The organism is Cupriavidus sp. 291-E7, assembly GCF_057798835.1.
Window position 1 is genome coordinate 228294 of record NZ_JBYOJV010000008.1, and the last position, 101890, is coordinate 330183.

General features: G+C 63.3%; 90 protein-coding genes (1 of these 90 running past the window's edge). 70 read left to right on the forward strand and 20 right to left on the reverse strand.

The features are described from left to right. On the forward strand, positions 1 to 1529 hold the 3' portion of the coding sequence (gene ntrC / locus AC3FLX_RS16360; RefSeq protein ID WP_488698372.1) for a nitrogen regulation protein NR(I). 34 nt of this gene lie to the left of the window's left edge; only the last 1529 of its 1563 coding nucleotides appear in the window; the start codon falls outside the window, past its left edge; the stop codon is at positions 1527 to 1529. A gap of 79 nt (positions 1530 to 1608) precedes the next feature. On the opposite strand, the gene AC3FLX_RS16365 is transcribed toward ntrC, so the two are convergent. Then, complete coding sequence (locus tag AC3FLX_RS16365; protein WP_488698198.1) at positions 1609 to 2421, reverse strand: HAD-IIB family hydrolase; 813 nt, start codon at positions 2419 to 2421, stop codon at positions 1609 to 1611. A 206-nt stretch (positions 2422 to 2627) separates the two neighbouring features. Here AC3FLX_RS16365 and ugpB point away from each other — a divergent pair, with 206 nt between their 5' ends. The 18 genes from ugpB (at position 2628) to AC3FLX_RS16455 (ending at position 23244) form a co-directional block, all read left to right on the forward strand. Further along, entirely contained in the window at positions 2628 to 3938 is a 1311-nt protein-coding gene (gene ugpB, locus AC3FLX_RS16370; RefSeq protein ID WP_488698200.1) for a sn-glycerol-3-phosphate ABC transporter substrate-binding protein UgpB, read from the forward strand. An 85-nt stretch (positions 3939 to 4023) separates the two neighbouring features. Further along, positions 4024 to 4905 carry a sn-glycerol-3-phosphate ABC transporter permease UgpA gene (ugpA, locus tag AC3FLX_RS16375; protein ID WP_488698202.1) on the forward strand — a complete coding sequence of 294 codons (882 nt, stop codon included), beginning with the start codon at positions 4024 to 4026 and terminating at the stop codon, positions 4903 to 4905. Positions 4906 to 4918: 13 nt separating this feature from the next. Next, positions 4919 to 5767 carry a sn-glycerol-3-phosphate ABC transporter permease UgpE gene (gene ugpE / locus AC3FLX_RS16380; RefSeq protein WP_488698203.1) on the forward strand — a complete coding sequence of 283 codons (849 nt, stop codon included), beginning with the start codon at positions 4919 to 4921 and terminating at the stop codon, positions 5765 to 5767. A 9-nt stretch (positions 5768 to 5776) separates the two neighbouring features. Beyond that, positions 5777 to 6898 carry a sn-glycerol-3-phosphate import ATP-binding protein UgpC gene (locus AC3FLX_RS16385; RefSeq protein ID WP_488698205.1) on the forward strand — a complete coding sequence of 374 codons (1122 nt, stop codon included), beginning with the start codon at positions 5777 to 5779 and terminating at the stop codon, positions 6896 to 6898. Next, positions 6895 to 7644 carry a glycerophosphodiester phosphodiesterase gene (gene ugpQ, locus AC3FLX_RS16390; RefSeq protein ID WP_488698207.1) on the forward strand — a complete coding sequence of 250 codons (750 nt, stop codon included), beginning with the start codon at positions 6895 to 6897 and terminating at the stop codon, positions 7642 to 7644. The genes AC3FLX_RS16385 and ugpQ overlap by 4 nt, the downstream gene beginning before the upstream one ends. A 287-nt stretch (positions 7645 to 7931) precedes the next feature. Beyond that, positions 7932 to 10784, forward strand: coding sequence for a 2-oxoglutarate dehydrogenase E1 component (locus tag AC3FLX_RS16395; protein WP_488698209.1), 2853 nt, complete (start codon positions 7932 to 7934; stop codon positions 10782 to 10784). Positions 10785 to 10878: 94 nt separating this feature from the next. Continuing rightward, a complete protein-coding gene (gene odhB, locus AC3FLX_RS16400) occupies positions 10879 to 12138 on the forward strand; it encodes a 2-oxoglutarate dehydrogenase complex dihydrolipoyllysine-residue succinyltransferase (protein ID WP_488698211.1) in 1260 nt (419 codons plus the stop codon). Between the two features lie 149 nt (positions 12139 to 12287). Beyond that, positions 12288 to 13712 carry a dihydrolipoyl dehydrogenase gene (gene lpdA, locus AC3FLX_RS16405; protein WP_488698213.1) on the forward strand — a complete coding sequence of 475 codons (1425 nt, stop codon included), beginning with the start codon at positions 12288 to 12290 and terminating at the stop codon, positions 13710 to 13712. Positions 13713 to 13805: 93 nt separating this feature from the next. Further along, on the forward strand, positions 13806 to 14903 hold the full coding sequence (zapE, locus tag AC3FLX_RS16410; protein WP_488698214.1) for a cell division protein ZapE: 1098 nt from the start codon (positions 13806 to 13808) through the stop codon (positions 14901 to 14903). A gap of 149 nt (positions 14904 to 15052) precedes the next feature. Then, positions 15053 to 17614 (forward strand): heavy metal translocating P-type ATPase, encoded by a 2562-nt coding sequence (locus tag AC3FLX_RS16415; protein WP_488698215.1) that lies wholly within the window; start codon positions 15053 to 15055, stop codon positions 17612 to 17614. Then, positions 17615 to 17782 carry a cbb3-type cytochrome oxidase assembly protein CcoS gene (ccoS, locus tag AC3FLX_RS16420; RefSeq protein WP_488698217.1) on the forward strand — a complete coding sequence of 56 codons (168 nt, stop codon included), beginning with the start codon at positions 17615 to 17617 and terminating at the stop codon, positions 17780 to 17782. A gap of 159 nt (positions 17783 to 17941) precedes the next feature. Beyond that, positions 17942 to 19390 (forward strand): cytochrome-c oxidase, cbb3-type subunit I, encoded by a 1449-nt coding sequence (gene ccoN, locus AC3FLX_RS16425; protein ID WP_488698219.1) that lies wholly within the window; start codon positions 17942 to 17944, stop codon positions 19388 to 19390. Positions 19391 to 19409: 19 nt separating this feature from the next. Next, the gene (gene ccoO / locus AC3FLX_RS16430; protein WP_488698221.1) at positions 19410 to 20105 is read left to right on the forward strand and encodes a cytochrome-c oxidase, cbb3-type subunit II; all 696 of its coding nucleotides are present in this window, start codon (positions 19410 to 19412) and stop codon (positions 20103 to 20105) included. Between the two features lie 4 nt (positions 20106 to 20109). After that, positions 20110 to 20268, forward strand: coding sequence for a cbb3-type cytochrome oxidase subunit 3 (locus AC3FLX_RS16435; RefSeq protein ID WP_488698223.1), 159 nt, complete (start codon positions 20110 to 20112; stop codon positions 20266 to 20268). Between the two features lie 5 nt (positions 20269 to 20273). Beyond that, positions 20274 to 21191, forward strand: a complete 918-nt coding sequence (ccoP, locus tag AC3FLX_RS16440) for a cytochrome-c oxidase, cbb3-type subunit III (protein WP_488698225.1) — start codon at positions 20274 to 20276, stop codon at positions 21189 to 21191. A gap of 60 nt (positions 21192 to 21251) precedes the next feature. Beyond that, complete coding sequence (gene ccoG, locus AC3FLX_RS16445; RefSeq protein WP_488698226.1) at positions 21252 to 22745, forward strand: cytochrome c oxidase accessory protein CcoG; 1494 nt, start codon at positions 21252 to 21254, stop codon at positions 22743 to 22745. Between the two features lie 47 nt (positions 22746 to 22792). Continuing rightward, entirely contained in the window at positions 22793 to 23002 is a 210-nt protein-coding gene (locus tag AC3FLX_RS16450; protein ID WP_488698227.1) for a hypothetical protein, read from the forward strand. Beyond that, complete coding sequence (locus AC3FLX_RS16455) at positions 22999 to 23244, forward strand: hypothetical protein (RefSeq protein WP_066733653.1); 246 nt, start codon at positions 22999 to 23001, stop codon at positions 23242 to 23244. Before AC3FLX_RS16450 ends, AC3FLX_RS16455 begins: the two co-directional genes overlap by 4 nt. Before the next feature lie 80 nt (positions 23245 to 23324). On the opposite strand, the gene fnr is transcribed toward AC3FLX_RS16455, so the two are convergent. After that, on the reverse strand, positions 23325 to 24050 hold the full coding sequence (gene fnr, locus AC3FLX_RS16460) for a fumarate/nitrate reduction transcriptional regulator Fnr (RefSeq protein ID WP_488698228.1): 726 nt from the start codon (positions 24048 to 24050) through the stop codon (positions 23325 to 23327). An 85-nt stretch (positions 24051 to 24135) separates the two neighbouring features. Here fnr and AC3FLX_RS16465 point away from each other — a divergent pair, with 85 nt between their 5' ends. The 8 genes from AC3FLX_RS16465 (at position 24136) to truB (ending at position 35199) form a co-directional block, all read left to right on the forward strand. Continuing rightward, on the forward strand, positions 24136 to 24903 hold the full coding sequence (locus AC3FLX_RS16465; protein ID WP_488698229.1) for a sulfite exporter TauE/SafE family protein: 768 nt from the start codon (positions 24136 to 24138) through the stop codon (positions 24901 to 24903). 546 nt (positions 24904 to 25449) lie between these two features. After that, a complete protein-coding gene (gene scpB / locus AC3FLX_RS16470; RefSeq protein ID WP_488698231.1) occupies positions 25450 to 26469 on the forward strand; it encodes an SMC-Scp complex subunit ScpB in 1020 nt (339 codons plus the stop codon). Between the two features lie 28 nt (positions 26470 to 26497). After that, entirely contained in the window at positions 26498 to 28426 is a 1929-nt protein-coding gene (rluB, locus tag AC3FLX_RS16475) for a 23S rRNA pseudouridine(2605) synthase RluB (RefSeq protein WP_488698232.1), read from the forward strand. Positions 28427 to 28758: 332 nt separating this feature from the next. After that, entirely contained in the window at positions 28759 to 29247 is a 489-nt protein-coding gene (rimP, locus tag AC3FLX_RS16480) for a ribosome maturation factor RimP (protein WP_488698234.1), read from the forward strand. Continuing rightward, the gene (nusA, locus tag AC3FLX_RS16485; protein ID WP_488698236.1) at positions 29244 to 30719 is read left to right on the forward strand and encodes a transcription termination factor NusA; all 1476 of its coding nucleotides are present in this window, start codon (positions 29244 to 29246) and stop codon (positions 30717 to 30719) included. Before rimP ends, nusA begins: the two co-directional genes overlap by 4 nt. Before the next feature lie 86 nt (positions 30720 to 30805). After that, positions 30806 to 33757 (forward strand): translation initiation factor IF-2, encoded by a 2952-nt coding sequence (infB, locus tag AC3FLX_RS16490; protein ID WP_488698238.1) that lies wholly within the window; start codon positions 30806 to 30808, stop codon positions 33755 to 33757. Positions 33758 to 33828: 71 nt separating this feature from the next. Next, positions 33829 to 34200 carry a 30S ribosome-binding factor RbfA gene (rbfA, locus tag AC3FLX_RS16495; RefSeq protein ID WP_488698239.1) on the forward strand — a complete coding sequence of 124 codons (372 nt, stop codon included), beginning with the start codon at positions 33829 to 33831 and terminating at the stop codon, positions 34198 to 34200. Positions 34201 to 34260: 60 nt separating this feature from the next. After that, complete coding sequence (truB, locus tag AC3FLX_RS16500; RefSeq protein WP_488698240.1) at positions 34261 to 35199, forward strand: tRNA pseudouridine(55) synthase TruB; 939 nt, start codon at positions 34261 to 34263, stop codon at positions 35197 to 35199. A gap of 63 nt (positions 35200 to 35262) precedes the next feature. Here the strand turns inward: truB and AC3FLX_RS16505 are convergent, their stop codons facing one another. The 4 genes from AC3FLX_RS16505 to AC3FLX_RS16520 all read right to left on the reverse strand — a co-directional run bounded on the left by AC3FLX_RS16505 (position 35263) and on the right by AC3FLX_RS16520 (position 40334). Then, on the reverse strand, positions 35263 to 36870 hold the full coding sequence (locus AC3FLX_RS16505) for a DHA2 family efflux MFS transporter permease subunit (protein ID WP_488698242.1): 1608 nt from the start codon (positions 36868 to 36870) through the stop codon (positions 35263 to 35265). Positions 36871 to 36901: 31 nt separating this feature from the next. After that, a complete protein-coding gene (locus AC3FLX_RS16510) occupies positions 36902 to 38149 on the reverse strand; it encodes an EmrA/EmrK family multidrug efflux transporter periplasmic adaptor subunit (RefSeq protein ID WP_488698244.1) in 1248 nt (415 codons plus the stop codon). Positions 38150 to 38206: 57 nt separating this feature from the next. Beyond that, positions 38207 to 39730 carry an AdeC/AdeK/OprM family multidrug efflux complex outer membrane factor gene (locus AC3FLX_RS16515; RefSeq protein ID WP_488698245.1) on the reverse strand — a complete coding sequence of 508 codons (1524 nt, stop codon included), beginning with the start codon at positions 39728 to 39730 and terminating at the stop codon, positions 38207 to 38209. An 88-nt stretch (positions 39731 to 39818) separates the two neighbouring features. After that, positions 39819 to 40334 (reverse strand): MarR family winged helix-turn-helix transcriptional regulator, encoded by a 516-nt coding sequence (locus AC3FLX_RS16520; RefSeq protein ID WP_488698247.1) that lies wholly within the window; start codon positions 40332 to 40334, stop codon positions 39819 to 39821. A gap of 194 nt (positions 40335 to 40528) precedes the next feature. Here AC3FLX_RS16520 and typA point away from each other — a divergent pair, with 194 nt between their 5' ends. Next, positions 40529 to 42349, forward strand: coding sequence for a translational GTPase TypA (typA, locus tag AC3FLX_RS16525; RefSeq protein ID WP_488698249.1), 1821 nt, complete (start codon positions 40529 to 40531; stop codon positions 42347 to 42349). Positions 42350 to 42412: 63 nt separating this feature from the next. On the opposite strand, the gene AC3FLX_RS16530 is transcribed toward typA, so the two are convergent. After that, positions 42413 to 43336, reverse strand: a complete 924-nt coding sequence (locus AC3FLX_RS16530) for a sterol desaturase family protein (protein ID WP_488698251.1) — start codon at positions 43334 to 43336, stop codon at positions 42413 to 42415. 210 nt (positions 43337 to 43546) lie between these two features. On the opposite strand from AC3FLX_RS16530, the gene AC3FLX_RS16535 reads away from it, so the two are divergent. From AC3FLX_RS16535 to AC3FLX_RS16545, 3 genes are all read left to right on the forward strand, one after another. Then, positions 43547 to 45115: a methyl-accepting chemotaxis protein gene (locus AC3FLX_RS16535; RefSeq protein ID WP_488698253.1), complete on the forward strand. Its 1569-nt coding sequence runs from the start codon at positions 43547 to 43549 to the stop codon at positions 45113 to 45115. 107 nt (positions 45116 to 45222) lie between these two features. Further along, complete coding sequence (locus AC3FLX_RS16540; protein ID WP_488698255.1) at positions 45223 to 46305, forward strand: enoyl-CoA hydratase/isomerase family protein; 1083 nt, start codon at positions 45223 to 45225, stop codon at positions 46303 to 46305. Between the two features lie 107 nt (positions 46306 to 46412). Next, on the forward strand, positions 46413 to 46973 hold the full coding sequence (locus AC3FLX_RS16545) for an NADPH-dependent FMN reductase (protein ID WP_488698257.1): 561 nt from the start codon (positions 46413 to 46415) through the stop codon (positions 46971 to 46973). 626 nt (positions 46974 to 47599) lie between these two features. Here the strand turns inward: AC3FLX_RS16545 and AC3FLX_RS16550 are convergent. Next, positions 47600 to 48394, reverse strand: coding sequence for a bestrophin-like domain (locus AC3FLX_RS16550; RefSeq protein WP_488698258.1), 795 nt, complete (start codon positions 48392 to 48394; stop codon positions 47600 to 47602). Between the two features lie 290 nt (positions 48395 to 48684). On the opposite strand from AC3FLX_RS16550, the gene AC3FLX_RS16555 reads away from it, so the two are divergent. Further along, positions 48685 to 49656, forward strand: a complete 972-nt coding sequence (locus AC3FLX_RS16555) for a hypothetical protein (RefSeq protein WP_488698260.1) — start codon at positions 48685 to 48687, stop codon at positions 49654 to 49656. 371 nt (positions 49657 to 50027) lie between these two features. Here the strand turns inward: AC3FLX_RS16555 and ycaC are convergent, their stop codons facing one another. Then, entirely contained in the window at positions 50028 to 50654 is a 627-nt protein-coding gene (gene ycaC / locus AC3FLX_RS16560; protein ID WP_488698262.1) for an isochorismate family cysteine hydrolase YcaC, read from the reverse strand. Between the two features lie 206 nt (positions 50655 to 50860). On the opposite strand from ycaC, the gene AC3FLX_RS16565 reads away from it, so the two are divergent. Continuing rightward, on the forward strand, positions 50861 to 51754 hold the full coding sequence (locus tag AC3FLX_RS16565) for a LysR substrate-binding domain-containing protein (protein WP_488698264.1): 894 nt from the start codon (positions 50861 to 50863) through the stop codon (positions 51752 to 51754). Between the two features lie 263 nt (positions 51755 to 52017). Here AC3FLX_RS16565 and AC3FLX_RS16570 read toward each other — a convergent pair whose 3' ends face one another. After that, positions 52018 to 52560: a carboxymuconolactone decarboxylase family protein gene (locus AC3FLX_RS16570; protein ID WP_488698266.1), complete on the reverse strand. Its 543-nt coding sequence runs from the start codon at positions 52558 to 52560 to the stop codon at positions 52018 to 52020. A 155-nt stretch (positions 52561 to 52715) separates the two neighbouring features. Between AC3FLX_RS16570 and AC3FLX_RS16575 the strand changes: the two genes are divergently transcribed. Beyond that, positions 52716 to 52988: a winged helix-turn-helix transcriptional regulator gene (locus AC3FLX_RS16575; RefSeq protein WP_488698268.1), complete on the forward strand. Its 273-nt coding sequence runs from the start codon at positions 52716 to 52718 to the stop codon at positions 52986 to 52988. Between the two features lie 501 nt (positions 52989 to 53489). On the opposite strand, the gene AC3FLX_RS16580 is transcribed toward AC3FLX_RS16575, so the two are convergent. From AC3FLX_RS16580 to AC3FLX_RS16600, 5 genes are all read right to left on the reverse strand, one after another. After that, positions 53490 to 53759: a hypothetical protein gene (locus AC3FLX_RS16580; protein WP_488698270.1), complete on the reverse strand. Its 270-nt coding sequence runs from the start codon at positions 53757 to 53759 to the stop codon at positions 53490 to 53492. A gap of 479 nt (positions 53760 to 54238) precedes the next feature. Next, positions 54239 to 54499, reverse strand: coding sequence for a helix-turn-helix transcriptional regulator (locus AC3FLX_RS16585; protein ID WP_488698271.1), 261 nt, complete (start codon positions 54497 to 54499; stop codon positions 54239 to 54241). A 94-nt stretch (positions 54500 to 54593) separates the two neighbouring features. Further along, complete coding sequence (locus AC3FLX_RS16590) at positions 54594 to 55226, reverse strand: lambda exonuclease family protein (protein ID WP_488698273.1); 633 nt, start codon at positions 55224 to 55226, stop codon at positions 54594 to 54596. Beyond that, a complete protein-coding gene (locus tag AC3FLX_RS16595) occupies positions 55223 to 55456 on the reverse strand; it encodes a hypothetical protein (protein WP_488698275.1) in 234 nt (77 codons plus the stop codon). Before AC3FLX_RS16595 ends, AC3FLX_RS16590 begins: the two co-directional genes overlap by 4 nt. Next, positions 55456 to 55812 (reverse strand): hypothetical protein, encoded by a 357-nt coding sequence (locus tag AC3FLX_RS16600; protein WP_488698277.1) that lies wholly within the window; start codon positions 55810 to 55812, stop codon positions 55456 to 55458. Before AC3FLX_RS16600 ends, AC3FLX_RS16595 begins: the two co-directional genes overlap by 1 nt. A 141-nt stretch (positions 55813 to 55953) precedes the next feature. Here AC3FLX_RS16600 and AC3FLX_RS16605 point away from each other — a divergent pair, with 141 nt between their 5' ends. The 6 genes from AC3FLX_RS16605 to AC3FLX_RS16630 are packed head-to-tail and all read left to right on the forward strand — an operon-like array spanning position 55954 to position 59018. Next, positions 55954 to 56220, forward strand: a complete 267-nt coding sequence (locus tag AC3FLX_RS16605; protein ID WP_488698279.1) for a hypothetical protein — start codon at positions 55954 to 55956, stop codon at positions 56218 to 56220. 18 nt (positions 56221 to 56238) lie between these two features. Next, positions 56239 to 56421: a hypothetical protein gene (locus AC3FLX_RS16610; RefSeq protein WP_488698281.1), complete on the forward strand. Its 183-nt coding sequence runs from the start codon at positions 56239 to 56241 to the stop codon at positions 56419 to 56421. A gap of 14 nt (positions 56422 to 56435) precedes the next feature. Beyond that, positions 56436 to 56861, forward strand: a complete 426-nt coding sequence (locus tag AC3FLX_RS16615; RefSeq protein WP_488698283.1) for a Ref family recombination enhancement nuclease — start codon at positions 56436 to 56438, stop codon at positions 56859 to 56861. After that, complete coding sequence (locus AC3FLX_RS16620) at positions 56858 to 57952, forward strand: YdaU family protein (protein WP_488698285.1); 1095 nt, start codon at positions 56858 to 56860, stop codon at positions 57950 to 57952. The genes AC3FLX_RS16615 and AC3FLX_RS16620 overlap by 4 nt, the downstream gene beginning before the upstream one ends. Next, positions 57949 to 58185: a hypothetical protein gene (locus tag AC3FLX_RS16625; protein ID WP_488698287.1), complete on the forward strand. Its 237-nt coding sequence runs from the start codon at positions 57949 to 57951 to the stop codon at positions 58183 to 58185. The genes AC3FLX_RS16620 and AC3FLX_RS16625 overlap by 4 nt, the downstream gene beginning before the upstream one ends. Next, positions 58182 to 59018: a DNA-methyltransferase gene (locus AC3FLX_RS16630; RefSeq protein ID WP_488698289.1), complete on the forward strand. Its 837-nt coding sequence runs from the start codon at positions 58182 to 58184 to the stop codon at positions 59016 to 59018. Before AC3FLX_RS16625 ends, AC3FLX_RS16630 begins: the two co-directional genes overlap by 4 nt. Positions 59019 to 59025: 7 nt before the next feature. Here the strand turns inward: AC3FLX_RS16630 and AC3FLX_RS16635 are convergent, their stop codons facing one another. Next, entirely contained in the window at positions 59026 to 59172 is a 147-nt protein-coding gene (locus AC3FLX_RS16635) for a hypothetical protein (protein ID WP_488698291.1), read from the reverse strand. 48 nt (positions 59173 to 59220) lie between these two features. On the opposite strand from AC3FLX_RS16635, the gene AC3FLX_RS16640 reads away from it, so the two are divergent. From AC3FLX_RS16640 to AC3FLX_RS16665, 6 genes are all read left to right on the forward strand, one after another. Continuing rightward, positions 59221 to 60369: a DNA-methyltransferase gene (locus tag AC3FLX_RS16640; protein WP_488698293.1), complete on the forward strand. Its 1149-nt coding sequence runs from the start codon at positions 59221 to 59223 to the stop codon at positions 60367 to 60369. Then, positions 60366 to 61268, forward strand: a complete 903-nt coding sequence (locus AC3FLX_RS16645; protein WP_488698295.1) for a hypothetical protein — start codon at positions 60366 to 60368, stop codon at positions 61266 to 61268. Before AC3FLX_RS16640 ends, AC3FLX_RS16645 begins: the two co-directional genes overlap by 4 nt. Continuing rightward, positions 61265 to 61705 carry a hypothetical protein gene (locus AC3FLX_RS16650; RefSeq protein ID WP_488698297.1) on the forward strand — a complete coding sequence of 147 codons (441 nt, stop codon included), beginning with the start codon at positions 61265 to 61267 and terminating at the stop codon, positions 61703 to 61705. Before AC3FLX_RS16645 ends, AC3FLX_RS16650 begins: the two co-directional genes overlap by 4 nt. A 2-nt stretch (positions 61706 to 61707) precedes the next feature. After that, entirely contained in the window at positions 61708 to 62145 is a 438-nt protein-coding gene (locus AC3FLX_RS16655) for a hypothetical protein (RefSeq protein ID WP_488698299.1), read from the forward strand. Positions 62146 to 62192: 47 nt separating this feature from the next. Then, positions 62193 to 62732: a hypothetical protein gene (locus AC3FLX_RS16660; RefSeq protein WP_488698301.1), complete on the forward strand. Its 540-nt coding sequence runs from the start codon at positions 62193 to 62195 to the stop codon at positions 62730 to 62732. Between the two features lie 880 nt (positions 62733 to 63612). Then, positions 63613 to 63861 carry a hypothetical protein gene (locus AC3FLX_RS16665; RefSeq protein ID WP_488698303.1) on the forward strand — a complete coding sequence of 83 codons (249 nt, stop codon included), beginning with the start codon at positions 63613 to 63615 and terminating at the stop codon, positions 63859 to 63861. A 239-nt stretch (positions 63862 to 64100) separates the two neighbouring features. Here the strand turns inward: AC3FLX_RS16665 and infA are convergent, their stop codons facing one another. Further along, positions 64101 to 64322 carry a translation initiation factor IF-1 gene (gene infA, locus AC3FLX_RS16670; protein WP_101682497.1) on the reverse strand — a complete coding sequence of 74 codons (222 nt, stop codon included), beginning with the start codon at positions 64320 to 64322 and terminating at the stop codon, positions 64101 to 64103. A gap of 750 nt (positions 64323 to 65072) precedes the next feature. Then, complete coding sequence (locus tag AC3FLX_RS16675) at positions 65073 to 65351, reverse strand: hypothetical protein (RefSeq protein WP_488698305.1); 279 nt, start codon at positions 65349 to 65351, stop codon at positions 65073 to 65075. Between the two features lie 393 nt (positions 65352 to 65744). On the opposite strand from AC3FLX_RS16675, the gene AC3FLX_RS16680 reads away from it, so the two are divergent. The 18 genes from AC3FLX_RS16680 to AC3FLX_RS16765 all read left to right on the forward strand — a co-directional run bounded on the left by AC3FLX_RS16680 (position 65745) and on the right by AC3FLX_RS16765 (position 87767). Beyond that, positions 65745 to 66506, forward strand: coding sequence for a hypothetical protein (locus AC3FLX_RS16680; RefSeq protein ID WP_488698307.1), 762 nt, complete (start codon positions 65745 to 65747; stop codon positions 66504 to 66506). A 3-nt stretch (positions 66507 to 66509) separates the two neighbouring features. Further along, positions 66510 to 68141: a terminase gene (locus tag AC3FLX_RS16685; protein ID WP_488698309.1), complete on the forward strand. Its 1632-nt coding sequence runs from the start codon at positions 66510 to 66512 to the stop codon at positions 68139 to 68141. A gap of 11 nt (positions 68142 to 68152) precedes the next feature. Next, the gene (locus AC3FLX_RS16690) at positions 68153 to 70393 is read left to right on the forward strand and encodes a portal protein (RefSeq protein WP_488698311.1); all 2241 of its coding nucleotides are present in this window, start codon (positions 68153 to 68155) and stop codon (positions 70391 to 70393) included. Between the two features lie 79 nt (positions 70394 to 70472). Further along, positions 70473 to 71303 carry a hypothetical protein gene (locus tag AC3FLX_RS16695; protein WP_488698313.1) on the forward strand — a complete coding sequence of 277 codons (831 nt, stop codon included), beginning with the start codon at positions 70473 to 70475 and terminating at the stop codon, positions 71301 to 71303. Between the two features lie 17 nt (positions 71304 to 71320). Next, entirely contained in the window at positions 71321 to 72610 is a 1290-nt protein-coding gene (locus AC3FLX_RS16700; RefSeq protein ID WP_488698315.1) for a phage capsid family protein, read from the forward strand. A gap of 62 nt (positions 72611 to 72672) precedes the next feature. Then, positions 72673 to 73149, forward strand: a complete 477-nt coding sequence (locus AC3FLX_RS16705) for a hypothetical protein (RefSeq protein ID WP_488698317.1) — start codon at positions 72673 to 72675, stop codon at positions 73147 to 73149. Between the two features lie 67 nt (positions 73150 to 73216). Next, the gene (locus AC3FLX_RS16710; protein ID WP_488698319.1) at positions 73217 to 74080 is read left to right on the forward strand and encodes a RyR domain-containing protein; all 864 of its coding nucleotides are present in this window, start codon (positions 73217 to 73219) and stop codon (positions 74078 to 74080) included. Beyond that, positions 74077 to 74754, forward strand: a complete 678-nt coding sequence (locus tag AC3FLX_RS16715) for a phage adaptor protein (RefSeq protein WP_488698321.1) — start codon at positions 74077 to 74079, stop codon at positions 74752 to 74754. The genes AC3FLX_RS16710 and AC3FLX_RS16715 overlap by 4 nt, the downstream gene beginning before the upstream one ends. Beyond that, positions 74751 to 74975: a hypothetical protein gene (locus AC3FLX_RS16720; RefSeq protein ID WP_488698323.1), complete on the forward strand. Its 225-nt coding sequence runs from the start codon at positions 74751 to 74753 to the stop codon at positions 74973 to 74975. The genes AC3FLX_RS16715 and AC3FLX_RS16720 overlap by 4 nt, the downstream gene beginning before the upstream one ends. Then, the gene (locus AC3FLX_RS16725) at positions 74956 to 75363 is read left to right on the forward strand and encodes a hypothetical protein (RefSeq protein ID WP_488698325.1); all 408 of its coding nucleotides are present in this window, start codon (positions 74956 to 74958) and stop codon (positions 75361 to 75363) included. Before AC3FLX_RS16720 ends, AC3FLX_RS16725 begins: the two co-directional genes overlap by 20 nt. 26 nt (positions 75364 to 75389) lie before the next feature. Then, positions 75390 to 75698 carry a hypothetical protein gene (locus AC3FLX_RS16730; RefSeq protein ID WP_488698327.1) on the forward strand — a complete coding sequence of 103 codons (309 nt, stop codon included), beginning with the start codon at positions 75390 to 75392 and terminating at the stop codon, positions 75696 to 75698. Continuing rightward, complete coding sequence (locus AC3FLX_RS16735; RefSeq protein ID WP_488698329.1) at positions 75691 to 76941, forward strand: WD40 repeat domain-containing protein; 1251 nt, start codon at positions 75691 to 75693, stop codon at positions 76939 to 76941. Before AC3FLX_RS16730 ends, AC3FLX_RS16735 begins: the two co-directional genes overlap by 8 nt. 3 nt (positions 76942 to 76944) lie before the next feature. Beyond that, complete coding sequence (locus tag AC3FLX_RS16740; protein WP_488698331.1) at positions 76945 to 80265, forward strand: hypothetical protein; 3321 nt, start codon at positions 76945 to 76947, stop codon at positions 80263 to 80265. Beyond that, a complete protein-coding gene (locus AC3FLX_RS16745) occupies positions 80265 to 81455 on the forward strand; it encodes a hypothetical protein (protein WP_488698332.1) in 1191 nt (396 codons plus the stop codon). Before AC3FLX_RS16740 ends, AC3FLX_RS16745 begins: the two co-directional genes overlap by 1 nt. A 69-nt stretch (positions 81456 to 81524) precedes the next feature. Then, positions 81525 to 82115: a hypothetical protein gene (locus tag AC3FLX_RS16750; RefSeq protein WP_488698334.1), complete on the forward strand. Its 591-nt coding sequence runs from the start codon at positions 81525 to 81527 to the stop codon at positions 82113 to 82115. Positions 82116 to 82118: 3 nt separating this feature from the next. Then, positions 82119 to 84716, forward strand: coding sequence for a hypothetical protein (locus tag AC3FLX_RS16755; protein ID WP_488698336.1), 2598 nt, complete (start codon positions 82119 to 82121; stop codon positions 84714 to 84716). After that, a complete protein-coding gene (locus tag AC3FLX_RS16760; RefSeq protein WP_488698338.1) occupies positions 84709 to 85875 on the forward strand; it encodes a hypothetical protein in 1167 nt (388 codons plus the stop codon). The genes AC3FLX_RS16755 and AC3FLX_RS16760 overlap by 8 nt, the downstream gene beginning before the upstream one ends. Further along, on the forward strand, positions 85875 to 87767 hold the full coding sequence (locus tag AC3FLX_RS16765; RefSeq protein WP_488698340.1) for a hypothetical protein: 1893 nt from the start codon (positions 85875 to 85877) through the stop codon (positions 87765 to 87767). The genes AC3FLX_RS16760 and AC3FLX_RS16765 overlap by 1 nt, the downstream gene beginning before the upstream one ends. 511 nt (positions 87768 to 88278) lie before the next feature. On the opposite strand, the gene AC3FLX_RS16770 is transcribed toward AC3FLX_RS16765, so the two are convergent. Then, positions 88279 to 88653: an NUDIX hydrolase gene (locus AC3FLX_RS16770; RefSeq protein ID WP_488698342.1), complete on the reverse strand. Its 375-nt coding sequence runs from the start codon at positions 88651 to 88653 to the stop codon at positions 88279 to 88281. A 160-nt stretch (positions 88654 to 88813) separates the two neighbouring features. On the opposite strand from AC3FLX_RS16770, the gene AC3FLX_RS16775 reads away from it, so the two are divergent. The 5 genes from AC3FLX_RS16775 to AC3FLX_RS16795 all read left to right on the forward strand — a co-directional run bounded on the left by AC3FLX_RS16775 (position 88814) and on the right by AC3FLX_RS16795 (position 100128). Continuing rightward, positions 88814 to 90679 carry a hypothetical protein gene (locus AC3FLX_RS16775; RefSeq protein ID WP_488698344.1) on the forward strand — a complete coding sequence of 622 codons (1866 nt, stop codon included), beginning with the start codon at positions 88814 to 88816 and terminating at the stop codon, positions 90677 to 90679. Then, on the forward strand, positions 90679 to 98745 hold the full coding sequence (locus AC3FLX_RS16780) for a PLxRFG domain-containing protein (RefSeq protein WP_488698346.1): 8067 nt from the start codon (positions 90679 to 90681) through the stop codon (positions 98743 to 98745). Before AC3FLX_RS16775 ends, AC3FLX_RS16780 begins: the two co-directional genes overlap by 1 nt. Positions 98746 to 98847: 102 nt before the next feature. Next, a complete protein-coding gene (locus tag AC3FLX_RS16785) occupies positions 98848 to 99108 on the forward strand; it encodes a holin (RefSeq protein ID WP_488698348.1) in 261 nt (86 codons plus the stop codon). Continuing rightward, positions 99089 to 99622 (forward strand): glycoside hydrolase family protein, encoded by a 534-nt coding sequence (locus AC3FLX_RS16790; RefSeq protein WP_488698350.1) that lies wholly within the window; start codon positions 99089 to 99091, stop codon positions 99620 to 99622. Before AC3FLX_RS16785 ends, AC3FLX_RS16790 begins: the two co-directional genes overlap by 20 nt. Further along, the gene (locus AC3FLX_RS16795) at positions 99619 to 100128 is read left to right on the forward strand and encodes a DUF2514 family protein (protein WP_488698352.1); all 510 of its coding nucleotides are present in this window, start codon (positions 99619 to 99621) and stop codon (positions 100126 to 100128) included. The genes AC3FLX_RS16790 and AC3FLX_RS16795 overlap by 4 nt, the downstream gene beginning before the upstream one ends. 52 nt (positions 100129 to 100180) lie before the next feature. Here the strand turns inward: AC3FLX_RS16795 and AC3FLX_RS16800 are convergent, their stop codons facing one another. Continuing rightward, entirely contained in the window at positions 100181 to 100384 is a 204-nt protein-coding gene (locus AC3FLX_RS16800; RefSeq protein ID WP_488698354.1) for a DUF2188 domain-containing protein, read from the reverse strand. 484 nt (positions 100385 to 100868) lie between these two features. Between AC3FLX_RS16800 and AC3FLX_RS16805 the strand changes: the two genes are divergently transcribed. Next, positions 100869 to 101890, forward strand: a 1022-nt coding sequence (locus tag AC3FLX_RS16805; protein WP_488698356.1) for a sensor histidine kinase, incomplete at its 3' end; no start/stop codon positions are given.

Below are 101890 nucleotides of genomic sequence, written 5' to 3' on the forward strand. Positions count from 1 at the left end.
CAATCCGCTGGGTCCTCGAAAAGGCCCTTGCACGTGAAAGCCTGCTCTCTCGCAGTTTTACCAATGTGCGCGACGTGCTCGCGGCATTGGAAGAGGATGAGCCGCAAGTCCTGATTTCCGATATCCGCATGCCTGGCGGATCGGGGCTGGACCTGCTGCAGGCAATCAAGGCGCGCCATCCCGGGCTGCCGGTCATCGTCATGACCGCGTACTCGGACCTGGATAGTGCCGTGGCGGCCTTTCAGGGCGGCGCATTCGAATACCTCGCCAAGCCGTTCGACGTCGACAAGGCCGTCGAGCTGATCCGCCGCGCGCTGGAAGAAAGCCTGCGCGAGGAGGAAATGGACGACCGGCTGGTCGATGCGCCCGAGATTCTGGGCCAGGCCCCGGCCATGCAGGACGTGTTCCGCGCTATCGGCCGCCTGTCGCAATCGAACGTGACGGTGATGATTACCGGTGAGTCCGGTACCGGCAAGGAACTGGTGGCGCGTGCGCTGCACAAGCACAGCCCGCGCGCCAACGGCCCGTTCATCGCGCTGAACACGGCGGCGATTCCAAAGGACCTGCTTGAATCGGAATTGTTCGGCCATGAGCGCGGCGCGTTCACGGGCGCGCAGACCATGCGTCGCGGCCGCTTCGAGCAGGCCGAGGGCGGCACGCTGTTCCTCGATGAAATCGGCGACATGCCATTCGATCTGCAGACGCGGCTGTTGCGCGTGCTGTCGGACGGCAACTTCTATCGCGTGGGTGGTCACAATCCGCTGCGCGCCAATGTGCGCGTCATCGCGGCGACCCACCAGAACCTGGAAACCCGTGTCAAGGAAGGGCTGTTCCGTGAGGACTTGTTCCACCGCCTGAACGTGATTCGGCTGCGCCTGCCGCCGCTGCGCGAACGGCCCGAGGACATCACGCTGCTGGCCCGTCATTTCCTGCAGAAGAGCGCCAAGGAGCTGGGCGTCGAGCCCAAGCGCATGTCCGACGACGCGCTGACTTATGTCAGCACGCTGCCGTTCCCGGGTAACGTCCGCCAGCTGGAGAACCTCTGTAACTGGCTGACCGTCATGGCGCCGGCGCAGACCATCGAAGTCAAGGACCTGCCGCGCGAGATGATCGAGACGGGGCATGGCGAGAGTCAGTCGGCATCGCGTCCCCTTGCAGCCGAGCAGAGGACGGCCGGTGACTATGACGCGCTGGAAACGTCCGACTACAGTATGGGCGTGCCTGGCGGCGATGGCGACACGATGGTCGCAACCCGTCCGCCGATGGTGGCATCGTCACCGGCGGTGGCATCCGCTTATGCAGCGGCAGCGGTTACGCAGAGCTGGGAAAGCCTGCTGGCTGGCGAAGCGAAGTCGATGCTGGAGTCGGGGCAGCCGGAAGTCATGGACGCGCTGACGCGCCGCTTCGAAAAGGCCGTGCTGGAGGCCGCGCTGGGCGTCACGCGCGGCCGTCGCGTGGAAGCGGCCACTCGCCTTGGCATCGGCCGGAACACGATCACGCGGAAGCTGCAGGAACTGGGCTTCGATTAAGACCGCGGATATCGGTTTCCCCTCTCCTATGTGTCAGGTCTACACACATGCGCTGGGAGAGGGGGCGACAATCAGATAGTTAAACGCCGCGCGCCCTCAGCACGCTTTCCGCCATCTCCGCAAATCCCTCCCCACCGGCTGCGTTCGTGATGTAGGCCGGCTTCACTGGAAGTTTGTCCAGAATCTCGCGCACATTGGCCACGCCCACCGATAGCGGAAAGTGGCCAAACATTGCGACGTCATTGGCTGAGTCGCCAATGAACAGCCATTCGTCGCGTTGTGCGTCGATATCGTTTCCGAGCAATTCCTCTACACACAGTCGGCTCATCGACAGCTTGTCGTGATGGCCGAACCAGCCGTTCACATGGATCGAGCTGACGGTGGCCGTCATGCCGGCGCTGCGCATGATGGCGACGATGCGATCGACCGACGACTGCGGCAGCGGCGCAACATCTTCGGCATGGTCGATCGCCAGGTCGGCGGCGTGCCATGCCTGATCCGAGGCCAGCGCGCAGCCGGGTACTTCCCTCAGGATTTCCTGGCCTAGCGCGTGAATGCGGAACAGGTTCGCCTCGCGCGTGGCAGCATCGTCCAGAAAACGGGTGGTGAGTTTGTTGTCGACGAGATGGGAATAGAACGCACCGTTTTCGCCGATGATCGCGTCTACCGGCCAGAGCCTCGTGAGGATTTCCGCCCACGCGATGCAACGCCCCGTGACCGGGATCACGTGCAGGCCGGCGCGTTTCAGGCGGTCCAGCGCCACGTAGGCGACGGCGGGCAATTGGCCGTCGGTGGTCAGAGTGCCGTCGATATCGGTCAGGATGCCGCGCACGCGGCGCAGCGCGCTGTCGGGCAGCGCCGAGAAGGGCGTGGGAAGAGTCGGTACGGTCATGGCCGGGGATTGTAGCCCTGGCGGCGGTCGCCTGCCTGTCGCCTTTGCCTGTCGTCAATATGCTGCAACATTCTCTTTAGCAAGGGCGGGTTTGCCCGCTGTTCGGTGACAAAAGAGCGGCGTAACATGCCTGTCACAAAAAATGCATACAGTCGGTCGCTTTTTCAAAAAAATCGTTGGACCGAATAGCCTTAGGAGAAATGCCCATGTCTTTTCCGCGCTTTGCGATGAAGTTCGCCGCCGTGGCCAGCCTGGCCCTGGCCGGCACGGCCCACGCAGCCGTCGAGATCCAGTGGTGGCACGCCATGCAGGGCGCGCTGAACGACAAGGTCAACGAGATCGCCAACAAGTTCAACGCCAGCCAGTCCGATTACAAGATCGTGCCGGTGAACAAGGGCAACTACGACGAGACGATGGCCGCCGGCATCGCGGCATTCCGCGCGGGCGGCGCACCGGCCATCCTGCAGGTGTTTGAAGTGGGCACGGCCACGATGATGAGCGCCAAGGGCGCCATCAAGCCGGTGTCCGTCGTCATGAAGGAATCCGGCGAGAAGTTCGATCAGAAGGCCTACATCCCGGCCGTGGCGGGTTACTACACCTCGTCGAAGGGCGAGATGCTGTCGTTCCCGTTCAACAGCTCGACGACTGTCTTCTATTACAACAAGGACGCCTTCAAGAAGGCTGGCCTGTCGGCGCCGCCGAAGACCTGGCCGGAAGTAATGCAGTACTCGGCCAAGCTCAAGGCGGCCGGCAGCAGCTGCGCCTACACCACCGACTGGCAGAGCTGGGTCCACCTGGAAAGCTTCTCGGCCTGGCACAACACGCTGTTCGCAACCAAGAACAACGGCTTTGGCGGTACCGATGCGCGCCTGGTGTTCAACAGCCCGCTGCACGTGAAGCACATCACGAACCTGCAGGAGATGGTCAAGAAGGGCTACTTCAGCTACGGCGGCCGCAAGTCGGAGTCGCAGGCCAAGTTCTACAACGGCGAGTGCGCGATGTTCACGGGCTCGTCGGCATCGCTGGCCAACATTCGCAAGAACGCCAAGTTCCAGTTTGGCGTTTCGCAACTGCCGTACTACGCTGACGTCCAGGGCGCTCCGCAAAACACGATCATCGGCGGCGCGTCGCTGTGGGTGATGGGCGGCAAGAAGGCCGACGAATACAAGGGCGTGGCCAAGTTCTTCACGTTCCTGTCGCAGCCGGAAATCCAGTCGGACTGGCACCAGGCCACCGGCTACCTGCCGGTCACGATGGCCGCCTATGAGCTGACCAAGAAGTCGGGCTACTACGACAAGAATCCGGGCGCCGATGTGTCGGTCGAGCAGATGGTCGTGAAGACGACGGACAAGTCGCGCGGCGTGCGCCTGGGCAACCTGGTGCAGATCCGCACGATCGTCGACGAGGAACTCGAGTCGGTGTGGGCTGGCAAGAAGGAGCCGAAGGCAGCGCTGGATGCGGCGGTGGCCCGCGGTAACGAGCAGCTCGAGCGCTTCCAGAAGACCGCGCGCGAATAAGCACTGTTTTTGCGGGACCTGAAGCGGGCGGCGGCACAACCGTCGCCCGCTTCCGTTTGTCGAGTTTCAAAGCGGAATTCTGAGCATGGAAAAACGCGTCGTCTTCCGGTCGCCGTGGCTGCCGTATCTGCTGGTGTTGCCGCAGATCGTCATCACGCTGATCTTCTTCTTCCTGCCCGCCGGGCAGGCGTTGTGGCAGTCGATGCTGCAGCAGGATGCCTTCGGCATCAACCTCGATTTCGTGGGCGCCGAGAATTTCGTGACGCTCTGGAACGATCCAAACTACGTGGAGTCGTTCCAGGTCACGGCTATTTTTGCCATTGGCGTGACGGTTGTGGGCTTGTCCGTGGCGCTGCTGCTGGCCTACTTTGCCGATCGCGTCGTGCGGGCGGCCACCGGCTACAAGACGCTGCTGATCTGGCCGTACGCGGTGGCGCCGGCTGTAGCGGGCGTGCTCTGGATGTTCATGTTCAACCCGACGCTGGGCGTGGTGTCATACGCGCTGCGCAAGATGGGGGTGGACTGGAACTTCCTGCTCAACAGCAATCAGGCGCTGTCGCTGGTGGTGCTGGCCGCCGCGTGGAAGCAGATCAGCTACAACTTCCTGTTCTTCCTGGCCGGGTTGCAGAGCATTCCCAAATCGCTGATCGAGGCTGCCGCCATCGACGGCGCGGGGCCGTGGAAGCGCTTCTGGTCGATCGTGTTTCCGCTGCTGTCGCCGACCACGTTCTTCCTGCTGGTGATCAACGTGGTGTACGCATTCTTCGATACTTTCGCGATTATCGACGCGGTCACCCACGGTGGACCGTTCAATTCGACGAACACGCTTGTCTACAAGGTGTTCCACGACGGCTTCCGTGGCATGGACATCGGCGGTTCGGCCGCGCAGTCCGTGGTGCTGATGGTGATCGTGATCGCGCTGACCGTTGTGCAGTTCCGCTTCGTGGAACGCAAGGTCCAGTACTGACAGGAGAACGAGAATGGTAGAACGTCGTCCTGTACTGGACTTTATTACCCACGTGGTGCTGATTCTCGGCATCGTCGTCGTGGCGTTTCCGGTGTACCTGACCTTCGTGGCGTCGACGCTGACGGCGGAGCAGGTGCTGGACGCGCCGATGACGCTGATCCCCGGCAGCCACCTGATCGAAAACTATCGCACCGTGCTGTTCCACGGCGTGGGGGAATCGGCATCGCCGGTCTCCACGATGATGAAGAACAGCCTGATCATGGCGCTGGGCATCGCGCTGGGCAAGATTGCCATCTCGATCATCTCGGCGTTTGCGATCGTCTATTTCCGCTTTCCGTTTCGTAGGACGTTCTTCTGGATGATCTTCATCACGCTGATGCTGCCGGTGGAAGTGCGGATTCTGCCGACGTACAAGGTGGTGTCGGATCTGGGCCTGCTGGACAGTTACTTCGGCCTGACGATTCCGATCATCGCGTCGGCCACGGCCACGTTCCTGTTTCGGCAGTTCTTCCTGACGATTCCGGACGAGCTGGCCGAAGCGGCACGGATTGACGGCGCCGGTCCGCTGCGATTTTTCTGGGACGTGGTGCTGCCGCTTTCGCGCACCAGCATTGCGGCGCTGTTCGTGATCCAGTTCATCTACGGCTGGAACCAGTACCTGTGGCCGCTGCTGATCACCACGCAGAAGTCGATGACGCCGGTGGTGGTGGGCGTGACGCAGATGATTTCCCGTTCCGGCGATGCAGCCACCGACTGGAACCTCGTAATGGCTACCGTGATGCTGGCGATGATTCCGCCGGCCGTGGTGGTGGTGCTGATGCAACGCTGGTTCGTCAAGGGCCTGGTGGAAACGGAAAAGTAAAGGTCGGACATGGCAAAGCTGTCTCTTCGCAACGTACAGAAAACCTATGCCGGCGGCACGCAGGTCGTGCACGGCATCGACATGGAAATCACCGACGGCGAGTTCATCGTGATCGTCGGCCCGTCGGGCTGTGGCAAGTCCACGCTGCTGCGCATGGTGGCGGGGCTGGAAACCATCACCGGCGGCGAGGTTCATATCGGTGACAAGGTGGTCAATGATCTGGAGCCGGCTGAACGCGACATCGCGATGGTGTTCCAGAACTACGCGCTGTATCCGCACATGAGCGTGTACGACAACATGGCGTACGGACTCAAGATCCGCGGCATGTCGAAGGCCGAGATCGAGCAGCGCGTCAAGCACGCGGCCGGCATCCTCGAACTGGCGCCGCTGCTGGAGCGCAAGCCGCGCGCGCTGTCGGGCGGCCAGCGCCAACGTGTGGCAATGGGCCGGGCCATCGTGCGTGAACCGGCGGTGTTCCTGTTCGATGAACCGCTGTCGAACCTCGATGCCAAGCTGCGTGTGCAGATGCGGCTGGAGCTGAAAGACCTGCATCGCCGTCTGAAGACGACCAGCCTGTACGTGACTCACGATCAGGTTGAAGCCATGACGCTGGCCGACCGCATGATGGTGTTGAACGGCGGGCGCGTCGAGCAGATCGGCACGCCGCTGGAGGTGTATTCGCGCCCGGCCAGCACATTCGTGGCCGGTTTTATCGGGTCGCCGCCGATGAACCTGGTGCCGGTGGCGCGCGATGGATCGGGGCAGGGCGCCAACGGCGACGGCGCGCGGATGCGCGTGGTCGCCAGGGAAGGGCAGGCGGACGCGACAACCACACTCGGTCATTTGCCGATGGGTCTGCATCTGCCGGAACAGGCACTGATGGGACTGCGCCCCGAGCATATCGAACCGTGCGCCACGCACGAGGCCATCGCGGAAGTCGATGTGCGGGTCGTGGAGGCGCTGGGTGCGGACTCGTTTGCCTATGGCACGCTGGGCGGCCAGCCGATCGTGGTACGCCTGGATAGCCATATGCCCGTGCGCGCCGGCGACAAGCTGCCGATTACCGCCTCCGCCGACCACCTGCATTTCTTTGACATGCAGCACGGCAAACGGATCGAGGCGCGGGCATGAGCGATATCCGATCGAACTGGCCGTATCCGCGTCATATCGCACATCGCGGTGCTGGCAAGCTGGCGCCCGAGAACACGCTGGCGGCCTTCCGCCACGGTGCATCGTTCGGATACCGGATGTTCGAGTTCGACGTGAAGCTGTCCGGCGATGGCAAGTCCGTGCTGATGCACGACGCGACGCTGGACCGTACGACGTCTGGTCACGGACGCGTCGACGCGCACACGCTCGATGAACTAGCCATGCTGGACGCCGGCAGTTGGCATGGACCTGCCTTTGCCGGTGAGCCGGTACCCACGCTGGCGGCCATCGCCCGTTATACGCAGGCCAATGGATTTCTGGTGAATATCGAGATCAAGCCGGTGCCCGGTGCCGAATACCGGACCGGCGCGGCGGTGGCGCTGGATGCACTTTCACTATGGAAGGGCGCGGCCGTGCCGCCATTGCTGTCCTCGTTTTCGGAAGTTGCGCTCGAAGCCGCGCGCCTGGCAGCGCCGGACCTTCCTCGCGCCTTGCTGCTGGACAAGCTTCCGGCGGACTGGCTCGACCGGTTGAAGCGGCTGGACTGCGTGGCACTGGATTCGAATCACCGGGAGCTCGACGCCAAGGTCATCGCCGATGCCCACGCGGCTGGCTTCAAGGTACTTTGCTACACGGTCAACGACCCGGCGAGGGCGCGGGACCTGTTGTCCTGGGGGCTGGATGGCCTGATTACCGATGCGGTGGACCTGATCCAGCCTGGGGCATAACGTACCCGAACAAACTGTCTTGATTTTGCATCACGAAAAGTCCCCACTCTTTGGGGGATTACGTGCTATGCTCCGCGAGTGAAGACTTAGGTCCTTCCCGCACAACTTGCCCTTTCGGGTCTGGCGGCGAGACCGACGACAGACGGCACCCCTAGGTGCCGTTCGTTCAAGGTGGTAACCGCAGGACCCCCAAGAGTTGTTTGCAATCCGCTAACCGGTCAGGCCGTGTCGCGGAAGGTTGATGAACCCGCTTATTTCCGGCATACCCGGAGAATAGTGAGCGCCCCATGATGCAGCAGTATCAAAGCAATTCGTACCTCTTCGGCGGCAACGCCCCCTATGTGGAAGAGCTGTACGAGGCCTACCTCCAGAACCCCAGCTCGGTTCCCGACAACTGGCGCGCGTACTTCGACGCGATGCAGAATGTCCCGGCTGTGGATGGTTCCAACGCCCGCGATATCCCCCACGCTCCGATCGTTGCCTCGTTCGCCGAGCGCGCCAAGCAAGGCCCCATCAAGACCATTGTTGCCTCGGCCGATTCCGATATGGGCCGCAAGCGCGTCGCTGCCACGCAGCTGATCGCCGCCTACCGCAACATCGGTTCGCACTGGGCCGACCTCGATCCGCTGAAGCGCCAGGAGCGTCCGCCCCTGCCTGACCTGGATCCGGCGTTCTACGGTTTCTCCGAGGCCGACCTCGACATCGTCTTCAATGCCAGCAACACGTATTTCGGCAAGGAGTCGATGAGCCTGCGCGAGCTGCTCAACAACCTCCGTGAGACGTACTGCGGCACCATCGGCGCCGAGTTCATGTACGTGAGCGACCAGGCGCAGAAGCGCTGGTGGCAGGAGCGCCTGGAAACCACGCGTTCCAAGCCCGTGTTCACGCTGGAGAAGAAGAAGCACATCCTCGACCGCCTGACCGCGGCCGAAGGCCTGGAGCGCTTCCTCCACACCAAGTATGTCGGCCAGAAGCGCTTCTCGCTGGAAGGCGGCGAAAGCTTCATCGCCGCAATGGACGAACTGATCCAGCACGCCGGTAGCAAGGGCGTGCAGGAAATCGTGATCGGCATGGCCCACCGTGGCCGTCTGAACGTGCTGGTCAATACGCTGGGCAAGATGCCGGCGGATCTGTTCGCCGAATTCGAAGGCAAGCACGTCGACGACCTGCCGGCCGGCGACGTGAAGTACCACAAGGGTTTCTCGAGCGATGTCTCGACCGAGGGCGGCCCGGTTCACCTGTCGCTCGCGTTCAACCCGTCGCACCTGGAAATCGTCAACCCGGTCGTGGAAGGCTCGTCGAAGGCGCGCCAGGAACGCCGCGGCGACGTTGGCCACAAGGAAGTGCTGCCGGTGCAAGTGCACGGCGACGCGGCCTTTGCCGGCCAGGGCGTGGTGATGGAAACGCTGAACCTCGCGCAGACCCGCGGCTACGGCACGGGCGGCACGATGCACCTGGTTATCAACAACCAGATCGGCTTCACCACCTCCGACCCGCGCGACGCACGCTCGACGCTGTATTGCACGGACGTGGTCAAGATGATCGAGGCTCCGGTGCTGCACGTGAACGGCGACGATCCCGAAGCCGTGGTGTACGCCATGCAGCTGGCCGTTGATTTCCGCATGGAATTCAACAAGGACGTCGTGGTCGACATCATCTGCTTCCGCAAGCTGGGCCACAACGAGCAGGACACCCCGGCTGTGACGCAGCCGCTGATGTACAAGAAGATTGGCCAGCACCCGGGTACGCGCAAGCTGTACGCGGACAAGCTGGTGGCGCAGAGCCTGACCCCGGCCGAGTTCGGTGACGAACTGGTCAAGGGCTACCGCGCCGCGATGGACGCTGGCAAGCACACCGTCGATCCGGTCCTGTCGAACTTCAAGAACAAGTTCGCCGTGGACTGGATGCCGTTCCTGAATCGCAAGTGGACCGACGCCGCCGACACCGCTGTTCCCGTCACGGAACTGAAGCGTCTGGCCGAGCGCATCACGACGATTCCGGAACACGTGAAGCTGCACCCGCTGGTGGAAAAGGTCATCAAGGACCGCGCCAACATGGGTCGTGGCGAGCAGATGCTGGACTGGGGCATGGGTGAACACCTGGCCTTCGCCTCGCTGGTCGCTTCGGGCTACCCGGTGCGTATCACCGGCCAGGATGCAGGCCGCGGTACCTTCACGCACCGCCACTCCGTGCTGCACGACCAGGCGCGCGAGCGCTGGGATGCCGGCTCGTACGTGCCGCTGCAGAACGTGTCGGACAACCAGGCACCGTTCACGGTGATCGACTCGGTGCTGTCGGAAGAAGCAGTGCTCGGCTTCGAGTACGGCTACTCGACCGCCGAACCGAATGCGCTGGTGATCTGGGAAGCCCAGTTCGGCGACTTCGTCAACGGCGCCCAGGTGGTGATCGACCAGTTCATCTCGTCGGGTGAAGTGAAGTGGGGCCGCGCCTCGGGTCTGACGATGATGCTGCCGCACGGCTACGAAGGTCAGGGTCCGGAACACAGCTCGGCCCGTATCGAGCGTTTCCTGCAGCTCTGCGCCGACCACAACATGCAAGTGGTGCAGCCGACCACGCCGGCACAGATCTTCCACCTGCTGCGTCGCCAGATGATCCGTCTGTTCCGCAAGCCGCTGGTGATCATGACGCCGAAGTCGCTGCTGCGTAACAAGGACGCCGTGTCGCCGCTGTCCGATCTGGCCAAGGGTCATTTCGAGACCGTGATCCCCGATCACGAGGAACTGAACGCCAGCAAGGTCAAGCGCGTGATCATGTGCTCGGGCAAGGTCTACTACGACCTGATCAACACCCGCAAGGAACGCGAGGCAGGCGACACCGCGATCATCCGTCTGGAACAGCTGTATCCGTTCCCGCACAAGGCCGTGGCCGCCGAACTCAAGAAGTACCCCGGCGCGACCGAAATCGTGTGGTGCCAGGACGAACCGCAGAACCAGGGCGCCTGGTTCTTCGTCCAGCACTACATCATGGAAAACATGACGGAAGGCCAGAAGCTCGGTTATGCCGGTCGTCCCGCCTCGGCTTCGCCGGCGGTGGGCTACTACGCAAAGCACAACGAGCAACAGAAGGCGCTGCTGGAAGCCGCGTTCTCCAAGCTCAAGGGCTTTGTTCTGACCAAGTAATTCGTTGGTACCCCGCGGCAGCGCACAGGGATGCGCGCCGCGGGACTACCTGCCTGAAACGAAACACACGCATACATCGAGGATTTAACAAACCATGGCTATTGTTGACGTCAAGGTTCCGCAACTGTCTGAATCGGTCGCCGAAGCGACCATGCTGAACTGGAAGAAGAAGCCGGGCGAAGCCGTTGCTCAGGACGAAATCCTGATCGAAATCGAAACGGACAAGGTTGTGCTGGAAGTGCCGGCCCCGTCGGCTGGCGTGCTGTCGCAGATCATCAAGAACGACGGCGACACCGTTGTTGCTGACGAGATCATCGCCAAGATCGACACGGCAGCCACCGCTGGCGCCGCCGCTCCGGCCGCTGCCGCACCGGCTCCCGCTGCCGCCGCACCGGCTCCGGCCGCTGCCCCGGCTGCCGCCGCCGCTGCTGGCGCCATCGCCATGCCGTCGGCCGCCAAGCTGATGGCCGAAGGCGGCCTGTCGGCTTCGCAAGTGGCTGGCACCGGCAAGGACGGTCGTATCACCAAGGGCGACGTGCTGGCCGCTGGTTCGGCTCCCGCACCGGCCGCCAAGGCTGCTCCGGCTCCGGCCGCCGCTGCCAAGCCGGCGCTGCCGCAAGTGTCGGCCCAGGTTGACTTCGCCGCGCTGGGTGACCGCCCTGAAGAGCGCGTGCCGATGAGCCGCCTGCGCGCCCGTATCGCCGAGCGCCTGGTGCAGTCGCAGTCGACCAACGCCATCCTGACCACGTTCAACGAAGTGAACATGAAGCCGGTCATGGATCTGCGTAACAAGTACAAGGATCGCTTCGAGAAGGAACACGGCGTGAAGCTGGGCTTCATGTCGTTCTTCGTGAAGGCTGCCGTTCACGCGCTGAAGAAGTACCCGATCATCAACGCTTCGGTTGATGGCAACGACATCGTCTACCACGGCTACTTCGACATCGGTATCGCTGTCGGTTCGCCGCGTGGTCTGGTGGTGCCGATCCTGCGCAACGCCGACCAGATGAGCCTGGCCGACATCGAGAAGAAGATTGCCGAGTTCGGTGCCAAGGCCCGTGACGGCAAGCTGTCGCTGGAAGACCTGACCGGCGGCACGTTCTCGATCTCGAACGGCGGTACGTTCGGTTCGATGCTGTCGACGCCGATTATCAACCCGCCGCAATCGGCCATTCTGGGCGTGCACGCCACGAAGGACCGCGCCGTGGTGGAAGACGGTCAGATCGTGATCCGTCCGATGAACTACCTGGCCATGTCCTATGACCACCGTATCATCGACGGCCGCGAAGCCGTTCTGGGTCTGGTGGCCATGAAGGAAGCGCTGGAAGATCCGGCTCGCCTGCTGCTGGACCTGTAATCGGTCCTCTCCCCAGACAGACACTCCGTCTTCCGTTTGTCGTCGTCCCCGCACCCCGGTGCGGGGACCCGGCGAGCGCATCGTCCGCACGATGCCGCTGGATGTCCGCCACATTGGCGCGGACATGACGTGCCAAAGAGATATTTCCCATGAGCAAACAATTCGACGTGCTGGTGATTGGCGCCGGCCCCGGCGGCTACATCGCCGCCATTCGTGCTGCCCAGCTGGGCCTGAACGTGGCTTGCCTGGAAGGCAACGCCTATGACGATCCGAAGGGCGAAGCACGCCTGGGCGGCACCTGCCTGAACGTGGGCTGCATCCCGTCCAAGGCACTGCTGGCTTCCTCGGAAGAGTTCGAGAACGCATCGCACCACCTGGCCGACCACGGCATCACCGTGAGCGACGTCAAGGTCGACGTGGCCAAGATGCTGAAGCGCAAGGATGACATCGTCGGCAAGATGACGAAGGGCATCGAGTTCCTGTTCCGCAAGAACAAGATCACGTTGTTCAAGGGCTACGGCAAGTTCGCGGGCAAGGCCGCCGAGGGCTTCCAGGTCGAAGTGAACGGCGAAACGCTGACCGCCAAGCAAGTGATCATCGCCACGGGTTCGAAGGCACGCCACCTGCCGGGCGTCACCGTCGACAACAAGCTGATCAGCGACAACGAAGGCGCGCTGAAGTTTGAATCGGTGCCGAAGAAGCTGGGCGTGATCGGCGCCGGCGTGATCGGTCTGGAGCTGGGTTCGGTGTGGCGCCGTCTGGGTTCCGACGTGACCGTGCTGGAAGCGCTGCCCGCATTCCTGGGCGCCGCCGACGAAGGCGTGGCCAAGGAAGCGCAGAAGCTGCTGACCAAGCAGGGCCTGAAGTTCAACCTGGGCGTGAAGGTCAACGAAGTCAAGACCGGCAAGGACAACGTTACCGTTGCCTACACGGACAAGGACGGCAAGGACCAGACGCTGGAAGTCGATCGCCTGATCGTGTCGGTCGGCCGCGTGCCGAACACCGACAACCTGGGCCTGGAAGCGGTTGGCCTGGGCGTTGACCAGCGCGGCTTCATCGAAGTTGACGACCACTGCCAGACCAAGGTCCCGGGCATCTGGGCGATTGGCGACGTGGTGCGTGGCCCGATGCTGGCGCACAAGGCCGAAGACGAAGGCGTGGCCGTGGCCGAGCGTATCGTCGGCCAGAAGCCGCACATCGACTTCAACACGGTGCCGTGGGTCATCTACACGTTCCCGGAAATCGCATGGGTCGGCAAGACCGAGCAGCAGCTCAAGGCCGAAGGCCGTGAGTACAAGTCGGGCCAGTTCCCGTTCATGGCCAACGGCCGTGCACTGGGCATGGGCGCTGCGGACGGTTTCGTGAAGATGCTGGCCGACGCCAAGACCGACGAGATCCTGGGCGTGCACATCGTGGCAGCCAATGCTTCGGACCTGATCGCCGAAGCCGTGGTGGCTATGGAGTTCAAGGCGGCAAGCGAAGACATCGGTCGCGTCTGCCACCCGCACCCGTCGATGTCGGAAGTCATGCGCGAAGCCGCGCTGGCCGTCGACAAGCGTCAGCTGAACATGTAATAGCCGTTCACCTCCTGGTGAGCACCGGCGCGCCGCGAATTCTGCGGCGCGCCGTTTTCGCTTGAAGCACCCCGGTATTTCCAGGCTTCCGACATGAACGTCACCGAGTTTTACGAACACGAACTCAAGCAGCGCGGCTACCAGTCCGACGAGGCGCAATTGCGCGCCGTGGCGCGGCTGCAGCAATGCTATGACGAGTGGGTGGCGTACAAGAGCCGCCGCAACAACGCGCTGAAGAAGCTGCTGGTGCACCCCGACGTGCCCAAGGGCGTCTATCTATGGGGCGGGGTAGGGCGCGGCAAGTCGTTCCTGATGGACAGCTTCTATTCCTGCGTGCCCGTGGTGCGTAAGACGCGGCTTCACTTCCACGAATTCATGCGCGAGGTGCATCGTGAGCTAGAGGAGCTGCGCGGCCGCCCCGATCCGCTCGATGAGCTGGCCAAACGCATCGCGCGCCGCTTTCGCCTGATCTGCTTTGATGAGTTCCACGTCAGCGATGTGGCCGATGCCATGATCCTGCACCGCCTGCTGCAGCAATTGTTCGACAACGGCGTGCAGTTCGTGATGACGTCGAACTATCGCCCGGACCTGCTGTATCCGGATGGCCTGCATCGGGACCGCGTGTTGCCGGCTATCAACCTCCTGCAGACCAAGCTCGACGTACTGAATGTCGACGCCGGTATCGACTACCGCAAGCGTGCGCTGGAACAGGTGCAGGCGTACCACACGCCGCTGGACCACGAGGCCAGTGCGGCGCTGCGCGATGCCTTCACTTCGATCGCCGGCACGGCCGACGAATCGCCCGTCCTGCATATCGAACACCGCGAGATCAAGGCGCTGCGCAAGGCCAATGGTGTGGTCTGGTTCGATTTCGCCACGCTGTGCGGCGGTCCGCGCTCGCAGAATGACTATCTCGAGATCGCGTCGCAATTCCACACCGTGATTCTTTCCGATGTGCCCAAGATGACGCCGCGCATGTCGTCGGAGGCGCGCCGCTTCACGTGGCTGATCGACGTGTTTTACGATCACAAGGTGAAGTTGCTGATGTCGGCGGAGGTGCCCGCCGACGAGCTCTATACGGAAGGCCAGATGGCCAACGAATTCCACCGTACCGTGTCGCGGATCATCGAGATGCAGTCGCGCGAATACCTGGAGTCGGAACGCCGTGTCATGGACACATCGCTGACCTGACGACCGCGTTTGTCACGGATCCCGGCACAACCTGTTGTTTGCCGGGTATCTGCAGGGGACGATTCTGACGTCGTTTCCACAAGTTTGATTTGTATCAAGGCGGCTGGCGCATGAGGTACCTAGTATCCACTGGGTAATTAAAGCGCGTCATGCCGTCTCTAACTACTGCCCCCCTCGCGCCAAACCTGGCTTCTGCCGTTCCCTCCACAGCCCCTTCGTCTGGGCTGGCTTTGTCGTTTCCATCAGATTCCTCGTGTGATTGCTTTCATTGCGGCCAGCCGCTGAAGGGCGCCGCACCGTTCGTCGCGCAAATTGACGGCCATCCGCGCACATTTTGTTGCGGGGGTTGCCAGACGCTTGCGCAGACGCTGCACGCCGCCGGTTTTGGCCACCTGTATGGCGATGTCACGCGCTTTGCGCGTCCGATCGATGCCGATGCACGGCGTGAGGCGGAACCGGTGTGGGCGGCCTACGACACGCCGGAATTGCGCCGCCAGTTTGTACGTGAACTGGCCGATGGCCGCGCCGAGGTGACGCTGGCCCCCGAGAACATTCGCTGTGCCGCCTGTGCCTGGCTGATCGAGCAGCACCTGGGGCAGCTTGACGGCGTGGAATCGGTCGTCGCCAACGTGGCGACCCGCCGTGTCATCGTGCGCTGGCGCGATGCCACGCAAGGCGTGGCGAATCTGCTATCGAGCTTGGCCGATATCGGCTATGAAGCCTGGCCGTTCGAGGTGTCTCGCACGGACCAGCAGGATCGCCGCGAGCGTCGCAGCCTGTTGATGCGCATGGCCGTAGCCATGCTCGGCATGATGCAGGTGATGATGTACGCGTGGCCGCTATATACCCACGAAGCCACGATCGATCCTGGTCAGCTGCAGCTGATGCGCTCGGCCAGCTTCGCACTGACCGTCCCCGTCGTCCTCTATTCCGCCTGGCCCATCTTTGCTGGCGCGTGGCGGTCCTTGCGCCAGCGTCATATGGGCATGGACGTGCCGGTGGCCATCGGCGTGGCGGCCGGGTTTCTGGCGAGCGCGATTGCCACGGCGCGTGGCGTTGGCGAAGTCTATTTCGATTCCGTGACGATGTTCGTCGCATTTCTGCTGCTGGCACGTTACCTGGAACTGCGCGTGCGCCAGGCATCGCGTAGCGGGGCGGAAATGCTGGCGCGCCAGTTGCCGGCCACATGCGAAAGGCTGGCGCAAGCGGGAGGCGCGGGCGAACGGATTCCCGTTGCCAGGCTTCAGCCGGGCGACCGCATCCGGGTCAAGGCCGGAGAGATTGTGCCCGCCGATGGCGTGGTCCTGGCCGGTGCCAGCGAGCTGGATGAATCGATGCTCACCGGCGAGGCACGTCCGGTGAAGCGTGTGCTAGGCGACACCGTGCTGGCCGGCTGTTTCAACACCGCCAGTCCGCTGGAGGTGCGGATCGACCGCGTCGGCGCGCAAACGCGGCTTGCGGAGATCGTGGCCGTGCTTGATCGCGCCCTGGCGGACAAGCCCAGGCTTGCCCAGCTTGCCGATCGCGTGGCCGGCTGGTTCGTCGGGACGCTGCTGGTCATGGCCGCCGTAACCGGCGCGGTCTGGGCGGTATGGATCGATCCTTCGCGCGCGCTGCTGGTGACGGTGGCGGTGCTGGTGGTGAGTTGCCCATGCGCATTGTCGCTGGCCACGCCGGCCGCGCTGGCGGCGGCCGGGGCGGCGTTGTCGCGGCGCGGCGTGCTGCTGACTCGGGCGCACGCACTGGAGACGCTGTCGCGTGTCACCGACGTCGTTCTCGACAAGACCGGCACGCTGACCGAGGGCCGTTTTGCACTGGTGGCCACGCGTACCTTCGGAGCGTCTGACGCGGACACCTGCCGTCGCATGGCGGCGGCGATGGAGCGCGGTGGCGAGCATCCGATCGCGCGCGCCTTCTCGGAAGCCAGCGGCGATGCCGTGGCAGAGACGATTCCGGTGGATGACCTGCGCAATGTACCTGGGCAGGGCCTCGAAGCGTTCCTGGGCGGCCGTCGGGTGCGGCTGGGCCGCCGCGAGTTCGTGGCCGCGCTGTCACCGCATCCGAAATCGGCTGGTCATGAGCCGGAAAGTCATCCCGGCGCGACCGAGGTGTGGCTCGGCGATGCCGCCGGCTACCTCGCGTGTTTCCAGTTGGCGGACGTCGCGCGTGCGCAGACACCTGTCTTGTTGCGAAATCTCGCGTCCCTTGGCGTCCGTTGCCACCTGGTTTCGGGCGATGGAGCGGCGGCCGTGCGCTGGTGGGCTGACCGCTTTGGCATGCCAACGGCCGCTGGCGCGGTCACGCCCGAGGGCAAGCGTGAGTACGTGGCGGCATTGCAGCGGAGCGGGGCGGTCGTGCTTGCGGTTGGCGACGGGATCAATGACGCGCCCGTGCTGGCACAGGCACAGGTATCGATTGCCATCGGAAGCGGGGCGCCGCTTGCGCAAGCTGGCGCGGACGCCGTGCTGACGCATGGAGGCGTCGCCGAGATTGCGACGGCGATCATCGCGGCACGCCGCGCGCGCCGCGTGGTGCGGCAAAACCTGGCCTGGGCCTTTGCGTACAACGTCGTGGCCATCCCGTTGGCGGCAACGGGCCACGTCACGGCGTGGATGGCGGGCATTGGCATGTCCGTCTCATCGCTTCTGGTGGTGGCCAATGCATGGCGGCTGCTGCGCGTCAAGCCAACGACGCAAGAAGAGGAGGTGTGAATGGAAACACTGTATCTGCTGGTGCCGATGAGCCTGGTGCTGGTGGCGCTGATCGCGGGTGCACTCTGGTGGGCCTTGCATGCCGGCCAGTACGACGACCTGGATCGCCCTGGCGAGGCCATTTTGCTCGACAACGACAAGCCACACGGGTCGGAGCGCGCGCGCTGAAGAGGGTGGCAACCGATGCACTTCGGTGTCGGGACATATTTCGACGAAGACAGTTCGAGCGCGGTGCGTAAGGATTGATTGAAATCAACGCGGCGACCGTCCTGTTTTTCTAAAGTCACACAGTCAATAGGTTTATTCTTACTTAGCTTGGGGGTCTGAATGGCTGTCACCACCGCGTCTCCACGCGTCGACACCTTCAATTACGGTGTTGTGCGGCAATTTGCCGTCATGACCGTAGTCTGGGGGATCGTCGGCATGGCCGTAGGCGTTCTGCTTGCGGCACAACTGATCTGGCCGGATCTGAATTTCAACACGCCGTGGCTGTCGTTCGGCCGACTGCGCCCGTTGCACACCAATGCGGTGATCTTCGCATTTGGCGGCAGCGCGCTGTTTGCCACGTCGTACTACGTGGTGCAGCGTACCTGCCAGGCGCGCCTGTTCTGCGGGCCGCTCGCGGCCTTCACGTTCTGGGGCTGGCAGATCGTCATTGTGGCCGCCGCTATCACGCTGCCGCTAGGCATTACGAGTTCGAAGGAGTATGCCGAGCTTGAATGGCCGATCGACATCCTGATCACGCTGGTCTGGGTGGCCTACGCCATCGTCTTTTTTGGCACGATTGTCAAGCGCAAGACACGGCACATCTATGTCGCCAACTGGTTTTTCGGCGCTTACATCCTGACCATCGCGATCCTGCATATCGTCAACAACATCGAAATGCCGGCGTCGCTCTGGAAGTCCTACTCGGCTTATGCCGGTGTGCAGGACGCCATGATTCAGTGGTGGTACGGCCATAACGCGGTGGGCTTTTTCCTGACCACGAGCTTCCTGGGGATGATGTACTACTTCATTCCGAAGCAGGCCGAGCGTCCGATCTATTCCTACCGCCTGTCGATCGTCCACTTCTGGGCGCTCAACTTCACGTACATGTGGGCCGGCCCTCACCACCTGCAATACACCGCACTGCCTGATTGGGCGCAGTCGCTTGGCATGGTGTTCTCGCTGATCCTGCTCGCGCCGTCGTGGGGCGGCATGATCAACGGCATCATGACCATGTCCGGTGCCTGGCACAAGCTGCGCACGGATCCGATCCTCAAGTTCCTGGTAGTGGCACTGTCGTTCTACGGCATGGCTACGTTCGAAGGCTCGATGATGTCGATCAAGACCGTGAATGCGCTGTCGCACTACACGGACTGGACGATCGGCCACGTGCACTCGGGCGCGCTGGGCTGGGTCGCCATGATTTCGATCGGCTCGCTGTACTACCTGATTCCGCGCCTGTTCGGCGAAAAGCAGATGTACAGCACGCGCCTGATCGAGCTGCATTTCTGGGTGGCGACGATCGGCGTGGTGCTCTATATCGCCTCGATGTGGATCGCCGGCGTGATGGAAGGCCTGATGTGGCGCGCCACGCAGCCTGACGGCACGCTGACCTACGCGTTCGTGGAAGCCGTCAAGGCCAAGTACCCGTTCTACCTGATTCGTCTGCTGGGCGGTCTGTGTTTCCTGGGTGGCATGTTCATCATGGCCTACAACGTGTTCCGCACCATCGCCGGCAAGCCGGCTGTGGATGCGCCGATTCCGGCCAGCCTGCCGGCTTCTGCCCACTGACAAGCCGAGGACGCAAACAATGTCTCAGAATCAAGGTTTCTTCAGGCACGAGACGCTGGAAAAGAATGTCGGCTGGCTGATCATCGCAACCATCATCGTGGTGAGCATCGCTGGTCTGGTGCAGATCGTGCCGCTGTTCTTCCAGCACTCGACGACCCAGCCCGACCCGGGCATCACGCCGTACTCGCCGTTGCGGTTGATGGGGCGTGACATCTATATCCGTGAGGGCTGCGTGGGATGTCACTCGCAGCAGGTGCGTACGCTGCAGGCCGAGACCGAACGCTATGGCCATTTCTCCACGGCCGGCGAGTCGGTGTATGACCATCCGTTCCTGTGGGGTTCCAAGCGTACGGGTCCCGACCTGGCACGTGTGGGCGGTCGTTATTCCGATGACTGGCAGCGTATCCACCTGCGCAACCCGCGCGACGTGGTGCCGGAATCGGTGATGCCGTCGTACCCGTGGCTGGAAAAGACACAGCTGCCAACCGACTCGGTTCAGGCGCGCATGAAGGCGTTGCAGCGCCTGGGGGTGCCGTACACCGAGGATGAAATCGCACGGGCACCGGAGGAACTCGTCGGCAAGACCGAAGAGGACGCAATGGTGGCCTACCTGCAGGGCCTGGGCCTGAACCGTCGCAATGTCCGGCTGGATACCGCCGCCGCGCCTGCCGCCGCAGCGCCCGCGGCCGACGCCGCCGCACCCGCCAAGGAGTGATGACATGGTGATCGTTACCTCTATCGCCACCGTGCTGTCGATGCTCGTGTTCCTGGGCATCTGCTGGTGGGCGTGGTCGGCAGGCCGCCGGGCGGCCAACGAGGAATCGGCGATGCTGCCGTTCGCCTTGCCCGATGAAACCAATAATCCAAGCCGGAATTAGTAACCATGAGCGATTTCATTTCCGATTTCTGGAGCTACTACATCGCGGCCATTGCGCTCATCGGTATCGTCTGGTGTGTGTGGCTGCTGTTCTCCCAGCGCAAGATGCCAAAGGGCGTCAGTACCACTGACGATACCGGGCACGTATGGGATGATGACCTGCGCGAACTGAACAATCCGCTGCCACGCTGGTGGATGTGGATGTTCCTGCTGGCCTGCATCTTCAGCGTGGGGTACCTGATCCTGTATCCGGGGCTGGGTTCGTACGCGGGCGCACTGAAGTTCTCGACGCAGGATGAACTTGCCGCGCACCGGCAGGCTGCCGAGAAGATGCAGCACGAGATCTACGCCAAGTATCTGAAGATGGACGTCAAGCAGGTTGCCGCGGATCCTGATGCCCGTGAGATCGGCCAGCGACTGTTCCTGAACTACTGCGCGCAATGTCATGGCTCCGATGCACGGGGCAGCCGCGGTTTTCCGAACCTGACCGATAACGATTGGCTCTACGGTGGCGACCCGGACACGATCCAGCAGACGATCGCCAAGGGCCGCAACGGCATGATGCCGCCGTTTGCCGGCACCATCGACGCCAAGCAGGCCGGCGACACGGCGCAGTATGTGCGATCGCTGTCGGGACTGGCATACGACCCGATCCGTGCGTCGCGCGGAGAGAGCACGTTCAAGTCGACCTGTGCGGCTTGTCACGGCGCCAGCGGCAAGGGCAATCAGGCACTGGGTGCGCCCAATCTGTCCGACAAGGTCTGGCTGTACGGCAGTTCGGAAGGCTCGATCGTTGACGCCATCCTGAAGGGCCACAACGGCCACATGCCGGCGCATGAGGAAATCCTGACACCTGAGCGCATTCGCATGCTGACGGCTTATGTCTGGGGTCTGTCCAATTCGGCAGCACCGGCAGGGCAATGACAAACCGCTCCCCGGCGCAGTGCGGCGTGCCGCCTGTGCCGGGGGCATGAGGGCTGAACAATGAACGCGCCCCTGGAATCTCCCCCCACAACCCGCGACTCCAATGAGGCCGCGGCCTGGCGGCCTGCGCCGCCGCCCAAGACGGCGGCTGAGGCAACCGAAGAAGCGCTGTACGAAGTCCGGCGCAAGATCTATCCGCGCTCGATCACGGGTGCATTCTCCAGCTGGCGCGTCTGGCTGGTCATCCTCACGCAACTCGTCTACTACGGCACGCCCTGGCTGCAATGGAACGACCGGCAGGCCGTGCTGTTCGATCTCGGTGCCCGGAAGTTCTACATCTTTGGGCTGGTGCTCTGGCCGCAGGATGTGATCTACCTGGCCGTGCTGCTGGTCATCTCGGCGCTTTCGCTATTCCTCTTCACGGCCATTGCGGGTCGGCTGTTCTGCGGCTATGCGTGCCCGCAGACGGTCTATACCGAGATCTTCATGTGGATCGAGCGGCGGGTGGAAGGCGACCGCATCGCACGCATCCGCCTGGATGGCGATCCGTGGAGTCTGCGCAAGCTTCGACTCAAGGCCACCAAGCACACGCTGTGGATTCTGATTGCACTGTGGACGGGCTTCACGTTCATTGGCTACTTCGCGCCGATACGCGAACTCGGTGGCGAGGTTCTGCACTGGACGCTGGGTCCTTGGCAAGCCTTCTGGATGCTGTTCTACGCATTCGCAACATGGGGCAACGCCGGGTTCATGCGCGAGCAGGTTTGCAAGTACATGTGCCCGTACGCGCGCTTCCAAAGCGTGATGGTGGATCGCGATACCTACGTCGTGACCTACGACGTGGGGCGTGGCGAGCCGCGCGGCAGCCGCTCGCGCAAGACCGATCACCAGGCAGCCGGCTTGGGCGATTGCGTGAACTGCAGCATTTGCGTGCAGGTATGCCCGACCGGCATCGATATCCGCGATGGGTTGCAGTATGAGTGCATTGGCTGCGGTGCGTGTATCGACGCCTGTAATCAAGTGATGGACAAGATGGAGTATCCACGTGGACTGATCCGGTACACGTCGGAGAACGCCATGCGCAAGAAGCTGTCGGTCACCGATGCCCGCAAGCGTCTGCTGCGCCCGCGCACCATCGTCTACACCATGATCTGGCTGGCGCTGTGCGCGGGATTCGTTGTGTCGCTGGCCATGCGTACACCGCTGAAGGTCGACATCATTCGTGACCGCGGCGCGCTCGGGCGCGAAGTGGAAGGACGCTGGATCGAGAACGTGTATCGGCTCCAACTGATCAACGCGACTGAGGCGCCGATGAAGATCCGTGTGCAGGCGCAGAGCGACGATCTGAAGGGGCTGACGGTCGAATACGACCATGCCGCCGAAGCGCTGTCGCCTACGTCGAACCGGTTGCTGCCGATCCGGATTCGCGTGCCGATCGATGATGCCGCGCAAGGGACGCACAAGATCGAGGTGACGGTCACTGCCGAGACCGAAGCCGCGCGCGAGGTGAATATCCGGCAAAGCACGAGTTTCATCGTCCCTCGCAATCTGTGATGCTGTCACAGATTGCGAAGAGGGACGGATGCCAATAGGAGAGCGCAATGACCCCACACCCCGCAAAACCCTGGTACAGGGAACCCTGGCCCTGGATCCTGATGAGCGGCCCGCTGTTGGCGATGGTTGGTTGCGGCATTACGATCTGGCTGGCCAACAGCCACGCCGACAAACCGGTTGCAGATGCCGCTCGTCACGGCCTGGTAGTCGAAAAAGTCGGCGCGAGTCGGAGTGAGCCGTCAGCGAGGCGCCCATGAGACTACGCTGGCTGATGTGGGTGTTATGGCCGGCGTTTCTGATGGGCGGTGCGGCCACAGCGGTGGTGTTCTCGGTAGTGGACCCCGGAGATCTCAATTTCTTCGGGCATCCGGTTGAAGCATCGCGGCAAGCGATCTACACCGTGGGTTTCCTGGTGGCGTGGCTGTTCTGTGCGCTATCGAGCGGACTCACGTTGTACACGATGCCGGTGAAGCTCAGCGATACCGATGAACTCGAATAGCAACATTAAACAGAAAGGCCGCACCGGATACGTCCCGGTGCGGCCTTTGTCACGGTGCTCGGTATGAGATGTAGCGCGTGTCAGCAGGAGCGGCTATACACCTGCTTGATGCCTGCCATGTCGACCAGTTTCACATGTCGCTGACGAATCTGGATCAGGCCCGCTTCAGCGAAGCGCGAGAACAGACGGCTGACGGTCTCGAGCTTCAGGCCAAGGTAACTACCGATTTCCTCGCGGCTCATGCGCAGCACGAACTCGGTGGAGGAGTAACCGCGTGCCGAAAGTCGTTCGGACATGTTCACGAGAAAAGCAGCAAGCCGCTCTTCCGCGCGCATCGAGCCAAGCGTGATCAGCATGACCTGGTCTTGCGAGATCTCCTTGCTCATCAGCCGCAGGAACTGGCCCTGCAGAGAAGGCAGGCTGCCCGACAGCGATTGCAGGTCGTCGTAACGCACGACGCAGACTTCGGTGTCTTCCAGCGCGGTGGCGTCGGATGCGTGTTGCATCTCGCCCAGGCCGTCGAGACCGATGACTTCGCCGGGCAAGTGGAAACCGGTGATCTGGGTGCGCCCGTCTTCCATCGTGACGTGCGTCTTCAGTGTGCCAAAGCGAATGGCATAGACCGCGCTGAGCGGTTCGCCCATGCGGTAAAGCGTTTCGCCCTTATGGACACGCACACGTTCCTGAACGAGCGTGTCCATTTTCGCCAGGTCTTGTTGCGACATGCCGACGGGCAGGCAAAGCTGGCCCATTGCACACGTGGAACAACGGGGCGACATCTCGGTGACGGGAATGGAAGTCAACAATTGAAGTGCTCGTTATGAATGCGCTTGCAGCGAGGGCGCGATGCAGGCATTTTACAGTGTCGAGTGACGCAGAAGCGAGGAACAGTTGCCATTTGGTGTGCTTTTAAGCGTTTTTCTTATGGCTTTGCTCGGTGGTATGCATTGCGCTGCCATGTGTGGAGGAATTGCTATTGCTGCGGAGCAAAAACAGCCCCGCACTGTGGCTGTTTTCATACATCGCTCGCCGCGACACTGGTGGGCCGAGCTGTGCGTCATGCATGTTGGCCGCATCACTACGTACATGCTGCTTGGCGCGGCGATGGGAGCGGTGGGCGCGACCGTATGGCGCCAGGAGTATCTGCCGTTGCAGCGATGGCTCTACGCGTTGGGCAGTGTGATGCTGATTGTCACGGGCGCGTGGTTGTTGCGCGGACGCGTGATGCGAGCCGACTGGATCGAACGGCTGGCGTCTCTGGCAGCCGTGCACGTGGTGCAACATGTTCGATCGATGAGTGCTCGCTTGCCGGCGAGCTTGCGGCCGCGTCAACGGGCCATGCCGATGGCGCGCCGCTATGGCATGGGGCTGGCCTGGGGTCTGGTACCGTGCGGGATGGTCTACAGCGCACTCGCTCTGGCGTTGCTGGCCGGCAATGCCACGTCAGGTGCGCTCGTGATGGGTGCCTTCGGACTCGGCACATTACCGAACCTGCTGGTGATCTCGGGCTTGTCCGGATACCTGCGCCAGCTTTCCCGCAAACCGGCCATACGGATGGGCGCAGCCATCGTGGTGATCGGGTTCGGCATGCTGGGCGTGGCCCGTTCGATCTGGCTCCCTGATACGTTGGCGCAACACGGCTTTTGCGTGGTGTTCTGAATCGGCCACAGTGCCGGGTTGCGGGCGGGGCCGGGAATGCCATACAATCCCGAGAACCACGGTATCGCGCCGCACCATGCTTTTTGCGTCGCCGGGCCGCTTCCCTGATCTGGGACGCGTGCCCAGGTTTCCGGTCACTCCGGTGCGCCGGCAACGTCTCTACAGTTCATCCGGTTCAAAAGATCTGGTTAAAAGACCGGCGGCGGTTGGGAAGGTGGCGCCGGCCAGGGCGATGTTGCCCCGAGCCGATACCGTTTTGTTTCTTGCCGTCTTGGCCATCCGGTGGCCCAGGCGAATGTCCGCCCCGAAGGGAGAAGGCGCGACGCAAGAGGTCCGTCGATTGGTGAAACTGGCCAGCCCCGGACGATCTCCTGCCGGACCGACCCGGCAATTCGATGCAAAGAACGAGGTGCACGGCTGCGCTGCGATAGGCATGCGAGTTGGCTGCGCGATGAGATGGCGGGCTTCGGCCTCGCTGTATCTGCAATCTCCAGTGCTCCGGGATTCGTCCGGGAGCAGGTGCAAAGACAGGCTGCACGCAATCACATGAATACCCAAGAGGCGAAGATCGTCCTCGAGACCGCGCTGATCTGTGCGCAGGAGCCGTTGCGCGTTGGCGATCTGCGACGGCTGTTTGCCGACGACGTCGGTGCCGACACCATCCGTGTGCTGCTCGATGAGCTGCGCAAGGACTGGCAGCAGCGCGGGGTCGAGCTCGTGGCATTGGCCAGTGGCTGGCGTTTCCAGAGCCGCCCGGAGATGCGCGAATTCCTGGACCGGTTGAATCCCGAGAAGCCGCCGAAGTACTCGCGCGCCGTCATGGAAACGCTGGCGATCATCGCGTATCGGCAGCCGGTCACGCGTGGCGACATCGAGGAAATCCGTGGCGTGACGGTCAGTACGGACGTGGTGAAAAAGCTCGAGGATCGAAGCTGGATCGAGGTCATTGGCCATCGCGACGTGCCGGGCCGCCCGGCGCTGTATGCGACGACCAAGGCGTTCCTGGACGATCTGGGTTTGCGGTCTCTCGACGAACTGCCGCCGCTCGAAGACGCCCAGGCACAAGCCCAGGCTGCGTTGCTGGACCAGCAGGCCATCGATTTCGAGGAAATTGCCACGGCCAATCCGCCGGCGGGCGATGAAGAGGCGTTCGCCGTATCCGGTGCCGAAGCCATTGCCGCTACTGGAACTGCCCAGCCAGGCGCCGAACCCACCGCGACGGCAGACACGGATGACGCGGCGTCGGTAGCCGGCTCCGCAGAAGAGGTCGATACGATCAACGTCGTCGCCGGCGAAGCCGAGGCTCCTGAGCCAGGCGAGCATGCCGCGAGCGCTGGCCAGATGGTTTCGGAAGATCCGGAATCGCCTGAGGCCGACGACGATAACAGCGATACCAGCGTCGCCCGTAAGCCCGATGAAGACGGGCAGGACGATGCGCCGGTGGCACATGCCAACGGCTACCACGTGGACACCGAGGCTCCGGAAACGGAAGCCGCCGAGCGTACGGACCGGACTGGCGATGTGCCATTCCCGACCGAAGACGACGACGAACGCGTGTCCAACTGAACAACATGCAACATCGATAGTGAATACTTTGTCTGATTCCGCTGAGCAAGACGTCCGCCAGCCGGACGTGCCGGGCGACACCGGCGCAGCCCCTGATTCGGGTAACGACGCCGACGGCGCACCGCGCCGCAAGGGGCTTCGTCGCGGTTTGCGCAATCTGGTGGCTTCACGCCGCCAGGCAGCGCAGGATCGGGATGTAGGCCGTGCCGAGACCGATGCGCCGGTGGCCGCCGAGTCCGGTGAGGGGGCGCAGCCCCCGGCACCGCGAGGCCGTGGCCGCCGCAAGCCCGCCGCAGCTGTGGCCGAGGCCGGTGCCCCGGTCGTGGCGCAGGGCGAGGCTGGTGAAAGCCAGTCAGCGCAGCAACCTGGTCAAGGCCAGCGCAAGCGCCGCCAGCAGCCCCAACGCAAGGCCGCACTGGTCGATGGCGACAGCAAGCCAGCCGCCGAACAGCCCGGCAAGCGCAATCGCAACGGCCAGCAGCGCAAAAACCAGGCGGGCGCCGGTAAGCAGGGTGGTGCTGCGCGCGGCGAGCAACGCCAGGGTGACAGGCCAGGCAAGCAGGGCGGCAAGGCCGCCGCGGCCAAGCCGGCTGCGGGTGCCGAAGATCTGTTTCGCTTTGTGATTTCCGAGCAGTTCGATCAGGAAGAAACGATCGTGCCGCGCACCAAGGCCAAGCCGGTGCGCGAGCTGACGTCCGATGACGATGCGCCGAAGCTGCACAAGGTGCTGGCCGAAGGCGGCCTGGGCTCGCGGCGCGAGATGGAAGAGCTGATTCTGCAGGGGCGTGTGTCCGTCAACGGGCTGCCCGCGCATATCGGTCAGCGGATCCTGCCGGCCGATCAGGTTCGCGTGAACGGCAAGCTGATTCATCGCAAGGTCTCGACCAAGCCGCCGCGTGTGCTGCTGTATCACAAGCCATCCGGTGAAATCGTCAGCCAGTCGGATCCGGAAGGCCGTCCGACCGTGTTCGACAGCCTGCCGCGCATCAAGAACGGCAAGTGGGTGGCCGTGGGTCGCCTCGACTTCAACACCGAAGGTCTGCTGATTTTCACGACGTCTGGCGACATCGCCAACCGCTTCATGCATCCGCGCTATGGCGTGGAGCGTGAGTACGCGGTGCGCACGCTGGGCGAACTGGCGGAAGCCGATCGTCAGGCGCTGCTTCACGGCATTCAGCTCGACGATGGCGAGGCCAACTTCCTGCGCATCGCCGATGGCGGTGGCGAGGGAGTGAACCAGTGGTATCACGTGGCACTGACCGAGGGCCGGAACCGCGAAGTGCGCCGCATGTTCGAGGCCGTGGGCCTGACCGTGTCGCGCCTGATCCGTACCCGATATGGTCAGTTCCTGCTGCCGCGCGGCCTCAAGCGAGGCCGCTGGCAGGAGCTGGAAGCCACCGACGTGCGTAACCTGATGGCGAATATCGGCCTGAAGGCGCCGGCCAAGGCCGAGCAGGGTGGCAGCAAGGGCGCCACCAAGGTGGGTGGCCGCAAGGCACGCACCGAGGCCGCAATTGCGGGCATGCCGATGCACACGGGCATGGACGGTCTGCCGCGCTTTGAAAAGGCCGGCGGGAATCGCGGCGGCGGCAACGCCGGCCGTGGCCAACCCGATCCGATGCAGACCTCGATGGGTTACATCCCGTCCGGTCCCGCACCGCTGACGTCTCATACGACAAAGTTCAGTGGCGGGATGGGCGGTGCCGGTGGCATGCGCGGCGTGGGCGGCGGCAAGAACGCGGGCGGTGGACGCGGCGGCCGTGGCGGCAACGCGGGCAATGCGGGTAACGCGGGTAACGCGGGTAACGCGGGCGGAAACCGGCAGCGCCGAGGCGGCGGCGGTGGAGACGTCAACGGCAATGTGATGCCCAAGGCCGCCAAGGGCGGTGGCGGCAATCGCCGGCCACGCGGCGGTGGTGGTGGCGGCGGCGGCGGTGGCCGCGGCGGTCACCGCTAACAGGGTTGGGTCGATGCCGGGCGTACCGGCGATCGGCCCCGTTCTGGCGCGGATGCTAGCTGGCTTTTGCCTTTTAGGCATAATCCGCGTATAATCCAAGTCTATTCAAAAGTATCATCCTCGGCGAGGATGGGCGAATGATGGGCATTGCGCCCATTTTTTTTTGGTTCGCCCGTTTGTGCTTGCGGCTGGATTGCGTCACCTGGATGACGGATCCGCCCTTGGGGATGATGGGGCAGGCAGGGCTTACAGGCCGTTTCGGAACCTCGATTTCAGAACGTTGTGTTGTCCGGTGTCTGCCAAGGTATTGAAAGCCACTACTCGGGATTACAGTGCATCTGGCAGATTTGATCGAAACCACCCTTAACGGCATGGGCTACGAGTTGGTTGAGCTTGAGCGTGCCCCAGCCGGACTTCTGCGTGTCTACATCGATCAGCCTGAAACCGGCATCGTCATTGAGGATTGCGAAAAAGTCAGCCGACAGCTCACGCACGTGCTGATGGTCGAGAACGTCGACTACGAGCGCCTCGAAGTGTCGTCGCCGGGCCTGGACCGTCCGCTCAAGAAGCTGGCCGACTTTGTGCGTTTTGCGGGTGAAGAAGCCCGCGTCACGCTGCGTCTGCCGGTCAATGGCCAGAAGAATTTCGTCGGCATCCTGCGCGAACCCACGGGTGAGGCCGGTGCCGAGAAGATCGGCCTGGAATTCGAGGGCAAGGATGGCCCGGCACTGCTGGAATTCGCCATACCCGACATCGACAAGGCCCGTCTGGTGCCAGTGATCGATTTCAAGGGAAATCAAAGAAAAGGGAACAAGCAATGAGCCGCGAAGTTCTGTTGCTCGTCGATGCGCTAGCGCGCGAGAAGAACGTCGACAAGGATGTGGTGTTCGGTGCGCTGGAGGCAGCTCTGGCCTCGGCCACCAAGAAGCGTTTCGAGGAAGACGTGGATATCCGCGTCCATATCGACCGTGAATCCGGTGAGCACGAAACGTTCCGCCGCTGGCTTGTCGTCCCTGACGAGCAGGGGCTGCAGGAGCCGGACAAGCAGATCCTGCTGTTCGAAGCACGCGAACAAAGCGTCGACATCCAGCTGGATGACTTCATCGAAGAGCAGATCGAGTCGGTGGAATTTGGCCGTATCGGCGCGCAGGCCGCCAAGCAGGTGATCCTGCAGCGTATCCGCGATGCCGAGCGCGAGCAGATCCTGAACGACTACCTGGATCGCGGCGAGAAGATCATGACCGGCACGGTCAAGCGTGCGGACAAGAAGGGTCTGATCGTCGAGTCGGGCCGCGTGGAAGCACTGCTGGCCCGCGACCAGATCATTCCGAAGGAAAACCTGCGCACCGGCGACCGCGTGCGTGCGTACATCCTGAACGTGGACCGCGCCGCGCGTGGCCCCCAGATCGAACTCTCGCGCACCGCGCCGGACTTCCTGATCAAGCTGTTCGAGAACGAAGTGCCCGAGATGGAACAGGGCCTTCTGGAAATCAAGGCGGCTGCCCGTGACCCGGGTGTGCGCGCCAAGATCGCAGTGGTGGCGCATGACAAGCGCATCGACCCGATCGGCACTTGCGTGGGCGTGCGCGGTACGCGCGTGACCGCGGTGCGTAACGAAATCGGCGGCGAGGCCGTGGACATCGTGCTGTGGTCTGAAGATCCGGCACAGTTCGTGATCGGCGCGCTGGCACCGGCGCAGGTGCAGTCGATCGTGGTCGACGAAGAAAAGCACAGCATGGATGTTGTGGTCGACGAGGAAAACCTCGCCGTGGCCATTGGCCGCAGCGGTCAGAACGTACGCCTGGCGTCGGAGCTGACCGGTTGGCAGATCAACATCATGACGCAGGAAGAATCGGCGCAGAAGCAGGCCGAGGAAAGCGAAGTGGTACGCAAGCTGTTCATGGCCAAGCTGGACGTGGACGAGGAAGTGGCGGACATCCTGATCGACGAAGGCTTCTCCACGCTGGAAGAAGTGGCCTACGTGCCCATCAGCGAAATGATGGAGATCGAGGCGTTCGATGAAGATACCGTCACCGAGCTGCGCAATCGCGCCCGCGATGCGCTGCTGACGATGGAACTGGCCCGGGAAGAAAAGGTTGAAGAGGTGTCGCAGGATCTGCGCTCCCTCGACGGCCTGACCCCGGAGCTGATCGGCAAACTGGCCGAAGGCAATATCCACACGCGTGACGACCTGGCCGAACTGGCCGTGGACGAACTGGTCGAGATGGCCGGCGTGAGTGAGGATGAGGCCAAGGCGCTGATCATGAAGGCACGGGAACATTGGTTTAACTGAGGGACACGTCCGGGCCCCTGTGGCCCGGACGCGCTTTCCGCATACGAATTGTCCCGACGTAGAAACCGAGCATTGAAAGGGTTTGAATGGCAAGCACAACAGTTGCCCAACTGGCCGCAGAACTGAGCCGCAGCCCTGCTGCACTGCTGGAACAATTGCAGGCAGCTGGGGTGGGCAAGGCAAAGCCTGAAGACATCATTACCGAATCGGACAAGACCCGACTGCTGGATTACCTGAAGCGGTCGCATGGTCAGTCCGACGACAGCGCGCGCAAGAAGATTACGTTGACCAAGCGCGAAACGTCCGAGATCCGTCAGTCGGATTCCACCGGCAAGACCCGCACGGTGCAGGTCGAAGTGCGTAAGAAGCGCGTGCTGATCAAGCGCGACGAAGTCGAATCGCACGACGACGGTGCCGACGCTCAAGCTGCGGCAGCCGCCGACGCGGAAGCCGCCGAACAGGCGCGCCGCGACGAGGAGCAGCGCCGTCAGCAGGCCGAGGCCCTGGCACGCCAGGAAGCCGAAGCCCAGGCTGCCCGCGAGGCCGCCGAGCGCGAGGAAGCGGAGCGCCGCGCCAAGCAGGAAGCCCTGGAGGCCGAACAGCGCCGTCAGGCCGAACTGCTGGCCCTGAAGGCGGCGGAAGAGGATGCCGCCGCGCGCGCCGCCACCGAGGCTGCCGAGGAAACCGCACGCCAGAAGGCTGAAGAGGACAAGGCACGTCTGGCCGCCGAGCGCGTACAGGCGCAGAAGAACGCGGATGACGCCAAGGCCGCCGCCGACAAGGCACGCGCCGAGCAAGACAGCGCCAAGGCCGCGGCCGACAAGGCCCGTGCCGAGCAGGACGCTGCCGCCCGTCGTCGCCGTGAGGCTGCCGAAGCCGAAGCCCGCGCGATCCAGCAGATGCTGAACGCGCCGCCGCGTGTGCTGAAGGCGCCGTCGGAACGCAAGGCCGAGGAAAAGAAGGCCGAGCAGACTGGCACGCTGCACAAGCCGGTGAAGCCGGCCGGTGCGACGCCTGAAGCGAAGAAGGACGAAAAGAAGAGCACAACGGCACCTGCCGCCACGACCACCACCACTGCCGACAAGAAGGGCGGCAAGGGTGCCAAGGGCGGTGGCAACTGGCAGGACGACAGCCGTGGCGGCAAGAAGGGTGGCGGTCTGAAGACGCGCGGCGATTCGTCGGGCGGTACTGGTGGCTGGCGCAGTGGCCCGCGTGGCCGCGGTGGCAGGCAGCATGCCGATGACGGCCGCAGCAACTTCCAGGCGCCGACCGAGCCGGTGGTGCGCGAAGTGCACGTCCCCGAGACCGTCTCGGTGGCCGATCTGGCGCACAAGATGGCCGTCAAGGCTTCCGAGGTCATCAAGCAGATGATGAAGCTCGGCCAGATGGTGACGATCAACCAGGTGCTGGACCAGGAAACCGCCATGATCGTGGTGGAAGAAATGGGCCACAAGGCGTTTGCCGCCAAGCTGGACGATCCGGAAGCGCTGCTGGTGACCGATGGTGAAGACCACTCGGACGCAGAGCTGCTGCCGCGTCCGCCGGTGGTGACCGTGATGGGTCACGTCGACCACGGCAAGACCTCGCTGCTGGACTACATCCGCCGCACCAAGGTTGCAGCGGGCGAAGCCGGTGGTATTACGCAGCACATTGGCGCGTACCACGTGGAAACACAGCGTGGCGTGATCACGTTCCTGGACACGCCGGGTCACGAGGCCTTCACGGCCATGCGTGCCCGCGGTGCCAAGGCGACCGACATCGTCATCCTGGTGGTAGCTGCCGACGACGGCGTGATGCCGCAGACCAAGGAAGCGATTGCGCACGCCAAGGCTGCCGGCGTGCCCATCGTGGTGGCGATCACCAAGGTGGACAAGCCTGAAGCCAACCCGGACCGCGTCAAGCAGGAACTGGTGGCCGAACAGGTCTTGCCGGAAGAATACGGCGGCGATTCGCCTTTCGTGCCTGTGTCGGCCAAGAGCGGACAGGGTATCGACGACCTGCTGGAGAACGTGCTGCTGCAGGCCGAAGTGCTGGAACTGCGTGCGCCGGTCGATGCTCCTGCCAAGGGTCTGGTGGTGGAAGCCCAGCTCGACAAGGGCAAGGGTCCGATCGCTACGATCCTGGTGAGCAGCGGTACGCTGAAGCGCGGCGACGTCGTGCTGGCTGGCAGTGCCTATGGCCGCGTGCGCGCCATGCTGGACGAAAACGGCAAGCCGTCGAAGGAAGCTGGTCCGTCGATCCCGGTGGAAATCCAGGGTCTGTCGGAAGTGCCCGCCGCCGGTGAAGAAGTGCTGGTGCTGCCGGATGAGCGCAAGGCACGTGAAATCGCGCTGTTCCGTCAGGGCAAGTTCCGCGACGTGAAGCTGGCCAAGCAGCAGGCGGCCAAGCTGGAAACGATGCTGGAGCAGATGACCGAAGGCGAAGTCCAGACGCTGCCGCTGATCGTGAAGGCCGACGTGCAGGGTTCGCAGGAAGCACTGGTGCAGTCGCTGCAGAAGCTGTCGACCGCCGAAGTGCGCGTGCAGATCGTGCACGGTGGCGTGGGTGGCATCTCGGAATCGGACGTCAACCTGGCAACCGCTTCGAAGGCTGTGATCATCGGCTTCAACGTGCGTGCCGACGCAGGCGCGCGCAAGCTGGCCGAGCACAACGGTATCGACATCCGCTACTACAACATCATTTACGATGCTGTGGACGAGATCAAGGCGGCGATGTCGGGCATGCTGGCGCCGGAAAAGCGCGAGACCACGATCGGTCAGGTGGAAGTCCGTCAGGTCTTCCGCGTGCCGAAGGTGGGTGCGGTGGCCGGCTGTATGGTTACCGACGGCATGGTCAAGCGTACCTCGCTGGTACGCGTGCTGCGCAACAACGTGGTGATCCACGACGGCGAACTGGACTCGCTCAAGCGATTCAAGGACGACGTCAAGGAAGTCAAGCAGGGCTTCGAGTGCGGTTTGTCGATCAAGAACTTCAACGACGTTCAGGAAGGCGACCAGCTCGAGGTGTACGAAATCACCGAGGTGGCGCGTACGCTGTAAGGCGATACGCAAAAACGGCAGGCTCCGGCCTGCCGTTTTTCCATCTACATCGGTAAAGCAAAAAGTTTTGCATGGCCAAGAAAGGCAATATCTCTTCCCGCAATTTGCGCCTCTCCGACCAGATCCAGAAGGAACTGGCCGAGATGATCCAGCGCGAGATCCGTGATCCCCGCCTGGGGCTCGTGACGCTGCAGTCGGTGTCGCTGACGCCGGACTACGCGCACGCCAAGGTGTACTTCACGGTGCTCGGCGCCGAGCCCGAAGTGGCGGCCGGTATCCTCAAGGAAAAGGCTGGCTATCTGCATTCGCTGCTGTTCAAGCGCCTGCATATCCATACCGTGCCGACGCTGCATTTCCATCACGACACGTCGGTGGAACATGCCATCGAAATGTCGAAGCTGATCACGCAAGCGAATTCGACGCGCGCCAAGGACGACGAGTAAATCTCCCGCGTTTCTGCGAGCCGGCCCTGTGCCGGCGCCGCAATCCTCTTCTTTCCCGCAATGACCGAATCCCAAGCCAACCGTCCGCCCCGGCTGCCGCGTCGTGACGTGCATGGCGTGCTGCTGCTCGACAAGCCGCTGGGCCTGTCGTCCAACGATGCGCTGGTGCGCGCCAAGCGTCTGCTGCGTGCGAACAAGGCCGGTCATACCGGCACGCTCGATCCGCTGGCCACTGGCTTGTTGCCGCTGTGTTTTGGCGAAGCCACCAAGTTCTCGCAGGACCTGCTCGACGCCGACAAGACCTACGAGGCCGCGGTGCGCCTGGGCGTCACCACGACAACCGGCGACGTGGAAGGTGACATCGTCAGCGAACGCCCGGTGACGTGCGACCGCGCTGCACTCGATACGGCCATCGTGCGCTATACGGGCGAAATCGAGCAGGTGCCGCCGATGTACTCGGCGCTGAAGAAGGATGGCAAGCCGCTCTATGAGTATGCGCGGGCCGGGCAGACCGTGGAGCGCGCGGCCCGGCAGGTGACGATCCATGCGATCACGCTGCTCGATGTCGACTTGGAAAATGCTCGCTTTACGATGCGCGTGACCTGCAGCAAGGGCACGTACATTCGTACGTTGGCTGAGGATATTGGCGAGGCACTGGGTTGCGGCGCGCACCTGACCGGCCTGCGCCGCACCGGTGTGGGCGATCTGACGCTTGACGGCGCCGTCACGCTGGAGCAGATCGACGCACAGCCCGACGAGGTCCGGCCCACGTTGCTGGCGCCGGTGGATGCGCTGCTGCAGCGTTGTCCGCCCGTGCATCTCGATGCCGCGGCAGCCGGCCGCTTTCTGCAGGGACAACGTATCGCGCGGCGCGATCTGCCCGAAGGCCCGGTGCCCGAGGAGGGCGTGCTGGCGCGTGTCTATGCGGACGGAAAGTTGATGGGCGTGGCGCGAATGAAGGAAGGCGCGCTGCGGCCCGAAAGACTCGTAAAACTCTAAGTAGCGTTGCTATGCGCTCCCCCTTCCCGCCACGCGGGAGAGGGGAGTCAGACCGGTAGTGGCTCAGTGCGCTCCGGCCGCATCGGCGCCACCGCCACCCTTGGCGCGCTTGGTCAGCCACACAAACACGATCAGCACGAAGAACAGCACGCCCGAGATCCAGAAGATGTCGTTGGCGCCCAGCATCGATGCCTGCAGCGAAATGTTTCGCTCGATAAGTCCGATCGCCTGCATCTTCGACATCCCCATTTCCATCAGATGGTCCAGTTGCGCCTGATAGGTCGGGTTGTATGGGCTGATCTGTTCCACCAGCTGGGCATGATGCATTGCCGAGCGGTTTTCCCAGATCGTGGTCGAGATCGAGGCACCGATCGCGCCGAACGTGATCCGCACGAAATTCGACAGACCTGAAGCCGCTGGAATCTTCTCGGGCGGCTGGCCGGACAGGATGATCGACGTCAGCGGGATGAAGAACATCGCCATTGCCGCGCCCTGAATCAGCGTCGGAATCACCAGCGCGCGTGTATCCACACCCGTCGTGAAGCCGGCACGCATAAAGCTGACCGCGCCAAACGTGATGAATGCGGTGGTGGCCACCCAGCGCGCATCGATCTTCGGCAGCACGCGGCCAATGATGGGCGACAGGATGATCGCGAAGATACCCACGGGGGCGGTCACCAGGCCGGCATCGGTAGCGGTGTAGCCGACGATGGTCTGCAGCCATAAGGGCAGGATCACGAGATTGCCGAAGAACAACCCATAGGCCACTGAGATCGCTACCACGCCCGCCGCGAAATTGCGGCCCTTGAACAGGTGGATATCGACGATCGGGTGCTTCTCGTAAAGCTCCCACGCCAGGAAGAACAGGAAGCCGACGATGGCGATCACTGTCAACGCCACGATCACGCCCGAATGGAACCAGTCCAGCTCCTTGCCCTTGTCGAGCATCAGCTGCATCGAGCCCACCCAGATCACGAGCAAAGCCAGGCCGATGCGGTCGATCGGCAGCACCTTGGTTGGCGTTTCACGATCGCGATAGATGGCCCAGGTGACGTAAGCCGTGAGGATGCCGATCGGCACGTTGATATAGAAGATCCACGGCCACGTCATGTTGTCGGAGATCCAGCCACCGAGCAGCGGCCCCATGATTGGCGCCACGAGCGTAGTCATGCCCCATAGCGCCAACGCCATCGAACTCTTGGCGGGAGGGTAGCTGGCCAGCAGCAGCGCCTGCGACAACGGAATCATCGGGCCGGCGACGGCGCCTTGCAGCACCCGTGCGGCCAGCAGCGTTTCCAGGTTCGGTGCCACGCCGCAGAGCCAGGACGACACCACGAACAGCAGGATCGACAAAACGAACAGGCGCACGGCGCCAAAGCGCGTGGTCAGCCAGCCGGTCAGCGGCACCGAGATGGCGTTGGCCACCGCGAATGACGTGATGACCCACGTGCCCTGGTTCGGCGACACACCGAGGTCGCCCGAGATAGCCGGGATCGACACATTGGCAATCGACGAGTCGAGCACGTTCATGAACGTGGCCAGCGACAGCGCAATGGTGCCCAGTATCAGCTTGCCGCCCGTAAGCGGCGGATGCGCGGCGGGGCGCGCGGGGGCCGGCTTCGGAGCCGGGGCCGCGCCAGCGCCCGGCGTTGCGGTGGTGGTATTAGCCATGTGGGCAGTCAGCCAGTCAAGCGGGGTCGGATCAGGTGTTAGCCGGCTTGCCCGGCTTGGCTGGCGCGGTACGCGCCGCGCTGGCGGCGTTCGGCGTGCCGGCCGGCGCCTGCGTGCGGCCGCCGTTGTTGACGGCGATGATGCGGGCGATCAGCTCGTCGGCGTCCTGTGCCACCTTGTCATACACATCGGTCTGCAACGGCTTGGCCGACTTGGCGGTTACCAGCGAGGCGCCTTCTTCCTTGCGCACATCGACCGTCACGTTCATCGACAGGCCCACACGCAGCGGATGGTCCTTGAGTTGTTGCGGGTCCAGTGCGATACGTACCGGCAGGCGTTGCACCACCTTGATCCAGTTACCCGTGGCGTTCTGGGCGGGCAGCAGCGAAAACGCGGCGCCAGTGCCGGCCGAAAAGCCTTCCACATGGCCCGTGTACTTGACCTTGGAACCATAGACGTCGGCTTCCAGCTCAACCGGCTGGCCGATCCGCATATGCGTGATCTGCACTTCCTTGAAGTTGGCGTCGACCCAGACCTGATCCAGCGGCACCACGGCCATCAGCGGTGTGCCGGGAGCTACCCGCTGTCCCACCTGCACCGAACGCTTTGCCACATAGCCCGTGACCGGTGCCGGCATGGTCGAGCGCGCGAACGCCAGGTAGGCCGAGCGCAGGTTGGCTGCGGCGCGCTGCACGCTCGGGTGCTTTTCCACCGTGGTCTGGTCGGTCAGCACCTGGTTCGATGCCAGTTGTTCCCTGGCTGCCACCAGCGCCGATTCGGCCGCCTTGAGTGCCGTCTGCGCGTGGGCGATTTCTTCGCTCGATACCGCGCCCGAACCGGCGATGGCCTGGCGGCGCCGCAGATCGTCGCGTGCCTTGGCCACGTCGGCATCGCGCAGTGCTACCTGTGCGGACAGCGAGCCATTGTTCACATACAGCGTGCGTACCTCGCGCACGGCCTGTGCGAGTTGTGCCTCGGCCTGTTCCATCGCAACCTGCGTGTCGGCGCGGTCAAGCTGGATCAGGGGCTGGCCAGCCGTCACGAGCTGCGTGTCGTCGGCGGCGATCGACACCACGGTGCCGGCCACCAGCGGTGTCACTTGCACCACGTTGCCGGCCACATAGGCGTCGTCGGTGTTTTCAAAGTGGCGCGCGTAGAGGCCCCAGTAGAGGCCATAGCCAACGCCGGCCACCACGACCGCGGCCGTCAGCGATACCAGCAGGCGTTTGCGCTTGCCGTTGTTTTCAGCCGCGGGGGCTGCTTGCGGATTGGTGCTCATGGTCGAATCCCTCGAATCTTGTGCGATTTCTCGTCGTGTTCTGTGTGTGCCCGGCGATCAGCCTCGGGCGGCCGGGGCGGTCCCGGTCTGGCTGGCAGCGCCATGCGTGGCGGTGTCGGGTTCCTGATAGCCTCCGCCAAGCGTCTTCATCAGTCCCATCTGCAGATCGAGCCGGCGCGCCTGCAGATCGGTTGCCAGACGCCGCTGCTGAAGGACGTTGCTTTCCGCGTTCAGCACGGTGAGCTGCGTGCCCAGGCCGGCCTTGTAGCGGGTGGTGGCCAGCGAATAGGCGTGCTCGGCCAGGTCGAGCGCTTCGCGCTGCGTCTGGATCTGCTGGTCGACGCTGCGAATGCTGATGACGATGTCGGCGGTTTCGCGCAGCGCATCGACCAGTGTCTGGTTGTAGCTGGCCGCGGCGATGTCGTACTGCGCGTACTTGCCCTTGAGGTTGGCGCGCAGGCGGCCGCCTTCGAATATCGGCAACTTCAGCGTGGGTCCGAAACCGAATGTGCGGCTCATGCCCATCAGCAGGTTGGACGGATCGAGCGAGGCGAATCCGGCAAAGGCGTTGAGCGTGACGTCGGGCAGGAATTCCTTCTTTGCCACGCTGATGTCCTTCGATGCCGCCTCCACGCGCCAGCGTGCCGCAACCAGGTCCGGGCGGCGGGCGATCAGTCCGATGGTCAGGTCATCGGGCAACGTGGGGGTGGCATTGGCCAGTAGCGTCGGCTTGGCGATCTGCAGGCCGCGATCGGGGCCCTTGCCCAGCAGCGCGGCGATCTGGTTGCGCGCCAGCGCGATTTCCTCGTCCACGCGTTGCAGGTCGGTCTGGGCAGCGGCTACCGTGCCGCGTGCCTGCGTGGTTTCCACCTGGGTGTCCAGGCCGGCGGCCAGGCGCTGGCGCGACAGGTCCGTCAGGTCGCGGCGCTGGGCGATGGCGCGCTCGGCCACATCGCGTTGCGCGTAGAGCGCGGCCAACCGGTTGTAGCCGCGTGCGACCGACGTGGTCAGCAGCAGTCGTGATGCCTGGCTTTCGGCTTCAATCGCGCGGTCATCGGACAGCGCGGCCTCCAGTGCATCGCGGTTCTTGCCCCAGAAGTCCAGATCCCACGCGAAGCCTAGCTGCAGGCGCGACTGGTTCTGCCAGGAGCCGGCCAGCGGCGTGCCTTCGAACAGATCGGTTTCCGAAAAACGCTGGCGTACGATGCTGCCCTCGAAATTCACTCCTGGATAGAGTGCGGCGCGGGTAGCGTCGGCCATCGCGCGCGATGCGGCCAGGCGGGCAAAGGCCACTTGCAGGCTCGGATTGCCCTGAATGGCTTCGTCTACCAGTGCGCGCAATTGCGGGTCATGGAACTGGTCGACCCAGTCTTGCGTAGGCCACTGACCATGCTCGTTAGTGAACGTTTGCGACGAAGCCAGCGTGCCGGCATCGGCCACGGTTTGCGTGCTGTGCGAATTGCCCAGCGCCGCGCAGCCAGCCAGCACGGCGGCAGCCAGCACCGTCAGCGCCAGGCTGCCGGCCCGGCGTAGCTGGCTCGCGCGGACGACGCGATGGGTTTGCGAGAGATCGGTTGTCATAGGGTGTGAACTGTGACGCGGTCAGGCGATTTCAGGAATGGCGCATCTGACTTTTGGAATACTTGTTCGGTGTGCAGAGGCGCGGGTCCTATCCGGTGTTGCGATCGAACGGGCAGCCAGCCTGGCCGGCGCTGCCGTTATTGGCAATGACACGCAGCAGCATGCCCCGCAGGACTTCGATCTCGTCGTGCGAAAAACCGACGAAATGGCGGCGCATGACGTTGCAGAACGCGGCCGGCAGCTTTTCGACCATCGCATCGCCTTCGGCGGTGATCGACAGGTCCACCACGCGGCGGTCGTCGTCACGGCGGGTGCGGGCGATCAGGCCGCGCTTTTCCATCCGGCTCAGCAGGCGAGTGACCGAGCCGGCATCGGTATTCAGGTTGCGGGCCAGGTCGGTGACCGTCGTGGCTTCGCCCTTCGCCAGCATCATCAGGCAACTGGCCTGAGCGTGCGTCATGTCGAGGCGGCTGACTTCCTGTTCCACGCCTTGCGACAGTGTGTTCTTGGCGCGCGCCAACAGGTAGCCGACGCTCTTGCCGATTTCATAGTCGGCCGGATCGAATAAATCGGTGGGTGAATCGATGGGTGCTGTAGACGTCATCTCTTGTCACTGCAATCTTTGTCTGGGCAAATATAAGCATGTAAGAAGTGATGCACAAGCGCGGAAATTCGTTATTGCGAAAACGGCAACAACTATCCTGGTCTATGCTGAACAGCGACAGAGTGTTCTGCGCTGCAACATGCTAGAATGTCGGGTTAATTTTTTCCGATAGCTCCGCCTTCAGGGGACGCCGAATGACCCGCGCCATCCGTAATATCGCCATCATCGCTCACGTCGATCATGGCAAGACCACCCTGGTCGATCAACTCCTGCGCCAAGCAGGCACCTTCCGCGAAAACCAGCAAGTCGCCGAACGGGTGATGGACTCGAACGACCTGGAAAAGGAACGCGGGATCACGATCCTCGCGAAAAACTGTGCCGTCGAATACAACGGCACGCACATCAATATCGTCGATACCCCGGGTCACGCCGACTTCGGTGGTGAAGTGGAGCGCGTGCTGTCGATGGTCGACGGCGTGCTGCTGCTGGTGGATGCCGTGGAAGGCCCGATGCCGCAAACGCGTTTCGTGACGCGCAAGGCACTGGCCCTGGGCCTGAAGCCGATCGTCGTGATCAACAAGATCGACCGCCCGGGCGCACGTCCGGACTGGGTGATCAACCAGACCTTCGATCTGTTCGACAAGCTCGGCGCCAACGACGAGCAGCTGGACTTCTCCGTGATCTACGCCTCGGGCCTGAACGGCTACGCCGGCATGACCGAAGACGTGCGCGACGGCGACATGAAGCCGCTGTTCGAAACCGTGCTGGCCAAGGTGCCGGTGCGTAACGACGACCCGAATGGTCCGCTGCAGATGCAGATCATCTCGCTGGACTACTCGAGCTACGTCGGCAAGATCGGCGTGGGCCGCATCTCGCGTGGCCGTGCAAAGCCGCTGCAGGACGTGGTGGTCAAGTTCGGTCCGGAAGGCAACCCGATCAAGGGCCGTATCAATCAGGTGCTGAAGTTCAGCGGCCTGGAGCGCGAGATCGTGGCCGAAGCGGAAGCCGGCGACATCGTGCTGATCAACGGTATCGAGGAACTGGGCATTGGCTGCACCGTGTGCGCCCCGGAAGCCCAGGACGCGCTGCCGATGCTGAAGGTTGACGAGCCGACGCTGACGATGAACTTCTGCGTCAACACGTCGCCGCTGGCCGGCCGTGAAGGCAAGTTCGTGACCAGCCGCCAGCTGCGCGAGCGCCTGGACCGCGAACTGAAGTCGAACGTGGCACTGCGCGTGGCAGAGACCGGCGACGACACGATTTTCGAAGTATCGGGCCGTGGCGAACTGCACCTGACCATTCTGCTGGAAAACATGCGCCGCGAAGGCTACGAGCTGGCCGTGTCGCGTCCGCGCGTGGTGTTCAAGGAAATCGACGGCGTCAGGAACGAGCCGTACGAACTGCTGACCGTGGACGTCGAAGACGGCCACCAGGGTTCGGTGATGGAAGAACTGGGCCGCCGCAAGGGCGAACTGCTGGACATGGCATCGGACGGCAAGGGCCGCACCCGCCTGGAATACCGCATTCCGGCACGTGGCCTGATCGGCTTCCAGGGTGAATTCCTGACGCTGACGCGCGGTACCGGCCTGATCAGCCACATCTTCGACGACTACGCGCCCGTGCGCGAAGGCGGCCTGGGTGATCGCCACAACGGCGTGCTGATCTCGCAGGACGACGGCGACGCCGTGGCCTACGCACTGTGGAAGCTGCAGGACCGCGGCCGCATGTTCGTGAAGCCGGGCGACGCGCTGTACGAAGGCATGATCATCGGTATCCACAGCCGCGATAACGACCTGGTCGTGAACCCGATCAAGGGCAAGCAGCTGACCAACGTGCGCGCGTCGGGTACCGACGAAGCCGTGCGCCTGGTGCCGCCGATCCAGATGTCGCTCGAATACGCGGTGGAATTCATCGCCGACGACGAACTGGTGGAAATCACGCCGAAGAGCATCCGTCTGCGCAAGCGCCATCTGAAGGAGCACGAGCGCAAGCGTGCTTCGCGCGACGCAAACTGATTTCCGGCGTCCGGCTCTCTGGCCGGCCGGAAACGAAAACCGCGCCCATGTGGCGCGGTTTTTTTATGTGCCGTTGCGTTGCTCGCCTCGCCCGTTTGCGGGAGAGGGTGAGAGCGGCAGCGTATCGATCTCCACGGCGGTCGCCCGCGGACTCCGCCACTCCGGCGGCTTCCACAGGTACCGCGGATCGCGTTCGCGCCATGCATCCGCGAACATGTCGCGCCACTCGTGAAACGTCAGCGTCAGCGGGTTATGCGTGCGGATCTGCCGCGTGATTCCATACCGCGGTGGTTCCTGCTCGGGCACGAACGTGCCGAACATCCTGTCCCACACGGTCAGCACGCCGGCGTAGTTGCGATCGATGTACTGCGGGTTCCTCGCATGATGTACACGGTGGACGCTCGGCGTATTGACGAGCTTTTCCAGGATCGGCCACCTTTGACCCAGTCGCGTATGGACGAAGAACTGAAACGCCAGGTTGAGGCCCACGGCCAGGATTACCCAATCCGGTGTAAATCCGATGAAGGCCAGCGGTATCCAGAAAATCCACATGCCCGAGATCGGGTAGGTCAGGCTCTGCCGGAACGCCGTCGAGAAATTCATGCCTTCCGACGAGTGATGGGCCACGTGCGACGCCCACAGCCAGCGCACGCGATGGCTGGCGCGATGAAACCAGTAGTAGAGAAAGTCCTGCAGCAGCAATAGCAGCGCGAACGACCACCACGTCTCCGGCACCGCGCGCAGGCCATGCGCAAAGCACCACGTGTAGACGGTGCGGATCATCAGCCAGAGGAAGAATGCATCCGATGCCTGGTGCATGAGTGCGAGCGTGGCGTTCGATAGCGTGTCGCGCCAGCTGTAGATCGTGCGGTCGCGCCTGGACCAGTACCACGCTTCCCAGCCGATCGTGAGCAGGAAGACGGGGGCAAAGGCCATCAGGATCAGGCCGGGGTCGAAACCTGCTGAATCGGGGGCGTTTGGTGTCATGGCGCAAGTGTGCACATTTCCAGCGAATTCGCACTGAGGATTTCCTCCATACGCCCGCCAGGTGGAGCATGCTGCGCGCACCGCCATACATCACAAAAATGCAGGACTGACTATCACCGCAATGCCATCAAGTACGCGGCAGGGGCGCCGTTCATTGGGACGACGGCCAAGGAGGAGTGGCCGTTTTTCACGTCACGGAGAGACTGCCCCATGTTTCGCAACACTACGATTGGAGCCCGATTGTGGCTCCTGACGATTGTCACGAGTTTGTTGCTGCTGATTGTCGGCGGCGTTGGCTGGTTTGGCATGTCGCGCAGCAACGATGCCACGCACCAGATCTATGAGCAGCAACTGTCGGCGGCAACCCATCTTGCCGAAGCACGTTCGAACCAGTTGCTGGTACGTGTGCTGCTGGACCAGGCGGCATTTGCCACCGACGCCGCCGATGCCAAGGCACGCGCGGCGACGGCCGAGGATTTCATGCGGCAGTCCAATGCCGCATGGCAGGCGTACCTGGCGATTCCGCGCAGCCAGGAGGAGTCCCGCGCCACGGAAGACGTATCGGGAAAGCGCAAGGCATTGTTCGAGCAGGGCGTGGTGCCGATGATCGCCGCGCTTCATGCGGGTAACCGCGACGCGATGATGAGGGCCGTGATGGAAACGATCCCAAAACTCGACATCGCATTCACGGCGGTGAACACCGAGCTGGGCCGCTTGCAGGTGGCCAGCGCCAAGTCCGTCTACGAGTCATCGCAACAGCGGTACAACCGGTTGCTGGCCATCTCGATTACCGTGCTCGTGCTGGGGCTGGTGTTCAGCACCGTGGTGGCGTGGCGGCTGCGCGTGTCGATTGTCAGGCCGCTTGATATCGCGATCGCGCGCTTTACGCGGATGGCCGATGGCGATCTGAGTGCGTCGTCGCAGCGAGATGCAGGCGTTATCGCCAACGAGCACGCGGTCAATGAGACGAGTCGGATGCTGGGCATGCTGGACCGCATGCAGGCGCGCCTGGCCGGCATGGTGGGCGAGGTGCGCAGTGGCGCCGATTCCATCGCGGCCGCCAGCCAGCAGATTGCCAGCGGCAACACCGACCTGTCACAACGCACCGAGCAGCAGGCCGCATCGCTTGAGGAAACGGCGTCGAGCATGGAGGAACTGACCAGCACCGTGCGCCACAACGCGGATAGCGCGCGCGAAGCCAGCACGCTGGCGGTGGACGCGCGCAAGCTTGCCGAGAATGGCAGTGAGGCCGTCTCGCGCGTGCAAAGCACGATGCAACAGATCGACACCGGCGCCAACAAGGTGGTCGACATCATCGAGGTCATCGAGAAGATCGCATTCCAGACCAATATCCTGGCACTGAACGCCGCCGTGGAAGCGGCACGCGCGGGCGAGCACGGCCGTGGTTTTGCGGTGGTGGCTGGGGATGTCCGCGATCTGTCGCAACGTTGCGCGGCGGCGTCGAAGGAGATTCGCACATTGATCGGCGCCTCGGTGGCCAACGTACGCGAAGGCACGTCGCTGGTGGACGACGCGGAGCGCGCCATGCAGGACATCGTCGACGCGGTGCGGCGCGTGAGCGACATCGTCGGCGGCATCAGTGAGGCGTCGGACGAGCAGTCGCGCGGCATCGAACAGGTGAACGTGGCGGTCTCGCATATGGACGGCATGACGCAGCAGAACGCCGCGTTGGTGGAGCAGGCGGCCGCCGCGGCCGGCTCGCTTGAGAACCAGGCGCAACGGCTGACAGGCTTGATGTCGGCCTTCCGGCTGGCGTAGTCGTCCCATGCGAAACTGACACATAAGCCGATTCTGAAAAGCCTCCGTCATCGAATCCAGGCAAGGTAGGTGGCGTAAAATTGCCTCCTACAAGAATGGAGACCGAAATGACGGAGTTTGTATCGACGGCAGTGCAGGGCGGTGTGGCCTATCTGACGCTGAACCGGCCGCAGGCCCTGAACGCACTGTCGCTCGACATGATTCGCGCGATCACCGGCGCGCTGAAGAGTTGGGAATCCGATGCCAATGTGCATGCGGTAGTGGTTGCCGGGGCCGGTGGCAAGGCCTTCTGCGCGGGCGGCGACATTCGCTGGTTCCACCAGGCGTATCACGCGAACGATCCACTGCTCGACCAGTTCTTCGTCGAGGAGTACGCACTCAATCATCTGATTCACCGCTACAGCAAGCCCTATATCGCGCTGATGGATGGCGTTGTGATGGGCGGCGGCATGGGGATCTCGCAGGGTGCGCGGCTGCGCATCGTGACCGATCGTACGAAGATGGCGATGCCAGAGACCAATATCGGACTCTTTCCCGATGTGGGCGGCGGCTGGTTCCTGGCGCGCACGCCGGGGCGTATCGGCGAGTACCTGGGTCTGACCGGCGTGGTGATCCACGCAGCGGACGCGCTGTATGCGAAGCTGGCCGACGCCTACCTGCCGGCAAACGCGCTGGCGGAACTGGTGGCGTCCCTGCAGGCGCAATCGTTCGATGGGGCGGAGGCGGTACTGGGACACATCGCGGCATTTACGGATCGGCATGCTGACGCGTGCCAGCCGCGCGAAAGTCAGCTTGCGCGCCATGCGGACCAGATCGATCAGTTGTTCGCGCGAGGCACGGCGCAGCAGATCCTGGCAGCCGTCAGCGATACGGCCGGCGACTGGGCGGCCCAGACGGCTGCCACGCTGCGCAGCCGTTCGCCGCTGATGCTGTGCGTCACGCTGGAGCAGATCCACCGGGCTCGCACGATGTCGCTCGAAGACGAACTGCGCATGGAACTGGACATGATGTACGACGTGTTCCGCCACGGCGATGGTATCGAGGGCATCCGAGCGCTGGTCGTCGACAAGGATCACCAGCCGAAGTGGAATCCGGCGCGGCTAGACGAAGTGACGCCTGCCCGTGTGCGCGCGTTCTTCGACAGCAAATGGCCGCGTGAAGACCATCCGCTTGCCGGTCTGGGCCGGTAGTGGCGCGTACGGCGGTTGTACAAGTCGAGTAGAGTGGCGGCTGGACTGGCCCGAAGCCGGCCAGCCTTGGTTGCATTCGAACCTGTGAAACAGCGAAAGGAACCGTAATGAGCAATCCTCGTGATGTCGCCGTACTGGTGGGAAGCCTGCGCAAGGAATCCCTGAACCTGAAACTGGCCAAGGCCCTGGCCGCGCTGGCCCCGCCGCAGCTCAAGCTCGATGTTGTCGAGATTCGCCAGTTGTCTCACTACAACCAGGATGACGACGCCAATCCGCCTGCCGAATGGGTGGCATTCCGTGATCGCATCCGCCGTGCCGATGCCGTGCTGTTTGTCACGCCCGAATACAATCGCTCGGTGCCCGGGGTGCTGAAGAACGCGATCGACGTCGGCTCGCGCCCATATGGGCAAAGTGCGTGGGATGGCAAGCCGGGTGGCGTGATCAGTGCGTCGCCGGGCAACATCGGTGGATTTGGTGCCAACCACCATCTGCGCCAATCGCTGGTGTTCCTGAATATCCCGGTCCTGCAGCAGCCCGAGGCCTATATCAGCGGCGTCGACAAGTTGTTCGACGAGAAGGGCGGCATTGCGAACGACTCGACGCGAGGCTTCCTGAGCAAATACCTGACGACCTTCGCAGCCTGGGTCGACCGCAACGCAGCGGGCTGAGCGCGGATCAGGATGGCCTGAAAGCGGCATGGCGTCGGCGGACCGATTCAAGCACCGGTAAGCCCCGTCCTACAAGGCAAAGCGGGAGGAACCCGACACCGGCGCCGCCCCCTCGTTTCTATAGTGGACGCATGGTCGTACACATAGACAAGGAGGAAACATCATGCCGTATATTCTCGCGTGGCTGCTCGGCGTACCAGCCTTTGTCCTGATCCTGATCTGGCTGTTCATGCACTAAGTTGCGTGTCGCCAAAACCCGGCAAAGACGGCGCCTGAGAGCGCCGTTTTTTCTGGTCGCGGCAGTTCGCATTCGCAGGTGCATCGCAATGGCTTGTGCAGTAAGCGCAACCGCTGCTCGCTGCGTGTATCTCGCGTATACTTCCGGGTCTCTCTCAGTCCGCCGGCGTATTCCGTATCGGACGCTGCCTCGACACCATACCCATGACTGTAAATCCGCGCCGCATCTCGGTTGCCCCGATGATGGACTGGTGCGAAGTAAGCCTCACTTTGGCTTAACCACGCGGGTTTCCGGGCGGCGCCTCCTCGTCCCGTAGCAATTTCGTAGCACTGCCATCCCGTGCGTACGCCAGCACCGGCCCCGAAATTCGCCGTACCACCCATTCGCATCAGCGCATTCCGTTTCGGACCTCTTGCAACACCTCGTCGAAGGCGTCGACGCGGATCAGGCCCAATCGCGGAAATTCCAAGTCGACGATGACATAGAGGGTCACGGTCAGCGAGGTGACGAAGAAGAACGCGTGCAACCAGTTTCGAGGGCCGCTGCTGGCCATACCATAGCCCGCGAACAATGCGCCTATCCAACAGAGCGCGAACAGCATGCCGTAAATGACGGCTGGCGGATGCTCCTTCGTTGAGGCGAGTCGGGTCGATGCCGTATCGAATGCGGCATTGAGCGCCGGCAATAGGAGCATGGTGGCCGCCGTACTCGCGGTTCGCTGAGACTCCGTTACGGAATTTGTCCAGAGCCGCTCACGCAGCCTGTCCGAACGTGCCAGGGCGGCTTCGACCCGCTTGCGGTCAGGGACGGCTCGATAGGCTTCAAGCCGGGCATCCAGATACTGCCGAAATGCCTCCTGCAACTCGCCACGTGCCGGTTGCGGCAGCAAATCCAGGCGCAAATAGGCCGTTCCAATGTCGTTGGCTTCCTGGACGATCAACGTACGCCGCGCATCAAAGCGGCTGGCCGCTCCGGAAAAGGTGAAGGCGATCAATAGCCCAAGCAGCGCGAATATTGCGCTCGCGACCGCGCCGACACCCGTTGTCTCCGGTTCTCGGCCTGAGCCAACCTGCCATTGCCACACCAAGCGCCCGAGTTCCAGCGAAATCAGGATGGTTGCGAACAATCCGGCCGCAAATACCAGTCCCCCCGCCCAACCGGTGCCATATAGTAGGGTTGCCAAAACCGCCTCCGGTGTTTTGCTTCGCAACGTGTGCTATCAACGTTGGGGACCGTATGAAAAGGCTCAGGCAATGTATGTGCACTTTCGCACAGAGCGTTGAATGGCTGCGTCGAGCCAACATCGGAGTGCGCCAGCGATGCGTGTGTCGCCGTCCCCTAGAGGCAACTTTGGCATTTTAGTTTTGCGTGGCTATTGTCCTTTTGCCCAATGACAGGTGCAGGCCCGCGCTGCTAGGCTGACGCAGCCCCACTGCCGGCCTATTCCATGCCCTTTCTGACGCCTATCTGTGCATGGCGACCTTGCTTCTGACCGCTGCGGCCTGGATCGGGCCGGTGCACGCGCAGGAAGCCCTGATACTGGGCGGTCTGCAACGCACCGATGCGGGTGGAGAAACCAGCTACGGCTACTCCTACAGCTACCAGCACAATCTGGCGGAGAACTGGTACGCCTCGTTCTCGTACTTGAACGAGGGGCACGTCACGAATCACCATCGGGATGGCCATAGCGTCCAGCTCTGGTGGCGTTACCCGCTTGCCGATCGTAGATTCAATCTCGCCATTGGGGCGGGTCCCTATCGATACTTCGATACCACGGACAGCAACGGCGACGGCGGCTCCGACAATCATCACGGCTGGGGTCTGCTGGCCAGCGTGGCGGCCACATGGTATGTCAACGGCGGCCCGTGGATGGTGCAGGCCCGCTTTAACCGCGCCCAGACGCCGTCGAGTATCAAGACCAATACGCTGCTGATCGGCGTGGGCTACCAGCTCGACCGGGGCGATCGTGGCGGCCCCGTGGTGCCGCCCCCGTCGCGGACCGACAACGTCACGCAGAACGAAATCACCGTGTTCCTGGGCCAGACCATCGTGAATACGTTCAACTCCGAGACCGCGTTCGCAAAGGCTGTCGAGTACCGCCGCGGTCTGGCCCGCTACGTGTCTGGCACCGTCAGCTACATCAACGAAGGCGAAAGCTCGGCGCTGCGCCGCAACGGCCTGGCCGCCCAGCTTTGGCTGGAACGTGCGTTCTTCCGCGATGCGTTGACGCTGGGGGTAGGCGCTGGGCCGTACTACGCAATTGATCTCAGCGAGCGCGGCCGCAGCGCTCCGAGCGAGCCGTCACGTTGGTCGGGACTGCTTACGATGTCCGCGAGCTACCGCATCAGCCAACGCTGGCTGGCGCGCATTTCATGGAACCGGACCGTGACCGGCTATGACCGCGACACCGATGTTTTTCTGGCAGGCGTGGGATATCGATTCTGACTACCCTGCTCATGCTGAAGTGAAATATGGTCGACGCAGGAGGCTGCTTATCAGGAGCTGAAGAGGACATCTTCAGGACTGTGAACAGCGCTTAGCTAAGCGAAAAGACCGTTGTTGATCAGCTCGCAGTTATGGCGGAAGGTGAGTCCGATCGTCGAAGACTGGCCGGTCTCTGCCCTCGGGAAGATGACAATGGGAGAACGCGGCATGCAGGCGGGAGTTCTTTTGGTTCTCTCTGCAGACGTGTACTGACTGCCCTCCGGCTGGTGTTTTCTTCGGAGCAGCCCTCCGGGCATCTTGTAGCTCTCATCCCAAGGCAACAGGTATCGGGGCCGTCATCTAGCCCGGCCCCGGCCCCAATATCGATGTCCTTATTTCTGTGCTGTCAACACCGAGTAGCTGGTCATGAGATTCCGGTAGTCCGGAATGTGGTTAGAGAACAGCGCGCCGAGTCCTTCGATGTCATTGCGCCAGTCGCGATGCAATTCGCACGCGACACCGAACCACGTCATCAACTGAGCGCCAGCCTTGGTCATGCGCTCCCAGGCGGCGTTGCGCGTGATCTCGTCGAAGGTGCCGGAAGCATCCGAGACGACGAAGACGTCGTAACCCTCGGCAATTGCCGACAGCGCAGGAAAGGCGACGCAAACCTCCGTGACGACACCCGCGATGATGAGCTGCTTCTTCCCAGTTGCCTTGACGGCTTTCACAAAATCTTCATTGTCCCAGGCGTTGATCTGGCCAGGACGAGGAATGTAAGGCGCGTCCGGGAACTGTGCCTTGAGTTCGGGCACCAGCGGGCCATTGGGGCCGGTCTCGAAGCTCGTGGTAAGAATGGTCGGTAAGTTGAAATACTTGGCGAGATCGCTCAGGGCTAGCACGTTGTTCTTGAATTTGTCAGGGGCGATATCCCGCACTAGCGACAGGAGTCCCGCTTGATGGTCCACCAGCAAAACGGCGGCATCGTTCTTGTCCAGGCGCTTATAGGACGTTGTCATGGCGATCTCCTTGCATGAGTTGAAAATGCGCTTCGTCGGATGCGCATGTGGGAAAGCTACCTTGGAGAGGTCATATCCACGTCGCCCCGGTGGCATATTCAGGGGGCTTCCTTGATCATCTCCGAGCGTGGAGGCATCTTATGTTCGCGAGAGCCATCCAAGTAGTCTCGTATCATGCCGTCTGTGTTCTATTGAAGGAACAACTCATGGACGACCTGAACGACCTGTATTACTTCGCCAAAGTGGTGGAACACGGAGGGTTCACGCAGGCAGGTCTCGCGCTAGGCACGCCAAAATCCAAGCTCAGTCGGCGCATTGCGGCGCTGGAAGCGCAGTACGGGGTTCGGTTACTGCAGCGCTCAACGAGGCACTTTTCCGTGACCGAAACAGGTCGTGAGTTCTACGAGCGCTGCATTGGGGTCCTGGTCGAGGCGGAAGCGGCACGGGAGGTTATGGAACGAGAACGTTCCGAGCCGCGGGGCATTGTACGCATGAGTTGCCCGACGGCATTGCTCGAGTACCGTGTCGCTGGTTTGGTGGCGCAGTTCATGGCGGAGTATCCGAAGGTCCAAGTTCATCTCGATGCGACGAATCGCCGTGTCGACGTCATGGGCGAGCGACTAGATCTGGCACTGCGGGTGCGTTTTCCGCCATTGGAGAGCAGCGATCTCGTTATGCGAGTCCTCTCCGAGAGTCGGCAGCGGCTTGTCGCGTGTCCGGCCCTCCTCGAGGGACACGAGTTACCAAAGCATCCAGACGATCTGGCCGGCATCCCGAGCCTTGACTGGGGACCGCCTCGCAATCACATTTGGCAACTGGTCGGGCCGGCAGGGATGTGTGCCGATGTACGGCATCAGCCCCGGTACATCACTGATGATATGAGCGCGCTGCGGCGAGCGGCGCAATGTGGTGTGGGTATCGTGCAATTGCCATGCATGGTTGTCGACGAGGATCTGCGTAATGGAACGCTCATCGACATCCTGCCCGGCTGGGTGCCTAAAGGGGGCATCATTCATGCGGTCTTCCCCTCTCGGAGAGGCTTGCTGCCGAATGTGCGCCTGCTGATCGATTATCTCGCTACGCGCATAGAGAAGGAGTAGTTCATGAGCCGTCCTTTCGGTCGGCGCTTGCCGGACCCATTGCGGTCCTCCGCATATCCACTAGCCAACGACCGAAGTTGGGCCGGCCGCCGCCGTTGCATTTCCGCCAGCCTTGCGCAGGAACGCTCAGTCCCAGCGCGCCGGTCCAAGATGAGCACGAGGCCGGTGTCGTCGGGAGGCGGCGATAGGGCACGATAACGGCGTGCTTACCGAACTGGCTGCCATAGCGAGACGGAAGGCGTTTCCGTCGCGCTATGGCAGCCTTACGCAGGGAACCGGGCCCCGACGCTTTCCAAAGGCATCCTCAGGGAGTTGGTCAGGTAGCTAACGGTGTGGTAAAAGCCCGCCAGCATCAGCAGCTCGATGATCGCGTTTTCCGTAAAATTTTCGCGCAGTTCATGCCACAAGGCATCGTCAATGTCGCTGTCGCGATGTAAGGCGTCACACAGACGGATCAGAAGACTGTCTTGTTTTGACCAGCAGGCATTATCCGCTGTCCCGGTTGCCGTCGAGCGGATTTGTTCGGCGGATAGTTCCGCTTGTTCTGCAAACACGGCGACATGCACGCCCCACTCATATTCGGAGCGGCATAGCGCGGTGGTCCGATCGATGACGATCTCTCGTTGGCGAACCGTCAGATTCCCCTTGTCCAGAAGTCCGCCAAAGAAGAACTTTTTGCATAGGCGCGGATCTCGAGCAAGGGTCGCGAACAAATGCAAAGGCGGCCGGCCCTTCATCGTGTGCTCGATGAGTTGGGCAACGTCTTCGTCAAACGGAACTGTGGCTGGCGCAATACGGGCAGACATGGCATCTCCGGTGTAGGGCTGTATGATTACCAATTCTGGTGCTGTACAAAATACAGCGCCGGAACCCATCCTATTCCGTTCGCTGTACAAAGTAAAGCATGCCGACACCCAAAGTTGGTCAGCCTGTCCGTGGCTCACAAACTGGACGCCCCATCATGGTTGCGCTCGACCTGCTTGGTCGGCGCACCGCGCTGCGCATACTGTGGGAACTGCGAGGAGACCCGATGACGTTTCGGGCACTGCAAGAGGCATGTGAAACGAACTCCCGGTTGCTCAACATGAGACTGGCCGAACTGAAGGAAGCTTGCCTGGTCGAGCACACCACCGGTGGTTATCGACTAACCAATCAAGGCAGGAGACTGGGCGCGGCGCTGGAGCCGCTGTCTGCATGGGCCGAGGAATGGGCGAAGCACCCAAATTTGGGTTGAGGCGAGCCGGCGCAGACCTCTTTTGATTCGTGTCGGCAGCTCAGAGTAGGGCGGTGCACTCGAAGCCCCTCGCCGCAAGTGGCACCGATCGCCGACTTTCACGCTTGGACTTTGTCGACCCCGCCATCGACTTTCGCTGCGGCCAATTGCTGGACGCTTCCGACTCTCTCGGTCATTCGCACACCACTCAATGAACGACCGAAGTTCGGTCGACTCGGACGGCCAAGCAGAACACCGTGAGTGGCTCAAACTGGCCGAACTCGGGCGCCAGCTCAAATTCACAGGCCAGTTCGGATCAATCGACGACTCACGATCCTTAACTGACCTTTCCCCCCGAGCAGCATCAGGGCTGTTTTCAAGGGCAGACCGGCCATACAATCTATTGGCGGAGGTCGAGCGGTGGCGATCCGGCACGCCGCTGTCGGGGTGCGCGAAGCAACGGGTGGTATGGTTCCGCTGGCCCGTCGATCACGCTCTTGCTGGATTCTCAAGCGACCAGCGCTAGTACTTGATGTCCCGCTTTTGCTGGCGACCTTGCTGCTTTGTATCGCGCTTGTCTTGCCGGCACTGGGCGTTGCTCTTCTGGTTTGCAGCTCGGCAGTCGACCTTTTCCGCTCGCGCTTCCTGTTTGGCAGCTTGATTTGCGTTCCTGCCCTGTTGGCGCTGTTGCGACTGGGTTGTGGCCAAGGCAGCGCTGGATAGCGCCAGGAGTCCAAATGCGGTCAGCATTGCGCTCGCGCGCCTCCAAAGTCCGTTTCTTGATTCGACCATTTTGACGCTCCTTCTCGCCTGGCAGCATACGCCGCCGGGCATAGCGATCAATAGATGGTGTCACGCGCGGATGTTGCGTCAATTGGACCTTGGTCCTACACCGCGGAGGGAGTCAGTCGTGAAGGGCGACGCCGCGAGTTATCCGAGGGAGTGCTGCATCCAAGCGCGAGCCAGGTTTCAATAGGCTGCCGTCATATGGGCGGCGTCGCAGTCCATACCCATTGGCCGTGTCAGGTGTGTGGGTTCGAACTGACGTTCAATTGTCGGTGCGAAGGCGAGAGTCAACGGTGGAAGCTGGCCGTACTCGGCTGTCGGGCAACGAGCTCTCCCCGGAATTCGACGGTAATCCCAAAAAGAGGCCCCGCAGCCGGGGGACTGTCGGGGCGCGCAAGTGCCGCAGACCAGGTCACTGGCCTGCGGACTGGATTTTGCGTGTGAAGTTCGTGGCTAAACGTTCGACGCCGCACAAAGCGATATGTTCAATACGCGGCCTGCGCCTGCTGAATCCGCTGGTGTTCCGCCCGCGCTACGGCGCGTTGGGCGTCCAGGTAGTCGGCGACATCGCGGATATCGCCAACCAGGTTGCGGCCCTCCTTGCGCATGGGGATGGGAAACGTGCCGCAGGACAGGCGGTTGTACGCTGTCTGTTTCTGGACGCCGATGGCCTGGCACACTTCGTCCAGGTTCAACAGCATTCGGCCATCGAATTGCGCAGCGAGCAGGAAAAGGCTGGACTTCACGAGGGATCTCCAACCGTCTTGAGAGAGGTGGAGCCATGCATTCTGCAGATCGAACAGTTACTGGGCCACATATTGGATTTCCTCGATTCGGATATCAGGCCGCCAACTTGCGCAGCGCCTCAACGTTTTCCTGCACCAGCTTGTCGAACTCGATCAGGTCGAGTTCCATAGCCTCGATATAGTCGTCGTCGCGCTTGAAGCGCCAGCGGAAGAACTCTTTAACGGGCTTCAGCGGCGGGCAGTAGACGCATAGATCCCACCACAGGCGGCCCGACAGCCACAGGTTTCCCTGCACCTGGTCTTCGTACTTCTTGAGGTCGTGGCCGATGATCGTAGTGCGCAGTTCTTCGGGCGAGATCAGGCATTTATATTCCGCGCCGCCATCGTTGCCGATCCAACCGTCGGCGCTGGCGCCGAACTTGCCGTCGTCGGTCAGCACCATGCCGACAGGCTGCACGTACACGCCGATGTCGGCCTGGTGGGCGATGCGGGCATCCGGTTCCAGTTTGTGGCCGCGGCGCATCTGCCATGTCTCGTGACCACCGTCCAGCGGTTCGCCGTTCAGGCGCTCAATAGCCAAGCGAAAGGCGTAATCCAGTGCCTCTTCGGTTCGCTCTCCAGTGGTCTTCTTTCGGGAGCGGGCGACGCGGAACATGCTGGCCGTGATCACGCCAGCGCGGCTGGCGTGCCACGTAGCGTCTCCCTGCGAGCACGTGACGATCTTCACGATCGCGTCTCCCTAGCGGCGAGCATGGCGTCGGCGTGCTTGTATGCCCACGCGGCAACTCTCGACGGATTCGGGGCCTGCATGTCGGAGAGCAGCGTCTGCATAGCCTTCGCCGCGAAGTAGTCGCGCAGGGTCATGCCGGGAGTACCGGAGTGCATCTGGTCGCCCTCGTGTTCGAGGGTGCTGAGCAAGCGGGGGAACGCCGGCCCACCATTTTTCGTCTCCGTCATCACGCTACCTCCGCATCGCGCAATTCCTGCATGCGCTGGTTGAAGTAGTCGGCGTACTTGGCCTTTTCCTCTTTGCTCAGGGCTGACATGACCTTGCTGAGCGCGCCCACTGTTGCGGCTTCGCGCATATCGGGATGCACTGGCACATTGACCGGTGCCGTGCCCGGATCGCCTTCGCCGGCTGGCTGGCCGTTCTCGTCCATGTCGTCATCTGCGGCCACGCCCAGCATCGCGCCGACGACGTAGCGGCGCAGATAGGTGACATAGGCGCCGAAGTCCTTGATTTCGCTGTCGCGCCCGCGTGGGATGTCCAGCAGCGGGCTCGCCGTGATGGTTGCTGTGTCGCCTGTCGCCATTTTTCCGCCTCGCTCTGTACACACCGGTTTCCCGATTTCCCCGGCCGCCTTCTGTACCCCCGTGGCGGCAATCCCGGGCGCGCCTAGCCGCCCGGGGCTTCTTATAACCAGCAACAGACGTATCCGCGCATGGAAGAGAACATGGAAAGCATCCACATGTCCCGCTCTGCCTACAACCATCCGTTGGGCAAGCTGACCGACCCGGTGAAAACCGATCTGCCTGAGATCGTCGGGGAGCACCTGGCGCAGAAGGCCCGCGAAGCCGGCATGACACGTGCCGAACTCGTGCGCGAAATCATCTGCCACTGGGCTTTTCCGGACGACATGGAAAAGTTAGCCGAACAACGGCGAAATGTCGCGCGCGGAAATGGTGCGAGATTCGAACCCAATCAGCAGCAGCACGACTGACCAGGCCCGGAGACCACCATGGACCAGATCAAGTCGCGCCAGTCGATTCGGGAAGAGGCCGCCCGCGCGGCCCGCGAGGGGAAGAATCGCAATCCGTATCCGGCTGACACCGAGGCGGCCAAGGAATGGAACCAGGCATACATTGTCGCGCGCCGTAACGCGCCGAAGCCGCGTTCTTTCGTCGGGGTGCCCCAGTGCTGACACGACGCGCGCCAATGAAGCGCAGCACGCCGCTGCGCCAGAAGGCGCCCATGCAGCGGACATGCGGGCTGAAGCCTAGTGACGCGCAGCTTGCCCGCACGCCGATGAAGTCGCGATCGCGCAGGAAGGCACCGCGGAAGGCTGAGCGCACATACCTCGATCGCGTGGCCGCGCTGGGTTGTGCCTGCTGCCGCCGGCTGGGCTTGGGTGCCACGCCGGCCGAGATCCACCACCCGCGCAAGGGAACGGGCATGGCTCAGCGCGCGTCGCACCGTGACGCCATTCCGCTTTGCCCGGAGCACCACCGCGGCAACACCGGCATTCACGGCCTGGGCGTGAAGCGCTTCGCGATCGTCTATGGCTTCGATGAGGCGGAGCTTGTCATTGAGACGCAGACGCTGCTGATCGCGTACCTGCCTCCATTGGAGGCCGCCAAGTGAGCAAGGGAAAGTCGAAGGACAAGGCCGACGTTTGGATGCCGCTCTACATCGGGGACTACCTGGCCGATACCACGCGACTGACCACGGAGCAGCACGGGGCATACCTGCTGCTGCTCATGGACTATTGGCGCAATGGCCCACCGCCAAACGACGACGCGACGCTGGCGCAGATCACTCGTCTGGCGCCGGCCGTGTGGAAGAAGGCGAAGCCGGCCGTGCTCCGGTTTTTCTCCGATGTCGACGGATTGCTGCATCAGAAACGTGCCGATGAAGAGCTTCAGGCAAGCCAGACACGCAAGGATGCTGCCGTTGCAAAGGCCGTTCTAGCAGCGGAAAAGCGGTGGGGCAAGAAACCCTCCGAGCATGCTCCTGGGGATGCTCCAAGCATGCCACAAGCACAACTTCCAGCAGTCATTGAAGGAGTGCAGGACGCAGTGCCAAGTGCTTTGCCTGAAGGTCTGCATGAGCAATGCCCTTCACCTTCATCACCACCTATGTCTACTAACCAAGGTAGTGGTGATGTGAGCCTCAGTGGTACCGCGGGCGCGCAGGGTCAAGCCACGCCACATCTTCGGAACCCTCAGACCGGAGAGGAAAACCCGCGGGATATCCAGCTTGCCGTGCTGCTGCGGAAGACGTACGGCATGACCGTCACCAGCAACCATGCCGACGTGATCGAGATGGTGCGCCTCGCGGTATCCGATCAGGAGATCGCCGAAGCAGTCGAGGTCTTCAGCATGAAGAAGAAGGGCGAGCAGCCCAATTCTGGCTACATCCTGGGGATGATCAAGACGACCCGGCAGGGCGTGGCGAAGGCCGCTGCGGAGGCGGCCGGCAAGCCGGCAGCAACCGTGCAAGCCGGTGCCGCGGAATGGTGGATCGGCGTCGAGGGCATCAAGGCCAAGGCCGCCGAGCTAGGCGTGGCCTGGAAGGAGGGCGAAGGTGAGCTGTTCATGTCCTTCAAGGCCCGCGTGTTCAAGCGTGCAGGCGAAGGGCCATGGCGGCAGCAGATTCTGCGCGAGTACGAGCGCGACGAGGCGATGCACGCCCGCCTGATGGCGTTCTTCTATCCGGATGAGGACGCGGAATGACGACCTGCATCACCTGCAAGCACTTCACCATGAGGCCGCGCACTGGCGAGACGCAGGCGCATCTGACCGCGAGCGACGTTGCGCACGCCGAGGTCGGCATGGGCCGGTGCGCGATCGAGGCTATCTCGCTGCGTTGGATCAGCCCAGAGGCGCCGGCGTGCGGCAAGCACGAGGCGATTACCGAGGAACAGGCGGCCGCGCGCCGCGAATGGATCAAGGGGAGGGGAGCGTGAAGGTGGATCACTGCTATCAGGGGGACTGCCGCGGCGTCATGCGGACGCTGATCGCCGAGGGCGTGCACGTACAAACCTGCATCACGTCGCCACCTTACTTCGGTCTGCGCGACTACGGACACGCTGGCCAGCTTGGGCTGGAGGAAACGCCGGAGCAGTACGTCGCCGCGATGGTGGAAGTCTTCCGATGTGTGCACGATCTGCTGGCAGACGATGGCACGCTGTGGCTGAACATCGGGGATTCCTATGCGGGGTACCACGGGAATAAGAACGCTAGCGTTCCGACCAGTGCACTGAATGGCTGGGTGAACGGCACGAATGAAAACCGCCGCGGGGATAAGCGGCCACAGGACATCGGTCTGAAGCCCAAGGACATGATAGGAATCCCTTGGCTCCTGGCGTTTGCCCTGCGCTCGGATGGATGGTATCTGCGTCAGGAGGTGATTTGGCATAAGCCAAATCCAGCACCTGATGGAAGGTCAGCGCAATCCAGATTCCAGCGCTCGCACGAGAGCGTATTTCTGTTGTCGAAGTCATACAGGTACGCGTTCAACGCTGATGCGAAACGCACTTCTGTGTGGACCGTACCCGTATCGCGATATCGCGGCGCTCACTTCGCAACGTTTCCTCCGGACCTAGTAGAGCCTTGCATCCTGGCAGGAAGCGGTCCGGGAGACATCGTCTTCGACCCGTTTATGGGCTCTGGCACGGTAGCCAGCGTCGCCCAGCGCCTCGGCCGGCGGTGGCTCGGCTCGGAGCTGAGCCCGGAGTACATCGTCCTGCAGGCTGAGCGGACACGGCAGCCGGGCCTCGTGTTGGAGGCCTCGGCCTGATGCTCTCTTACTTCTTCGCCTTCTTCTTAGTGGGCGCCTGTGCTAGGTCGCTGGCCGCGACCTTCTTCACATTCGCCGGTGTGGCCGGATTCCTCAAGAGCTTGGATGCCTCTTTTGCCGGACCCTTTCCCGTCTGCTTCGGATTCGATGCCATGACCTCTCTCCTAGCTGGTTTTGCCAATATTGGCGAAGGAATCCTAGCATGCTGACCAACCAGTGCTACCAAGGCGACTGCCGCGACGTCATGCGCTCACTGATCGCCGACGGCATGCGCGTGCAGTGCATCGTCACCAGCCCGCCATATTGGGGACTTCGCGACTACGGCCACCCTGGCCAGCTTGGGCAAGAGCCGACACTGCGCGAGTTCCTGGCCAACATGGTCGAGGTGTTCGACCTTTGCCGCGAACTATTGACGGACGACGGCACGCTGTGGCTGAACATGGGTGACAGCTATGCCGGTTCGCGTGGCGGTGGCGCACCGTCGGCGGCCTCTACCCTGGCCGGCAATGACCACCGCGGCGGCGGACCGAAGATCAAAAGCATGACGGCCAGCCGGCGTCGCGACGATGCTCCGATACCGCGCAGCGATGTGCGCGTGGAAGGCCTGAAGGCCAAAGACCTGGTCGGGCAGCCGTGGCGACTGGCTTTTGCGCTGCAGGACGCCGGCTGGTGGCTCCGACAGGACATCATCTGGCACAAGCCCAATCCGATGCCGGAGAGCGTGCGCGACCGCTGCACCAAGGCCCACGAATATCTGTTCCTGATGACGAAGTCGGAGCGCTATTACTTCGACGCCGACGCCATCAAGGAGCCGGCCACGTATGGCCCCACGCCCACTGGCGTGGGCTTCGGTCACGGTTATGACGCCGATTCCCGCGAACGCGGCCGCATCCGGGTGCCCGGCAACGTAACCGCGGCGAAAGGCCAGGCCGCCTACGAAGCCGGCGACGAGAGGCACCGCACGAAAGCCGGGCTCCAAGCCTACGCCCAGAAGGTCCGGGAGAGCGTGAAGCGCGGCGACTTCGATGGGAAGACGAACGATCTGCCCGGCCGCGAGGCGTTCCGCGCGATCACCGAGATGCGCAACAAGCGCAGCGTCTGGACGATCGCGACGAAGCCGTACAAGGGCGCGCACTTCGCCACGTTCCCCGAGGAACTTGTGGAGCCGTGCATTCTGGCTGGATCTCGAGCTGGCGACATCGTGTTCGATCCCTTTATGGGATCCGGCACGGTGGCCAGCGTCGCGCAGCGGCTTGGCCGGCGGTCGATCGGTGCGGAACTGAATCCCGCCTACATCCAACTGCAGGAAGATCGCACCCGCCAGCCTGGCCTGGTGCTGGAGATCGCATGAGCACGATCAAATGGGGGCACGACGCCCTGGCCGAAGACCTGGCCTCGCATCTGCGCGGCAGCACCGACCGCATGGTCTGGACCGACATGCAGCTTGGCCCATCGGGCAGCAGCCGCCCGGACGTCTACGCAATTCCCATTTCGTACAGCCGGTTCCAGCCCATTGCCTACGAATGCAAGGTTTCCATGTCGGACTTCCGCGCGGACGTGACCAAAGGGAAGTACACCGACTACCTGAAGTTCGCCGCCGGCGTGGTGTTCGCGTGCCCGGTCGGTCTGCTGAAGAAGGAGGACATCCCCGCCGGAGCCGGGTTGATAGTCCGCGGGCCGGACGGCTGGCGCTCGCTGAAGAAGCCGGCGCTGACGAAGTGCGAGAGCCTACCGCGCGACGCCTGGATGAAGCTGCTAATCGATGGCTCCCGCCGCGACATTCAGCGCCAGGAAGTCGCAAAGGAGCACTCACTGCGCACGCTGGATGAGTATCGGACCATCCAGAAGCTGCGCGCGGAGTTCGGTGAAGTCGTGGCGGCTGCGATCGAGGACCACCGAAACCAGACGACGCGCCGCCTGGCCAATCTCCGGTACCGCATCAAGGACGAAGAGGAAGGGCTGCAGCGCGATCTGGAGCGCATTGAAGACAAGCGACGCGTGGCGCGGATGCACGTTGACGATCACTGTTCCAAGCTGCTCACGGACCTTGCCGCGGTGGTCGGCATGGAGCCCGAAGCCGGGGAGGTGTACGAAATGGGCAGCCGACTGCGAGACATGATCAAGCTGGCGCAGGCCGACAGCACCGTGCAGGAACTGCGCGCGATCGTTCGGCGCATGCAGCACTCGTTCAACGATTTTCGCGACGCCGAGGCCGTCATGGACGCCGCCGCGGGGGTGACGCCAGCATGAGCAAGATGCTCCGATGGTCCCCCGAGCAGCTTGCCGCGCACCATGCGCGCGTGCCGAAGCCGGCCGCGTCGGTGGCCAAGGCAGATCCGCTGGCGCGCTTCCACGCGCTGGGCCGGCTGCCCAAGGACCAGATGAACAAGACCGAGCGCGCGTACTCCGTCCTGCTGGACGACGAGAAGCGCCAGGGCCTGGTGATCGACTGGAAGTTTCACCCTATGCGCGTGCGCCTGGCCGACAACACCTTCTACGAGGTGGATTTCTTTGTGCTGCACGCCGACATGCGTCTGGCCATCCATGAAACCAAGGGCGGCTACACCACGGACAAGGGCCAAATGAAGATCAAGCTGTGTGCTGAGGTGTTGCCGTACTTCCGCATGGTCAAGGCAACGAAGCTGTCCCCCAAGCTGGGCGGCGGCTGGAAACGTGAGGAATTTTGAGCATGGCCACGACAGTTACTGGCGTGACCTTGCGCTACAGGCAGATCGTGCTGCGTGGCCGGCCGGACTGGGCTGAAGTGGTGGCCACCGTGCGCGCGGCAGCCCCATCTATGGCACGCGATGGCCGCCCCCTGCGGGTCATTTTGGCCGATGACGGCGAAGACCGCCTGGACGAGCAGGTCAAGTTCTACTGGAAGGCAGTCATTGAGCCGATCGCCGCTCAGGCTGTGATCGACGGGCAGCGCTTCGCACCACGCGCCTGGCACAAGGCCATGAAAGATCTGTTCCTGCCGCCTAAGGAGCTGCGTCTACAGGACGGCCGCGTAATCCTGGCGGAGCCATCCATTGCCCGCGGGGAAATCACGGTCGGCGCGATGGCGCACTACATCTATGAGGTTGAGGCCCACGCCGCCACGGCCTACGGGGTAATTTTTGACTGACGGGTCCGCGACACAGCGGAATCAACGCCGCAGACTAAGGGAGAACCATGAAAAAGATCGCCACTGCCGAAAAGTCCAGCGCTGACATCCTGCTGGAGATCATCCAGGACATGCACGCTCAGGAACAGATCGTGACCCGGGAGACGCTGTCTTCGCAGAAGGGGCTGACCAACCTGACGAAGACGCAGATTGACGACCGACTGGCCTACCTGGAGAACAACGGCCGCATCGTCCGGGTGCAGCGCGGGGTATTCGTGCCCGCCGAGCAGCACCGGCCGGCTCGCACCGTCTACACATCCTTTCTGCCTGACGGAACGACCGTGCTGGAGGTGGGGGAGCAGAAGCTGATCCTGTCGCCGCGGGAGGCGCGCATGGTCGGCCAGGCGATGGCTGGCGCCGCGCAGCAGTTCGTTGCCATCCAACAGGGACACGAGGCGGCATATGCCAACCACGAGATGTCCATACAACTGCGGGAGATGCGCCGGCAACTGAGCCGTGTGTTCGCGATGGTCGGCAATCCGCCTAGCCAGCAGTCAGCACAGATGGGCTTACCCTGCCTGGGCACTGAAGCAACTGGCAACGTCTGAATAGCGTCTAGGTAAGGGGGTATCCGAGAGGATTTCGGCGGACGCCGCTATTGCATCAGCATTCCTCGCCGCCTCAACCTAATCCCTGAATAATGTCCACAGCAAACCGGCCATAGTGGAAGGCCGCCTGCTCTGCAGCCTCGCGCGTGAAGTAGTCATCCTCTTGGTCGAAAGACTCGCAGAACATGCGATCATCCCTATTCGCCGTGTAGCGAACGGCCATCACGTAGCCCCACTTTGGCCCGGGGAAGCCCCGAGGAGTCGACACCGTGGCAGCTTCGAACGCTCCGACATGTATGTACATGCCGCGGTAGCCTTCACATTTCCAACTTATTGATGACCGCATTGTAAATCCTCGTCAATCGATCTACGCCCGCGCAAAGGAACATCGGGGTTGCAGGAGCGGGACGCGGATCCCTACGCGAGGAGCCGTCATTTGCGACCATTTTAGTTTTGAATGGCCAGCGTTGCCACGGCAGCCATCATCACCAACAAGGACATCGCATAGCTAAGCGTGCTCAGCAAGCGGAGCGCTCTGCTCGGTGTTTCGCTTCGCGGTTGGCGCCGCTCGAAAAGCTGCGAGAGGACAAAAAAGAAGAAACTGGAAAGGTACACAGTAACCAAGCGCTTCTCCCCGCAGATGGGTGGGTGCCAACAGTCGATGGCCCAGTCAATCCGGGATGGCATTGGGACAGAAGCGCCCCGTGGAAGTGAGCTTTTGCTCTAGGTGTCGTGGGCTCGAAGAGCCTGCCCGGTCAGTTATACGGAGCTTCTCTACTGCCGTCAACCTAATGCGACCAACGATGTTTGAAAGCTGCTTGTGGAGCACCACATTCGCCTATGCTCATTGCATAGACCGTCTTTTTCACGAGGAGAGGTCATGGAAAGAGTCATGAAGAACAAGGCGGAAGTTCGGGCGATGGTCCGCGCGGCGCAGGACCAGATCTCGGTGTGCGCAGGAACCTGCTTCGGAGACGTATGTTGGCACCCCGCGGACCCAGACGGTTGCAACTGGTCCATTTCAACAATCGAAGGCGATGCTGGTGGTGCGTGCCTGCAGGCGCTGAAGCCTCACATCGACGAATTACGCAAGCGCTTTAACATCCGGGAGGAGGCCGAGCGGCAGTGAACACCATCGCCTCCGCTGACAGGCGCTTTGAGCGCGCGGATCGGCGTCGCATTGGTGCAGGTCCGCGCCGCTCCCGCTCTTGCTCGACTGGCCTCAGTGCCCGCCGCCGGTGCCGACAAAGATCGAGCCTTTCTGATCTTCAGTGCAAGCAGAAAAAGGCTCCGCGAAGCGGAGCTTTTTTCTGGGCGCGAGAGCGTAGGTCAGTAGCGAGGCCGCGCGCAAAACACAAACCACTGTGTTCAGTTCTTGTGCCGATAGTTGATACGTCCCTTTGTCAGATCATACGGGGACATCTCAAGGGTGACGCGGTCACCGGCCAGCACGCGGATGCGGTTCTTCTTCAGTCGTCCGGACGAATAGGCCCAGACCTCAAATCCATTCTCGAGGATGACCCGAAATCGGTTGTCGGGTAAAACCTCCGAGACCTTGCCGCCGAATTCCACCAGTTCTTCTTTCGCCATGACTTCTCCTTTGAAGGCTATGCGGTAACGACCGGCGACGAGCTGTACACCCGCGTCGGTAGGGACGAACGCATACATGCAACGGCACTTTGACCTGCTCGACGAGCCGCGTACTTGGCCTTTTCTTCTGAGCGATGCGTCGCGTGCCGCATCGAGACGTTGGCGATAACGCGTTCGGCGCCACTTCTGTACTCGGAGATCGTATAGTTCGCGAACCAAACGCCTGGCTCTTGCTGGATTGGGTACACCGATACGGTGAACGGATTGTTGCTGCGATTCAAATTCATTTGCCTGCTTTGAGGCGTTCGATGCAAGGACGACGCGCGAGGTGCATGGCTCGCCTAGTCAAGGAACGTGATTGCGATGCTGGTCAGTGTCGCGCGCCGCGCTAATGCGCAGGCGGAGAAACTGATGCGTGATTGACCGTGCTTGCGCAATTCGCCGTGCCAGTACGTGCGCGAGGGTTGCGGAGCGGACATGCCGCGGGTCGATTCAGGTTTGCGGGCGACCTTCGCCCGGAGGAAATCGGATGTACATCCGAATGGCCGCGGATATTTTTGTACTGTTGGTGTCTCGCGGCCTGCGTCATGTGGCGACTAACATCGCCATGCGCGGGAGAACGGCAATTCTACATCATTCGGCCCAACTCCGCTGGAGTCATGCTCCACGCCGGAATGGATGAGATAGCCAAAAGTTGCGTTTAGCCTTACAGCAGTGCACTGCACGGGGCTATCTTGCGGCACTGGATCATCAGCGTCGCGTACGCCTCATCGCGAAAGTATCGATGATGCCTTGCCCGCCGAGGATGGCTGCTCGCTTCGCATTCCCAAGGCTGTCCCATTGGTCTGCCAACAGCGGAAAGACCTGTGCAGCGTCTGTGGTGGGGTCCATACCCTCCTCGCAAATGACGACAGAAATGTTATACGCACGGTCAGGCCGTCGCTCGTACCATTCGCGACGCGTTTCGGTCTTGTAGACTAGCGGGTATATGTCGAACCCTTTGTAGTTCGAACTGGGTGCATCATCCATGAGCGTCTCCGTGAGATTGCTGTCTCACTCTACGCTCTATTTCGTGCCTGCCACCTGTTTATTTTCGAAGATCGACTGCGTTTTGATGGCCTCTCGGTTGCGAGGCAAGGGCAGACTGATGGCCCGGAAATTTGGTTGCTGGCGCCCTGGCCGTCGTCCATTGCGTCATCGCAGCTGGGAAAATGTCGCCTGTCGCCCGCTACCGGGTTGATATATGGCCGGAGCCACCGGTGACCACATTGCAGCGTTGGCTCGGGGAAGCCTACCGGTTAGGCACGACTCCTTGGCTAGCCGCTGGCTCGGAATCCTGCAACCTGATTCCGGTTTCCCCCATACCCCTATAGGGCTGGACGCCCCGATCCGCCGTCTCCAATCTGGCCGCCTATGGCCAGAATGCCCACCACTACCAGCACCCAGCAAGCAGCCAAGCCGACTGTCGGGCCGGCAGGCACCGTCACGCACGATTGGGAGCGCATCGAACTGGATTACCGCGCTGGAATCAAGACGCTACGCCAGATTGCGGCCGAGCACGGCATCACGCACGGCGCCATCAACAAGCGCGCCAAGCGGGACGGATGGGAGCGCGATCTCTCCGAAAAGATCCAGCAGAAGGCCGACTCTCTGGTATCCAAGGCCGCGGTATCCGCTCTGGTATCCAGCGAACGGCGTGCCGCAGAACGCGAGGTGGTGGAGGCGAACGCCCAGGCTGTGGCCGACGTCCGGCTTTCCCACCGGCGGGACATCCAGCGGTCTCGGAGCATCGCCATGGCGCTGCTGGCGGAACTAGAGCAGCAGACCGGGGAGGAAAACGTGGCACTACTTGAACAGCTGGGCGAGTTCATGCGTGCCCCCGACGACAAGGGCCAGGACAGGCTCAACGATCTGTACCAGAAGATCATCAGCCTGCCCGGGCGAGCCAAGACCATGAAGGATCTGGGCGAATCCCTCCGGGTGCTGGTTGGGCTAGAACGACAGGCATTTGGCCTAGATGACAAGGACAATGCACCGGTCGACCCGCTCACGTCGCTACTGCACACCATTGCCAAGGGCAACGGCAACGCCATCATGCCGGTGGCGAACGATCCGGAGCACGCCGGCACGCCGCCGAGCGCGTTTAGGCCCATGGCCAACGTGCCCGCCGCCGGCGAGGATTGACCGGTGTCCGGCACCGTGAGGCACGATACGCCGCTTCTGCCGCTCCCCACGGACGCGGCGGAACTGGCGCGCTGCCTTGCGGACCCGGAGTGGCGCCTGTTCTCCGGCTGCCTTTACAAGATCATGATCAAGGGCGACGACCAGGTCGGCCCCGACGGTCAGGTGGTTGAGGGCGAGTCGTTCGTCATGCCGTTCAGACCCAACCGTGCGCAGCGCCGCTTCATCAAGCGCCTGTGGTACCGCAACCTGATCCTGAAGGCGCGGCAGCTTGGCTTCACCACCCTGATCTGCATCCTGTGGCTGGATCACGCCCTGTTCAACGCTGACCAGCGCTGCGGCATCATCGCGCAGGACTTGCAGGCCGCGGCGGCGATCTTCCGCGACAAGGTGCAGTTCGCGTACCGCAACCTGCCCGACGAGATCCGCGAGCGCTTCCCCCTGGCGCGCGACTCCCAGTCCGAACTGCTGTTCGCCCACAACAACAGCAGCATCCGCGTTGCCACGTCCATGCGTTCTGGCACGATTCACCGCCTGCACGTCTCCGAATTCGGGAAGATTTGTGCCAAGTACCCGGACAAGGCGCAGGAAGTGGTGACCGGCTCCATCCCGGCCGTGCCGACGAACGGCGTTCTGGTGATCGAATCGACGGCCGAGGGCCGGGAGGGCGAGTTCTTCGAGATGGTCGAGACGGCCGAGAAGAACCACGCCAGCCGCAAGGTGCTGACGCCGAAGGACTACCGCTTCCACTTCTATGCGTGGTGGCAGGAGCCGAAGTACCGCCTGGACGCCCGCACGGTACCGATCAGCCGCGAAGAGCATGAGTACTTCGACCTGGTCGAGGCCAAGGTGCTGGCCGACATGGGCCAGGCCATCACCATCGACCCAGACCAGCGGGCCTGGTACGTGGCCACGAAGCGCGCGGACTTCAAGGGCAAGGAAGAGCGCATGTGGCAGGAATACCCCAGCTTCCCGGCTGAGGCATTCCAGATCAGCACCGATGGGAATTACTACGCCAAGGACATGATCGCGCTGCGTAAGCGCGGCGGCATCACGCGGGTTCCGCGACTGGACCTGCCGGTCAACACGTTCTGGGACATCGGCCGTAGCGACGGCTGCGCGGTCTGGTTCCAGCAGGAGATGCGCGGCGAAGACCGATTCATCGACTACTACGAGGCGCACAACGAAGACCTGCGGCACTACGTCAAGGAATTGCGCGACCGCGGCTACGTCTTTGGCAAGCACTACCTGCCGCACGACGCTAACCACCAGCGTCTCAGCGACTACAACCGCACCACGAAGGAGATGCTGGAAGACCTGCTGCCCGGCGAGACTTTCATCATCGTGCCGCGGATCACCGAACTGATCACCGGCGTGCAGCAGACCCGGAAGCACCTGAAGGGCGCGTATTTCGATGAGACTGCCTGCGCCAAGGGCATCACGCGCATCGAGGGCTACCGGAAGAAGTTCAGTCGCGCCGACAACCGCTTCATCGACCAGCCGGACAAGAGCAACGGCTGCAGCGAGGGCGCCGACGCGCTCCGCCAATGGGCACAGGCCAAGGAATTGGGCTTGCTCGAATCCACGACGAAATCCAACACCTACGTAGAAGCGGAGACGCCTGACTGGCGCCTATGAGGACATCCACCATGCAAGACACGAACAGCATCCCGGCCGGCACCGAGCCCCTGTCGCAGCTCGAATACCAGGAAATCTACCGCGAGATTGACGAGCAGCCGCGGTGGCGCGGGACTGCCGACAAGGAGATGGACTATGCCGACGGCAACCAGCTTGATGGCGAACTGCTGCGCAAGATGGCCGAACTGGGCATTCCTCCGGCGGTGGAAGACCTGATCGGGCCGGCCTTGCTTTCGATCCAGGGCTACGAGGCAACGATCCGCAGCGACTGGCGCGTGTCGCCCAACGGCCAGCCCGATGGACAGGACGTGGCCGATGCCCTGAACTTCAGGCTGAACGAGGCCGAACGCCAGTCGAAGGCCGACAGCGCGTGCAGCAAGGCGTTTCGCCCCCAAATCGGTTGTGGCATCGGCTGGGTGGAGGTGGGCAAAGAGTCGGACCCGTTCAAGTACCCGTACCGCTGCACCCCGATCCACCGGAACGAGATCCACTGGGACATGAAGTGCGGCGACGACTGGGAGACGGCCAGGTGGCTGCGCCGTCAGCGCTGGCTGACCAAGGAACGTATCGCGCTGGTGTTCCCAGACCACGCCGAAATGATCATGGCGTGCGGCACCCATGGCCCGCTGTGGTGGGCAGACCGCACCCTGAGCATGGACGGCGGCATCAGCACCGGCCTGGCCAACGCATGGAATGAGGGGCGGGCGTGGACCATGCAGGAAGATCGCTGGTTCAACCCGACCAGCAAGGAACTATGCGTGTCGGAAATCTGGTACCGCCGCTGGGCGCGCGTGCCCATCATCCGCACGCCGGATGGCCGCGTGGTGGAGTTCGACCACAACAATCTGTCGCACAACGTCGCCGTGGCGCGCGGCCTGGCCGTGGTCGAGCACGCGACCGTGACCAGGGTGCGGCGTGCCTACTGGCTGGGCCCGCATCAACTGCATGATGGCCCGTCGCCGTACAGCCACCGCCATTTCCCATACGTCCCGTTCTTCGGGTTCCGCGAGGACAACACAGGCGTGCCGTATGGCTTCGTCCGGGGCATGAAGTACGCGCAGGACAGCCTGAACAGCGGCAACAGCAAGCTGCGCTGGGGCATGAGCGTCACCCGCATTGAGCGCACCAGGGGTGCGGTGGCCATGACCGACGCCCAACTGCGCCGCCAGGTGGCACGGCCGGACGCCGATATCGTACTGGACGCTGCGCACATGGCCCAGCAGGGCGCCAAGTTCGAGGTGAAGCGGGATTACCAGCTCACGCAGCAGCACTTCCAGATGCTGCAGGACAACCGCCAGACCATCGAACGTGTGTCGAGCATCACCAGCGGATTCGTTGGGCGGCAGGGCACGGCCAAGTCTGGCGTGCAGGAGCAGACGCAGGTCGAGCAGTCGAACCAGAGCTTGTCGATTCCTATGGACAACTTCCGCGGCGGCCGGACGCTGGTCGGCGAATTGCTGCTGTCGCTGATCATCGCCGACATGGGCACAGCGCGGCACGAGGTCATTATCGAGGGCGACGCGGTCAAGGCCGATCGCACGGTAGTGATCAACGCGCCGGAAGTCGACCCGGACACCGGCATTGCTTACCTGTCGAACGACCTGCAGCGCACCCGCCTGAAGGTGGCTGTGGACGACGTCCCGAGCACGAACAGCTACCGCGGCCAGCAGCTCAACGCCATGTCGGAGGCAGTCAAGAGCATGCCGCCGGAGTATCAGGCCGCGGTACTGCCGTTCCTGGTCAGCCTCATGGACGTGCCATTCAAGCGCGACGTGGTGGAAGCCATCCGCAACGTGCAGTTGCAGGCCACACCCGAGCAGCAGGCGGAGGCCATCAAGACGGCCGTGGCAGACGCCCTGGCCAAGGCCGGCACCGACATCAAGAACCGCGAACTGGACCTGAAGGAGCGCAAGGCGGACAGCGAGATTAAACAGATCGACGCCCAGTCGGTCCAGATCGGGGTGCAGGCGGCATTCAGTGCGATGCAGGCTGGCGCGCAGATCGCGCAGATGCCGATGATTGCCCCGATCGCCGACGCCGTGATGCAGGGCGCTGGCTACCAGCGGCCCAACCCGGTGGGCGACGACCCGAACTTCCCGGTGGCGGCGCAGACCGCGGCCATGAACATCAAGTCGCCGTATATCCAGGGCCGAGGGCCGGACGGCGCCGTGCCGGCGGAGGAAGCCCGGCGCCGCCACTGTGCCGGCGGCAGGTACGACCCAAGGCGATGCCGGCACGACCGGCGCAAGTGACAGTGCCACGGCAGCAGCCAGCACGCCCGCAGCAGCACCGGCAGCACCGGCAGCAACGCCGGCCGCCGCCGCAGGCGAGTTGAACGCCGCCAACGCCGTGATTCTGGCGAAGGACGGAAAGCACACCATCCGCTATGAAAAGCTGGTGGAGGCGCGAGAAGGCGAGAAGCATTGGAAGGCCCAAGCGGAAGCCGCGCAGACCCAGCTTGCCGAGTTGCAAGCACAGGCCAAGACGCGGGCAGATGCCGGTCAGACCCCCACCCAGACTGACGCTCAGGTGGCGGCCGCGCAAGCAGCCATCGACCAGGGCATCGATCCGGGCATCTTCGGCGATTTCAGCGAAGAGGATCTGGCCAAGGGCATTCAGACGCTTGTCGACGCGAAAGTGGCCGCTCAGGTTGACGCCATCGTGGCGCAGAAGCTGGCACCTATCCAGCAGAAGCACGCGACGGACGCCACCAAGAGCCATTACGCGGCTATCTACGAAGCGCACCCGGATGCCGACTCCCTTGCGGAAAGCAAGGAACTGGGCGACTGGATCAACACGCAACCGTCATTCGTCCGCGATGGCTACAACGCGGTGCTGCAGAAGGGCACCACGCAGCAAGTCATCGAACTGTTCTGCGCCTTCAAGCAGGCAACTGGCACGACTCAGGGCGCCGGCGCTGGCGCGGCCGCGGGAGGCACCGAACAGGTGAACCCCGATGCCGTGAAGGCGGCGGCCCAAGCGGCTATTGCCAACGCCCCGACGCGGGTTCCGGCCAGCCTCACCGATCTTCCCGGTGGGCGCCCGGCCGGTCTGTCGCGGGACGAGCAAATGGCCGACATGAACGGACGTGAACTGCTCGATGCGATGAACGCCGGGAACATGACCCCGGAGCAAATCGACCGGTTCCTCAACACGCTGTGATCCGATAAGAGGGCTCTATGACTGCAAAGACGCACGCCGCGTACGGCGACAAAACCAACATGGTGCAACAGGCCGTCGGCCTGTTCGCCACCCACATGCAGCGCAACAGCACACTGAACCGCCTGACCGGCAAGATGCCGGCCGGCATCGCGGGCGCGGAAGCGACGCTGCGCAAACAGACCACGCAGCACATGCCCATCGTGCGCTGCCAGGATCTGTCGAAGGGCAAGGGCGATGAGGTGACTTTCCACCTGCTGAACCCGATCGGCGCCAAGCCCATCATGGGCAGCCGCTATGCGGAAGGCCGCGGTACGGGTCTGAGCATCACGGAAGACAAGCTGCGCGTGAACCAGGCCCGCTTCCCGCTGGATCTGGGCGACGCCATGACGTCGATCCGCACGCCCGTGGAATTCCGCCAGCTTGGCCGCCCCGCCGCGCAGAACCTGATGGATCGCTACGTCGATCAGTCGCTGCTCGTGCATATGGCCGGGGCTCGCGGCTTCCACAACAACATCGAATGGGTGGTTCCGACCGAGGCCGACGCCGACTTCGGCGAAATCATGGTCAATCCGGTGCTGGCCCCGTCGAAGAACCGCCACTTCATCGCCGACGGCGATGCCGTGACCGGCTTCAAGGTGAACGGCGGTGAAGTGGACATCCAGTCCACCGACATCTTCAAGATGGACACGGTGGATTCGATGCGCACGGTGCTGGACCAGATCCCGCTGCCGCCCCCGATCGTGCAATTCGATGGGGACAAGGCTGCGACCGACTCGCCGCTGCGCGTGTGGATGATGTCGCCGGCGCAGTACAACAAGTTCGCCGCCGACCCGGCCTTCCGCCAACTGCAAGCATCGGCAATGGCGCGCGCGAGCCAAGCCGGACAGCACCCGCTGTTCCTGGGCGAAGCCGGTCTGTGGAATGGCTTCCTGCTCATCAAGATGCCGCGGGCGATCCGCTTCTACGCGGGCGACATCATCCGCTACTGCGGCAGCGCGAGCAGCGAGACCGAATCGACTGCGACGGTGCCGGCCAGCTTCGGCACGCAGTTCGCCGTCGACCGCTCGGTGATTCTCGGCGGCCAGGCCATCGCCGAAGCGCTGGCCAGTTCCGACAAGTCGGGCATCCCGTTCTTCTGGTCGGAGAAGGAACTGGACCACGGCGACAAGGTGGAACTGCTGATCGGCGCGATTCGCGGCGTATCGAAGGTCCGCTTCGAGGTCGACACCGGCATGGGCAAGGAAATCACCGACTACGGTGTGACCGTGGTCGATACCGCCGTGCCCATCATCGGCGCCCGCAACTGATAGCAGGCGGACCGGCGCGTGCCGGCTCGTTTCCTTCCGATACCTGACACACAGGAGGCCATATGGCTACCGTGCTCATCAATCAGTACCAGAATCGCCAATTCGGCGGTTTCTCCCCCTTCGGCAACCTCACGTCGCTGGCGTACGCCATGCTGACCAACGCTGCCGGCATCGTCCAGAACGCCAATGCTGCCGCTGCACTCGCCGCGGGCGATGTGGTCGATCTGGGCCCGCTGCCGGAAGGCATGCGCCTGGAAGATGCTTCGGTCTTCGTGACCACGGGCATGACGGCCACCATCACCGGCTCGCTGGGCTTCAAGTACGAGGACGGCGTGGACGATGCGAGCGTGCCGCAGGACGCTGCCTACTTCGGTTCGGGCATCGACCTGGCCGCGACGGGCCGCAAGCGTGCCACCGGCGCCAAGCTGGTGACGTTGCCGAAGCCCGCCCGCCTGATCCTGACAACCGCGGTGGCGGCGAACGCCAAGGCAAGCGACATCAAGGTGCTGGTCACCGGCGAACTGTCCGGCAACCGCTGATAGCGGCCGCCATTGGCGCGGGCGGCCCAGTGCCGCCCGCCCCGTCACGCAGGAGTAGGACACTTCTATGAAAGTCATCATCATTGGCAGCGTGATTCACGCCGCGCTGAACGCCGCAATGGGCGCCCTGACCGGCGCTGCGGTGGTCGAGTGGGAGGGCACCGACGACGCGCACCGCGAGAAGGTGGTAGGCGCCGTGCAGTTCGCCATCGACAATCCCGATGTCACCCCCGAGCAGCAGCACGAGCAATGGCGCGAAGCGCGCATCGCCGAAGGCTGGACCCTCGCGGAAGCGCACGAAGTGGAGAAGAAGCAAAGTCCGCTGCTCGTGCCCTACGCCGAGTTGCCGCCGGAACAGCGCACCAAGGACGCGCTGGTGCATCGACTCGTGCTGGTGCTGAAGGACATTCCCGACGCCGACGAAGCTGTCAAGGCCTTCCGCGCCAACCTGCCGCCGGTGGAACATGCCGTTCCGAACAGCGAACTTGCAGCGATGGCGCTGGGCATCGGCGTGGGCGTGAAATACATCGGCCGCCGTTCCGAATGGAGCGACCGCATGTACGGCACCGGTCTGGTTTTCGTCTCGGACCAGGTACGAGCGCTCCCGGAGGCCATCGCCCGCAAGCTGCTGCGCCATGCCGATCTCTTCGAGCGCGTGGACGTCGGCGCGGTGCTCGCCACGGCTCACGACACGATCGGCACGAATGACGACACCGCGGAGCTGCTGGAGCAGGGCAAGCAGCGGCAGCAGCGGCAGGAGCGCGATCTGAACCAGATCCAGGATCTGTACGACCAGATCGATCGCATGGACAAGGCGGGCCTGGTGGAGTTTGCCAAGGTGAACTACCGGCAGGATCTGCCCAAGAACGCCACCAAGGACGCCATGCGCACGCAGGTGAAGGGCTTCGTTGACCAGTTCGGGGTCGTATGAAGCTGGCCGAGTTGATCCGCCGTGTGCGCGTCGACGGAAACGACAATGTCACACCGTACTTCTGGTCTGATGCGGACATCACCGCTTGGCTGAACGACGCCGTGGCGGAAGCCGCGGTGCGCGGCCGCCTCATCCACGAGAGCGAGGATGCCGCCGTTTGCCGGATCGCGGTGGAGGCGGAGCGCTCGACCTACCCGCTGCACGAAGCGCTGTTCGAACTGACCTACGTCGGTTTCCTTGATGCCGGCGCGTACAGGCCGCGCTCGATCCGCCTGGTGTCGACCGAGTGGCTGGACGCCAGCATCCGCGAATGGCGCACGTGCCGCGGGTATCCGCAGCACGCCGTCCAATCGGATAAGGGTCTGCGGCTGGTTCCGATGCCGTCGGCGCCCGGCAACCTGGTCCTGGAGGGCTACCGGCTGCCGCTGGTGGCCATGGACCTGCAGAAGAAGGACGCGGTTGAACCCGAGATCGGGCAGGCACATCACCCGCATTTGGTTCATTGGCCGCTGCATCGTGGCTTCAGCATTCCGGACATGGAGGCCTTCGATGCACGGCGCGCGGGGGAGGCGGAGGCGGCATTCACTGCCTACTTCGGCTTCCGGCCCGACTCGGACCTGCGGCGCATCACGCGGGAGGATGTGCCGCATCACGTAGAGGCGTTCTGGCCATGACAAAGCTGGCCGTTGATTTGAGAATCGGTGAGGTGCTGACGATCGGCACCGCCACCGTGCGGCTGGAGAGGAAATCCGGCCAGCTTGCCCGGCTGGTGGTCATCGCCGACGAGCACACCCCGATCGTTACCCCAAAAGCAAGGCGGGAAGCCGCCGGCGAAGCGCGCATGAGTGCGCTCCAACCTGACATGGAGCCCACCTATGGCAAACACCCTATTTGACTACTGTCGCCAGCGCTTCTTGGAGGGTCAGCTCAATTGGCTGACCGACACCATCAAGGTGTACCTGGTCGACACCGGTGCCTACACTCCGCAGACGGCTGTCCACCAGTACCTGTCGGACATTCCGACGTCGGCGCGTATCGCTGGCCCGGTCACGGTCACGTCGAAGACCACCACCGGCGGCGCGGCGGACGGCGCAGATATCACGTTCACGAGCGTGTCGGGCGCCAGCATCGAGGCCATCGTGATCTACAAGGACACCGGCACCGAGTCGACTAGTCCCCTGATCGCGTATATCGATACGGCCACCGGCCTGCCGATCACGCCGAACGGCGGCGACATCATCGTCACCTGGGACAACGGCACCAACAAGATCTTCCGCGTCTAAGGGCGCCCTGCGCAGGAGTGCATGCCATGTCGGACAGCATGAAGCCATCACCCATCATCGTCGGTGTCAGCGGCATCGAGCCGCGCAAGCAGGATGCCGCACCCGCGGCGCCGATCCCTTGGGGCCGCATCTGCGGCCTGCCGGCGTTCGAGATGTTCGTCGCAGAACGCAGCGGGCGGCCCCTGGCCAACGTCGCCGACGCGATGCGCCCCTTCATGGCAGGGCAGATCGCGAAGCTGGGAGAGCAGGGGCTGTTTGACGCCTACGGCCTGTGGCACAAGGAAAAGGGAATGTGGCCAGGAGAAACGCCGCTTGGGGATCTGGTAGATGCCTAAAAGACTAGTTGGCATTTTCTATGGCGAGATAACCCCGGGGCGGATTATTCAATTGCGCCAAGGACTCGACCCGATTGCGAAGCTGGATGTGTATCCAAACGCCAGCATCTCCGGTAGCGGAAACTCGTTTGCAGTTGCGCCGGATGGAAGTGCGGCAGTGGCCGGCAACTCATCGACTTCTAACAACATTCGCTACTACGCGGACCCCGCGAACCTGGGAGGTGTCACCATCCCGACGGCGACTTTCGCTGGCAACGTCTATTGCTGCGCGATCAGTGCAACGCTGTATGCCTTTGGTGGAAGTTCGCCATTTCTCTATGTGTTTGACCGTGCAACGCACACGCTGAAGACACTGAATATTTCGGGATTGGGCCTTGTCAATGCGATGGAATTTTCACCAGACGGCAGCAAGCTGGCGGTGATGCATTCCAACGCTCCGTACGTGCGAATCTACAGTACTTCGGACTGGTCCATTGTCAACGCCGCGACCGCTGCACCGAACCCGCCCTATGCCTGCTGCTTTTCAAAGGACAGTAGTAAGCTGGTTGTGTTCAATTACACATCGCCGTTCGTCACCGTCTATAACCCGACAACAGGAAGTCGTGATGTAGCGCTGACCACAAGTGGATACGGCATCAACACGGGTAGCTTCGGCACCCGCGCGGTTCGGTCACCTTTGCCAGGTGACAATCGCATTCTTTTTGCGGTGACTACCTCGGGATTCATTGCCACGTTTGACACGGTGACTAACGCACTCACCCGGTGGGCTGGACTCACTCCGGACATCGCTGCCGTTAGCCATCTCGTAGTTGATCCGGACCCAGACCTGGATACCGTCTACGCCATTCACGGCTATGGGAGCACGTCTCCGTCTCGGATGATCACCATGTACAAGATTTCGACGGGCACCGCATATGACAACCCACCGCCGATTTTTCGAAACCTGTGCTGGGGATCTGGCAGCACTGTATATAGCGCCGGTGGCATCGTGATGACCGATGCGCACACCTTGACCGGTACCGTGCGCAACATCAACAACGCTCCGGCCGCGCGTGTGGTGCGGGCATACAGCAGGGCCACCGGCGAGCTACTGGCGCAAACGACATCGGATGCGACTACAGGCAACTACACGCTGAAGGTGTATGACGCTGGCCCGTACGATGTCCAGTTCATGACCGCCGATGGGGAACTGCTGAACGACCTGTTCTTCGCGAGAGCAGAGCCGCAGGCTGTGAGTGGGTAACACATGGCCGACTACGTGGCGCCGGCGGGGACGCTGAGCCCATCTTGGTCGGGCAAGAACGCCTATCGCGGGCCGGTCACCCGGCTTCATGCGTCCTGGGCGGGACCACAGCAGACGATTGCCCCTGTCGGATGGTCCGCACTGGTGCCCGGTGTGGCCACGCTGGTGCCACAGCAGATCGCCAAGCCTGTTGGACTGGACGCGTCTGCCTTCGGTCCTACCTGGGCGCTCACGACCCGGTTTAACTACCGGCCGCCGCAGTATCGGATCGACGGGACGTGGGTCGGCGCACAGCGCTACACACGGCCGACGGGCACGCTGAACGTCACCTTCGATAACGCCATCGGTTATATCTCGCCGAATGGTCACGATGCATCGGGCTTTGGCGGGACCACGGTTTTTGGCACCCAGTTTGTCCGACCCGCTGGCTTCGATCCGCTGGTCATGGGCACGTCCGTCTATGCGTTGTTCAGTTATCAGTACGCGCCGCCGCAGTGGACGATCACGGCTTCATGGGTAGCCAAGGCGCAGTACACACCGCCGCGCGACACGTTGGACGGCGCGTGGATTCTGCCCATCGAAGCGAAGATCGTAGCGCTGACGGGCTGGGTCGACGGCGTGATTGGTGGCGTCACGTTGTACAACCAGACGCAGTACGCCATTCCTGCGGGCATTGCGCCGGACTCGGTGCCCGCCCCGGACGTCACCAATGCCGCGCGTGCGCTCCTGCCAACCGGCTTCAATGGCTTGGCCTTGGGCTCGCAGATGGTCAGCACCGCCACGCGCACGCTGTCGCCATCTGGTGTCAATCTGCTGAGCATCGGGGCGCTGACTGCGCAACTCCAGCATCGGCCCATTGTGCTCACCGGTTTCGACAGCGTGGCGGTGGCGAACACGCTGGCGGTTGCCAACCGAAACCGCTATGTGGCCGCGGGGAATATTGGCGCCGCGGCCTATGGCATGCCGTCGGTGGTGCTGTACACCCGCTACCTGCAGCAGACGGGATTTGTTGCTACTGCATACGGTGCGACGCGCGTCAGCCATGACAAGCAGACCTTGCTGGTGCCCAGCAATGCCCCGCCAGCGCTGGGCACGGCATGGGTCAGCATGTCGCCGCGCATTATCGAGACTGCCGGACGAGACAGCGCAGCCGTCGCGATTCCGCTGGTGGGCGGCACGCGCTATCTGCTGCCGGCTGGCATCGACGGCCTGGCTTTCGGTACTCGGATCATCCCGGAATCGCGGAGTGTGGCGCCGCTGGGCTTCCGTGAGCAGTGGGGCCAGCAGGAAATCAAGAATCGCCTGACTTTCGCGTCGCCGATGGGCTTCCAGTCCACGGGGCAGGAGGAATTCCGCTGGGGTCGCGCCGACGCCTGGAATCTGCGGCAGTACGTCGTCATGGTGTACGACCCAGACAGCGCGCTGAACCCGCCGCCGTGGTCGCAATGGACGCTGATCGAGAACCGGAATCGAGTGGTGGGGGCCATCGGCGTGACGCCACCGGCTTGGGGGTACACCCAGATCGACAACAATGCCCGCGTGATCCAGCCGGCCGGGATGACCCAGCCAGGCTATCCGGGCACCGACAAGGTCGGCATGGTGGCCTACGGCGTGCGCCGGCTGCCGATCGACGGCGTGGAGCCGCCGCCGATTTCGACATGGCATGCCGTTTTCAATGCCGCGAAGGTGCTGGCGCCGCCCGGGGCGGTCACGGCGGCGTTTGGCACGGCCGCGCTGGAGAGCAATCGCCGGTACTTCGACCGGATCGGCAACTTCGACTCGGCGGCTATCGGCACGGCATTCGTCGACTTCGCCATCCGCACGCTGGCAGTGGAGCCGCGCTACAGCATCGCGCCGCCAGACGTGAGGCTGCCCGAGGTGAAGCTGTACACGCGCTACCTGGCGCCGCAGGGCACCGACATGCTCGGCATCGGCCTGGCAGCGCTGTCCATCCACTTCAACAAGATCGAGCCGAAATGGGTCCATCGCGACCTGGTCGGCGAGCCACGCGCGTACAACGTGACGCCGGAGATGCGGGGCTACGGCTGGAATTCCGAAGAGTTTGGCGACGCCTTTGTGCGCCCGCAATGGCGGCCGGTGAAGGTAGACGGGACCAGCATGCAGTTGTTCGGCCAGGCCAAGATTGCGGACAGGACGCAGGGCATCACCGTACCGGGCACCAACCTGATGAAGTTGGGCGACAAGCTGGTGGTTACGAAAACTGGTGCGCCGCCGAACACGCCGCAGACCATCGAGGTAGATGTTCTGGTGAACTCGCAGAGTGTCTTCGGAACGCCCGGCCTGAACCAGTACGTGCTTTACGCCGTCGGTGTGAGCCCGCCCGATACCGGCAAGCCGACCGTGCGCATCATGGGCGCTACCGTGGACGCTGGCATCAAGGTGGATGGCTACGGCACGCCGGCGGTCGGCCTGAAGAACCGGGGCATTACCGTGCCGGCATGGGATAACGCGCAGGTCTACGATCCGGGTCGGCCCATCATGAGCCCGCTGACCATTTGGGCGGTGAAGGAAGCGCCGGCGCAGGCCAAGGCGAATCACCCGGTGTCCGACCTGCACTATGTAGGCGAAACGAACATCTACTCGCCGGGAGAGCGCTTCGGCACGGCGCGGATCAGCACCTATCTGGGCATCCTTCAGCCCACCACGGTGGGCAGCATGGCGTTCTTCGGCGTCCAGAGCGTCTACCTGAAGCGACGCTACATCTTGCCGGAAGGGCTGCAGGCGTATCGCATGGGCTGGGTGAACGTTGGGGACGGCAAGCAGACCCTGATCCAGTTCGGTGGCGCCGATTCAATGCTCACTGGCAGGCCGACCGTGGCGCGCGCGCCGTACACCGGGCTGCAGACCGTCGTGGCCGCGGGCATCGCCTCGATGGCGTTCGGATCCGCAGCCTGGGTGTCGCCGCTGCATCGCACATACCAGCTGACGGGCATCAACGCGCTGGTGATGGGCAGTTCCCGCGGCGACTCGCCGTACCAGTGGCAGACGCTGCACGTGGGCCCACCGATGCCGACAATCCCCGCGGGCATCGACGCGGCCCAGTTCGGCACGACCTGGGTGTCGCTGCGCGTGCGCGGCCTGGAGGCAAAGGGTTTCGAGACGTTCAGCATGGACTACGACCCGGCGCGCTTCGCCGATCGCCTGAGGGTGCGCAACGCCTTCGTGCCGCCGGGCCCGCCGGGGCAGGCGATCACGGCTGTAGGTGTGGACGCGCTGAGCGCCGGGGTGCCCAATGTGCGGCCAGGCGTCCACTACATCCGGCCGGATGGCGACGCCGACCAATACCGCAAAGGAGCCTTCTGATGGCCGGAACTTCCCTGATGCCGCTGGCGGGCATCAACACCGTGGCCGAAGACGCGGCGCTGAAACAGGGCGGCGACAACCCGAAGCTGTATGTCCGCGATGCGCTGAATGTGGACCTCTCGCCGGCCGGCAAGGCAAGCCTCCGACCCAGCACGCGCCGCGTTTCCGACCAACCATTCCGCGATATCTGGCAAAGCCCGCTGCATGGGGATGCCTTTGGCGCGCTGGGCGACCAGTGGGGCAGGCTGAATACTGGCGATTGGTCCTTGGAGCCGCTGGCGCGAATCGGCGACGGCGACGTGTCGCACGAAGTGCTGAACAACCTGGTGTGCGTCGCCGGCCCCGCTGGCATCTTCGCCTTCAACGGCCAGCGCGCCGAGCGCATGGCGCTGGAGACGCCGGCGGCGCCGCTGGTGCTGGCCAGGCAGGGCGCGCTCAGCCAGGGCACATACGGCGCGGCCGTCGCGTGGCTGCGCGGGCAAGTGGAATCCGCCCCGTCAACCATCGCATTCACGGACGTGGGCGACAGCGGCGGGCTGGAGATCACCCTGCCCATGTGTCTTGACGCGAGCGTGACCGGTGCGCGGCTCTACCTGACGCGCGCGAACGGCGGTGAGCTGCTGCTGGCGGGAGACTACGCAGTCGGCGCGGCGCCGATCGCCATGCCCACGCTGCCCGAACTGGGCCGGCCGTCGCAGTTCCGCAACCTGTCGCCGATGCCGACGGGCAAATTCCTGAAGTACTGGCGCGGCCGGCTGGTGACTGCTCGTGCCAACGTCCTGCGATTTTCCGAGGCGCTGGCCTACCACCTGCACGACGAGCGCTATGGGTTCGTCCAGATGCCACAGCGCATCACTTTCGTGCAGCCGGTGAACGGCGGCATCTGGGTGGGGCAGGTGGATCATGTGGCGTTCCTCGGCGGTACCGAACCCGGGAACCTGTCTATCGCGCGCCGGCAGTCGCGGGCGCCGGTGCCAGGCAGCGCCATCCTGGTGGCGGCGGAGATAGTCGGCACCAATGCGTCGCCGGACGGATCGCCGGTGGTCGTCTGGCTGGCGGAAAACGGCTATGTCATGGGCACCAGTTCCGGCGCCATCGCTGAGGTGCATGCGTCGGTGCTGGCCGGCATCACCGGCCGGGCCGGAACCTCTGTAGTGCTGGATCGCCGTCTGCTGACGGCAGTAACCTGAACCATCCCGATCATCCGGGCCTTCAATCGCTGCGCATGAGTGCGGCATAGGAATACTGGAGTGAAACCTATGCAACGCATCAGCAAAGCCCTGCGCATCGAAATGGCCGCCGCCCTGGCGGCTGGCAACTTCAACGTCACCGAAGCCGGCATCGTCTTCCCGCAGCTTTCGGCCCTGGCCGGCGGCGAGTACTTCGGCCGCATCAACGGCGCCGAGTGGGAAAAAGAAGGCGACAACCTGATCCCGACCGAGGGGCTGGCGCACATCCTGAACGTCGCGCTGGGCGGCAAGGCCAAGGCATCGTGCTTCCTGGCCCTGTTCTCCGGCAGCGCCGCGCCAGCCGCCAACTGGACGGCGGCCAACTTCGCCGCGGTGGCGTCGGAAATCACCAGCCTGACCGAGGGCTACACCAGCGCGACGCGCCCGGCGTGGACGCCTGTCGACACCGCTACCGGCTCCATCGACAACATGGCCGCGGTGGCTTCGGTCACGATCGCGACGGCATCGCAACTCAACGTCAACGGCGCCGCGCTGCTGACCAACAGCACGAAGGGCGGCACCACCGGCGCGCTGGTTTCGGCGTCGAAGTATGCCGCCACCCGCGTGTTCCAGAGCGGCGACACCTACGATATCGGCTACCGGCTGAATCTGACCGTCTAACCGATGCTGTCGCCGCGCCCCTACGGACGCTTCGCAGAGGATGCGGAGCTATCCGTTGTCGATGCCGCCGCCGTCGAGCTGTTGGCCAGGAACCTGACGAACTTCAAGCAGGCGTCTGATCTCGCCAACCTGAAGCGCGTCACGGACCTGCCCAGTGGCCGGCAGGCGGTGGCCACCGACATGGGCGGCATCTTCCGGATCTTGATCCTGGAGCGCCACGAGCACCCGGAACACCAGTTCGAGGGCGTGGCCGAGACCAACATTCCCATGCTGTTCTGCGGCGTCGTCACGAAGGCGCAGGTGCTCGCACAGGGGGAGGGTGTGGGCCTGAGACTGACCGAGCAGACCCGGCGCCGGCTGGTGGCGTACAACGGCGACGCGGCGCTGCCGCCCAAGGATGTGGCGCTTCAGCGGTTCAAGATCGAATACGAAGCGCGTTTCCAATACTTCCAGCCGACCAACCCGGGCATCTACACGTTCACCCAGTACGTGAAGCAGCGGCCGACCTGGTACAGCGGCGCGATGGCGGAAGTCATGCAGGTGGCGGGCGGGTACGGGCGCCAGAATCTGCAGGAGCTGCCTGAGGACGACATTGAGCGAGCGCGCATGCTGGTCCCCGAGAGCTATATGAGGCTGGTGCGCCAGCAGCTTGGCAACGTCCGGCTGCCTGGCTACACCGGTTTCCCCGATCGGGAGGGGCAGTTCAAGTGCGAGTACGGTGCCAGCCAATGCAACAACGTTGCCTTCGACACGTCCGGCGGTCCGTGGCTTCTGCAGGTGAATGCGCGCGGCGTCTACGCCATGCCGCTGCCCGTGGTGCCCGCGACGACCACCGCGGCGTTTCGCCGGTATGTCGTGGACGTGGGCGACGGCGAGCTGCTGAAGCTGCTGGATCGCTTCGGCGGCTTGCCCACGGGGGAAGGCTTCCCGCAGTCGGAAAGCGATTTCGAAGCGTGGCGGCGGGCCGGTGTGATCATTCAGGTGTGCGATACCGCGGACTTCTACAGCTTTAGCGCGATGTACGCGGCCGGCGGCTGGGCAATGAACCGCAACGGCACCGAGGGTTTCAATACCTGCTGGGGCTACGACGGCGCCGGCCTGATGCAGGTGCATGCCTACAAGATGAACCTGTACTTGGCCCCAGCGCAGGAACAGGGCCTGCTGCGCAACACGTGGGAATACGACTACCCCGAGGATGCGCGCAGGCTCAATGGCTACCTGTCGAAAATCTACGAGGCCTTGACCGATGGCACCGCGCGCGCACTGGCCATCAAGTACAAGATTCGCCGTGTCCCGGTCGGCGATATCCTGGCGCGCGCGCAGAGCAGCAGCGGCGCCGATCTGGACTACTGGGAGAACCTCGAACTGTCGCCCATCGCGGCGCACGCTGGCCGGGTCTCGCGCGTTGGCACGGGGCCGTTCTACTGGCTGTCGAAGAACCCGCAGTCGTGCCTCCGCCTGAAATTCCCGGAACTGAAAGGGCAGGGCTGCGAGTCGTTCATTCACGTGTCGCCGGACTATATGGGAGACCCGGTGAAGTGCGACACCATCGTTTTCGGCTGCTACGTCGAGGACCAGTTGCGGGTGATCAAGTACTTCTACGACGAACGGAAGTTCAAGCGCGAGACGCAGAGCACCTTCGAGAAGAACATGATTGTCGGCCAGTGGGAGAAGACCGAAACGACCGGCAACAGCGGCCTGATGGGCAACTTCTACACCACCGATTTTGACGACCGGCAGGACCAGCCGCCCGTCACAACGCGCACCAATATCGTTGGGACGGACATGGGCTATGGCAACGTCATGTACCGCACACCGGAGATTTTTTCGCGCTTGGGCACTGTAAGTCGGGCCCGCTATTACATGCACCGAACGACGGTGGACACCACCCTATCGTTCAGCATCGACGTGGCGGCGCTGGTTCCGGTGTTTGAGCGCGACTGCATCCTGTACGCCTATCAGGACCGCACGACCGGCCGCACGCGATCGGAAGAGACGTCCCAAGGGGCCGTGTCTGATCCGACGTCCTATCAGCTATGGTGCTATGACAGCATCTTCCATTACTTGGGCACCACCTTAAACAATTGCCGCGGCGATCCGCCGTCGATTAACGGAGTGCCCGTCTACGTCGATAGCCTGATCTACACCCCTACCGAGGTGAGCGATTTTGCTGAAAGCGGCAACTGGCTGAACCTTCCTGGTGGCGGGTTCCTTGACGTGACCAGCATCTGCGGGCCGTACACCGCGCGCGGATCGCCGCACAACGCCAATGGCGTGGTCATCGGCGGCGAGGCGCCGGGATTCAATCCGTATTCGAACACCGTGAAGTACCCGGACACCACTACCGGGCAACTCAGCGTGAGCCTGGCCGTGGCCGGCGCCACGGTAGTCAGCCGCGACATGCCGCACACGTGGTACTGGGGCTTCTCGCCCGCGGACGATTTCTATTTCTACCGCGACGCCGTGCATAACGCCATCGGCGACGCCGACTACGCCAGCATCTACGAGACGGCGCCGGATGGCCTGCGCCGTCGCTGGGGATACACCACGCTGGCGGACAACAAGGCCGCGCACCACTTCATAGGGGTCATCAATGAGTAAGTACCGCGACGATTCGAACGACACGGCCGTGGCAAGGGACTCGGCCTGGATCGGCCTGAAAGCGATAACTGAGGGCACGGCGAAGATCACTGAGACCGTGCTGTTCGGCCTGCTGGTGTTCCACGCCGACGCGGCTGTCGCGGCAGACAAGGTCATCGACAGGCCGGCGCACATGCTGACGGATCTGGCGCGGATCGGCGACGCCGCCAGCGACCACCTGCATGCGCACCTGCTAAATGCCGAGTCCACCACGATCGGCGAGCGCGTTACCGGCACGCTGCGGGTTATGCACGGCGAAAGCGCCGGCGTGACGGACTCGCTTGTCGACCGCATTCGGGGCCTGGTCGTAGACGGTGCGCGAGTGAGTGAAGAGGTGCTGGCCAGCCGCCACGTGCGCACGCTGGTTACCGAGACCGCGCGCGCGAGCGACGGGACCGGCCAGGCCACGGCCGTGCTGGTGGTCGATACGGCCACGATCGGAGAAGACGTCAGGGGCCGATTGCGCGCTCGCACACTGCTGATCGATGGCGCCGCGCTGGCGGATGAGGTTGCCGACGGCCACCAGGCTGTCGCTCCGCTGCTGATCGATGGCGCGCGCGTGGCAGCCGTGGTGGTCGACCGCCTAGCGGCGCGTGACTTGGTGAGTGACCTGGTGCTGGTCGAGGACGCCCCGGTGGGTGGCGATCAGAGCGCCGGGCAGGCGTGGACTGCGAACGTGGATAGCTGGGCCATGAGCCGGTACGCGCCATACACATTCACCTCGCTGGCCGTGATCGACGGCAGGCTCTATGGGCTGGCACCGGACGGCGTCTATGCGCTGGACGGCGGCGAGGAACCGGTAGCTGGCGCGCTCGTGACCGGCAAGATCGACCTAAGCAAGGGCACGCTGGTCCATCCGGTGGCCGCCTATCTGGAATACGAACTGGACGCCGAAGGGACGGCCGTCATGGACGTGACCACCACGCAGAGCGGTGTGCAGGCTGACACCTACAGCTATCCGTTGGAACGGGAGCCGGCCGCCGTGCTGACCAACGGGCGCATCAAGTTCGGGCGTGGCTTACGCGGGCGCCATTTCAGCTTCGCCCTGCGCCTGACGGGGAAGCACGCCTATATCAATGACCTGCGCGTCGAATCGACGCCGACCAAAAGGGGAGTGTGATGGGTATCGCACCAGACAGCATCCTTGGCGTGGCGGTGGATACCGTCACCGAGAAAATCAGCAGCTTGGACAGCCTGGCGCGCACGTACAGCACGCAACTGAGCCAGGCGCTCGCCCAGATCGGCGACATCACCGTGGCCGACGTGCCGGCGCCGACGCGCCCGGATGCGCCTGTCGCCGCGCCGCCGCCCGTGACGCTGGACAACCAGCCGACCTACAACCCGTCGCCGCTGGTGCTGCCGGACGCGCCGGGCGGCCTGAACATTGACGACCTGCTGAAGGATCTGGACGTCGGCGATATGGACGACCTGCCCGACCCGCCGACCATGATCCCCATCGACATCCCCGATGCGCCGAGCATGGCGATCATTCAGGCGCCGGAGCGGCCGGACATCGACACGAAGGTGGAGATTCCCGACCCGCCGAAGATCGACATGCCGGAAATGGAGGCGCTGGAGAAGATCACGCTGCCGGATTTCGTGTTCCCGGAACTGCCGACTTTTGATGCTACGCCACCGGACGCCAGCGGCATCACGGTTCCCAACGTATTCATCAATTGGGCCGAGCCGGTATATGCGTCCGAGGTGCTGGACGAACTGCAGGCCAAGGTGAAGGAGATGATGGCCGGCGGCACCGGGCTGCCGGCGCCGATCGAGGCCGCGCTGTTCGTCCGCGCACGGGAGCGCGATAGCGGCGAGACGTCGCGGCAGGTTCAGGAGGCAGTGGATACCTGGGCCGGCCGCAACTTCTCGATGCCGCCGGGCATGCTGGCCAAGCAGGTCGACGTGGCGCGCGAGCAGGGCAGGCTGAAGGCGGCCGAGCTGAATCGAGACATCCTGGTGCAGGCAGCGACGTGGGAGATCGAGAACCTGCGCTTCGCGGTCCAGCAGGGCCTGGCGCTCGAACAGTTGACCGAGAACATGCACGAGAACACGGCCAAGCGCCTGTTCGAGGTTGCCCGCTTCCACGCGGAAAGCCAGATCAACGTGTTCAACGCGCAAGTCAGCCTCTTCAATGCCCAGAACGCCGCCTTCCAGACGTTGGCACAGGTGTACCGGACCAAGCTGGACGCGGCCATTTCGAAGCTCACCGCCTACAAGACTGCGGTGGAGGGGCAGGTGGCGCTGGGCCAGATCAACCAGCAGCGCGTGGACGTGTTCAAGGCGAAGCTGCAGGCGGTGCAGTCCAACGTCGAGGTGTACAAAGCGCTCATGCAGGGCGCCTCTGTGCGTGCGGACACCATCAAGAACCAGTTCGACGCGTACCGAGCGGACGTGCAGGCCTATGCCGAGCAGATCGGCGCCGAGAAGGTAAAGTTCGACGCCTACGAAGCCCGCCTGAAGGGCGAATCGGCGAAGGCAGACGTTCTGGACTCTCAGGCGCGTGCCTATGCATCCACGATCCAGGGCCTGGCCAATAAGGCAGACATCAAGGTGAAGGGTGCCCAGATCAAGATGGAGGCGGCGCGCACCAAGGTGTCCAAGTTCCTCGCTGACGTCGACGCGTACAAGGCTGCTTTGCAGGCGAACCTCAGCAACGTGCAGTACGGCACGTCAGTGTTTCAGGCGCAGGTGGAAGCCTGGCGCGCCGGTGCCAGCGCCAATGTGGCCAATGCCGAGATGCAGAGCCGCTTCGCGGACATGAACAGCCGGACCAATATCGCCTACGCAGAAATGCAGATCAGCGAGTACACCGCGAAGATGCAGAACGCTGTTCAGCAGGCTCAGATTGCGCTGGAAGCCGCGAAGGCGCTGGGGCAGTACACCGCCCAGCTTGCGGCCGGTGCCATGTCGGCTGCGCACGTGTCGGCCAGCATCAGCGGCTCGGGTAGCGCCAGTTCGTCGGAGAGCAACAGCACCAATACATCAACCAGCTACAACTACCAGTACTAGGACGTGTCACACGTCAGCCGCGCGGCTACCTGACCCTCGCGCTCGAGACTCGGGCGCTTGGAGGCGGCCGGAGCCGTAAAACGAAGAATGCGGGCATTTTACGGCGCACTTTTGGGAGTCATTCCTTCGATGGTGGGGAAGACGGACATCACTGCATACGGGACAATTGACTCTATCGTGATTGACCCCACGATTCTTAACCGTCCGCCCACGAGCCTACTGGCCCGTGGGCGTTTTTTTGGTCACCCCATTCCGTTCATGCCGCTTGGCGGATGACGGCGAATATGACGTAAGCCGCCGCAATCACCGCAATGGCTCCAGCAGATGCCAGGTAGTATTTGGCGCCATGATGCGGCGGGTCCGAATGAAAGTGGTGCACAACTGGCTTCATCGCTACCCCCTATATTTAGCTGCCTACGATTGGAGCCTAGGCCTGTTCTGGCAACATACCAAGCAAACTGTGTGCCTGGTTAGGTGCAAAATCCTAACGGCGAAATACGATCGGACGTCGTTAGCGCCGGCGGACTACCCAGAAGCTCTGGATGATTTGGCGCGTCGTGGGGCTGATGAAGATCTCGTCAAGCTCCGCTTGCGAAAACCATTGGCAACGCGTGATTTCCTTGCTCGGCCGCGGTGAAGCCGACTTCCCTATGTTGGCCACGAAGACATGGTGCATGGTTGTCGCGCCTATGACCTGGAAAACAAAAGCGAGCCCTTTGGCTGGCAACGTAGTTTCCTCTAGAAGCTCTCGGCCTGCTGCTTCCTCAAACGTTTCGTTCCCACTAGGGCGCCCACCCGGCAGCGCCCAACGGTTTCCGTCCTTGGAGACCAACAGTACGCGGTCGCCACGGGCACAAACCACGGTGGCTCTAATTTTGGTCTTCATGAATCGCTTGCAGTGAAAACAGAGTTCGACGGCGATCTTACACCGTGGAAGATTCGCTGTAGACGTCGCACATTGGCACTACCCCTGTAGGGCTGGCCCCGCTGCTGGCTGACACAGAAGATCGCCGGGTATCCGGTCGAAAATCTCTCAGGGGCATCCCATGCAAGGTTTCAAGAAGGGCGCCAAACCGCCCAAGGCGCAGAACTATGCTGGCGGCGGCGAGGTCCGGGGGCCAGGCACGGGCACGTCCGATGATATAGAGGCCACGGTCCCGAACGGCAGCTATGTCATGCCCGCCGATTCCGCCGAGCAGATCGGCAGCGACAAGCTGGCCGCGATGGGTAAGGGTGCCCCGGTCGACGTGAACCTCAGCAATGGGGAGAACGTGCTGCCGCCCGAGCAGGTGCATGCAATCGGCGTCCAAGCGCTCGATGCAATGAAGGGCGCCACCCATGTGCCGGCAGGGGCGGCGGGCCTGGGCTTCGCCGCCCAGCCTCAGACGGGCGGCAAGCCTGAACTGTTCTTCGCCGACGGCGGCGTGGTTGATGACCCGAAGAAGCTGCGAGGTCTCACGGGCGTGCCCGCCGCTCCGGCAGTCAATCCGACTGTCGCCGATGCGCTGTCGCGGCCGGTGACCACATACCCGGCAGATCCTCGCGCCTCGACGGCCACGCCAGCCGTGCCGACCGCGCCAGCCCCCGCGCGCGCCGCGGCGCCGACGGGTGCATCCACGGCAGCGCCTGCACCGGCGCCGGCGGCCTCGCAATCGTCCTTCGGCTTCGTGCCGCAGATGCGGACGGAAGGATCCGGCTGGCGCACGGACTCGGTGCTACGGGGTACCGGCGATGACGTGGCCAGCCAGTGGGGCAACGGCGAATATGCCCGTGGCCTTGGCACGCTGGTTCGCGGCACGGCCGCGGTAGTGCCGGCGGCGCTCGCTGATGCCAGCGAGGACCTGTACAACGTGGCCGGCCGGCCGCTGATGAACTTCGGCAGTGGGCTGCTCGGCCTTGACCAGCAGGCCGCTGCCACACCGACACCCACGCCGCCGTCAGCCAGCCCATCCCCTGCGGCGGCGCGCACTGGAGCGGCCGGGCAGACGCCTGCGCCAGCCGGAGCCGCGCCAAGCACGCCGACGCCTGCCCCGGCGCCCGCACAAGCGGGCAATGGCTTCTCCTCGACTGGCGTTGCCGGTGTTGTGGGCAAGCGCGAGGCGAACGGCACGTACTCGTTCACGAACGACGCAAACACCGTCGCAGGCGCAGCAGGCGGCAACCTGGGGTTCAAAGGCGCCGGCGGGACCGTCAGCACGGTTCCTGCCATGACCGCGAGCTCGCCCAGCACCGGCGCTGGCTTCGCCCCGGAAGGTTTCCCCGCTTACTTCGAGGCAGGCCGCAATGACGACGCGCGCGCCAGGGCGCTGGCCGCCGCGTCGACTCCCTACCGTGGCTCCCCGAATGGCCAGCTCACCGCGAGCCAACTGCGGGTGCTGGCCGGCCTGCAAGAGAACGACGACAGGACCGCACTCGCCCGCGAGCAGAACGCTTCCGGCATCGCGCGCGAGCAGATCCAGCAGCAGGGCGCCAACCAGCGCGCCGCGGTGCAGGAACTGGGCCAGAACGCCCGCTTCGCCGCCAGCAACGCCTTGGACCAGCAGCGCACCGCGTCCGACATCGACGCGCGCGGCTTCCAGACTCGCAACGCCCAGCGCATGGAGAAGCTGTACCAGCAGTACGACGTGGCAAAGCCGGAAGAGCGCAGCGCCATTGCCGAGCAGATCCGTGTGCTGACCGGCAAGGAAGCGCCGAATCGCTTCACGGTCGTGCCTGGTGGCCAGGAATACGACCCTCAGGCCATGTCGGTGGTTACCCGCCCGTCGCGCGTGCTCAACAACCAGACGGGCCAGTTCATGGATCAGTCGACTGCAGCGGCGGCCCCGGGCGCTCCGCAGATCGGCAGCGTGCGCGGTGGCTACAAGTTCAAGGGCGGTAACCCCGCCGATCAGAAGAATTGGGAGAAGGTTTAATGTCCGATCAGAAGCCGTGGGAAGGCTTTGCGCAACAGCCGGCCGCTAGCGCCGCTCCGAAGGCAGCGCCGAAGCCTTGGGAGGAATTCGGCGGCACCACTCAGCCCGAAGGAAAAAAGGGCGTGCTGGGCCATGCGCGCGACTTCGGGTTGTCCGTTGCTCAGGGTGTCGTAGGTGTTCCCGAAGCGGCCGTCGGCCTTGCTGACATCGCCACCGGCGGCCAGGTCGGCAAGTTCCTGGAGAACCAAGACGGCGCCATCGGCTTCCGGCCCAAGCAGACGCGGGAGTTCCTTGACTCGCTGATGACGGACGCGTCCAAGCAACAGCAGCAGGAATTCCAGGATGCCGACGGCGTGATCGACAAAACCAAGGTCGCGCTCTCGAATCCGTCGCTCATCACCAACGCCGTTGGGCAATCTCTGCCGCTGATGGGGGCGGGCGGCGCGGCTGGCCGTGCCGTGGGCATGATTCCGCGAATTAGCGGCGCGGTTGCGGGTGCCGTGGGCGAAGGCATCGCCGGCGCAGGTTCGGCGGCAGAACAGATTCGCCAAGAGACCGACGACGGTCTGCTGACGGGCAAGCAAGCCGGGCTGGCCGCAGCATCCGGCGCGGGCACTGCGCTGTTCGGCGCCGTTGCCGGCAAGGCCGCCCAGCGTCTGGGCATCGGCGACATCGATACCCTGCTGGCCACCGGCGGCCCGTCCGCCGTGGCGGCGACCGCGCGAACGGCTTCCAAGAGTCTGCCGCGCAAGGCGCTGGAAGGCGCGATTTCCGAGGGTTTCCTGGAAGAACTGCCGCAGTCGCTGTCCGAGCAGGTGCTGCAAAACCTGGCACTGGACAAGCCGTGGACCGAAGGCCTCAGCGATCAGGCGGTGATGGGCGTACTGTCCGGCGGCCTGATGGGCGGCATCGCCGGCCCGATCCATGGCAGTGCTCCCGCTGCGACGGCGGCGCCCACCCTGGCCCCCGCGCAGAACGAGCAGCAGCGCCCCGCTGCGTTGCTGCCCCCGCCTGTCTACGACGTCGGCGCCGACGGTGTGGTGCGGACCACTGAGGACCGGAACACGGCACTGGATCGGGCTCGCCGCGGCGAGTTCACCGACGTGACGCCGACGCCGGCGGAACCGACGATCGCCGAACAGCCGCCGCTGCAACTGCCGGCGCCGGTCTACCAGGCAGGTGCCGATGGCGTCGTGCGTACGACCGGCGATCTCAACAATGCCACTGAGGCCGCAGCACAGGCCAGAGCAGATCGCCTGGACCGCATTCGCCGCGGCGACATTCTCGACGTGACGCCGATCGAGGGCGCGCCAAGCCCGTCCGAGCAAATGGGCCTTAACCCGGCGGTCGGCCCGATGTCCGCCGCGGCCGCGCTCGCCGTCGACAACGGGGCAAGCCAGCACATGGCGCAGCAGACCGCGCTGCAACAGGCGGCGGACGTCGCCCAGCAGCAGGACAAGGGCACGAAGGGCAACAAGATCGACCCGGAAACGGGGGAGATCACCGGGGCCCAAGGCAGCCTGCTGGCCAACGATCCGGCCACCGAGTTGCAGGGCCGCCTGCACTTCATCCAGCAAACGGCGCGCGTCAACGGCTGGGACATGCGCCTGGTCGCCGAGCGCGACCGCTTGCAGGCTGAACTGGCAAAGCTCCAGCCTCAGCAGGAGGCGCGGGCCCAGCCGCCGGCTGCCGTGCAACAGACGCCGATCACCACGCAGGAAAGTACCCGGGAGGCTTCGGCCGCGCCTGCGGCAAACATCAACGTAACGCCAAGCGCGCCGAATCTGGAGGCAGCAAATGCGGGCCAACCCCAGCAGCAACCGCAAGCAGCGCCGCAACCTGAAGCTGCTACGGCGCAACCGCAATCAGCACCTGCCGCGGCCCCGCCCGCCGTTGCTTCAGCGGCCGAATCGAAGCCGGCCAATCTGAAAGAGGGCATCGCCAAGATTCGTCAAGCCAAGGCAGCGCAGCAGAACGCAGGCCAGGCTGCCGTGCCGCGGCAGGGTCTGGTCGGCGACAAGCTCGCTTCGGGCGAGACGGTGCTGACAACTTCGGGCCGGCAGACCACGCCATTCCCGAAGGTGAACACGGGTACGAATCGCCAGGCGTCTGGGACCGTCAAAGCTGCCGACCAGTGGCTGATGCAGAATGCCCTGGACGAAGCGCGATCGCGTGGCGACGACTTCAATGCGCGCCAGTTCGAGGCAAACCTGGCGAAGCCGCAGCAGGCGGATAAGGACTCTGCTGAGGAATACCTGTTTGGTGCCCAGCCAGCCGTTCAACCCAAAGCGATCAAGCCGCTGGTGCCGCATAGCCCAGTGTCGGCGCAGATCGAGGCCGCTGCGCACGAGGCCGCAACCAGCCCGCAGAACGACCGGCCGGAGCCGACCGACGCGCAGAAAGAAGCGGGCAACTACGCCAAGGGTCATGTCCGCGTCCAGGGCCTGGACATCACGGTGGAGAACCCGCGCGGTTCCGATCGCACCGGCAAGCGTCCTGACGGCACCGAGTGGCGCCATACCATGAGCGACCACTACGGCTACATCAAGCGCACCGAAGGGGCGGACGGCGAGCAGGTCGACGCCTATATCGGGCCCAATCCCGAATCGCGTCATGTGTACGTTGTGGACCAACTGGACCAGCAGTCCGGTGGCTTCGATGAACACAAGGTGATGCTTGGCTTCGATCAAGAAGCCGACGCCGCTGCGGCGTACCGCTCCAACTTCGATGCCGGCTGGAAGGTCGGCCCCGTCCGTGCCATGAGCATGGACGAGTTCAAGTCGTGGCTGAAGGACGGCGACACCCGGGCGCCGGCGACCGATGCTGCGGCCGACACTCCGGACAAGGCGCAGGAGAACAGGGGTACCCAGAAGGCTAAGCCGGCCCGGGGCGTGCTGGCAAAGAAGGCCAAGGACGATGCCCCGGCGCGCGCGAAGACCCGGGCGCTGGAGCAGCCTACTTCTGCACCATCACCGGGTGCAGCATCCGCGAGCGGCGAGGCCGTCCAGTTCTCGTTTGCCGGTCGCCGTGCCCGAGGCGCTGACCTACATGCTCTGGTGTCAGCGCAGCAGCGGCTGGCAGCGGGCGAGGATGGGGAAGTGGTGCGCCGGGAGACGGGCTGGCACTTGGGCGCTGACGGGAAATGGCGCTTCGAAATCAGCGACCACCTGGCCAGCATTGCTGTGCCGGGCGGAACGGCACGGTCTGTCGTTGATGCGGCACGAGGCAACGCGATCAACGCCGGGCGAAGCGGCCCGGTGATTTCCGACGTGCTCGTGCACCCGCGCTTGTTTGCGGCATACCCTCGGCTGGCGCGCATTCCCATCGCCATGATGCCGGCCAACGCGACGGCCGATGCGCGTATTCGACATCTGGCTGCTGGCCCAGTGGTCGAAGTCCAGCCGGGCATGCAGCGCGACATGCTTGCGTCCGCGATCCTTCACGAGTTGCAGCACGAGATCCAGCATGCCGAAGGCTTCGCCAAGGGTGGCTCGGTCGACCGGTTCACCAGCGACTTCGACAAGACAGGCGCCGTGACGTACCGGCGCTTGGCTGGCGAGGTGGAGGCCCGCAACACGCAAGCGCGCATGCGCATGACGCCACGCCAGCGTCTCGAAATCTCGCCCGAAGAGTCGGCGGATATTCGCGCAAGCCGTGTGCTCGTGACGTTCAACGGCCGCGACATTGTCGATGGCGAACTGCCGCAGAACATCACCGGCTTGCCGCTGATGGATACGCAGAAATTGATGCGCGCATTCGATTTGCAGTATCCGCAGCTTGGCAAGGCGGTGCGCGTGATGTTGGAGCGCGGCCGGCGAGGCATGCGCGGCGGCGTCGTGATGATCGACAACAACGATCCGCTGCAGATCGCTCATGCCTACGCTACTAAGACGGGCACCGCACTGAACAGTGCTATCCAACTGTTCGAAGACGGCGGTCTGATCAACGGTTTCTACGATGCCAAGTCCGGCCTTACGTTTCTGGTTGGGCCGAACCTCGACCCGATCACGGCACCGGCAGTCCTTCTGCACGAGATGACGCATGGCCAGCAGCGCCGGAAGTTGGACCAGCATGCAGCGGACATGCTGGCGAAGCGCGCCAGCGTGCGAGATCGTTCGTTGCGTGAATTTCTAGACCGCGCGGCCGACCGGATGGCCGCTGCCGGCGCCTCCGGGAATCAGCGCGAAGCGGCGGCCTATATCGTAGAGCAGGCTGTCATGGAGGGCCGTAGCCAGGGCTTTGCATTCGCCGATAGCCGATTCCTGGCGTGGGTCGACCAGACTATCGGCAAGCGCGTCGGCGATCTGCTGCGCAGCTTTCTGGCCACAGTCCGCCAATGGATGCTGCGCAATGGCGTCGGCCTGGGCCAAATCAGCGTGGACGATCTGGTGGGCTACGCCATGGCTGGCATGGATCGCGCAGCGCGTGGCGACGTACGCGGCACTGGAGTGGCGAAAAGCCAGAGCCAAAGCCAAGACGAGATCAGCAAGGCGCGAGTGTTGCAAGGCGAGCCTGTCGCCGTGCTCCGAGGAGACGAAGCGCCTAAGGGCTACGCCGCCATCCGGGAGTGGGCTACCAACCTGTTCAAGGATCAGGGCGGCGTTGCCAACAACCGGGACTTAGGCGAGGTGGTGCTGGATGGGCGCGCGGTGCGCGACTCGATGGCACACGGCGCTAGCGTCCACAAGTTCGCGGCGTTCGCCGCCGTCAAGGCCGTGCTGGAAGACGGCGTACTGGTCCACCGGGCGGCCTACAAGGGCGGGGAGAGTTTCTACGTGTCGGCGCCGGTAGTGATCGGCGGGAAGGACGACATTGTGACCGTCCTGGTGCGGCGCGAACCGACAATGCAGCGCATGTATCTGCATTCGGTGACGATGAAGGGGCATCTTCTGAGCCGTCGAGTGTCCGGGGCAGATGCCGTAGCGGCAGAGCAACGTACCGGCTCGTCCAGCCCAGAAGACATAGCCAGTGTACTACATGGCCAGCAAAGCACAACGGTGGGCGGTGATGAGAGTGGTCTTCCGAGGGCCAGGTATTCCAGGACTGACACCGCTAGCGGTGTTGAGCGATCCGGCAAGGTCACCTCAGAAGACGTTGCCAACGTACTACGCCGTCTTCTGACAATCAATCTCGCTGACGAAGGGGCCAACGATGGAGGGATTCAGTTCAGCCGCTCCGGGATGCGGGCAACGGCGGGCCGGGCCGTCCAGGAACTGAACAAGATCTTCACCGCACCGGGCAGCCTGTCTTGGTGGCACAAGACGATCGGCACGATGTACAACCTCGCGCAGCGTTCGCCCGCCTTCAGGCCGGTGTTCGAATCGGCGCAAGGCTTCATTGACGACGTTTCGCACTATGCAAACGACGCTGCCGACATGGCGCCAAAGCTGCTGCCCAAGCTGGACACGTGGCGCGATATCGCCAAGGCGCCGGTCAGTGTTGCGGATAACAAGGCCGTGGCCGCACCGATCTTCGAAGGAACCCTATTGTGGACGCGCGACGCGTCCGGCAAGCCGGCGCGTGTTGCCGACCTGGCCGAGGCCGCGGCGCGCCTGAGCACCGAGGACAAGGCCGCCAGCCTGCTGGAAAACGGCAAGATCCCTGAGGGGATGCTGCGTGCCTGGCGTGGCCATTCGGACGAACAGTTTGCGCGGTTGATCGACAGCCGTTTCGAATCGCAGTTGCTGAAGGCCGGCATCGTCTGGACTGACGCCGAACTGCGCAGCCAGTTCAAGCTGAGCGACGCGCAGGTGGAGCTGTACCACGAGTTCCGTGCCGCGACCGATCGCAGCCTTGACACCATGGCTCGTGCGGACATGCTGCGCTACGCCGGCGACGACGCGAAGGAGCTGCGCGACCGGGTAATGGATGCGCGCGACGTGCGGGCGGCCGCTACAATCCTTCGTGACCATCTGGCGGAGATGGCAGACGCCCGCCCAGACCGCGCAAAGCACCTGATGGAACTGGCGCACGGGGTGATGGACCGGGCCGAAAAGGTGACCCAACTGCAGGCGGAGGGGTATGCCCCACTGTCCCGATTCGGCAAGTACACCGTCGACGTGGTCGATCAGGCCGGCGAGCGTCAGTTCTTTGGCCTGTTCGAGACGCGGCGCGAGGCGAACCAGATGGCTGAGTGGATGCGCGGCGCTTTCGCAGATGCTGCGGTCAACCAGGGCACGCTGTCGGAAGAGAGCTACAAGCTGTTCGCCGGCATCACGCCGGAGACGCTGGAGCTTTTCGGGAACGCGCTCGGGTTCGATTCGCAGGGCGACAGCGAGCGAGATCAGGCCTTCCAGGAATACCTGCGCCTGACGAAGACCAATCGCAGCGCCATGCGCCGGCTGATCCACCGCAAGGGGATTGCTGGCTACAGCGAGGACGTGGGGCGCGTGCTGGCTTCTTTCATCTACAGCAACGGCCGCCAGACAGCGGCAGGCCTGCATATGGGCGACCTGTCGGAAGCCGTCGATGCCATCCCGAAGGAGCAGGGCGAGCTGAAGGACGCCGCTGTCAGGCTGGCCGACTACATCAAGAATCCGCAGGAGGAAGCGCAAGCCGTCCGCGGCCTGCTGTTTGCCCAGTACCTTGGCGGATCCGTGGCATCGGCGCTGGTCAATATGACCCAGCCGGCCGCGGTTACCTTCCCGTGGCTCAGCCAGTTCGGCGGCGCGCGCAAGGCGGCGACCGAGCTTGGACGGGCGGCCCGGCAGATGGCCACGAAGGGCTTCCAGTACGAGGCTGACCTGGCGCGTGCCCTGCACGATGCCGAAGAAGATGGCACGGTCAGCCCTCAGGAAGTCCACCAACTCATGGCTCAGGCGCGCGGCAGCGGCTCGCTGCGCGCCGGTGACGGCACGCGTCTGGGCGATGCTCGCGCAGTGGGCTCCAACTCTCTGTCGCGCCTGTCTGTCGCGTGGGGCAAGCTGTTCGGCGCCGCCGAACAGGTGAACCGCCGTGTGACGTTCATTGCAGCGTACCGCATGGCCAAGGCACGTGACATGGCTGATCCTGCTGCGTTCGCGCGCCGCGCCGTCACGGAAACGCAGTTTGTCTATTCGAAGGCCTCCAAGATGCAGTGGGGCCGCGGCGCAGTCGGCGGCACACTGCTGACGTTCAAGACCTATTCCATTGCATACCTGGAACTGATGAGCCGCCTGTGGACTCAGGGCGAAGCCGGGTCGCAGGAGCGGAAGGACGGCCGCAAGGCGGCGCTGCTGATGCTGGCCACGCTGATGCTGCTCGGTGGCGCCGGCGGGCTGCCTTTCGCGGAAGATGCCGACGACGTGATCGACGCCATGGCGCAGATCGCCGGCTACAACTTCTCTGCGAAGAAGGCCAAGCAGGAATTCCTGGAAAGCGTGTTTGGCCGCGATATCGCGTCGTTCATCGACAAGGGCATCACGGGCCTGCCGGGCATGCCGCTGGACGTGTCCGGCCGCCTTGGCATGGGGAACCTGATCCCCGGCACCGGCCTGCTGCGGGAGAGTAACGACCACACCCGTGATGTGTTGGAGATCGTTGGCCCGGCCGGCGACTTCGCCAGTCGCATCGTGTCCGGCGCGCGCAAGGTGGCGGGCGGCGATATCGGCGCGGGATTGCTCGACGCTGCGCCGACTGCCGTGCGTAATCTGGCCAAGAGCGCAGACATGGCGGCAACCGGGATGTACCGTGACACGAAGGGTTACAAGGTGCTGGACACCAACGCCCTCGAAGCGGCGCTGAAGGCCATCGGTTTCCAGCCGTCCAGCGTGGCCACCATCCAGGAAGCCAACGGCCTGAACCAGCAGGCCAAGGCGTTCTACAACCTGCGGGCGCAGGAGATCCGGGCTCTGTGGGCTCAGGGCATTTTCGAGAAAGACCCGGCGAAGGTGCAGGAAGCCCGCGACGCAGTTGCGGATTGGAACGCGAAGAATCCGGATCAGCAGATGGTCGTGCGCATGCCCGACGTTCTCCGCCGCGTGCGTGAAATGGCGAAGCCGAAGGACCAGCGCATCGCCGATACGGCACCGAAGGCGATGCGTCAGCAGATGCGGGAGGATGTTGCGAGGGCGCGAGCCGATCTGTAGCACCACCCCTGTAAGTCTTGGTTGTCGATAGCAGATGGCCAAGACTTCGGTTCCATCGATGGGGGTGCAAAAGTCCCCTTAATTTGGACGGGACGGGGAGCTATGTCGGACAGAGCTGATCTTGCGATTGAGGTGGTTGGCGCCTCGATGGCCAACAAGACAACCGTGGCCGGGGCCCTTACGGGCGCTGTGGGTTGGCTGGCACAAATCAACTGGGTGGGCCTGGTCGGCGTGCTGGTCGCAGTGCTTGGTCTGGCCGCCAACATCTACTTTCAGATCCGCCGCGATCGACGGGAAGCCGCGGAGAGTGCGGCGCGGATCGCGGCAATCAAGGGGCAATGCGATGTCGGACAGCATCCGTAAGCGCATTGCCGTCGTGGCGATGTCCGTCAGCCTCGCCGGCATCGGCGCTTGGATGAATTCCGAAGGCTTCGCCGACAAGCCCATGATCCCTACCAAGGCCGATGTGCCGACGATCGGTTTCGGCTCCACCCGCTACGAGGATGGGCGGGCCGTCAAGCTGACCGATCCGCCGATCACCCGACAGCGCGCCGAGCAGCTTGCGCGGAACCTAATGTCGAAGGACGAGCGGCAGTTTCGTGCCTCGCTGGACGGCGTGGAACTGTTCCAGGACGAATACGACCTGTATCTGAATTTCGTCGGCCAGTTCGGCATAGGCAACTGGCGGAAGCCAAAGTCACCGCGCGCTTGGCTACTGGAGGGCGACTACGCTGGTGCATGCCAAGCGTTGCTGAACTGGCGCTATGCGGCGGGCTATGACTGCAGCACGCTGATGAACGGAAAGCCGAATACGCGTTGCTACGGGGTGTGGACTCGCCAGCTTGAGCGCAATCACAAATGCATGGAGGCTCAATGAACGCAAGATTCTGCCTGTTCGCATTGGTCGCCATGCTGCTCTGCTATGGCGGCGGTCGGTGGCAGCAGTCGGCCGCCGATGCGGCCACTTACGAAGCAGAGCGAGCGAAAGCAACGCTGTCGGCCGCTGTCGATCAGATGAAGGCCACCAATCGCATCCGCGATGAGGAGCAACGCCGCACAGCGGCACAAACGGAGATTGCCAATGCTGCGAAAGAGAACGCGGACACAGCACGAGCTAATGCCCGCGCTGCTGGCGACGCTGCTGACCGGTTGCGGAAGCGTGTCGACCAGCTACTTGCCGCCGCCCGAACCACCAAAGATCCCGGAATTGCAGTCGGTGGCCAGGGTCAGCCGGGTGGAGACCCCCTCGATGTGCTCGTCGACGTGCTCGGCCGGTCTGACACAACTTCGGGAATCCTGGCTGACTACGCCGACCAGCTCAAAGTAGCTGGTTTGGCGTGCGAGCGCAGCTATGACGCGCTGACGTCCTTGACCCAACCATAAAAAAGAGCCGCGCGGTGACTTGTAGCGCGGCGAAAGGGGGTAACCATCGGTGCTAGTGAGCGTAGCCGCGCATACGGCGCTCGCGGACCTTGCCGTCCTGGCCATAGATGATCAAGTCCGTCCGAGTCAGCTTTGCCATTTCCGTGGCGGCGTACATAGCGGCTTCTTCGGTTTCGTAGGGCGTACGCAGCCCAGTACCTTCAATTGCGATGGCCCATCCGCCCTGATGGGGAACAACATGAATATCACCTGACATGGCAGCCTCCGTTAAAGGCAGAAGGATTGATGGCTGTCATGTCGCTTCGCTTTGCGCAAAATCTAGTGGGGCGTTCATCTTGCCCTCAAGCTCATAGATCATGAGTAGGGCGCCTAATTCCATCGCTCTATGAACAGCTGCAGCGATGGCCGCGGTGCGGGACGGGTATGGAACGCGCTCGTACTCGGACTCAACATTCCACAGACCGTCTGCCTGTAGCACCTTTACAACTGCTGTCATCCACACACCTCCAGTGGCATCGATACCTTAGTTCTATGCGTGGGCGAGAAAATATGATGTAGGACGATTTCCGAATCGGGCGCGCGGTTGGGAATGTGATCTCAATTTGCGGATGCGGCGAGGCTCATGACCCAACAGGGCTGCGAAGCCCCGTAATCGCAACACTTCACCTGCAACTGACGTAATATAAATTCTGCAAAAGTGCGTCCTTTTTGCTCCCTCATTTGTTTCCCAAGGGGCAGACATGCGTCTAGCGGCTTTTATCGTGCGTGATATGAAGCACATTTTGGCGGAGTGGGAGGCCTTCGTGGCCGCCCAGTTGCCTGCTGCACGGAAGCTGGATTCCCTCGCCCTGCGCGACCACGCGCCGCAAATCCTGCAATCCATCGCAAAGGACCTGACGACCCCGCAAACGCGAGACGCGCAACACGAAAAGTCATGGGGGCAAGCCCCCCAAGTGCCCGGTGCGCCGGAGACTGCAGCACAAGTACATGCGGTCATCCGGGCGCGCGGTGGCTTCAATATCAACCAGTTGGTTGCCGAGTATCGGGCGCTACGCGCCAGCGTGCTACGTTTGTGGATAGACGATTTTGAGTTGGTTGCTGCGGATCTGGACGACATGATGCGCTTCAACGAAGCTATCGACCAAGCAGTCGCCGAATCGGTGGAGTCTTTCAATTCGGAGGTCGAGCAGTCTCGCAATCTGTTGCTCGGAATGCTCGGGCACGATATGCGCAGCCCCCTGCAGACCATCCAGACGACCGCCTCATACCTGGTGGCGCTGAACGCCGGGGAGAAGGTGTCGGAGGCTGCGGCCCGGCTGATTCGAAGCGGTGCCAGCATGAGTTCCCTTCTGGATGACCTTTGCGATTTCAACCGAACGAAACTCGGCTTGGGTATCAACATCGCTCCCAATGACGTCGACCTGGCCAAGGTGGTCGGCGATACAGTGGACCAGTTGCGGGCAGTTCATTCGGACCGACGTATCGATGTGGAGGTGAAGGGCAATGTGCAGGGTTTTTGGGATGGCTCGCGCCTGCAGCAACTGATCTCCAATCTTGTGCTCAATGCGTTAAGGTACGGCGCGCCGGAGCATCCCGTCCGCGTTATTGTCACAGGCCATGACGGGGACGTTCGCCTTGAGGTCATGAATAGTGGCCCAGGCATTGATCAACTGACGCTGGAGCGGATATTTGACCCGCTGAGCAGAGGTCCTGATCAGGAAGACAAGAACGCGGACGGGCTCGGGCTCGGCCTTTATATCGC

Coding starts and splice junctions, on each gene's coding strand:
- AC3FLX_RS16545 (WP_488698257.1), top strand. CDS start 46,413: ATGAGCAATCCTCGTGATGTCGCCGTACTGGTGGGAAGCCTGCGCAAG.
- ugpE (WP_488698203.1), top strand. CDS start 4,919: ATGGTAGAACGTCGTCCTGTACTGGACTTTATTACCCACGTGGTGCTG.
- AC3FLX_RS16705 (WP_488698317.1), top strand. CDS start 72,673: ATGGCTACCGTGCTCATCAATCAGTACCAGAATCGCCAATTCGGCGGT.
- AC3FLX_RS16625 (WP_488698287.1), top strand. CDS start 57,949: ATGACGACCTGCATCACCTGCAAGCACTTCACCATGAGGCCGCGCACT.
- lpdA (WP_488698213.1), top strand. CDS start 12,288: ATGAGCAAACAATTCGACGTGCTGGTGATTGGCGCCGGCCCCGGCGGC.
- ccoN (WP_488698219.1), top strand. CDS start 17,942: ATGGCTGTCACCACCGCGTCTCCACGCGTCGACACCTTCAATTACGGT.
- AC3FLX_RS16665 (WP_488698303.1), top strand. CDS start 63,613: ATGGAAAGAGTCATGAAGAACAAGGCGGAAGTTCGGGCGATGGTCCGC.
- AC3FLX_RS16730 (WP_488698327.1), top strand. CDS start 75,390: ATGTCGGACAGCATGAAGCCATCACCCATCATCGTCGGTGTCAGCGGC.
- AC3FLX_RS16710 (WP_488698319.1), top strand. CDS start 73,217: ATGAAAGTCATCATCATTGGCAGCGTGATTCACGCCGCGCTGAACGCC.
- AC3FLX_RS16540 (WP_488698255.1), top strand. CDS start 45,223: ATGACGGAGTTTGTATCGACGGCAGTGCAGGGCGGTGTGGCCTATCTG.
- odhB (WP_488698211.1), top strand. CDS start 10,879: ATGGCTATTGTTGACGTCAAGGTTCCGCAACTGTCTGAATCGGTCGCC.
- ccoO (WP_488698221.1), top strand. CDS start 19,410: ATGTCTCAGAATCAAGGTTTCTTCAGGCACGAGACGCTGGAAAAGAAT.
- AC3FLX_RS16555 (WP_488698260.1), top strand. CDS start 48,685: ATGGCGACCTTGCTTCTGACCGCTGCGGCCTGGATCGGGCCGGTGCAC.
- AC3FLX_RS16780 (WP_488698346.1), top strand. CDS start 90,679: ATGTCCGATCAGAAGCCGTGGGAAGGCTTTGCGCAACAGCCGGCCGCT.
- zapE (WP_488698214.1), top strand. CDS start 13,806: ATGAACGTCACCGAGTTTTACGAACACGAACTCAAGCAGCGCGGCTAC.
- infB (WP_488698238.1), top strand. CDS start 30,806: ATGGCAAGCACAACAGTTGCCCAACTGGCCGCAGAACTGAGCCGCAGC.
- AC3FLX_RS16800 (WP_488698354.1), bottom strand. CDS start 100,384: ATGTCAGGTGATATTCATGTTGTTCCCCATCAGGGCGGATGGGCCATC.
- AC3FLX_RS16680 (WP_488698307.1), top strand. CDS start 65,745: ATGCCCACCACTACCAGCACCCAGCAAGCAGCCAAGCCGACTGTCGGG.
- scpB (WP_488698231.1), top strand. CDS start 25,450: ATGAATACCCAAGAGGCGAAGATCGTCCTCGAGACCGCGCTGATCTGT.
- ugpA (WP_488698202.1), top strand. CDS start 4,024: ATGGAAAAACGCGTCGTCTTCCGGTCGCCGTGGCTGCCGTATCTGCTG.
- AC3FLX_RS16610 (WP_488698281.1), top strand. CDS start 56,239: ATGGACCAGATCAAGTCGCGCCAGTCGATTCGGGAAGAGGCCGCCCGC.
- AC3FLX_RS16745 (WP_488698332.1), top strand. CDS start 80,265: ATGGCCGGAACTTCCCTGATGCCGCTGGCGGGCATCAACACCGTGGCC.
- ccoG (WP_488698226.1), top strand. CDS start 21,252: ATGAACGCGCCCCTGGAATCTCCCCCCACAACCCGCGACTCCAATGAG.
- AC3FLX_RS16715 (WP_488698321.1), top strand. CDS start 74,077: ATGAAGCTGGCCGAGTTGATCCGCCGTGTGCGCGTCGACGGAAACGAC.
- AC3FLX_RS16755 (WP_488698336.1), top strand. CDS start 82,119: ATGCTGTCGCCGCGCCCCTACGGACGCTTCGCAGAGGATGCGGAGCTA.
- AC3FLX_RS16515 (WP_488698245.1), bottom strand. CDS start 39,730: ATGACAACCGATCTCTCGCAAACCCATCGCGTCGTCCGCGCGAGCCAG.
- AC3FLX_RS16565 (WP_488698264.1), top strand. CDS start 50,861: ATGGACGACCTGAACGACCTGTATTACTTCGCCAAAGTGGTGGAACAC.
- AC3FLX_RS16385 (WP_488698205.1), top strand. CDS start 5,777: ATGGCAAAGCTGTCTCTTCGCAACGTACAGAAAACCTATGCCGGCGGC.
- AC3FLX_RS16750 (WP_488698334.1), top strand. CDS start 81,525: ATGCAACGCATCAGCAAAGCCCTGCGCATCGAAATGGCCGCCGCCCTG.
- AC3FLX_RS16655 (WP_488698299.1), top strand. CDS start 61,708: ATGGCCACGACAGTTACTGGCGTGACCTTGCGCTACAGGCAGATCGTG.
- AC3FLX_RS16660 (WP_488698301.1), top strand. CDS start 62,193: ATGAAAAAGATCGCCACTGCCGAAAAGTCCAGCGCTGACATCCTGCTG.
- ccoP (WP_488698225.1), top strand. CDS start 20,274: ATGAGCGATTTCATTTCCGATTTCTGGAGCTACTACATCGCGGCCATT.
- AC3FLX_RS16765 (WP_488698340.1), top strand. CDS start 85,875: ATGGGTATCGCACCAGACAGCATCCTTGGCGTGGCGGTGGATACCGTC.
- AC3FLX_RS16640 (WP_488698293.1), top strand. CDS start 59,221: ATGCTGACCAACCAGTGCTACCAAGGCGACTGCCGCGACGTCATGCGC.
- AC3FLX_RS16785 (WP_488698348.1), top strand. CDS start 98,848: ATGTCGGACAGAGCTGATCTTGCGATTGAGGTGGTTGGCGCCTCGATG.
- AC3FLX_RS16520 (WP_488698247.1), bottom strand. CDS start 40,334: ATGACGTCTACAGCACCCATCGATTCACCCACCGATTTATTCGATCCG.
- rbfA (WP_488698239.1), top strand. CDS start 33,829: ATGGCCAAGAAAGGCAATATCTCTTCCCGCAATTTGCGCCTCTCCGAC.
- AC3FLX_RS16435 (WP_488698223.1), top strand. CDS start 20,110: ATGGTGATCGTTACCTCTATCGCCACCGTGCTGTCGATGCTCGTGTTC.
- AC3FLX_RS16455 (WP_066733653.1), top strand. CDS start 22,999: ATGAGACTACGCTGGCTGATGTGGGTGTTATGGCCGGCGTTTCTGATG.
- AC3FLX_RS16690 (WP_488698311.1), top strand. CDS start 68,153: ATGCAAGACACGAACAGCATCCCGGCCGGCACCGAGCCCCTGTCGCAG.
- AC3FLX_RS16595 (WP_488698275.1), bottom strand. CDS start 55,456: ATGACGGAGACGAAAAATGGTGGGCCGGCGTTCCCCCGCTTGCTCAGC.
- AC3FLX_RS16530 (WP_488698251.1), bottom strand. CDS start 43,336: ATGACACCAAACGCCCCCGATTCAGCAGGTTTCGACCCCGGCCTGATC.
- AC3FLX_RS16675 (WP_488698305.1), bottom strand. CDS start 65,351: ATGGATGATGCACCCAGTTCGAACTACAAAGGGTTCGACATATACCCG.
- ccoS (WP_488698217.1), top strand. CDS start 17,615: ATGGAAACACTGTATCTGCTGGTGCCGATGAGCCTGGTGCTGGTGGCG.
- AC3FLX_RS16770 (WP_488698342.1), bottom strand. CDS start 88,653: ATGAAGACCAAAATTAGAGCCACCGTGGTTTGTGCCCGTGGCGACCGC.
- AC3FLX_RS16615 (WP_488698283.1), top strand. CDS start 56,436: ATGAAGCGCAGCACGCCGCTGCGCCAGAAGGCGCCCATGCAGCGGACA.
- AC3FLX_RS16645 (WP_488698295.1), top strand. CDS start 60,366: ATGAGCACGATCAAATGGGGGCACGACGCCCTGGCCGAAGACCTGGCC.
- AC3FLX_RS16775 (WP_488698344.1), top strand. CDS start 88,814: ATGCAAGGTTTCAAGAAGGGCGCCAAACCGCCCAAGGCGCAGAACTAT.
- truB (WP_488698240.1), top strand. CDS start 34,261: ATGACCGAATCCCAAGCCAACCGTCCGCCCCGGCTGCCGCGTCGTGAC.
- ugpQ (WP_488698207.1), top strand. CDS start 6,895: ATGAGCGATATCCGATCGAACTGGCCGTATCCGCGTCATATCGCACAT.
- AC3FLX_RS16580 (WP_488698270.1), bottom strand. CDS start 53,759: ATGGTCGAATCAAGAAACGGACTTTGGAGGCGCGCGAGCGCAATGCTG.
- AC3FLX_RS16725 (WP_488698325.1), top strand. CDS start 74,956: ATGGCAAACACCCTATTTGACTACTGTCGCCAGCGCTTCTTGGAGGGT.
- AC3FLX_RS16415 (WP_488698215.1), top strand. CDS start 15,053: ATGCCGTCTCTAACTACTGCCCCCCTCGCGCCAAACCTGGCTTCTGCC.
- AC3FLX_RS16510 (WP_488698244.1), bottom strand. CDS start 38,149: ATGAGCACCAATCCGCAAGCAGCCCCCGCGGCTGAAAACAACGGCAAG.
- AC3FLX_RS16635 (WP_488698291.1), bottom strand. CDS start 59,172: ATGGCATCGAATCCGAAGCAGACGGGAAAGGGTCCGGCAAAAGAGGCA.
- AC3FLX_RS16720 (WP_488698323.1), top strand. CDS start 74,751: ATGACAAAGCTGGCCGTTGATTTGAGAATCGGTGAGGTGCTGACGATC.
- AC3FLX_RS16575 (WP_488698268.1), top strand. CDS start 52,716: ATGGTTGCGCTCGACCTGCTTGGTCGGCGCACCGCGCTGCGCATACTG.
- AC3FLX_RS16790 (WP_488698350.1), top strand. CDS start 99,089: ATGTCGGACAGCATCCGTAAGCGCATTGCCGTCGTGGCGATGTCCGTC.
- typA (WP_488698249.1), top strand. CDS start 40,529: ATGACCCGCGCCATCCGTAATATCGCCATCATCGCTCACGTCGATCAT.
- ugpB (WP_488698200.1), top strand. CDS start 2,628: ATGTCTTTTCCGCGCTTTGCGATGAAGTTCGCCGCCGTGGCCAGCCTG.
- AC3FLX_RS16570 (WP_488698266.1), bottom strand. CDS start 52,560: ATGTCTGCCCGTATTGCGCCAGCCACAGTTCCGTTTGACGAAGACGTT.
- AC3FLX_RS16760 (WP_488698338.1), top strand. CDS start 84,709: ATGAGTAAGTACCGCGACGATTCGAACGACACGGCCGTGGCAAGGGAC.
- AC3FLX_RS16600 (WP_488698277.1), bottom strand. CDS start 55,812: ATGGCGACAGGCGACACAGCAACCATCACGGCGAGCCCGCTGCTGGAC.
- AC3FLX_RS16535 (WP_488698253.1), top strand. CDS start 43,547: ATGTTTCGCAACACTACGATTGGAGCCCGATTGTGGCTCCTGACGATT.
- AC3FLX_RS16395 (WP_488698209.1), top strand. CDS start 7,932: ATGATGCAGCAGTATCAAAGCAATTCGTACCTCTTCGGCGGCAACGCC.
- infA (WP_101682497.1), bottom strand. CDS start 64,322: ATGGCGAAAGAAGAACTGGTGGAATTCGGCGGCAAGGTCTCGGAGGTT.
- AC3FLX_RS16650 (WP_488698297.1), top strand. CDS start 61,265: ATGAGCAAGATGCTCCGATGGTCCCCCGAGCAGCTTGCCGCGCACCAT.
- AC3FLX_RS16735 (WP_488698329.1), top strand. CDS start 75,691: ATGCCTAAAAGACTAGTTGGCATTTTCTATGGCGAGATAACCCCGGGG.
- AC3FLX_RS16450 (WP_488698227.1), top strand. CDS start 22,793: ATGACCCCACACCCCGCAAAACCCTGGTACAGGGAACCCTGGCCCTGG.
- AC3FLX_RS16505 (WP_488698242.1), bottom strand. CDS start 36,870: ATGGCTAATACCACCACCGCAACGCCGGGCGCTGGCGCGGCCCCGGCT.
- AC3FLX_RS16740 (WP_488698331.1), top strand. CDS start 76,945: ATGGCCGACTACGTGGCGCCGGCGGGGACGCTGAGCCCATCTTGGTCG.
- AC3FLX_RS16365 (WP_488698198.1), bottom strand. CDS start 2,421: ATGACCGTACCGACTCTTCCCACGCCCTTCTCGGCGCTGCCCGACAGC.
- AC3FLX_RS16795 (WP_488698352.1), top strand. CDS start 99,619: ATGAACGCAAGATTCTGCCTGTTCGCATTGGTCGCCATGCTGCTCTGC.
- ycaC (WP_488698262.1), bottom strand. CDS start 50,654: ATGACAACGTCCTATAAGCGCCTGGACAAGAACGATGCCGCCGTTTTG.
- AC3FLX_RS16700 (WP_488698315.1), top strand. CDS start 71,321: ATGACTGCAAAGACGCACGCCGCGTACGGCGACAAAACCAACATGGTG.
- nusA (WP_488698236.1), top strand. CDS start 29,244: ATGAGCCGCGAAGTTCTGTTGCTCGTCGATGCGCTAGCGCGCGAGAAG.
- AC3FLX_RS16605 (WP_488698279.1), top strand. CDS start 55,954: ATGGAAAGCATCCACATGTCCCGCTCTGCCTACAACCATCCGTTGGGC.